At 40.9% G+C, this 91,775-nt stretch carries 91 protein-coding genes, 2 pseudogenes and 1 other annotated feature; of the genes and pseudogenes, 59 read left to right on the top strand and 34 right to left on the bottom strand.

From position 1 onward, the window contains the following. Positions 1–538: 538 nt before the first annotated feature. From croR to serS, 3 genes are all read left to right on the top strand, one after another. Positions 539–1,228 carry a response regulator transcription factor CroR gene (gene croR / locus FFM67_RS03465; protein ID WP_016179267.1) on the top strand — a complete coding sequence of 230 codons (690 nt, stop codon included), beginning with the start codon at positions 539–541 and terminating at the stop codon, positions 1,226–1,228. Then, positions 1,218–2,399 (top strand): sensor histidine kinase, encoded by a 1,182-nt coding sequence (locus tag FFM67_RS03460; protein ID WP_137613233.1) that lies wholly within the window; start codon positions 1,218–1,220, stop codon positions 2,397–2,399. The genes croR and FFM67_RS03460 overlap by 11 nt, the downstream gene beginning before the upstream one ends. Before the next feature lie 30 nt (positions 2,400–2,429). Further along, positions 2,430–2,639 (top strand) — a binding site (T-box leader). Between the two features lie 44 nt (positions 2,640–2,683). Beyond that, positions 2,684–3,964, top strand: coding sequence for a serine--tRNA ligase (serS, locus tag FFM67_RS03455; RefSeq protein ID WP_137613232.1), 1,281 nt, complete (start codon positions 2,684–2,686; stop codon positions 3,962–3,964). 45 nt (positions 3,965–4,009) lie between these two features. On the opposite strand, the gene guaB is transcribed toward serS, so the two are convergent. Together guaB and FFM67_RS03445 are read right to left on the bottom strand one after the other, a co-directional pair. Continuing rightward, complete coding sequence (gene guaB / locus FFM67_RS03450; protein WP_137613231.1) at positions 4,010–5,494, bottom strand: IMP dehydrogenase; 1,485 nt, start codon at positions 5,492–5,494, stop codon at positions 4,010–4,012. A 95-nt stretch (positions 5,495–5,589) separates the two neighbouring features. Beyond that, a complete protein-coding gene (locus tag FFM67_RS03445; protein WP_137613230.1) occupies positions 5,590–6,069 on the bottom strand; it encodes a MerR family transcriptional regulator in 480 nt (159 codons plus the stop codon). A gap of 143 nt (positions 6,070–6,212) precedes the next feature. On the opposite strand from FFM67_RS03445, the gene FFM67_RS03440 reads away from it, so the two are divergent. Then, positions 6,213–7,679, top strand: coding sequence for an MDR family MFS transporter (locus tag FFM67_RS03440; RefSeq protein WP_137613229.1), 1,467 nt, complete (start codon positions 6,213–6,215; stop codon positions 7,677–7,679). After that, positions 7,676–8,383 (top strand): DUF4811 domain-containing protein, encoded by a 708-nt coding sequence (locus tag FFM67_RS03435; protein ID WP_137613228.1) that lies wholly within the window; start codon positions 7,676–7,678, stop codon positions 8,381–8,383. The genes FFM67_RS03440 and FFM67_RS03435 overlap by 4 nt, the downstream gene beginning before the upstream one ends. Before the next feature lie 48 nt (positions 8,384–8,431). On the opposite strand, the gene FFM67_RS03430 is transcribed toward FFM67_RS03435, so the two are convergent. The 7 genes from FFM67_RS03430 to FFM67_RS03400 all read right to left on the bottom strand — a co-directional run bounded on the left by FFM67_RS03430 (position 8,432) and on the right by FFM67_RS03400 (position 13,907). Further along, positions 8,432–9,142 (bottom strand): DUF1129 domain-containing protein, encoded by a 711-nt coding sequence (locus FFM67_RS03430; protein ID WP_137613227.1) that lies wholly within the window; start codon positions 9,140–9,142, stop codon positions 8,432–8,434. A gap of 12 nt (positions 9,143–9,154) precedes the next feature. Then, positions 9,155–10,255 (bottom strand): redox-regulated ATPase YchF, encoded by a 1,101-nt coding sequence (ychF, locus tag FFM67_RS03425; RefSeq protein ID WP_137613226.1) that lies wholly within the window; start codon positions 10,253–10,255, stop codon positions 9,155–9,157. A 34-nt stretch (positions 10,256–10,289) separates the two neighbouring features. Further along, the gene (locus FFM67_RS03420) at positions 10,290–10,487 is read right to left on the bottom strand and encodes a DUF951 domain-containing protein (RefSeq protein ID WP_071863093.1); all 198 of its coding nucleotides are present in this window, start codon (positions 10,485–10,487) and stop codon (positions 10,290–10,292) included. Between the two features lie 19 nt (positions 10,488–10,506). Further along, on the bottom strand, positions 10,507–11,394 hold the full coding sequence (locus tag FFM67_RS03415) for a ParB/RepB/Spo0J family partition protein (RefSeq protein ID WP_071863092.1): 888 nt from the start codon (positions 11,392–11,394) through the stop codon (positions 10,507–10,509). Further along, positions 11,381–12,148 carry a ParA family protein gene (locus tag FFM67_RS03410; protein ID WP_071863091.1) on the bottom strand — a complete coding sequence of 256 codons (768 nt, stop codon included), beginning with the start codon at positions 12,146–12,148 and terminating at the stop codon, positions 11,381–11,383. Before FFM67_RS03410 ends, FFM67_RS03415 begins: the two co-directional genes overlap by 14 nt. 33 nt (positions 12,149–12,181) lie before the next feature. After that, entirely contained in the window at positions 12,182–12,895 is a 714-nt protein-coding gene (gene rsmG / locus FFM67_RS03405) for a 16S rRNA (guanine(527)-N(7))-methyltransferase RsmG (protein ID WP_137613225.1), read from the bottom strand. 118 nt (positions 12,896–13,013) lie between these two features. Further along, the gene (locus FFM67_RS03400; RefSeq protein WP_137613224.1) at positions 13,014–13,907 is read right to left on the bottom strand and encodes a LysR family transcriptional regulator; all 894 of its coding nucleotides are present in this window, start codon (positions 13,905–13,907) and stop codon (positions 13,014–13,016) included. A gap of 133 nt (positions 13,908–14,040) precedes the next feature. On the opposite strand from FFM67_RS03400, the gene FFM67_RS03395 reads away from it, so the two are divergent. The 6 genes from FFM67_RS03395 (at position 14,041) to FFM67_RS03370 (ending at position 21,426) form a co-directional block, all read left to right on the top strand. Further along, positions 14,041–15,276, top strand: a complete 1,236-nt coding sequence (locus FFM67_RS03395; protein ID WP_137613223.1) for an MFS transporter — start codon at positions 14,041–14,043, stop codon at positions 15,274–15,276. A gap of 103 nt (positions 15,277–15,379) precedes the next feature. Then, positions 15,380–17,407 carry an oxidoreductase gene (locus FFM67_RS03390; RefSeq protein ID WP_137613222.1) on the top strand — a complete coding sequence of 676 codons (2,028 nt, stop codon included), beginning with the start codon at positions 15,380–15,382 and terminating at the stop codon, positions 17,405–17,407. 46 nt (positions 17,408–17,453) lie between these two features. Next, positions 17,454–18,332 carry a shikimate dehydrogenase gene (locus tag FFM67_RS03385; protein ID WP_137613221.1) on the top strand — a complete coding sequence of 293 codons (879 nt, stop codon included), beginning with the start codon at positions 17,454–17,456 and terminating at the stop codon, positions 18,330–18,332. A 12-nt stretch (positions 18,333–18,344) separates the two neighbouring features. Next, positions 18,345–19,583 carry an MFS transporter gene (locus tag FFM67_RS03380; RefSeq protein WP_137613220.1) on the top strand — a complete coding sequence of 413 codons (1,239 nt, stop codon included), beginning with the start codon at positions 18,345–18,347 and terminating at the stop codon, positions 19,581–19,583. Between the two features lie 35 nt (positions 19,584–19,618). Then, positions 19,619–20,371 (top strand): type I 3-dehydroquinate dehydratase, encoded by a 753-nt coding sequence (gene aroD, locus FFM67_RS03375; protein WP_137613219.1) that lies wholly within the window; start codon positions 19,619–19,621, stop codon positions 20,369–20,371. A 311-nt stretch (positions 20,372–20,682) separates the two neighbouring features. Then, positions 20,683–21,426, top strand: coding sequence for a Tim44 domain-containing protein (locus tag FFM67_RS03370; RefSeq protein WP_137613218.1), 744 nt, complete (start codon positions 20,683–20,685; stop codon positions 21,424–21,426). 106 nt (positions 21,427–21,532) lie between these two features. Here FFM67_RS03370 and mnmG read toward each other — a convergent pair whose 3' ends face one another. The 6 genes from mnmG to rpmH form a co-directional block, all read right to left on the bottom strand. After that, positions 21,533–23,428, bottom strand: coding sequence for a tRNA uridine-5-carboxymethylaminomethyl(34) synthesis enzyme MnmG (gene mnmG / locus FFM67_RS03365; protein WP_137613217.1), 1,896 nt, complete (start codon positions 23,426–23,428; stop codon positions 21,533–21,535). Between the two features lie 33 nt (positions 23,429–23,461). Beyond that, complete coding sequence (mnmE, locus tag FFM67_RS03360; protein WP_137613216.1) at positions 23,462–24,859, bottom strand: tRNA uridine-5-carboxymethylaminomethyl(34) synthesis GTPase MnmE; 1,398 nt, start codon at positions 24,857–24,859, stop codon at positions 23,462–23,464. 269 nt (positions 24,860–25,128) lie between these two features. Beyond that, positions 25,129–25,881 carry an RNA-binding cell elongation regulator Jag/EloR gene (jag, locus tag FFM67_RS03355; protein ID WP_137613215.1) on the bottom strand — a complete coding sequence of 251 codons (753 nt, stop codon included), beginning with the start codon at positions 25,879–25,881 and terminating at the stop codon, positions 25,129–25,131. A 13-nt stretch (positions 25,882–25,894) separates the two neighbouring features. Then, positions 25,895–26,716 (bottom strand): YidC/Oxa1 family membrane protein insertase, encoded by an 822-nt coding sequence (locus FFM67_RS03350; RefSeq protein ID WP_137613214.1) that lies wholly within the window; start codon positions 26,714–26,716, stop codon positions 25,895–25,897. Positions 26,717–26,733: 17 nt separating this feature from the next. Then, positions 26,734–27,069 carry a ribonuclease P protein component gene (gene rnpA / locus FFM67_RS03345; RefSeq protein WP_137613213.1) on the bottom strand — a complete coding sequence of 112 codons (336 nt, stop codon included), beginning with the start codon at positions 27,067–27,069 and terminating at the stop codon, positions 26,734–26,736. A 136-nt stretch (positions 27,070–27,205) separates the two neighbouring features. Further along, the gene (gene rpmH, locus FFM67_RS03340; protein WP_006703104.1) at positions 27,206–27,340 is read right to left on the bottom strand and encodes a 50S ribosomal protein L34; all 135 of its coding nucleotides are present in this window, start codon (positions 27,338–27,340) and stop codon (positions 27,206–27,208) included. Between the two features lie 506 nt (positions 27,341–27,846). On the opposite strand from rpmH, the gene dnaA reads away from it, so the two are divergent. The 14 genes from dnaA to FFM67_RS03270 all read left to right on the top strand — a co-directional run bounded on the left by dnaA (position 27,847) and on the right by FFM67_RS03270 (position 44,438). Continuing rightward, positions 27,847–29,172 carry a chromosomal replication initiator protein DnaA gene (dnaA, locus tag FFM67_RS03335; protein ID WP_137613212.1) on the top strand — a complete coding sequence of 442 codons (1,326 nt, stop codon included), beginning with the start codon at positions 27,847–27,849 and terminating at the stop codon, positions 29,170–29,172. 159 nt (positions 29,173–29,331) lie between these two features. Beyond that, positions 29,332–30,462, top strand: coding sequence for a DNA polymerase III subunit beta (gene dnaN / locus FFM67_RS03330; protein WP_137613211.1), 1,131 nt, complete (start codon positions 29,332–29,334; stop codon positions 30,460–30,462). 240 nt (positions 30,463–30,702) lie between these two features. Then, positions 30,703–30,945, top strand: coding sequence for a S4 domain-containing protein YaaA (yaaA, locus tag FFM67_RS03325; protein ID WP_010747417.1), 243 nt, complete (start codon positions 30,703–30,705; stop codon positions 30,943–30,945). Beyond that, on the top strand, positions 30,932–32,050 hold the full coding sequence (gene recF / locus FFM67_RS03320; protein ID WP_137613210.1) for a DNA replication/repair protein RecF: 1,119 nt from the start codon (positions 30,932–30,934) through the stop codon (positions 32,048–32,050). The genes yaaA and recF overlap by 14 nt, the downstream gene beginning before the upstream one ends. Continuing rightward, on the top strand, positions 32,051–34,000 hold the full coding sequence (gyrB, locus tag FFM67_RS03315; RefSeq protein WP_137613209.1) for a DNA topoisomerase (ATP-hydrolyzing) subunit B: 1,950 nt from the start codon (positions 32,051–32,053) through the stop codon (positions 33,998–34,000). It begins immediately after the preceding gene. 88 nt (positions 34,001–34,088) lie between these two features. Beyond that, positions 34,089–36,614 carry a DNA gyrase subunit A gene (gene gyrA, locus FFM67_RS03310; protein ID WP_137613208.1) on the top strand — a complete coding sequence of 842 codons (2,526 nt, stop codon included), beginning with the start codon at positions 34,089–34,091 and terminating at the stop codon, positions 36,612–36,614. 182 nt (positions 36,615–36,796) lie between these two features. Beyond that, complete coding sequence (gene rpsF / locus FFM67_RS03305; RefSeq protein ID WP_067626613.1) at positions 36,797–37,099, top strand: 30S ribosomal protein S6; 303 nt, start codon at positions 36,797–36,799, stop codon at positions 37,097–37,099. A 44-nt stretch (positions 37,100–37,143) separates the two neighbouring features. Then, complete coding sequence (gene ssb, locus FFM67_RS03300; RefSeq protein ID WP_137613207.1) at positions 37,144–37,650, top strand: single-stranded DNA-binding protein; 507 nt, start codon at positions 37,144–37,146, stop codon at positions 37,648–37,650. A gap of 23 nt (positions 37,651–37,673) precedes the next feature. Beyond that, entirely contained in the window at positions 37,674–37,910 is a 237-nt protein-coding gene (gene rpsR / locus FFM67_RS03295) for a 30S ribosomal protein S18 (RefSeq protein ID WP_071863071.1), read from the top strand. A gap of 119 nt (positions 37,911–38,029) precedes the next feature. Beyond that, positions 38,030–39,994: a DHH family phosphoesterase gene (locus tag FFM67_RS03290; RefSeq protein WP_137613206.1), complete on the top strand. Its 1,965-nt coding sequence runs from the start codon at positions 38,030–38,032 to the stop codon at positions 39,992–39,994. Further along, positions 39,991–40,443, top strand: a complete 453-nt coding sequence (rplI, locus tag FFM67_RS03285; RefSeq protein WP_137613205.1) for a 50S ribosomal protein L9 — start codon at positions 39,991–39,993, stop codon at positions 40,441–40,443. Before FFM67_RS03290 ends, rplI begins: the two co-directional genes overlap by 4 nt. 126 nt (positions 40,444–40,569) lie before the next feature. Further along, a complete protein-coding gene (gene dnaB, locus FFM67_RS03280) occupies positions 40,570–41,931 on the top strand; it encodes a replicative DNA helicase (RefSeq protein ID WP_137613204.1) in 1,362 nt (453 codons plus the stop codon). 270 nt (positions 41,932–42,201) lie between these two features. Beyond that, entirely contained in the window at positions 42,202–43,494 is a 1,293-nt protein-coding gene (locus tag FFM67_RS03275) for an adenylosuccinate synthase (RefSeq protein ID WP_137613203.1), read from the top strand. 77 nt (positions 43,495–43,571) lie between these two features. Further along, complete coding sequence (locus FFM67_RS03270; protein ID WP_137613202.1) at positions 43,572–44,438, top strand: DegV family protein; 867 nt, start codon at positions 43,572–43,574, stop codon at positions 44,436–44,438. Between the two features lie 26 nt (positions 44,439–44,464). Here FFM67_RS03270 and FFM67_RS03265 read toward each other — a convergent pair whose 3' ends face one another. Continuing rightward, positions 44,465–45,379 carry a LysR family transcriptional regulator gene (locus FFM67_RS03265; RefSeq protein WP_137613201.1) on the bottom strand — a complete coding sequence of 305 codons (915 nt, stop codon included), beginning with the start codon at positions 45,377–45,379 and terminating at the stop codon, positions 44,465–44,467. Positions 45,380–45,741: 362 nt separating this feature from the next. Further along, entirely contained in the window at positions 45,742–47,361 is a 1,620-nt protein-coding gene (locus tag FFM67_RS03260; protein WP_137613200.1) for an ABC-F family ATP-binding cassette domain-containing protein, read from the bottom strand. 140 nt (positions 47,362–47,501) lie between these two features. Here FFM67_RS03260 and FFM67_RS03255 point away from each other — a divergent pair, with 140 nt between their 5' ends. Then, complete coding sequence (locus FFM67_RS03255; protein WP_137613199.1) at positions 47,502–47,879, top strand: PTS sugar transporter subunit IIA; 378 nt, start codon at positions 47,502–47,504, stop codon at positions 47,877–47,879. A gap of 50 nt (positions 47,880–47,929) precedes the next feature. On the opposite strand, the gene spxB is transcribed toward FFM67_RS03255, so the two are convergent. After that, positions 47,930–49,651, bottom strand: a complete 1,722-nt coding sequence (spxB, locus tag FFM67_RS03250) for a pyruvate oxidase (protein ID WP_137613198.1) — start codon at positions 49,649–49,651, stop codon at positions 47,930–47,932. A gap of 223 nt (positions 49,652–49,874) precedes the next feature. On the opposite strand from spxB, the gene FFM67_RS03245 reads away from it, so the two are divergent. Next, the gene (locus FFM67_RS03245; protein WP_137613197.1) at positions 49,875–50,693 is read left to right on the top strand and encodes a ZIP family metal transporter; all 819 of its coding nucleotides are present in this window, start codon (positions 49,875–49,877) and stop codon (positions 50,691–50,693) included. 57 nt (positions 50,694–50,750) lie between these two features. Here FFM67_RS03245 and FFM67_RS03240 read toward each other — a convergent pair whose 3' ends face one another. Continuing rightward, entirely contained in the window at positions 50,751–50,948 is a 198-nt protein-coding gene (locus FFM67_RS03240) for a hypothetical protein (protein ID WP_137613196.1), read from the bottom strand. Between the two features lie 245 nt (positions 50,949–51,193). Here FFM67_RS03240 and FFM67_RS03235 point away from each other — a divergent pair, with 245 nt between their 5' ends. The 12 genes and pseudogenes from FFM67_RS03235 (at position 51,194) to FFM67_RS03180 (ending at position 60,535) form a co-directional block, all read left to right on the top strand. Further along, the gene (locus FFM67_RS03235) at positions 51,194–51,766 is read left to right on the top strand and encodes a TMEM175 family protein (protein ID WP_137613195.1); all 573 of its coding nucleotides are present in this window, start codon (positions 51,194–51,196) and stop codon (positions 51,764–51,766) included. Positions 51,767–52,046: 280 nt separating this feature from the next. Beyond that, positions 52,047–52,724, top strand: a complete 678-nt coding sequence (locus tag FFM67_RS03230; RefSeq protein ID WP_137613194.1) for an HAD family hydrolase — start codon at positions 52,047–52,049, stop codon at positions 52,722–52,724. Beyond that, complete coding sequence (locus FFM67_RS03225) at positions 52,717–53,124, top strand: DUF4809 family protein (RefSeq protein WP_137613193.1); 408 nt, start codon at positions 52,717–52,719, stop codon at positions 53,122–53,124. Before FFM67_RS03230 ends, FFM67_RS03225 begins: the two co-directional genes overlap by 8 nt. 92 nt (positions 53,125–53,216) lie before the next feature. Then, positions 53,217–53,738: a putative periplasmic lipoprotein gene (locus FFM67_RS03220; protein ID WP_137613192.1), complete on the top strand. Its 522-nt coding sequence runs from the start codon at positions 53,217–53,219 to the stop codon at positions 53,736–53,738. 97 nt (positions 53,739–53,835) lie between these two features. Continuing rightward, positions 53,836–53,934 (top strand): annotated as a pseudogene (locus FFM67_RS03215) (hypothetical protein); the annotation flags it as partial. A 37-nt stretch (positions 53,935–53,971) separates the two neighbouring features. Beyond that, positions 53,972–54,160, top strand: a complete 189-nt coding sequence (locus FFM67_RS03210) for an aldehyde dehydrogenase family protein (protein WP_246042900.1) — start codon at positions 53,972–53,974, stop codon at positions 54,158–54,160. A gap of 495 nt (positions 54,161–54,655) precedes the next feature. Further along, positions 54,656–56,731: a BglG family transcription antiterminator gene (locus FFM67_RS03205; RefSeq protein ID WP_137613191.1), complete on the top strand. Its 2,076-nt coding sequence runs from the start codon at positions 54,656–54,658 to the stop codon at positions 56,729–56,731. Beyond that, on the top strand, positions 56,731–57,204 hold the full coding sequence (locus tag FFM67_RS03200) for a PTS sugar transporter subunit IIA (protein ID WP_137613190.1): 474 nt from the start codon (positions 56,731–56,733) through the stop codon (positions 57,202–57,204). Before FFM67_RS03205 ends, FFM67_RS03200 begins: the two co-directional genes overlap by 1 nt. 60 nt (positions 57,205–57,264) lie before the next feature. Continuing rightward, positions 57,265–57,552, top strand: a complete 288-nt coding sequence (locus tag FFM67_RS03195) for a PTS sugar transporter subunit IIB (protein ID WP_137613189.1) — start codon at positions 57,265–57,267, stop codon at positions 57,550–57,552. A 91-nt stretch (positions 57,553–57,643) separates the two neighbouring features. Beyond that, on the top strand, positions 57,644–58,912 hold the full coding sequence (locus FFM67_RS03190; protein ID WP_137613188.1) for a PTS galactitol transporter subunit IIC: 1,269 nt from the start codon (positions 57,644–57,646) through the stop codon (positions 58,910–58,912). 13 nt (positions 58,913–58,925) lie between these two features. Continuing rightward, complete coding sequence (locus tag FFM67_RS03185; RefSeq protein ID WP_137613187.1) at positions 58,926–59,984, top strand: zinc-binding dehydrogenase; 1,059 nt, start codon at positions 58,926–58,928, stop codon at positions 59,982–59,984. Positions 59,985–60,151: 167 nt separating this feature from the next. Next, entirely contained in the window at positions 60,152–60,535 is a 384-nt protein-coding gene (locus FFM67_RS03180) for a hypothetical protein (protein ID WP_137613186.1), read from the top strand. Between the two features lie 175 nt (positions 60,536–60,710). On the opposite strand, the gene FFM67_RS03175 is transcribed toward FFM67_RS03180, so the two are convergent. After that, complete coding sequence (locus tag FFM67_RS03175; protein ID WP_137613185.1) at positions 60,711–61,637, bottom strand: alpha/beta hydrolase; 927 nt, start codon at positions 61,635–61,637, stop codon at positions 60,711–60,713. Between the two features lie 133 nt (positions 61,638–61,770). On the opposite strand from FFM67_RS03175, the gene rbsR reads away from it, so the two are divergent. The 4 genes from rbsR to rbsU all read left to right on the top strand — a co-directional run bounded on the left by rbsR (position 61,771) and on the right by rbsU (position 65,101). Continuing rightward, the gene (gene rbsR / locus FFM67_RS03170; protein WP_137613184.1) at positions 61,771–62,763 is read left to right on the top strand and encodes a ribose utilization transcriptional repressor RbsR; all 993 of its coding nucleotides are present in this window, start codon (positions 61,771–61,773) and stop codon (positions 62,761–62,763) included. Between the two features lie 108 nt (positions 62,764–62,871). Further along, positions 62,872–63,777: a ribokinase gene (gene rbsK, locus FFM67_RS03165; RefSeq protein WP_137613183.1), complete on the top strand. Its 906-nt coding sequence runs from the start codon at positions 62,872–62,874 to the stop codon at positions 63,775–63,777. Positions 63,778–63,793: 16 nt separating this feature from the next. Beyond that, positions 63,794–64,189: a D-ribose pyranase gene (rbsD, locus tag FFM67_RS03160; RefSeq protein ID WP_137613182.1), complete on the top strand. Its 396-nt coding sequence runs from the start codon at positions 63,794–63,796 to the stop codon at positions 64,187–64,189. Positions 64,190–64,213: 24 nt separating this feature from the next. Continuing rightward, a complete protein-coding gene (rbsU, locus tag FFM67_RS03155) occupies positions 64,214–65,101 on the top strand; it encodes a ribose/proton symporter RbsU (protein WP_137613181.1) in 888 nt (295 codons plus the stop codon). A 277-nt stretch (positions 65,102–65,378) separates the two neighbouring features. Here the strand turns inward: rbsU and FFM67_RS03150 are convergent, their stop codons facing one another. The 8 genes and pseudogenes from FFM67_RS03150 to FFM67_RS12370 form a co-directional block, all read right to left on the bottom strand. After that, complete coding sequence (locus FFM67_RS03150) at positions 65,379–67,472, bottom strand: BglG family transcription antiterminator (protein ID WP_137613180.1); 2,094 nt, start codon at positions 67,470–67,472, stop codon at positions 65,379–65,381. Between the two features lie 25 nt (positions 67,473–67,497). Then, positions 67,498–68,127 (bottom strand): bifunctional 2-keto-4-hydroxyglutarate aldolase/2-keto-3-deoxy-6-phosphogluconate aldolase, encoded by a 630-nt coding sequence (locus FFM67_RS03145; protein WP_137613179.1) that lies wholly within the window; start codon positions 68,125–68,127, stop codon positions 67,498–67,500. A gap of 1 nt (position 68,128) precedes the next feature. Beyond that, positions 68,129–69,034 (bottom strand): 4-hydroxy-tetrahydrodipicolinate synthase, encoded by a 906-nt coding sequence (dapA, locus tag FFM67_RS03140; protein WP_137613237.1) that lies wholly within the window; start codon positions 69,032–69,034, stop codon positions 68,129–68,131. After that, positions 69,034–69,645: an SIS domain-containing protein gene (locus FFM67_RS03135; protein ID WP_137613178.1), complete on the bottom strand. Its 612-nt coding sequence runs from the start codon at positions 69,643–69,645 to the stop codon at positions 69,034–69,036. The genes dapA and FFM67_RS03135 overlap by 1 nt, the downstream gene beginning before the upstream one ends. A gap of 134 nt (positions 69,646–69,779) precedes the next feature. Beyond that, the gene (gene ulaA / locus FFM67_RS03130) at positions 69,780–71,042 is read right to left on the bottom strand and encodes a PTS ascorbate transporter subunit IIC (protein ID WP_137613177.1); all 1,263 of its coding nucleotides are present in this window, start codon (positions 71,040–71,042) and stop codon (positions 69,780–69,782) included. 25 nt (positions 71,043–71,067) lie between these two features. Continuing rightward, entirely contained in the window at positions 71,068–71,364 is a 297-nt protein-coding gene (locus FFM67_RS03125) for a PTS sugar transporter subunit IIB (RefSeq protein WP_137613176.1), read from the bottom strand. Next, positions 71,351–71,821 (bottom strand): PTS sugar transporter subunit IIA, encoded by a 471-nt coding sequence (locus FFM67_RS03120; RefSeq protein WP_137613175.1) that lies wholly within the window; start codon positions 71,819–71,821, stop codon positions 71,351–71,353. The genes FFM67_RS03125 and FFM67_RS03120 overlap by 14 nt, the downstream gene beginning before the upstream one ends. Before the next feature lie 275 nt (positions 71,822–72,096). Beyond that, positions 72,097–72,475 (bottom strand): annotated as a pseudogene (locus FFM67_RS12370) (IS3 family transposase); the annotation flags it as partial. A gap of 70 nt (positions 72,476–72,545) precedes the next feature. On the opposite strand from FFM67_RS12370, the gene FFM67_RS03110 reads away from it, so the two are divergent. Then, positions 72,546–72,947: a hypothetical protein gene (locus FFM67_RS03110; protein WP_137613173.1), complete on the top strand. Its 402-nt coding sequence runs from the start codon at positions 72,546–72,548 to the stop codon at positions 72,945–72,947. A gap of 59 nt (positions 72,948–73,006) precedes the next feature. Beyond that, positions 73,007–73,309 (top strand): DUF5960 family protein, encoded by a 303-nt coding sequence (locus tag FFM67_RS03105; RefSeq protein ID WP_137613172.1) that lies wholly within the window; start codon positions 73,007–73,009, stop codon positions 73,307–73,309. A 67-nt stretch (positions 73,310–73,376) separates the two neighbouring features. Here the strand turns inward: FFM67_RS03105 and FFM67_RS03100 are convergent, their stop codons facing one another. Then, positions 73,377–74,552, bottom strand: a complete 1,176-nt coding sequence (locus tag FFM67_RS03100) for a NupC/NupG family nucleoside CNT transporter (protein ID WP_137613171.1) — start codon at positions 74,550–74,552, stop codon at positions 73,377–73,379. A 379-nt stretch (positions 74,553–74,931) separates the two neighbouring features. Between FFM67_RS03100 and FFM67_RS03095 the strand changes: the two genes are divergently transcribed. The 4 genes from FFM67_RS03095 to FFM67_RS03080 all read left to right on the top strand — a co-directional run bounded on the left by FFM67_RS03095 (position 74,932) and on the right by FFM67_RS03080 (position 80,315). Continuing rightward, positions 74,932–75,570, top strand: coding sequence for a GntR family transcriptional regulator (locus FFM67_RS03095; RefSeq protein WP_137613170.1), 639 nt, complete (start codon positions 74,932–74,934; stop codon positions 75,568–75,570). A gap of 272 nt (positions 75,571–75,842) precedes the next feature. Continuing rightward, a complete protein-coding gene (locus FFM67_RS03090; protein WP_137613169.1) occupies positions 75,843–77,186 on the top strand; it encodes an FAD-binding oxidoreductase in 1,344 nt (447 codons plus the stop codon). A gap of 215 nt (positions 77,187–77,401) precedes the next feature. Further along, on the top strand, positions 77,402–78,598 hold the full coding sequence (locus tag FFM67_RS03085) for a quaternary amine ABC transporter ATP-binding protein (RefSeq protein ID WP_137613168.1): 1,197 nt from the start codon (positions 77,402–77,404) through the stop codon (positions 78,596–78,598). Further along, the gene (locus FFM67_RS03080) at positions 78,591–80,315 is read left to right on the top strand and encodes an ABC transporter permease/substrate binding protein (RefSeq protein WP_137613167.1); all 1,725 of its coding nucleotides are present in this window, start codon (positions 78,591–78,593) and stop codon (positions 80,313–80,315) included. Before FFM67_RS03085 ends, FFM67_RS03080 begins: the two co-directional genes overlap by 8 nt. A gap of 53 nt (positions 80,316–80,368) precedes the next feature. On the opposite strand, the gene proC is transcribed toward FFM67_RS03080, so the two are convergent. Next, on the bottom strand, positions 80,369–81,181 hold the full coding sequence (gene proC / locus FFM67_RS03075) for a pyrroline-5-carboxylate reductase (RefSeq protein ID WP_137613166.1): 813 nt from the start codon (positions 81,179–81,181) through the stop codon (positions 80,369–80,371). A gap of 144 nt (positions 81,182–81,325) precedes the next feature. On the opposite strand from proC, the gene FFM67_RS03070 reads away from it, so the two are divergent. The 4 genes from FFM67_RS03070 (at position 81,326) to FFM67_RS03055 (ending at position 84,080) form a co-directional block, all read left to right on the top strand. Further along, complete coding sequence (locus tag FFM67_RS03070; RefSeq protein ID WP_137613165.1) at positions 81,326–82,285, top strand: helix-turn-helix domain-containing protein; 960 nt, start codon at positions 81,326–81,328, stop codon at positions 82,283–82,285. Further along, positions 82,278–82,589, top strand: coding sequence for a hypothetical protein (locus tag FFM67_RS03065; protein WP_137613164.1), 312 nt, complete (start codon positions 82,278–82,280; stop codon positions 82,587–82,589). Before FFM67_RS03070 ends, FFM67_RS03065 begins: the two co-directional genes overlap by 8 nt. 59 nt (positions 82,590–82,648) lie before the next feature. Then, positions 82,649–82,996, top strand: a complete 348-nt coding sequence (locus FFM67_RS03060) for an iron chaperone (protein WP_137613163.1) — start codon at positions 82,649–82,651, stop codon at positions 82,994–82,996. A gap of 193 nt (positions 82,997–83,189) precedes the next feature. Next, positions 83,190–84,080 carry a sulfite exporter TauE/SafE family protein gene (locus FFM67_RS03055; RefSeq protein WP_137613162.1) on the top strand — a complete coding sequence of 297 codons (891 nt, stop codon included), beginning with the start codon at positions 83,190–83,192 and terminating at the stop codon, positions 84,078–84,080. A gap of 53 nt (positions 84,081–84,133) precedes the next feature. On the opposite strand, the gene FFM67_RS12365 is transcribed toward FFM67_RS03055, so the two are convergent. Next, positions 84,134–84,766: a hypothetical protein gene (locus FFM67_RS12365; protein ID WP_246042898.1), complete on the bottom strand. Its 633-nt coding sequence runs from the start codon at positions 84,764–84,766 to the stop codon at positions 84,134–84,136. 322 nt (positions 84,767–85,088) lie between these two features. On the opposite strand from FFM67_RS12365, the gene FFM67_RS03045 reads away from it, so the two are divergent. Further along, the gene (locus FFM67_RS03045) at positions 85,089–85,508 is read left to right on the top strand and encodes a MarR family winged helix-turn-helix transcriptional regulator (RefSeq protein WP_137613161.1); all 420 of its coding nucleotides are present in this window, start codon (positions 85,089–85,091) and stop codon (positions 85,506–85,508) included. Between the two features lie 79 nt (positions 85,509–85,587). Then, a complete protein-coding gene (locus FFM67_RS03040) occupies positions 85,588–86,961 on the top strand; it encodes an MATE family efflux transporter (RefSeq protein ID WP_137613160.1) in 1,374 nt (457 codons plus the stop codon). Positions 86,962–87,033: 72 nt separating this feature from the next. Here the strand turns inward: FFM67_RS03040 and FFM67_RS03035 are convergent, their stop codons facing one another. Beyond that, a complete protein-coding gene (locus tag FFM67_RS03035; RefSeq protein ID WP_137613159.1) occupies positions 87,034–87,321 on the bottom strand; it encodes a hypothetical protein in 288 nt (95 codons plus the stop codon). 214 nt (positions 87,322–87,535) lie between these two features. On the opposite strand from FFM67_RS03035, the gene FFM67_RS03030 reads away from it, so the two are divergent. Next, positions 87,536–88,375 carry an aldo/keto reductase gene (locus FFM67_RS03030; protein WP_137613158.1) on the top strand — a complete coding sequence of 280 codons (840 nt, stop codon included), beginning with the start codon at positions 87,536–87,538 and terminating at the stop codon, positions 88,373–88,375. 217 nt (positions 88,376–88,592) lie between these two features. Continuing rightward, a complete protein-coding gene (locus tag FFM67_RS03025; RefSeq protein ID WP_246042896.1) occupies positions 88,593–88,829 on the top strand; it encodes a hypothetical protein in 237 nt (78 codons plus the stop codon). A gap of 52 nt (positions 88,830–88,881) precedes the next feature. Here FFM67_RS03025 and FFM67_RS03020 read toward each other — a convergent pair whose 3' ends face one another. Next, positions 88,882–89,097, bottom strand: a complete 216-nt coding sequence (locus FFM67_RS03020; protein WP_137613156.1) for a zinc ribbon domain-containing protein — start codon at positions 89,095–89,097, stop codon at positions 88,882–88,884. A gap of 203 nt (positions 89,098–89,300) precedes the next feature. Here FFM67_RS03020 and FFM67_RS03015 point away from each other — a divergent pair, with 203 nt between their 5' ends. Together FFM67_RS03015 and FFM67_RS03010 are read left to right on the top strand one after the other, a co-directional pair. Beyond that, positions 89,301–90,596, top strand: a complete 1,296-nt coding sequence (locus tag FFM67_RS03015) for a putative DNA modification/repair radical SAM protein (RefSeq protein ID WP_137613155.1) — start codon at positions 89,301–89,303, stop codon at positions 90,594–90,596. Between the two features lie 5 nt (positions 90,597–90,601). After that, positions 90,602–91,348, top strand: a complete 747-nt coding sequence (locus tag FFM67_RS03010) for a TIGR03915 family putative DNA repair protein (protein ID WP_137613154.1) — start codon at positions 90,602–90,604, stop codon at positions 91,346–91,348. Here the strand turns inward: FFM67_RS03010 and FFM67_RS03005 are convergent. After that, positions 91,345–91,713, bottom strand: coding sequence for a TIGR02328 family protein (locus tag FFM67_RS03005; RefSeq protein WP_137613153.1), 369 nt, complete (start codon positions 91,711–91,713; stop codon positions 91,345–91,347). The genes FFM67_RS03010 and FFM67_RS03005 overlap by 4 nt on opposite strands. Between the last annotated feature and the right edge of the window lie 62 nt (positions 91,714–91,775).

Here is a 91,775-nt window from a genome sequence, read left to right as displayed (position 1 = left end):
GCTATGTTGTTTGCTTCTATAAAAGAAGCGCCCTACACATTTGGTTTGTTTTATTCGTTCAGTTTTCAAAGGTCTACATTGTTTGTCGCTTTGTTTCAGCAACTTTTATATCATAACAGGTTACTGAGTGAATGTCAACAACTTTTTTCAATTAATTTTTGAAGAAGTTGTCGTCATCGCTTTATGCGACTTTGTTAGAATAACTGATAGACAGCTATCTGTCAACAATTATTTTAGGTGTTCCAAAATGTTTTTCGCTGTTTCAGAACATAAAATAATATAGCAGTTTTAATGGATTTGGTCAACAAAAAAAAGAGAATTTTATCCACTTTTTTTAAACACGATGAATAAATATAGATAACTTATTTTCGTTCGTTTTTTCAGATTTTGTAACCGAATAAGCAGCCGAATTTCAATTTAACTTTCGCTATTTTATTTTTCATTTTTTCTTAACTCCCGGGTCTGCCTTTCGCCTTCCTATCATTTCTTTGGTAAAATGGAGAGGCAAGGATATACAAATGGACGGAGGAATCATTTAATGAAAGTACTAGTTGCTGATGATGATAAAGAAATTGTAGAATTACTAAGCATTTATTTGCATAACGAAGGATATGAAGTCGTTAAAGCTTATGATGGGAAGGAAGCGTTAAGCAAGCTACGGACAACGAACGATATTGATTTACTTCTATTAGATATCATGATGCCAGTCATGGATGGTATGCAGGTGGTCAAAGAGTTACGTAAGGAATCTCAAATCCCCATCATCATGTTAACGGCTAAAACAACCGATATGGATAAAATCAAAGGTTTAGTTGCCGGAGCAGATGACTACGTGACAAAACCCTTTAATCCCTTGGAAGTCATGGCACGGGTAAAATCTTTATTGCGCCGAACACAGATGCATGTCGCCGAAGATCAACCAGACATTTTAGAAATCCAGTCGTTGATCATTAACAAAGACTCTCACGAAGTAAAAACCGTGGACGGAAAAGAAATTCAATTGACTGCGTTAGAATTCGGAATTCTGTATTTACTGGCAAGTCATCCAAATCGTGTTTTTTCAGCGGACGAGATCTTCGAACGCGTGTGGAAACAAGAAAGTATCGTCTCAGCGAAAACGGTCATGGTTCATGTCAGTCACCTACGTGATAAGATCGAGGAAGCGACTGATGGCGAAAAAGTGATCCAAACCGTTTGGGGTGTGGGTTATAAGATTGATGCAAAATAATGTAGAAAAGAAAAAAAGGATCACCCTTACATCGAAGGAAGTCAGCGAATTAATTGCTGAGGGAATCGTCACCGTTATTCTATTGCTTCTATTAAATGTGGCAATAATGGTTCTATTCACTCAGATGTTAAACAACTCACCTGATTTGTCCGATGCAATCTATCGCTCCAAAAATATTTTTGCTAATAGTTTAGACAGTGATATTTTTTGGAGCGGACGAAACTTTGTCATTCCTTTTTTCGGGATCATTGATATTTTGATTGTTTTTTGGCGTTTGATTCGTCGTTATCGGCAAATGCAGCTGCGTCATATTATTAATGAGCTGCATTACATCGCTAATGGGAATTATGATTATCGCATCCCTTTCGAACTACGGGGGGACCTCAGCAAAGTCGTTGACAGTATCAATGGATTAGTTGACAGCACGGTAGCGGCCATTGAGGATGAACGGGCGATTGAAAAATCTAAAGACGAGTTGATTACAAATGTCAGTCATGATATTCGCACCCCTTTGACTTCTATCATTGGTTACTTGGGCTTAATCGAAGATCGGCAATACCAGAATACGGATGAAATCCTTAAATACACTAGCATCGCCTACAAAAAAGCCAAACAAATGAAGTCCTTAGTCGAAGATTTGTTTGAGTATTCCAAAGTACGCCAGCCCTCTGTACCGGTTAATAATGTCTCCTTCGATATGGTCCAGCTATTAGAACAATTGGCAGCTGATTTCGAACTCGAAGCTAAGAAAAAAGAGATTCAAATTCTAGTGGATACAACAGAAAGTCAGTTAGTCATGGATGGCGATACCGAAAAACTTGTCCGGGTTTTTAATAACTTAATCACCAATGGTTTAAAATACGGAACCCATGCAGACAAAATCATCATTAAGATTGAAAAGGCCAAAAACGAAGCCGTCATTACGGTTCAAAACAATGGCCAACCAATTCCTAGAGAGGCCTTGGATCAATTATTTGACCGCTTTTATCGCGTGGATGAATCCCGCTCGCAAGAAATCAGCGGAACTGGCCTAGGCTTAGCCATTACCCAAAATATCGTAAATCTACACGGTGGCTATATTTATGCTCAATCAAATGACGATTGGACTTCTTTTATCATTCATTTACCGTTGCACAAAAATCAAGTGAAGGTCCTTTCAGATAATCATTGACTTTAATTTTTCGATTGCTTATACTGGTCTCAATAAGAGATGCAGGAAACCAAGTACTTGAGTTTGTTTTTTTAGAGAGTTGATGGCTGGTGAAAATCAACAGAACGACTTAGGGAAATCCAGTTTCACGATCTGCGTTTTTCGAAAGAGAAACCGGGTGACGCCGATACTCGTCGTTCAAGTGCAGCATTTGCTGAATTTGGGTGGTACCGCGAAATTATACACCGTTTCGTCCCTGTCAATGGGATGAGACGGTGTTTTTTTATTTTAAAGGAGGAAAAACAATGCTAGACGTAAAAATGATTCGTAACAATTTTGCCGAAGTAAGCGAAAAATTAGCCACTCGTGGTGTGAAAGAAGAAGTCTTAAAACGTTTCTTAGACCTAGACGAACAACGCCGCCAATTATTGGTTAAAACAGAGGAGCTAAAAAAATACCGGAATGATGTCTCTGGTGAAATCGCCAAACTAAAACGCGAAAAAAACGATGCTACTGACAAAATCGCTGAAATGAAGGAAGTCGGCGTAAAAATCAAAGACTTCGATACACAAGTCGCTGAGATCGATGCCCAATTAACTGAAATCACGACGACCTTACCAAATCTTCCTCATGATTCTGTACCAATCGGTGAAGATGAAGACGACAATGTTGAAATGCGTCGTTGGAGCACGCCTCGCCAATTCGCGTTTGAACCAAAACCTCACTGGGAAGTTGCTGAAAATCTGGATATCTTAGATTTTGAACGTGGAGCAAAAGTTTCTGGTAGCCGCTTTGTTTACTACAAGGGCTTAGGTGCACGTTTGGAGCGGGCTGTTTACAACTTTATGTTGGATGAGCATGTTTACGAACAAGGCTATACGGAAATGATTACCCCTTACTTGGTAAACAGCAAATCAATGTTTGGGACTGGACAATTTCCAAAATTCAAAGAAGACGTCTTCCAAGTTGAAGATCGTGATTTGACGTTGATCCCAACTGCAGAAGTTCCTTTGACTAACTATTATGCCGATGAAATCTTAGATGGCAAAGACTTGCCGATTTATTTCACTGCGTTATCTCCTTCTTTCCGTTCTGAAGCAGGCAGTGCGGGGCGTGATACTCGCGGTTTGATTCGTTTACATCAGTTCCATAAAGTGGAAATGGTAAAATTCAGCGATAAAGAATCTTCTTACGATGAATTAGAAAAAATGACGCAAAATGCAGAAGTGCTTTTACAAAAGCTTAACTTACCTTATCGCGTAATTACCTTGAGTACCGGTGATATGGGCTTCTCAGCAGCGAAAACCTATGATTTAGAAGTTTGGGTCCCTGCACAAGATACGTACCGTGAGATCAGCTCTTGTTCAAACTGTGAAGACTTCCAAGCTCGTCGTGCCATGATTCGCTACCGTGATGAAGAAGGCAAAATTCAATATGCTCATACGCTGAATGGCTCTGGTTTAGCCGTTGGCCGAACAGTTACCGCTATTTTAGAAAACTATCAAAACGAAGACGGATCTGTTACCATTCCAGAAGTATTAGTACCTTATATGGGGAATGTAAAAGTTATCAAAAAAGAAAAATAGTTCCACTCAAAAAAAGACCTCGGAAAATTTCCGAGGTCGCTTTTTTTATTGTTCTACTGAATAGTTTGGTGCTTCTTTCGTAATTTGGACATCATGAGGATGCGATTCTTTTAAGCCATTGCCACTCATTTGAACAAATTGTGCGTTTTCCCGTAGACTTTGCAAGTCGCCGGCACCGACATACCCCATACCAGCTTTCAATCCGCCCATCATTTGGAAAATGATGTCTGCGGCAGATCCTTTATAAGCTACTCGGCCTTCAATCCCTTCTGGGACTAATTTATTGGCTTCATTAACGCCACTTTGGAAATAACGATCACTTGAACCTTTTTCCATTGCGCCTAATGACCCCATACCACGATACGTTTTGAACCGGCGACCTTGATAAATTTCAAATTCACCTGGCGATTCGTCCGTTCCAGCTAACATTGAACCAAGCATTACGGCAAAACCACCTGCTGCCAAAGCCTTCACGATATCACCGGAATATTTGATTCCGCCATCGGCAATGATTGCTTTGCCATATTGACGCGCAACTGAAGCCGCATCATAGATAGCCGTCAATTGTGGGACACCCACACCCGCAACTACCCGTGTTGTACAGATTGATCCGGGACCAATTCCCACCTTCACAACATCAACACCTGAATCATACAAGGCTTTTGTGCCTTCTGCCGTTGCAATGTTCCCTGCAATCAACGTCGCTTCTGGGAAGGTTTCACGAATCTCGCGAATTTTGCGTAACACCCCTGCACTATGGCCATGGGCCGTATCAATCACGATCGCATCTGCTCCCGCTTTTAACAATGCCTCTGCACGTTCAAACGTATCACTCGTTACACCAACTGCCGCAGCAACCAGCAAACGACCATGCTCATCTTTCGCAGCATTCGGAAATTCGATTACTTTTTCAATATCTTTGATGGTAATCAAGCCGCTTAAACGACCTTCAGCATCAACGATCGGTAATTTTTCAATTTTATGTTTTTGTAACGTTTTTTCGGCATCTTGCAATTTCGTTCCAACTGGCGCTGTTACAAGGCCTTCTTTTGTCATAACTTCGTGGATTGGAATCTCATAATCGGTGACAAAACGCATGTCACGATTCGTAATAATACCGACTAATTTCCGATTTTCCATTGTTTCTACAATTGGAACACCACTGATCCGATAACGGCTCATCAAATCTTCGGCATCTTGAACCTTATGTTCTGGTGTTAAGAAAAACGGATCGATAATCACGCCGCTTTCTGAACGTTTTACTTTACGAACCTCGTCTGCTTGGGCAGCAACACTCATATTTTTATGGATGACTCCAAGACCACCTTGACGGGCCATCGCGATTGCCATTTTACTGTCAGTCACCGTATCCATACTGGCACTTATTAACGGAATGTTCAATTTGATATTTTTCGCTAATTGCACGCTCATATCCACATCATTTGGCAATACATGGCTCTCCGCCGGAATCAACAAAACATCATCAAATGTCAGACCTTTTTTCGCAAATTTCGTTTCCCAATTAGACATTGTTCGTTACCACTCCCCAGAATTATTTTTAATAATGAAACTAACAGAATGATAGAGCCAAGTCAATATCTTAACTTGAAATACTCATCTAACCTTTATTTTTCTTTCGACTCAAACCATTTTTCAAGTAAATCCTCGGTAATTTCTGCTTCTTCAATCATCTGATAAGTCGATTGATTGGTTTGATTGTCACGGATTAAATAAAAACCTGCTTGATTCACAAAATCATCTAATTGTATTACGGTGTAACGATTGCCAATATTTTGAATCCCTTTGAAGGTATCCCGCAGTAACAACTTCGCATGATGAACATTTTCTTGTCGTTCCTTTGCCTTTTCAACTGCTACAGTTAACGTATACCCTTCATCTAAAAAGTGTTTAATTATTTCCACCTTGATAACCATCGGTAATTTAAACTGACGATTGCCACTTTTTTCCCCGGCCGAATGAATGTAGCCTTTTTGTTCCCAATAACGAATTTGCCTTGGTGAAACGCCCGTTACTTTACTTAATTCACTGATTCCTACTAATAAGTCGTCACTTTCTAGGAGCTGCTTGACCGTATTATTCTTCACAACGCATCCCTCTCTTCACCTTATGATTATACTTTCATTGACAATTGTGTCAAGTAAGTTGACAAAAAAATAAAACAGCAGTACAGTAACAATCGAACATTCATTATTTCTGAAAATTTCCAAAAGAGAGAAGGCGTTAGATCGTGAGTAATAATCAAACGGTCGATATTTATGGGAAACCCTACAATCGTTCTTTACTAGTCGTTGTACTATTAATTGGAACATTCTGTACGGTGTTAAATCAAACATTATTAACAACAGCTTTTCCAGCACTGATGAAAGCTTTTGACATATCAGCTTCCAGTGTTCAGTGGCTAACAACTGGCTTTCTGCTAGTAAATGGGATTATGATCCCAATCAGCGCATGGCTAATCAACAAATTTAGCTCAAAAAGATTATACTTAACAGCTATGACTATCTTTTTGATTGGTACGATTACTTGTTTTGTCGCACCAAACTTTTCTACCTTATTAATCGGACGTTTAGTCCAAGCAGCCGGTGTCGGTATTTCTATGCCATTACTGCAAAACATTATGCTATCCATCTTCCCGCCAGAAAAACGTGGCTCAGCCATGGGAATGGCCGGAATTGTTATTGGACTTGCACCAGCATTAGGCCCTACCCTTTCTGGCTGGATCATTGATCATTACACGTGGCGTGATCTTTTCGGTATGGTCATTCCAATTGTTGTTTTAGTTTTAGTTTTAGCCATCTTTTTAATGAAGAGCGTTATCCAATTATCCAATCCCAGCATTGATGTATTCTCAGCATTGCTGTCAACAGTTGGCTTCGGTAGCTTATTATACGGATTCTCTTCTGTCGGCAACGACGGTTGGGGCAGCTTGAAAGTGATTAGCTTCTTAGTTGTCGGTGTTATCGTCATCGGACTTTTCGTATGGCGCCAATTACATTTAGAACATCCTTTCCTAGAACTGCGCGTCTTCAAATCACCAATTTTTACCATTGCCGCAATCCTAAGCGGAGTTGTCAATATGGCGATGGTCGGTGCTGAAATGGTTCTTCCATTATATATCCAAAATATTCGTGGAGAATCGGCCTTTCATTCTGGTTTGATGCTTTTGCCAGGGGCTGTCATTATGGGGGCGATGATGCCGATTACTGGAGCAATTTTTGATAAACACGGTGCGAAACGATTGGCTATCAGTGGGATGTTGATTCTAACAGCGGCAACTTTACCATTTGCTTTTCTAACAAAAGAAACACCGATTGCTATGATCGTCATTTTATATGCAATGCGGATGTTTGGTATCTCAATGGTTATGATGCCCGTCACAACTTCAGGTATGAACGCCTTACCAATGAATCTAATCAGTCACGGTACCGCCGTAAACAATACTTTCCGCCAAGTTGCTAGTTCAATCGGAACAGCTATTTTAATCAGTGTACTAACGAATGTAACCAAAGATAATTTACCTAAAGCGGACTTACTGAAAACATTGCCTTTGACTTATAAGAACCAAGCAATCAACGCAACCTTATCTGGTTATCACGCTGCTTTCTTTGTAGCAGTGATCTTTGGGGTTGTCGGTTTCGCCATCACCTTCTTCCTAAAAGCGAATAAAAAAGTTGAAGGAGGCGTTGCAAAATGATTTTTGCTATAACAATTATCAGCGTCTTGGCTTTTGCCTTAACTAATATTTTTGCTAAAAAAGCGTGGCAGACTATTTTATCTGTGATCTTTGCTGCAATCTTCCTAGTCAGCCTAGGATTCGTTACCGCCAACGACCATTATCACTATGGAATGAAGAAAGTCACTGAAACAACAACTCAAACCTTAACGTCTAGTGTGAATAACAAAAATATGAATCTGTTGCTTTATCAACCACTTGGTAACGGAACTGAAAAAGTTTATCTATATAAAACCAATGAGTCTCAGAAAAAGCCAAAACCAACGGGAACGGATCATGTTACGAATGTAGTGAAAAAAAATCAAGCCAACGCACAACTACAAACAGCCAAAACCTATTGGGTTTATAAAAATGACACCGCTAAGTTGTGGTTCGGCCTTTCTAGTAAAAATCATCAATTAATCAAAGAAAAAAATACCTTTAATGTCAAAGAGGACTGGTTAGTTTTAAGTACGGATCAGGCCAAAAAATTAGCAAAACTAGTTCAAGAAAACAAAGATTCTATGCAAACGGCTGGTAAAGCTTTCGTTCAAGAGAAAGTGAAAGCCGCCATGATGAAAAATCCAACAATGGACCAAGCCGCTCGCCAAAAAATAATCCAACAGGCCACCGCAGAATATCAACAACAAGCGATGGCAAAGATTATTGCAGAAGTAACTAAATAAAAAAAAATAAGGACTTTGCTTCTAAAAAGAAGCAAAGTCCTTATTTTTTTAACGTCGTGGCGCTGAAGCCAAACTGCTGATAATGCCAAAACGTTTTTTCAAATAGAAACGTAGTGCTAAACCGATCGCCGCTAATGCGATCAAGACCACGGGATCTAAAATCGGATTTAAGGACGCTGGCAATAGCGCTGCGCCATTAAAGACTAAGAACCACACGAGTGTTACAGATCCTAACATTAAAATCGTCTTCCAAGTCTTTGGTTTTTTCGATTTATCTGCTCCTGGTTGCTCATACTGATAAATAAACAGATACATCATATAAAAGATCAAGCCGCCGACTGCCGAAGCAACGACTAATGCGGTCAATCCATAACTCGTGGATTGGGCTTGTGTTCCACGTGGAACAAACAATCCCATGATACCGGACAAAATCCCTAACAAACCAAATAATAATAAGAAATTGTCTAGCCACATCAACGAAGCAACGGTCGATTTTTTTTGTTCAACAGGCTTATTGACGATGGCTTCCAAACGTTCTGAGACGGTTCCGAATAATTGACGGGCGGTTTTCCCAGTTTTTTGTTCTTCAACTAGTGTCGGCAACATCTCATTTAGCGCGATGATCGTTTGTTCATCGGTTAAATTCGCCGCTTTCAAAGCCTTCTTTAAGTCAAAAATATACTGTTCGTTCCGCTTAGTCAACTTCGTCTCAAGTTCACTGTTTTCTGCATTCAAAGTTCGCAACTCTTCTAACTCCATTGTTCTTTCCTCCTAGACGTTAAAACGGAACAACATTACATCGCCGTCTTGCACAACATAATCTTTTCCTTCCAGTCTGACACGTCCAGCTTCTTTAGCCGCGTGCATACTGCCATATTGATCTAAATCTTCAAAAGATACCGTTTCAGCTCGAATGAAGCCTCGCTCGAAGTCGGTATGAATAATGCCGGCTGCTTGAGGAGCCTTCATGCCTTTACGGAAGGTCCATGCACGAACTTCTTGTTCACCTGCAGTAAAATAAGTCGCTAAGCCTAACAAGTCATAGGCTGTCCGGATTAATTGATCCAAACCAGATTCTTCAATTCCCATCGCTTCTAAGAATTCTGCTTTGTCTTCATCTTCCAATTCCGCGATTTCTTCTTCCGCTTCCGCACAAACCACAATCACTTCTGAGTGCTCACTAGCCGCAAAATTACGGACAGTTTGCACATAGGCGTTGTCGTCTGGATCAGCAACGGTATCTTCATCAACGTTGGCGACATAAAGTACGGGCTTACTCGTCAACAAGAACAAGCCTTTAACGATTTTTTGTTCCTCTTCAGTAAATTCAATCGTACGAGCCGATTGTCCTTCTTCTAAGACTGGAACCAGTTTGTCTAAGACGGCCAATTCTGCTACTGCATTTTTTTCTTTCGTTTTAGCTACTTTTGCAACCCGCGGGTAGCGTTTATTAACAGAATCCAAATCAGCTAAAACCAACTCTAGATTGATTGTTTCGATATCTTCTAACGGATCCACGCGGCCTTCCACATGAGTAATATTTTCATTATCAAAACAACGAACGACATGACAAATCGCATCTACTTGGCGAATGTGGCTTAAAAATTGGTTTCCTAAGCCTTCTCCTTTACTAGCACCTTTGACGATTCCGGCAATATCGGTAAATTCAAAGGTCGTTGGAACAGTTTTCTTCGGATGAACCAATTCCGTTAGGCGTTCTAAACGCCAATCAGGCACTTCCACCATTCCGACGTTTGGGTCGATCGTCGCGAAAGGATAGTTGGCAGCTTCTGCCCCGGCTTTTGTGATTGCATTAAATAAGGTAGATTTACCAACGTTTGGCAAACCTACGATTCCGGCTGTTAAGGCCATAATTTACTTCACTCTTTCTCTACTAAGGATGGGATTAAGCTTGAGTCGAATCAGCTTTCTTCTCAAGGATTTTTTTCATTTTCTTTTCAAAATCACGGCGTGTCATCATTACAATGTGACCGCAATTCACACATTTAATTTTGATATCGGCACCCATTCGAATGATCTCCCAGCGATTTGTCTGGCAGGCATGGGGCTTTTTCATCTCAACGATATCACCTAAATCATACATCTGGCAAACCTCCTATTGGTTACTCATCAAAATGAATATTTAAGATGTCTAGGATTCGGGTCAGATCTGATGGCGATAAATATTCAATCGCGATCTTGCCTTTCCCGTCTTTTTCGACGATTTCGACGCCTGTTCCGAATTTATCCATTAAACGATCTTCACTTTCACGCAGATAATATGGCTTTTCTTTCGTTAAGCGTGGACCTTTTTTCTTGTCTTTGGCTTTACCTTCATTGTATTCATTAACGATCTGCTCTAATTGCCGGACCGTCAAATTTTCTTTAACTGCACGATTAGCTAATTTCAAAATTTGATCTTTTTTCTTTAAGCCTAGCAACGTGCGAGCTTGTCCCATGGATAAGCGTTCATCTTGGACCATTTCCTTAACTAATTTAGGCAAGGTTAACAATCGTAGATAATTAGCAATATAAGGACGACTTTTTCCTAAACGAGCGGCAACATCTGCTTGTGTCAATTTCAAATTTTTCATCAGCATTTCGTAGGCTTCCGCCTCTTCCAACGGATTCAAATCTTCCCGCTGCAAGTTTTCTAAAACAGCAATCTGCATCATCGCTTCTTCATCAAACTCACGAATGATTGCTGGTATCGTTTCTTTTCCGGCTAATTTTGACGCCCGAAAACGACGTTCACCAGCGATTAGCTCATAGCCTTTAACGGCGGATTTTCGAACGATGATCGGTTGGAATACACCGGATTGCTCAATCGAATTGGCTAATTCTTGCAAGGTCGTCTCATCAAAAGACTTTCGTGGTTGATAGGGGTTTGGGCGTAGGTCACTTAATGGCAGTTCCACCACTTGATCGTTTTTTATATCGACTTCTTCGATTTCAGACAAATCTTGAAATAACGCGTCGATTCCACGACCTAATCCTTTACTTTTGCTCACGAACTAACACTTCCTTTGCTAGAGCTTGATACACTTCCGCACCTTTTGAACGGGGATCATAATCAATGATCGGCTTGCCGTGACTCGGTGCTTCAGATAAGCGGACATTTCGTGGAATGATTGTATCATAAACTTTTTCTTGGAAGTAACGGCGTACTTCTTCCACTACTTCGGCCCCTAGATTGGTGCGGGCATCATACATCGTAAGTAAGACCCCTTCGATTTCCAAGCCTGGATTGAAGTGCTTTTGAACAAGCCGTACCGTGTTTAACAATTGACTCAAGCCTTCTAGTGCATAATATTCACATTGAACCGGGATCAAGATCGCATCACTGGCAGTGAAGGCATTGATTGTCAAATGACCTAATGATGGTGGGCAATCCACCAAAATAAAATCATAGTCATCACTGACCTCTGCTAACGCACTTTTCAACCGTGATTCTCGGGCCATCATGGAAGTCAATTCAATTTCGGCTCCAGCCAATTGCAACGTCGCAGGAACGATGGAAAGATTCTCCCGTGATGTTTCGATGATCGTCTCTTTGATTGGGACCTCGTTGACTAAAACGTCATAAATATCTTGTTTGACATCCGGCTTACGCACACCTAGACCGCTAGTAGCATTTCCTTGCGCGTCGCTGTCGATTAACAGGACTTTTTTACCAACAAAGGCTAAACAGGCACCCAAATTGACCGTTGTTGTCGTTTTACCGACGCCGCCCTTTTGGTTTGCAACAGATATGATCCGTGCCATCTAATTTCCTCCTAAAACAAAATTTCATTTAACTTACTTTAACGGCTGCTTATTCGGCAACCCGGGTTTACGTGGATACTTTTTCGGCGTTTCCTTTTTCTTTTGCACCGTGATGATATGACGAGTATTGCCATTTGGCAATGAAACATCCTCCGCTTGAATCAGCTTCCCACCTAATAAAGCGATCGCTGGTTTGGCTTCTACTAATTCTTCTTCACTTTTTGCTGCTTTTAAGGCAAAGAAGTAGCCGTTCTTTTTGACTAAGGGCAAGCAAAGCTCTGTCAACACATTCAAACGGGCAACTGCACGGGCAGTGACGAAATCAAAGGTCTCACGAAATTCTTTTTTCTGACCAAATGTCTCCGCTCGATCATGATAAAGAGACACATTATCCAACTCTAACGCCTCAACTAAGGTGCTTAAAAAGGTAATTCGTTTGTTCAACGAATCAACAATCGTAATCTCTAATTCGGGGAAAACGATTTTTAATGGCAAGCTAGGAAACCCCGCGCCAGAACCGACATCGCATAATTTCCCTTTAGGCTCAAAAGTATCCGAAAAAGCCAGTGTAATCGAATCATAAAAATGTTTCAAATACACCTCTTGATGGTCCGTGATCGCAGTGAGATTCATCTTTTGATTCCACTCAACCAACAAATCAAAGTAGGTCGCAAATTGATTCAGCTGTTTAGCTGAAAGTTCGATCCCTTGCGCGGCTAATTCCGCTTGAAATTCTTCTGGTGTCATAAGAAATCCTTTCATTTCGTGAAACAGCAAAATGTTTCACAGACTATCCTCTACTTTAACGCATTATCACTTTACATGCAATGGTTTACGTATGTTTCACAAGCAGATTAAGAAAGCTTTAACGCCCTCCTAGATGGACCGTTTCCAAACAAAAATCATAGAATTTTTTTAAGACGGGAATTTCTAAATTATTTTTTTTCGCCGCTAAATAAATATTCCGATCTTCTAATGGATCCTCAATTTTTATTTTTTTGACGGGATAGGAATTGATCGAAGGGATATTAGGCATCAAAGCAATCCCATATTTTTCTCCAACAAAGCCTAAGACACTGTGATCCTCTTCTAATTCGCATTGGACAGACAATTCAATCCCTAACTGTTTAAGCTGACGATCCAGATACGGCCGCAAACCACTTTGTTTTCCATAATAGACGTAGGGATAAGACAATGTCTCTTGCAATTTGACACTTTCACGCGTGGCTAATGGATGGGATTCTGGCACGACTAATACTAGCTCTTCTTGCGCTAGCAATTGAAATACTAAACTTGGGTCCTCGCTTATAATGGAACAAATGCCAATATCGATCGTGTCATTTAGCAGCATCCGAATAATTTGGTTTGAATTTCCTTGATGAAAAACAAAATGAATCTCACTGTTTTCATCTTCCTGCTGAAAGGCTTGGACTAGCTGCGGCGCTAACGTCGAACCCATTGTATAAATGAAACCAAATTCGATCTCCCCTGAGTTTGGATTAATCATTTCTTGCAGTCTGTGCTGTCCTTTTTCGAGTTCCTGCAATGCTGGCTGAACATATTCGTAAAAGACCCGACCATGGCGCGTCAAAAATATATTTCGTCCTTTTTTTTCAAACAAAGCGACTCCGAGCTCTTGCTCCAAAACCGTCATCGCATGGCTCACATTAGGCTGTGACGTATTCGCCAGCTCAGCCGCCTTCGTCATATGCTCACTTTGAGCCAACAAAACGAAATACTCCAATTGTCGTAAGTTCATCTATCTCACCTCGTTTAATAAATCAATTTTATCAATCTTATCAAAATAAAGCATTAGTTTTAATAAAACAAATACATTAGGATTAAGGTATAATCAAGTGAATAATGTCACATGATAGGAAAAGGATTGAATTATGAAAACAACAAAGTACCGGCTACTGATCAGCAGTCTATATTTCAACTACATCTTTCAAGGGATGGCAGCGATTATCCTGTCACAAAATATGGATAAATTAAAAACCCAATGGCAAGTCTCAACGTCACAAGTGACTTTAGTCATGAGTGCGATCGGTTTGGGCCGAATTATCAGCTTGTATTTCTCTGGCTATTTTTCAGATACCTTTGGTCGCAGGAAAACAGTGATTGTTGCGATTCTTTCGTATGCCCTCTTCTTTTTCGGTGTACTTTTTAGTCCAAATTATCAATTCGCCTTTTTCTTCGCTTTATTTGGCGGCGTCAGTAATGCTTTTTTAGATACCAGCACCTACCCAACCTTAGTAGAAGCCTACCCTGATGAAAAAACCAATAGCTCCTTAAGTGTTTTAAATAAAGCCTTCATCTCATTAGGTCAATTTATTCTACCTTTTATCACTCGCTATCTTTTGCAAAAAGAGCTTTTCTTCGGCTGGCCTTTCATTCTTTGTGCCGTTTGTCTATTAGCTAATTTAGGCTATCTGCTTTTTACCAAATTCCCGCCTTTAAGCTCTTTGCCTAATAAAACACAAATTAACGAAAATAATTGTGAAGAAAATAATAATATTGGCGAGTTCAAAATCGATGGTGCTTCTTTACTCGTCTTTTCCTTTGTCTCTGTCTCGATCTTTAATATTTTTATTCTTTGGATTCCACAATATGCTGAATCCATGCGGGTCGTTTCTCACGAAAATAGTTTGATCTTCGTTAGTCTGTATAGCGTAGGCTCCTTTGTCTCCGTTTTCTTTACCTCTGGAATTGTCAAAAAAGGCATAAACATACCTAAACTGATCAGCTTCTGTGTGGGGATTTCTGGTTTTACCTTGCTTTGGATGCTGCTTTCACCCAGCTTTGTATCGACGATCGTCGCTTCTTTAGCTATCGGTATTTTTGCCGCCGGAGGGATTTGGCAGCTGGGATTAGCGTTAATGTTGGAATTATTTCCCAGTAGAAAAGGTAAATATACTAGCTACTACTCCTTAGCAACCTCCACTTCAGTTATGATCACACCCTACATTACAGGTATTCTTAGTGAACATGGAATGGAATATGTCTTTTGGTTTGATGTGTTTTTGGTTTTATTAGGCTTTATCGCTTCGCTTGTGATTCAGCAGCGGTACAAAAAGTTTTTTCCTGCTGAAATAACTGAACCCTATAACAATAAAAAATATTTATGATTTCAATCAATATAAAGCATTAGATTTTATAGATTTCCTTCCGTACAATGAAGACAAATGATAATTGTGAATATATTCATTTGTCTACGAAAGGATGAATCCTATGGAAAAGTACCAAACCCTTTTTAAACCTCTCACAATCAAACGACTAACATTAAAAAATCGCGTGATCATGCCGCCTATGGGAACAAATTTTGCCAACCAAGATGGAACCTTCAATGAGCAGCACTATTCCTATTACGAGCAACGAGCAAAAGGCGGGACTGGGCTGATCACATTGGAAAACGTTTGTATCGATTATCCTCTAGGAACCAACGGAACCACTCAGTTAAGAATGGAAAACGATCAATTTATCCCTGGCTTGTGGCAATTCAACGAGCGAATGCATGCCTATGGCGCAGCAACCTCCATCCAAATTAATCATGCTGGAGCTTCTGCTTATCCTTTACGCCTTCAAGGAAAGCAGGTCGTCTCTGCTTCTGATGTTCCTAGTAAAACTGGCGGTTTAAAACCACGCCCGCTTGAAAAAACAGAAATCGAAGCAATCATTCAAAAATATGGGGAAGGCGCGGCACGAGCACAGCAAGCAGGCTTTGATTGTGTGGAGATCCACGCGGGTCATTCCTATCTGATCAGCCAATTCTTATCGCCCGTCTACAACAAGCGCACCGATGAATTTGGTGGATCGCCTGAAAATCGCGCTCGCTTTGCACGAATGGCTATTCAGGCCGTACGAAAAGCAGTCGGTCCTTTTTTCCCCATTTCTTTACGTATCAGCGCTGATGAACTTTTACCTGAAGGTAATACCTTAGACGATACACTGAATTTACTTACTTACATCGCAGAGGATGTTGATATTCTCAATGTTTCGGCTGCGCTGAATGATAATCTACAATATCAAATTGATAAAATGAACTTAAAAGATGGCTGGCGGAGTTATATGGCTAAAGCAGTCAAAACTCATTTCCCAGAAAAGGTCATCGTGACTTCAGGAAATATCCGCAGCCCACAACGTGCCGAAGAAATCCTACAAAACGGCGATGCTGATCTAATTGCTATGGGACGCGGTTTGATCGCGGAACCGAATTGGGTCAATAAAGTCGCACAGGGGCAAGAAGCGTTGCTTCGTAAATGTATCTCTTGTAACATCGGCTGCGCAGATCATCGAATCGCTAAATCACGGCCGATCCGCTGTACCGTAAATCCTGATATTTATTATGAAGATGCCCATAAAAAAGAGCCGATCACTACCCCACTAAATATGGTGGTGATCGGTGGTGGGACCGCTGGTCTCGAAGCCGCAGCAAGTGCTGCTGAGATGGGCGTTGACGTCACTCTTTATGAAGAAAAAGGCTATTTAGGCGGTTTGGCTCACGAGATCGCTCGTTTTCCAGACAAACGCCGGATCGACGATTTCGTTACTTATCTAACCAATCGGGCCGCACAGTTGCCTAATTTGACGATTCATTTGAATCATCGCTTTGTTCCAACTGATTTGAAACAACGGCCTGACTTGATCGTTAATACGACCGGTGCAACACCGCTTTTGCCGCCAATCAAAGGCTTGCATGAGGAACTAGCACGGACCGATCGCCATGTCTTTTCGATTTTCGATCTTTTAGGAAATATGGAAAACTTCCAAGACTTCTCCAATAAAAAAGTAGTGGTTATCGGTGGTGGTGCTGTCGGCTTGGATGTTGTTGAATACTACGCCGAAAATGGTGCTGAAAAAGTCGATATCGTCGAGATGGTGGATCAATTAGGCAAAGATTTGGATACCATCACAAAACTAGGCATGATGGAGATCGTTACTGATTATCAGGTAGGTGTTCACACCTCAACAAAATTGATGGAAGTCCAAAAAGATCGTTTTATCGTGGAAGATTCTACTGGAAAAATTGAAGAGTTGCCATTTGATCTAGGCTTTATCTGCTTAGGGATGAGAGCTAACGCACCATTGATACCTGAACTTGCAACCTATGCCCAACAAAGAGATGTTACATTACTTAACATTGGCGATAGTAAAGTCGCTCGCCGTATCATGGAAGGAACGAGAGAGGCTCGTGATATTGTCAAAGTCATTAAAAATTTAGAGGCTCAACGCGTTTCATCTTTTGCCGCTTCCTATTGATCTGTACTTCACAAAATAAAACATAAAGTAAGCGAGGAATTGAACAATGACAGAAAGATTGACTGGACACACCTTATTAATCAGCTTGATTGCAAAACCGATTCGCCACAGTATGTCCCCAACCATGCATAACGAGGCCTTTGCTAAACTAGGGTTGGATTATGCTTACTTAGCCTTCGAGGTGGATAACTCGACCTTGAAAGAAGCGGTAGACGGCATCCGCGCGTTAGGTATTCGTGGTTCTAATGTTTCTATGCCAAATAAGCAAGCAATCATCCCTTACCTAGATGAGATCTCCCCTGAGGCAGAATTGATTGGTGCCGTGAATACCGTAACCAATAAAGACGGCAAAGGCCATCTAGTCGGTTACAATACCGATGGGATCGGAGCAATGGCTGCTTTAACCGATGAAGGCGTGTCCGTAAAAGATCAAATCATCACCATGACCGGAGCAGGCGGCGCAGGTACGGCCATTGCAATCCAAGCAGCCTTTGATGGTGCAAAGGAAGTACGTATCTTCAATGTGAATGATGACGTTTTTGAAAATGCCGCAGAAACTGTCAAAAAAATCAATAGCCATACGGATTGTACCGCAACTTTAACCGATCTAGCCGATCAAACGGCCTTTAAAACCTCTATTAAAGAAAGCAGTATCTACATCGACGCAACCGGTGTTGGAATGAAACCGTTAGAAGATGTCAGCTTGATCAATGATCCAGAGATGATTCGTTCAGATTTAGTCGTTTTTGATGTTGTTTATGCTCCTAGGGAAACGAAACTGTTGCGCTTTGCGAAAGAACACGGTGCGAAAAAAGCAATTAACGGCTTAGGCATGATGCTTTATCAGGGAGCCGCAGCTTTCAAATTCTTTACAGATGAAGAAATGCCGGTCACTTATATCAAAGACTTGCTATTTGACGAATAGGCGGAGGATAAAATGAAAAATAAATATTTGCCGACAGCAATCGGGCTCTATATCAACTATATTATTCACGGGATGGGTGTTATCATCATCTCACAAAATCAAAAAGCCTTAATGGGTCAATGGAATACCGATTTGATGGGGGTTGCGAAAGTAATCTCGATGTTAGGGATTGGGCGTTTGATCGCGATCATGATCTCTGGCCGTTTATCTGATAAATTTGGCCGAAAGCCCTTTATCTATTTAGGTATCATTACGTATTCCTTGTACTTCTTCGGGATCTTATATAGTCAAAGTGTCAATATGGCCATGGTTTTCGCGGTGATTGCTGGAATCTCTAATTCATTTTTAGATTCGGGAACTTACCCTGCATTGATGGAATCCTTTCCTAAGAAGGCCGGTACCGCAAATGTCTTGATTAAAGCCTTTGTCCAAATCGGCCAGTTTGCATTACCGATTATGTTAAAAGTTATCAATACGAGCAATATGTGGTTCGGTTGGTCTTTTGTTATTCCGGTAATCGTCTTTATTTTAAACGGTCTCTTCTTATTGAGACGCCCCTTTCCAGACCAAGATGCCAAAGAAAACCACCAGCCTGAGATCCAAGCGGTCAAGTTCAAGCGTCAACCAAAAATCGCCATTGAAGGGGTTTGCTTCATCATCTACGGATTTATTTCGCAAGCAACGTTCTATTTGATCTCTCAATTTATCGGGGTCTATGGTGAGCAAGTTGCCAATATGTCCGCCGACAACGCCAATTTATTGATCTCCTACTACTCCACCGGTTCTTTGATTTGTGTCGCTGTAACGGCTGCGTTAGCGACGAGAGTTCGCCCAATTTACTTGGTCACACTTTATACCTTCGTTTCATTTGTAACGATCACGATTATGTGGCTGTTCCCATCACCGACAGTTATGATGATCGGTGCAGGACTAGTCGGGTTCTTCGCAGCCGGCGGAGTGATGCAGCTCGGTTTGACCGTTATGGGAGAAATGTTCCCTGCTGGTAAAGGAACGATCACAGGTATTTTCTATACCTTTGGCAGTATCGCCTCTTTCTTGATCCCAATCGCTGCGGCTGCAATTGCCAAGACGAATGTTCGTGGTATCATGTTCTTTGATACGATTATCGCTGGAATCGGTTTTGTCTTGGCGGTGATTATCTTTATTCGCTATCGCAGCACGGTCGATTTATCAGCGGATAAAGAAGAAAAAAGTTCTTTACAGTTAACAGAAACGCAAGCAAAAAGCTAAATAGAATTTATTTGTGTGAAGCAGGAGGAAAGAACATGAAAAAAGTAACAATCGATCAGCTTGTGATTGGTGAAGGAGAGCCGAAGATCATCGTGCCCATGGTTGATCGGACAGAAAAAGCGTTACTGGCATCAGCCGCTCAAATCAGCCAATTGGATTGTGACATCGTGGAATGGCGAATTGATTTCTTTGAAGCGGTAGAAAAGCCTGAAATCGTTGCTGAACTATCCCATAAACTGAAAACGGCGTTGAATAAACCCTTACTTATCACCTTTCGAACATACCAAGAAGGCGGCGTATTGCCGTTAAGCGATGAAAAGTATTTCGAGCTTTATCAGACGGTAATTGCAGAAGGAAAGGCCGATTTGCTTGATTTAGAATTGTTTATGCCGGAAGCACCGGTCACTCAAACAATGAAGGCGGCCCAACAAAAAGGCATCAAAGTCGTTATGTGCAACCATGATTTTGACAAGACGCCGGCGAAAGAAGAAATCATTACGCGCCTCCGCGCGATGCAGGAAAAAGGCGCGGATATTTGTAAAATCGCCGTGATGCCTCAATCCTCCGCAGATGTTCTAACGTTACTGGATGCGACCCGCGAGATGTATGAAACTTATGCCGATCGGCCACTAATTACCATGTCGATGGGGGCACTGGGGATGGTCAGTCGCGTCTCTGGTCAAGTCTTTGGTTCTGCCGCAACCTTTGGCTCTGCCGGAACCGCTTCGGCGCCAGGTCAGGTCCCTGTTAATGAACTAAGAAAAATTCTGAAGACGTTGGCGGTCTGATCAATTAAAGCTATTTTTTCTAAAAGCAAGTGCTTGCTAAGCGCTTGCTTTTTCGTTATCTAAAATTATGTAATTTAGTTATTTAAACTCATTCAAAAAGCTTCTATAGATTCGCTTTAAGTACACAAAATCCTGACCTCAATAAATTGTTTCACATGAAACAAGGATTTTCTCTACTTTCAAATGAACAAACTGTTTTAAATTAAAAATACTCTTTTATCTACTAAAAAAACTATCATTTTCAACAGTAAACATCGCTTCTACTAAATTTTATCGTTATAATCAAACAAACTTCAATTTAGGAGCAATTTATGAAAAGAATAGTTATTTTTATTTTAGCTTTTTTCTTATTTTTAACTGTTTATCCAAGCGTTTCCCAAGCTACCGCCGGCGGTCATTCTGGCGGCCGGTCTGCACACTCAAGTAGTCGCAGCAGTGGCGGCTTGCATAGTTATTCTGGAAGCCGTGGTAGAACATTGAGGACTTATACCCCTCATTACTATGGAGGAACACGTTCACCTCTTGGCTCTTTCCTTTCTGGTTTATTTTTTGTTGGTGTCGCCGGGTTTTCAATCTTACGAAAAAAAATTCGTGTCCATCAATCGAATGTAGCCACCCGTCAAGATTTTTTAGCTGCCATTCCCGGTAACAACCAAAAGAAACAGCATTTGCTACAAGAAGTCGAAACGGCCTTTTTAACGATCCAAAACGCTTGGAATCGGTCGTCTTTAGAGGCTGCGAAAAAATTTTATACTGAAAAGCTCTACCAAACGCATTTGGTAATTTTAAATGAACAACGGGAAAAGGGCTTTGCTAACCGAACTGAAAAAACACAGCTTCAAGAGCTTTCAAACTATCGCTGGATCAATCCAAATAGTTTTTCAGTCCAGATTTACTTTACTTGCTTAGATTACGAAGAAGAATTAGCTACCGGTAGAATCCTTACTGGCAGTACTAGTCAGAAACAAGCTTTTTTACAAACGTGGTATTTTGATTATGATGATTCAGATCAGCGCTGGAAAGCTGATTATATCCAACCTATTTCTTTAAGCTAAAACGCACAAAGAACCTGTGACAAAAAGCTTGTCACAGGTTCCTCCTATAAATAAACGGCGTTCTTGAAGCTGAACACTGCTGTCACAACCTCTTGATAGTATTATTTTATTCTGCTGCTACCTTAGCGATCTTCCCTTGTTCCACGTAAACCATCAAGATACTGATGTCTGCGGGATTCACACCGCTGATTCGGCTCGCTTGGGCGATCGTTTCGGGTTGGATTTTTTGTAATTTTTGCTTAGCTTCAGTGGCTAGTCCATTGATCGCCTCGTAATTGATCCGTTCTGGAATACGTTTCGCTTCCATCCGTTTCAATTTTTCGACTTTTTCCATCGCTTTTTTAATATAGCCTTCATACTTGATTTGGATCTCTACTTGCTCGATTTCTTTTTCCGTTAATTCATCATTGGCCGGAATGAATTGCAATAATTCTTGGTACGAAATTTCTGGACGCTTCAAGAAATCATTGGCTAAAACACCGTCTTTCAATTCTGCGCTGTTTTTAGCCCGTAGGAAGCTTTGAACGTCTTCATGGGGTTTGATCCGAATCGATTGCAAACGAGCCATCTCCGCCTCAATATGGGCCTTTTTAACTAAGTACGATTGGTAGTTTTCCTCTGCGACTAAACCAATCGCATGTCCAATCTCTGTTAAGCGTAGATCAGCATTATCGTGACGTAAAATCAACCGGTATTCTGCTCGTGAAGTCAATAAACGATACGGCTCGTTCGTTCCTTTCGTTACTAAGTCATCGATCATAACACCAATATAGCCATCGCTGCGCTTCATGATAAAAGGGTCTTTTCCTTGGATTTTTAAGGCAGCATTGATCCCTGCCATCAATCCTTGTCCAGCTGCTTCTTCGTAGCCACTTGTTCCGTTGGTTTGTCCAGCGGTATAAAGATTTTCAATCACCTTTGTTTCCAGTGTTGGGCGTAATTGATGAGGGGCAACCATATCATATTCGATCGCATAGCCAGTCCGCATCATTTCAGCGTTTTCTAACCCTTCAATAGAATGTAAAATCTCATTTTGAACATCTTCTGGTAATGAAGTCGATAAGCCTTGGACATAGACTTCTTCTGTGTGACGGCCTTCTGGTTCTAAGAATAATTGATGACGTTCTTTATCTGCAAAACGAACGATTTTATCTTCAATCGATGGGCAATAACGAGCCCCTACCCCATCAACGATCCCAGTAAACATCGGCGCACGATGCAAATTGTTCTGAATAATTTGATGACTGTTCAAGTTTGTATACGTTAACCAGCAAGGGATTTGCTCTTTCAAATAGCTGCTGTCAGGCGTTTGATAGCTAAAATGGTTCGGCTTTTCATCGCCAGGCTGGATTTCCGTCTTGCTGTAATCAATCGAGCCTGATTTTACTCGCGGCGGTGTTCCAGTTTTAAAGCGATGGATCTCTAGGCCCAACTCTCGCAAATGATCCGCCAGCTTAATGGATGGCTGCGAGTTATTAGGACCTGAGGAATATTTTAATTCACCAATGATAATTTCCCCACGCAAAGCCGTTCCGGCGGTAATAATCACCGCTTGGGCTGAATAAACCGCACCGGTTGACGTAACAACTCCTTTACAGATACCTTCTTCAACAATTAAACGATCCACGACCCCTTGTTTCAAGGTTAGATGTTCTTCTTTTTCAATCGTGTGCTTCATTTCTTCCGCATAGGCGTGTTTATCGGCTTGGGCCCGTAATGCTCGAACCGCGGGACCTTTACCGGTATTCAGCATCCGCATTTGGATATAGGTCTTATCAATATTGCGACCCATCTCGCCACCCAGTGCATCGATTTCGCGAACGACTACCCCTTTGGCGGGACCTCCGATTGAGGGGTTACATGGCATGAATGCCACCATATCTAAATTGATCGTGATCAATAGGGTCTTCTGTCCCATTCGTGCAGCGGCTAAAGCGGCTTCTGAACCAGCATGGCCAGCGCCGACGACGATCACATCATAATTTCCTGCTTGATATTCCATGGAGTTGCTCCTTCATTTATTAATAGTCTGTCCTTATTTTCCTAAACAAAACTGACTGAACAATTGTGTGATCAGCTCATCTTGCACACTGTCGCCGACGATTTCGCCTAAATAATCCCAACAGCGATTCATATCGATCTGAACCAAATCAACCGGCATGCCAGCCATGATCCCATTGCGAACCTCACCTAAGGATTGACCTGCTTTTTCCAACAAGGCAATATGTCGCGTGTTAGACACGTAGGTCGCGTCTTTTTCACCGGTTTGACCACCGAAAAATAGGGTCGCGATTGCTTCTTCTAATTGATCTAAGCCATTTTTTTCTAAAACAGAAATCGAAAAGACCGTTTCATTTTCCATATACTCGCCTAATTCGGCTAAAGATAATTGCTGCGGAAGATCCGTCTTATTTAACAGAATGATCCGCTTCAATCCTTTCGTTGCTTCTAACAACTCTTTATCTTCGGGGGTCAGCGCTTCACTTTGATTCAATACTAACAAGATCAAATCTGCTTCGCTCAAAGCTTTGCGGCTGCGTTCCACCCCGATCCGTTCAACAACATCGTCTGTTTCACGGATACCTGCCGTATCGATTAATTTCAACGGTACGCCTCGAACATTCACATATTCTTCAATCACATCACGAGTCGTTCCCGCAATCTCTGTGACGATCGCTTTTTCTTCATGTAGCAAATAATTCAACAAGCTGGACTTACCTACGTTTGGACGACCAATAATCGCCGTGCTCAGGCCTTCTCGTAAAATTTTTCCTTGCTTGGCATTCAGTAATAGCGCATCGATTTGTTGACCGACCTGCTGTGCTTTTTCTAACAATAATTGCGTCGTCAGTTCTTCTACATCATCGTATTCTGGATAGTCGATATTGACTTCCACTTGGGCCAATGTTTCTAAAATTTCTTGCCGTAATTGACGGATCAAGTGAGATAGATTCCCGTCTAATTGGTTAATTGCAACATTCATCGCCCGGTCTGTTTTTGCGCGGATCAAGTCCATCACTGCTTCCGCTTGGGACAAATCTACCCGACCGTTTAAAAAGGCCCGTTTGGTAAATTCCCCAGGTTCAGCCAGACGTGCACCCGAACGTAAAATTAATTGCAGTAGTTGATTGACGACGACGATGCCGCCATGACAATTGATTTCAACAATATCTTCCCGCGTAAAGGTTTTGGGCGCCCACATCACACTGACCATCACTTCATCAACGACCTGCTGATCAGCAGGATCGACGATGTGACCGTAATGGATTGTATGAGAAGGTACATCTAGTAAACATTTCTTTCCGCTGCGATAGACGCTGTCTGCGATGGCCACCGCTTGATCGCCGCTTAAACGGACAATGCTGATCGCTCCCTCACCAGGTGGTGTGGAAATCGCTGCGATCGTATCAAATTCTAAGGTGATCTCTGCCACTTTGTTTCCTCCTAATTTAGAACATAAAAAAAGTGCCTACTCCACCCCTTAGTAAAAGGAGTAGATGAGCACTTTGACTGCTTTTCTACAAAATTCTGTCGCTAGATTAGCATATTTTTCGGGACAATTCAAGTTTTCATGCTGAAATTGTCTCCTTTATCAAGTTTTGGTAAAGAACAAAGGAGGTGTGACTGCGTGCAGTCACACCTCCTTTTCACGAATAAACGATATTCTACAAGCCGCTTCTGTCACGGCTTTTCGTCTTCATTTTAGAAATATTTTTTAGCCGGTTCAACGACTAAATAGCGATATGGATCTTCTCCTTCAGAATGCGTTTTGATGTAATCATCTTTACTCAATGCTGAATGGATCATTTTTCGTTCAAAGGCAGGCATTGGTTCTAAGAAAACCGGGCGACCAGTTTCTTTCACTTTTTCAGCCGTCCGCTGAGCTAGACGAACCAAAACTTCTTCACGTTTTTGACGATAGTTACCAACATTTACAACGACGGATAATTTTTCCTTCGCCACACGATGAAGAAAAACTTGCGCCAAATATTGCAACGCGTTTAAAATCTTGCCGTGTTTGCCGATCAGCATTCCTTGCTTGCTGGTTTCTAAGTTCATCACGATCAAGCCGTTCGCTTCATGTTGAATCTTCACTAAGGCCGGTACACCCATCTCATTCGTGATATTTGTTAGATAGAGTGCCAATTCCTTAACTGCTTCGCCTTCCTCTAGTTCAACTAGCTGACTCGCAGCTTCGGCTGGTTCACTAATCGGTTCCGGTGCTACTTCAATCGATTCTTCTACTAGCACATCGACTGTGTCTACTACCGCTTCGGTGATTTCTTCAGCGACAGTCGGTTCAATTGAAACGCGAGCAGCTTTTTTTCCCATGCCAAGAAACCCTTTTTTGGCATCGGTCAGGATCTCGATCTCAACCTTTTCCTTTTTTAATCCCAAGGCTTGCAAGCCTTGTGCGATCGCTTCGTCAATCGTTGGACCTTCATAAACAGGCATTTTTTTAACCTCCTTATTTTTTACGTTTTTTCTTCGAACTTTTCGCTTTTTCAAGTGCTCGTTCACGGTCTCGAATCTGTCGTGCAGCCTCTTCTCGTTCACGGCGAATCTTGAAAGGATTATTGATTAACAATGTTTGAACGACTTGGAAAGCATTTGAGACTACCCAGTATAAAGATAATCCACTAGCCAGATTCAAGGCCATGACGAAAATCATCACAGGCATCGCAAAATTCATAATCTTCATTGAAGCGTTCGATTCTAATTGACTCATACTTGATAAATACGTACTTGCGAAAGTAAAGAACGCCGCTAAGATCGGTAAAATAAAGTAAGGATCTGATTGACTCAAGTTCAACCACATAAAATGACCTTGGCGTAATTCCGGAATCCGCAAGATTGCTTGGTACAAGGCCATCATGACTGGCATTTGAACCAATAGTGGCAGACAGCCAGCGTAAGGGTTCACATTATTGGCGGCATACAATTTTTTCGTTTCTGCTTGCAGCTTTTGTTGCGTTTCTTGGTCACGAGTTGCGTATTTTTGTTGCAACGCTTTTATTTGCGGCTGCAACTCTTGCGTCTTCCGCATACTTTTTGTTTGGAAGTGCATCAACGGCATTAAAATGACTCGAATAATAATGGTAAATAAGATGATCCCGATTCCGACATTTCCAAAGGATAACCCTTTAATCGCTTCACCAAAGTAAAAAACAATGTAGCGATCCCAAAAACCTGTACTATGAGCATCAATTTGACCTGTTCCACAAGCCGACAACAAGAAGACCAGACTTAGTAGTCCTGTCATCAATACTATTTTTTTATATTTCTTCACTTACATCTGTTTCCTTCCTAACTTATTATTTTTGCTAACCTTAGAACGTGTATAAGATTCGAACGCATTTCAGCATGAGGTAAAGCTTTCGTAGTAGGCCGTGCGATCACGATAAAATCGATGGGTGGCAACTCCGTTTTTAATTCTTGCAAAACCGCACGAATGTGACGTTTTACTTGATTTCGCTCAACGGCATTTCCGACTTTTTTTCCAACCGATATGCCTACTCGAAAATGTTTTTGACCAGAAGGCTCTAGACGATAGACTACGAATTTTCGATTCGCAAAAGAAGCACCTTCTTGGAACACTTTTTGAAATTCTCGTTCTTTTTTGACCCGATATTTTTTCTGCATCTAGCTTCCTTCGTTTCTTTTAAATCTATACTTGACAATAATACCATATTTCAAATTAAGGAATCATCCTTATTAGAAGAAAAATTCCTACATTGGCTATTTTCGGACACAAAAAAAACCACTGACCGGCAGTGGCTTAAGCAGCAAGTACTTTTCTTCCTTTACGACGACGGCTTGCTAATACGCGACGGCCGTTTTTAGTGCTCATGCGTTTACGGAATCCATGAACTTTTTGACGTTTCCGTTTATTTGGTTGATAAGTTCTTTTCATTTAAATACACCTCCATTACTTACATTACATAGACATACCCGAATATTATAACGAGTACACCCCTAGTTTGTCAATCATGAAATGAAAAAAAGAAAAAAGCTTATCCACAATTTTTGGGGATAAACTTCTTCAAGATGTGCATAACCTTTTTCCTGCAAAAAACTTATTCATTCTCTTATCTGGCATTTTTCCCCAAAAATAGTTCTTTTGGAAAAGTTTTCCACATGGTGGATAAGTTATGTGGACAAAGTGCTTGCTCCTTACGCCTCTCTGCCTTCATTTTTTACGGTACTTGTTCATTTCGACGTGGAAAAACCAAAAATTCCACAATAACCTACCTCGTTGTGTATAATTTTTTTCCTGTTAGTGGAGAACCTTTTTGTATTTTTATACATCTTGTGGAAAACGATAAAATTTTTCTTATTTGATTCCCGGCTGTGGAAAACTCTCGAAAAAAATGATAAAGTAAGTCTATCTGAATTTTATTAATATAGGAGGCGAATTATTTGACCTCATTGGACACTTTCTGGCAGGAATTGAAGGACAGCTACAAGCATGACCTCAATCCTGCCAGTTATGATGCTTGGGTAGGCAGTGCTAAACCCTTAACATTGACAAATAATCAACTAACCATCGAAGTTACCAGTGATTTGCATAAAGACTACTGGGAAAAACATCTAGCTGCCAAAATCGTCGAGATCGGCTTCAAATTAACCGGTGACGAAATCATGCCGCTCTTCGTTACACCTGATGAGGCACCACCAGTTAGTATTGTGGAAAAAGACGAACCACCCAAAATAGAATTAACCAAGCGGGCCTTACTGAATCCAAAATATACGTTTGATACCTTCGTTATTGGGAAAGGAAACCAGATGGCTCATGCTGCCGCGCTAGTTGTTGCGGAAGAACCAGGTTCTATTTACAATCCGCTCTTCTTTTATGGAGGCGTTGGTTTAGGGAAAACCCATTTGATGCACGCAATCGGCCATCAAATGTTAGCCATCAATCCACAAGCAAAAGTTAAATACGTTTCTAGCGAGACCTTTGCAAATGATTTTATTAATTCCATTAAAAATAAAACCTCGGAAGAATTTCGCCAAGAATACCGCAAAGTTGATCTGCTATTAGTCGATGATATTCAATTTTTTGCTGATAAAGAGGCGACTCAGGAAGAATTTTTCCATACTTTTGAAAATTTATATAATGAAAATAAACAAATTGTCTTAACTAGTGACCGTCTGCCAAACGAAATTCCTAAACTGCAAGAACGGTTGGTTTCCCGCTTTGCCTGGGGCCTATCGGTCGATATTACACCGCCCGATCTTGAGACTAGAACAGCGATTTTACGGAAAAAAGCGCAGGCTGAAAAGCTGGAGATTCCAGACGACACCTTAAGTTATATTGCTGGCCAGATTGATTCAAATATCCGCGAATTAGAAGGTGCGCTGGTCAGAGTACAAGCTTTTGCTACTATGAATAACGCCGATATTACAACAAGTATCGCAGCAGATGCCTTAAAAAGTCTAAAAGGCACTAGCAACACGCAATTATCCATCAGTAAGATCCAAGATGAAGTCGCTAAGTTTTATCACATTCAAGTCAAGGATCTAAAAGGGAAGAAACGAGTCAAAGCAATTGTTGTCCCACGACAAATCGCCATGTATTTAGCTCGAGAAATGACCGAAAGTTCTCTACCTAAAATTGGTGCTGAATTTGGTGGTAAAGACCATACCACCGTCATCCACGCACACGAAAAAATCAGGCAATTAATGAAAACTGATAGTAGCACGCAACAAGAAATTGCCGAAATCAAAAATCTACTGTTAGGTTAGCCTGTGGAAATCCCAAGCTAAAAGCTTCGTTTTATCCACACCTTATCCACAAGTGGAAAACCTTTTGCAGCAAGCTTTTATTCTTTTTTTCCACATGATCAACAGGCCCTACTACTTTTATTACTTATATAACTTAAATAAATAAAAAGGAGTTTCATTATGAAATTTACGATTAATCGTTCCCGCTTTATTCAAGAATTACAAACTGTTCAGCGAGCTATCTCAACAAAAACGACAATCCCGATCTTAACTGGGGTAAAAATCGAATTAACTCAAGAAGGATTAAATTTAACTGGTAGTAATGCGGATATCTCAATTGAAACTTTTTTAGCTGTAGATGATGAAAAAGCAGAGTTACAAATCAGTCAAACAGGAACGATTGTTTTACAAGCACGTTTCTTTAGTGAAATCATTCGCCGTTTACCAGAAAATACCTTTACGCTAGAAGTTCAAGAAAATCATCAGGTTTTGATTACTTCAGGGGCTGCTCACTTTACAGTGAATGGATTAGACGCCGATAATTATCCACATCTACCGGTTGTTGAAGAACAAAACCAATTAAAATTACCTGTCCACATGTTGACAAAGTTAATTGGGGAAACGGTCTTTTCTGTTTCTCAACATGAAAGTCGTCCCATTTTGACCGGTGTTCATTTTACGATGTCTAACGGAAAGCTATTAGCAGTCGCGACCGACTCTCATCGTCTGAGCCAACGCGTTGTTCCGATTGAAAATGCGAATAATGATTTTGATATTGTGATTCCAGGTAAAAGCTTAGTAGAATTGTCGCGTTCGTTATCAGACGAAGAAGCAGAAGTCGAAATCAGCATCATGGAAAACCAAGTATTGTTTAAAACACCAACGATGTATTTCTATTCTCGTTTACTAGAAGGCAACTATCCGGATACCAATCGTTTGATTCCGTCAAGCTTCAATACAGAACTAACTTTTTCTGTACCAACCTTTTTAGCTGCGATTGAACGGGCTTCTTTGCTTTCTCATGAAGGAAGAAACAATATCGTTCGACTAGCAATTGCGGATAACTCTGTCATTCTTTACGGCAACTCGCCTGAAATCGGGAAAGTAGAAGAAGAATTGGTTTACGAACAAGTTAGCGGAGACCCCTTAGAGATTTCCTTTAATCCTGATTACATGAAAGACGCTTTACGGGCTTTTGGAGATATGAGTATCAAGATTCAATTTATTTCAGCGATCCGTCCATTTACATTGGAGCCTAGCGAAGGGGACGTATCCTTTATTCAATTAATCACTCCAGTTCGAACGAACTAACTAAGTGTTTTTTCAAGCGTTTCACAGAATTTTCGAAAAATATGAAACAAGGATGTAAACAAACAGAATTCAAGTAAAAGGTCTTAAAATCGATTTTAAGACCTTTTACTTTTTTTTGAGTAAATTAATTAAAATGCCTCAGAACTTCTTAAATCGAAAAATACAACGAGTTCATTTGTTTTCTTCCTTTAAAAAGGGTATAATGGAGAGGAGTTTCTGAAATGAAAATGAGGGATGAATGTGAAACAAAAAATTTTTTTGGAAACAGAGTTTATGACGCTAGGCCAGTTATTAAAAGAGATCAATTTGATCTCTAGCGGAGGACAGGCCAAATGGTTCTTAGCGGAGGAAACTGTATTTGTAGATGGCGAGCTGGAAAATCGCCGCGGCCGAAAGCTCTATCCAGGAATGATGATTGAGATTCCTGAGGTAGGAACTTTTTTTATGGTCAAAAATAAGGAAGAACAAGATGCGGCTGAATAAGCTTGAGTTGAGAAATTATCGCAACTACTCCGAGCTTTCATTAGCTTTTCCCAATCGATTGAATATTTTTTTAGGGGAGAATGCACAAGGCAAGACCAATCTCTTAGAAAGCATCTATGTTTTGGCTTTGACTCGCAGTCATCGAACCAGCAGTGAACAAGAATTGATCGGCTGGCACGAAGATTTTGCTCAGATCAAAGGGCGGATCGAACGAGGAACCAGCGAATTGGAGTTGGAGCTGCTGTTGACTAAAAAAGGTCGAAAATCAAAAGTCAACCACATCGAACAAAAGAAGTTAAGTAGTTATATTGGCCAGCTGAATGTCATTTTATTTGCGCCAGAAGATCTTTCCTTAGTCAAGGGCAGCCCACAAATGCGCCGCCGCTTTATTGATATGGAGTTAGGTCAGATCAATCCCGTTTATCTTTATGATTTGGCACAATATCAGCAGACCTTGAAGCAGCGTAACCTTTATTTGAAGCAGCTTTCTGAAAAGAAACAAACCGATGAAATTTATCTGGATATTTTGACAGAACAGCTAGTAGATTTTGGCAGCAAAGTGCTGGCTAATCGGTTGCAGTTCATTAAAAAACTGGAATATTGGTCGAACGATCTTCATAGTAAGATTACGAATCAAAAAGAGACGCTGGCGATTCAATATGATGCCAGCATCCCTATAGAGAGTGAAGCGGTTGAAGCGATTCGGACCGTATTTATGAATGAATTAGTAAAAAATCGTAAACGAGAAATCTTCAAGGGCAATACTTTTTTAGGGCCTCATCGAGATGACCTGATCTTTATGGTCAATCAACAGAATGTTCAGACCTATGGGTCGCAAGGCCAGCAACGAACGACTGCTTTAAGTGTCAAATTAGCAGAGATTGATTTAATGAAAGAAGAAACAGGAGAATATCCGATCTTACTTTTAGATGATGTCATGAGCGAATTAGATGATAGTCGTCAGATCCATTTATTAGAGACGATTGAAAATAAAGTGCAGACTTTTTTAACTACGACCACTTTAAATCACGTCAAAGGCAAAATGACGGTCCATCCGGATATTTTTTACGTCCAGCAAGGACAGATAGAAAGGAAAGAGACATAGATGACAGAAGAGGAAAAGAATTTACTAGAACGGGCTCAAGAGTACGATGCTAGTCAGATTCAGGTACTAGAAGGGCTAGAAGCCGTTCGGAAACGTCCTGGGATGTATATCGGCTCCACCAGTACAGAAGGATTACACCACTTAGTATGGGAGATCGTGGATAATTCGATCGATGAAGCCTTAGCAGGATTCGCGAAGCATATTCATGTCGTGATCGAAGAGGATAACAGCATCACAGTCAGCGATGACGGTCGTGGAATTCCTGTCGATATCCAAGCAAAAACAGGTCGTCCAGCGTTGGAAACCGTTTATACGATTCTACATGCGGGAGGAAAATTTGGCGGCGGAGGCTATAAGGTATCTGGCGGACTTCACGGTGTAGGGGCTTCCGTAGTAAATGCGTTGTCACTAAGCTTAGATGTTCGGGTCTTTAAAAATGGTAAAGTCTATTTCCAAGAATATCGTCGCGGCGCGGTTGTCGATGATCTGAAAGTGATCGGCGAGACTGAGCAACATGGGACGACTGTTCATTTTATTCCAGACCCTGAGATTTTCACCGAATCAACGGTGTTTAACTTTGATAAATTGGCGACTCGCGTCCGGGAATTAGCCTTCTTAAATCGTGGCTTAAAAATTTCGATTGAAGACAAACGTGAGGAAAAAACGGTTCTGCGTGAGTATCACTATGAAGGCGGGATTAAAAGTTATGTTGAACATTTGAACCACAATAAAGCGGTCATTTTTGATGATCCCGTTTATGTGGAGGGTGAACAGCAAGACATTACCGTAGAAGTAGCGATGCAATATACTGACGGGTATCACACCAATATCTTGAGTTTTGCCAATAATATCCATACATATGAAGGCGGAACCCATGAATTTGGATTTAAAACAGCGCTAACTCGGGTAATCAATGACTATGCCCGTAAGCAAAAAATCATGAAAGACAACGATGAAAATCTTTCAGGTGAAGATGTTCGTGAAGGTCTAACAGCCGTTATCTCCATTAAGCATCCAGAACCGCAATTTGAGGGACAAACAAAAACAAAATTAGGAAATTCCGAGGTTCGTACCGTTACTGACCGTCTATTCTCAGAAAATTTCAACAAATTTTTGATGGAAAATCCTTCTGTTGGACGCCGAATTGTTGAAAAAGGGATGTTAGCAGCGAAAGCTCGTTTAGCTGCTAAACGGGCTCGTGAAGTGACTCGTCGTAAAGGCGCGCTAGAAATCAGTAATTTACCTGGTAAATTAGCCGATTGTTCAAGCAACGATCCTGAACGATGTGAATTGTTTATCGTCGAAGGAGATTCTGCCGGCGGTTCTGCTAAACAAGGACGCAACCGGGAATTCCAAGCGATTTTACCGATACGTGGGAAAATTTTGAATGTGGAAAAAGCTTCAATGGATAAAATCTTAGCCAATGAAGAAATTCGTTCATTGTTTACTGCGATGGGGACTGGTTTTGGGGCTGATTTTGATGTCTCAAAAGCACGCTACCACAAATTAGTTATTATGACCGATGCCGATGTCGATGGCGCTCATATCCGGACTTTATTATTAACATTGTTCTATCGTTATATGCGTCCAATTGTGGAAGCTGGCTATGTCTATATCGCACAACCACCATTGTATGGGATCAAACAAGGGAAAAATATTACTTACATTCAACCTGGGAAAAAGGCGGAAGAAGAACTCGCTCAAAAAATGTCCGAACTTCCAGCGTCACCAAAACCCAATGTTCAACGTTACAAAGGGCTAGGAGAAATGGATGATCATCAACTGTGGGAAACGACGATGGATCCAGAAAACCGCTTGATGCTACGCGTTAGTGTGGAAGATGCGATTGAAGCCGATCAAGTATTTGAAATGTTGATGGGGGATCGTGTAGAACCACGCCGAGCATTTATCGAAGAAAATGCCCATTACGTCAAAAACTTAGATATTTAGTGAGGCTATCGGTTTTTCCTACACGTTTACGTGTTTAGAGAAACGAGATAAGTGATGAGAACAAGATTCATTTTTCGTTTTAAGAAAAATGAATACCTTAATACGAGCTAGGAGGATCAATTTGGAAGATCGAAGAGAGAATATACATGACGTCAATCTAACTAGTGAGATGCGTGAATCCTTCATTGATTATGCAATGAGCGTTATCGTAGCACGGGCGCTTCCCGATGTCCGGGACGGACTGAAACCTGTTCACCGTCGGATATTGTATGGGATGAATGAATTAGGCGTAACACCAGATAAAGCACATAAGAAATCAGCACGGATCGTCGGGGATGTTATGGGTAAATACCACCCCCACGGTGACAGTGCAATTTATGAATCAATGGTTCGGATGGCCCAAAGCTTCAGCTATCGAAATATGTTAGTGGATGGACACGGAAACTTTGGTTCTGTCGATGGTGACGGAGCAGCAGCGATGCGTTATACCGAAGCACGTCTAAGTAAGATCGCTATGGAAATGCTGCGAGATATCAATAAAGATACCGTTGATTTTCAAGGAAACTATGATGATAGCGAGCAAGAACCGGAAGTTTTACCAGCACGTTTTCCTAACTTATTAGTGAACGGGGCAACGGGGATCGCAGTCGGAATGGCAACTAATATTCCACCTCATAACTTGCGGGAAGTGTCAGCCGGAATCGAATTGTTGATGGAAAATCCTGACGCAACAACACAGGAGTTGATGGACGTCATTCCTGGACCAGATTTTCCAACAGGCGGCTTAGTGATGGGGAAATCTGGTATTCGTCGGGCTTATGAAACAGGGAAAGGCTCGATCACTGTACGGGCAAAAGTTGAGATTGAGGAACAAAAAAATGGCAAGGAACGGATCCTCGTTTCGGAATTGCCATATATGGTCAATAAAGCGAAACTGATCGAACGTATTTCTGAATTGCATCGAGACAAACGGATTGAAGGAATCACAGATTTACGGGATGAAACGTCACGTGAAGGCATGCGGATTGTGATCGAAGTTCGTCGGGATATGAGTGCATCTGTCATCTTGAACAATTTATATAAGCTGACTTCACTTCAAACATCCTTTAGTTTCAACATGCTAGCGATTGAAAAAGGTATTCCACGAATTTTAAATTTAAAACAAATCTTGGAAAACTACATCGAGCATCAAAAAATTGTCATTACTCGTCGGACTATCTTTGATAAGAAAAAAGCGGAAGCACGGGCACATATTCTAGAAGGCTTACGAATTGCGCTAGACCACATTGATGAAATTATTGCGACGATTCGCAGTTCAGCTTCGGACGATATCGCTAAGGCTACTTTGATTGAACGGTTTGAATTATCGGATCGACAAGCACAAGCAATCCTAGATATGCGTTTACGCCGTTTAACAGGCTTAGAACGCGAGAAAATCGAAAACGAATACCAAGAGCTATTAAAGACGATTAACGACTTAGACGACATTCTAGCGCGTCCTGAGCGTGTGGTGGAAATCATCCGCACAGAATTAGCGGAAGTGGCTACTAAGTTTGGCGACAATCGCCGCACAGAACTACTCGTCGGCGAAGTCTTGAGCTTGGAGGACGAAGACTTGATCGAAGAGGAAGACGTTGTTATTACATTGACTAACAATGGCTATATCAAACGTCTTGCTTCAAGCGAGTTCCGCGCACAACGTCGTGGTGGGCGTGGTGTTCAAGGGATGGGCATTCACGATGATGATTTTGTGAAAACACTGATTTCTTGCTCTACGCATGACACGCTACTGTTCTTTACTAACAGTGGTCGGGTATATCGGGCGAAGGGCTATGAAGTTCCTGAATATGGACGGACAGCTAAGGGGATTCCAATCATTAACTTGCTAGGAATTGATTCTAATGAAACTATTCAAGCTGTGATCTCAGTCAACGGGCAAGCCGAAGACGGCCATTTCTTATTCTTTGTTACGAAAAATGGAACGGTAAAACGAACGACTGTTACGGCCTTTTCAAACATTCGGGCCAATGGTTTGATCGCTATCGGTTTACGTGAAGGCGATGAATTAGTCAACGTTATGTCGACAGAAGGCGATGAAACGATCATTATCGGTACGCACGATGGTTATTCTGCAACATTTAAAGAACAAGCGGTTCGTGATATGGGCCGTACGGCCAGCGGTGTACGGGGGATTCGTCTACGGGATGAAGACTATGTCATTGGTTCAGCCGTTCTGAAAGAAAACCAAGAAGTCTTAGTAATTACCGAAAAAGGCTACGGAAAACGGACAAAAGCTGCTGAATATCCAATTAAAGGCCGTGGCGGTAAGGGAATCAAGACGGCGAACGTGAAAGAAAAGAATGGTCCGTTAGCTGGTTTAACAACAGTTAATGGCGATGAAGATATTCTTTTAGTGACCAATCGTGGTGTCATTATTCGTTTCAACGTAGCTAGTGTTTCGCAAACCGGTCGTGCAACATTAGGTGTTCGTCTGATGAAGATGGAAGAAAATACGAAAGTTGCGACGATGGCAATTGTTGAAAAAGAAGAGGAAGTCGAAGCTCTTGAGAGCCAAGAAGTACTTGAAGAAACACCGAATGAGACGGAAGAATAAGAATATTTGAAAGGCTGGGAGAAATCCCAGCCTTTTTTCGTAACTTATAGAAAAGAAACATTTGATTTTTGTAAGACGATTATGTATAATGAATATTTGTGAGTAGTCTATATATTTTTAGATCGCTCTCCTTGCTCTTAAAAAATTTAAGAGCCTTATAGTCCATAGGGAGGTGAAAATCAATGAGTCAAAACACGAAGTATGAAATCACATACATCATTCGTCCGAACATTGATGAAGAAGCAAAAACTGCTTTAGTAGAACGTTTCGATACAATCTTGAAAGATAATGGCGCTGAAATTATCGATTCAAAAGATTGGGAAAAACGCCGTTTCGCGTACGAAATGAACGGATTCCGTGAAGGTATCTACCATATCGTCAATGCAACTGCACCAACAACAGCTGCTGCAGTTAACGAATTCGATCGTCTTGCAAAAATCAATGACGATATTATTCGTCACATGATCGTTAAGATTGAAGAATAATTGTTTCACGTGAAACAATTGACGAGAAGGGAGCTGGCTTTACTTTGATTAATAATGTTGTACTAGTTGGTCGTTTAACAAAGGATCCTGATTTACGTTATACTGCAAATGGGACAGGTGTTGCAACGTTTACTTTGGCTGTGAATCGTAATTTTACGAATCAAAGCGGAAATCGCGAAGCAGACTTTATCAATTGTGTGATTTGGCGGAAATCTGCTGAAACTTTAGCTAATTATGCGCGCAAAGGAACTCTTTTAGGTGTGACTGGCCGTATCCAAACCAGAAATTATGAAAATCAGCAAGGACAACGTGTCTATGTGACCGAAGTTGTTGCTGAGAACTTCCAATTATTGGAATCTCGTTCTGCTAATGAACAACGTCAACAGAACCCAAATTCTAATGATAGCTTCCAAGGTGGAGGAAATAATTTTAACAACAATAGTAATCAATCCTCTCAGTCAGCTAAGAACACTATGCCTGACTTCGATCGAGATTCAGATCCATTTAGTGGATCCTCAATCGACATTTCAGATGATGATTTACCATTCTAACAATTGAATAGGAGGGAAACGGAATGGCACAACAAAGAAGAGGTCGCAAACGTCGTAAAGTAGACTATATTGCTGCTAATCATATCGAATACATCGATTACAAAAACATCGAATTATTAAAACGTTTCATTAGCGAACGTGGTAAAATTTTACCTCGTCGTGTAACTGGAACAAGTGCTAAAAACCAACGTAAATTAACGATTGCTATTAAACGCGCTCGTATCATGGGGTTATTAGCCTTCGTATCAGAAGAAGCATAATCAAATTATCACAAGAGACTTCAAATTTTTGAGGTCTCTTTTTTGTTTCACGTGAAACATTCAATAAAGTCGCCTGATAAAAGAGTTTGTGATAAAATTACACTGTTAGGAGGCCGACGATGAAAAAGAATCCTCGTTTAAAGTGGTCCTTTTTATTATTCTGTTTACTGTTAATTCAATTAACGGCCGTTTTTTTGCTACCCTTCACTGTGTGGACAGCGGCAATTGTTATAATAATCGATCTTTTACTATGGGTTTATACCATTGCTTTACGTAATCGGATCGAGTTAACTAATCAACAAAAGATCCAGTACGCTTCAAGCAAAGCACAAGAAGCAATGGACTATGTGTCTGTTGATATGCCCGTAGGAATTATTGCTTGGGATGAGTCGCAAAACTTTACTTGGATGAATCCTGCGATCACTGAAAAAGTGCAGCATTTGTCACAAGCAGATCAGCAAGATATGGTAAATGAATTATTGCAACGAGCGGAAAAAGGCAAAAGTATTTATAAAATAAATGATATTCTCTATCATTTTGAATTAGATAAAGAAAAACGAGTCGTTTATTTAATTGATATTACGAAGGAATATGTACTAGAAAACAAAGAGAAACAGCAACAAGCGGTTGTTGGAATCTTGTCGGTTGACAATTATGATGATGTGATTGATCGTAGAGATGATAAAGAAGTTTCAAATCTGAATTCATTTATTACAACGATTATTTCTGATTGGATGGATTCCTATCGGATTTTCTACAAACGTGTAAATGCCGAGCGTTTTTTCATTTTTGCACGGTATGATGATTTAGAAAAAATGATCGAAAATAATTTTGATTTATTGGAACATATTCGAGTGTCTGCTGAGAAACAAGACATGTTGATTACTGTCAGTATGGGAATTAGTTATGGAGCAGAGTCATTGGAAGTAATCGGTGATGAGGCTCAGAGTAATTTGGATATCGCTTTGGTTCGTGGGGGCGATCAAGTGGTGGTGAAAAATGCTGCGGAAGACCAAAAGCCGGTCTTCTATGGCGGAAACTCAGCCAGTGCCGCAAAACGGACACGGGTACGCTCAAGGGCGATGTCAACGGCTTTAAAAAATGTATTTAACCAAACGGGTAATGTTTTTGTGATGGGACACCGTTTTCCTGATATGGATGCGATTGGTTCGGCATTTGGCGTGGCTTGTCTCGCGCGTTACCATGATAAAAAAGTACGTATCGTGATTAACGAAGAAGAAACCATCCCGGATGTGGAACGTTGCTTAGAAGAGATTCATGGAAATGGTGAGTTGGAAGAACTGTTGATCTCTCCTGATGCTGCTAAAAAATCGCGAAAACCAGGTGATTTGTTAGTAATGGTGGACTATCATCGACCGTCTTTATCAATTGACCAAGAGTTGTATGAACAGTTTGAGAATATTGTCATTATTGATCATCATCGTAGAGGAGAGGAGTTTCCTGAGAATTCTTTACTGACCTATATTGAATCATCGGCCTCTTCAGCATCTGAACTAGTGACGGAACTGATTCAGTTTGAAAGCAATGAAGGACAGCGGATGAGTAAGATGGAAGCTACTTTGCTACTTGCTGGGATTACTGTCGATACGAAAAATTTTGCCGTCCGAACGACTGCTCGAACATTTGATGTCGCTAGTTATTTAAAGACTTGTGGAGCGGATGCTTCTTTAGTACAATATTTATTGAGTACCGATATTCAATCCTATTTAGAGATTAGTAAGCTAGTGGGTGAAAGTGAATATATTAGAGATGATATCGTTGTCGCTACAGGTACAGATAATCAAGAATTTGATAGTGTCACTGCAGCAAAAACGGCGGATACACTTTTGTCGATGGCGGATATCAACGCGGCATTCGTTATCATTAAGCGGACGGATGGCGTCATAGCTATCAGCGCACGTAGTTCTGGGACGATTAATGTCCAAGTGGTAATGGAAATGTTAGGCGGCGGTGGTCATTTTACCAATGCAGCGACACAGTTATCTGACAGTACGATCGCTCAAGCAAAAGAACAACTGCTAGAAGCTATTAATAAGCAATTAACGGAGGGGACAGAAGAATGAAAGTAATTTTTTTGCAAGACGTTAAAGGTAAAGGGAAAAAGGGCGATATTAAAGAAGTCCCAACAGGTTATGCACAAAATTATTTGTTGAAAAATAACTTAGCGAAGGAAGCAAATAAAAGCAGTATTTCTGAGTTAAGTGGACAGAAAAAAGCGCAAGATAAAAAAGCGGCTGAAGTGTTAACCGAAGCCAATGAGTTGGCTGACTTTTTAGCAAAAGAAACAACCGTCGTTGAAATTAAAGCTAAAGGTGGCGAGGATGGCCGATTATTCGGTTCGATCCCGTCAAAACAAATTGCTGAAGGCTTGAAGAAGCAATTTGATTTGAAGCTAGATAAACGCAAAATCGAATTGGAAAATCCTATCCGCACGTTAGGTTATACGAAAGTCCCCGTTAAACTTCATCCAGAAGTTGAAGGGATTATTAAGGTTCACGTGGTGGAAGAATAATTCATTAATCGAGTAAATACCAAAGAGTATGAGTATTCCTGAATTTCAGAGAATCCCTCATACTCTTTGTTGTATTTAGGCGTTAGATTCTGTAAAATAGATGGACGTAGAGGAGCGTAAACAAACATGAGCGAAATGTTACAAGATCGTGTGCCACCCCAAAGCATTGAAGCCGAACAAGCGACTTTAGGCTCTATTTTTTTGGAGACTGATGCTTTGATTACGGCCATGGAGTACATAGTTCCAGAAGATTTTTACCGTCGGGGCCATCAGCTGATTTTTCGTGGGATGATTCAGTTAAATGACCGCAATGAAGCCATTGATGTGATCACGGTCAAAGAATTATTGGAACAACAGAATCAATTAGAAGATGCCGGCGGATTAAGTTATCTATCCGAATTGGCTTTAAGTGTTCCTACCGCGGCTAATATCGGTTATTACGCGAAGATCGTGGAAGAGAAGTCACTGTTACGAAATCTGATTCAAACAGCTACGAACATCGTAACAGAAGGTTTCGAGCAAGGAGACGACGTTCAGACGATTTTAGATACTGCCGAGCGTAATATTATGGAAGTCTCCGAAAGACGCAATAAGAGCGGTTTTTTGACCATCAGTGAGGTCTTGAATACTGCGATTGAAAATATCGATCAATTAGCCCGCAACGATGAGGAAATCACTGGGTTGCCGACCGGTTATGCGGCACTTGATAAAATGACCGCAGGGCTGCAATCGGAAGAATTGATCATCCTAGCAGCTCGTCCAGCCGTAGGTAAGACGGCGTTTGCGTTAAATATTGCGCAAAATGTGGGGACTAAAACAGATAAATCTGTGGCAATCTTCAGTTTGGAAATGGGGGCGGAATCCCTTGTTAACCGGATGCTTTGTGCGGAAGGATCGATCGAGGCGAGTCATTTGCGAACCGGCCAACTTTCAGAAGAAGAATGGCAAAACTTGATCGTTGCGATGGGCAGCTTGTCACGAGCTAATATTTTTATTGATGACACACCGGGGATCAAGATTTCTGAGATTCGGGCAAAATGTCATAAATTAGCGAAAGAGAAGGGCAATTTAGGATTGATCCTGATCGATTATCTACAACTAATTGAAGGAACTGGTCGCGAGAATCGACAACAAGAGGTCTCGGAGATTTCACGTCAGTTGAAGAAATTAGCAAAAGAACTAAAAGTACCGATCATTGCGTTGTCACAGCTTTCTCGTGGTGTAGAGCAACGTCAGGACAAACGTCCGGTCCTAAGTGACATCCGGGAATCAGGGTCCATTGAGCAAGATGCTGACATCGTAGCCTTTTTGTATCGTGAGGATTATTACGAGCGTGAAGGTGAAGAAGAGGAAGATTCAGTTGCTAATCGAAATGTCATCGAAGTGATCATTGAGAAAAACCGGAGCGGTGCACGAGGAACGGTAGAATTACTCTTTATTAAGGAATACAATAAATTCTCGTCACTGTCACCAAGAGCAGAATTTTAAATGAAAATCTCCGCCAGTAAAAACTGGCGGAGATTTTTTTATCTTTACAGGAGTATAAAAGGGTCATTTTAGTGCTCAAAAGCTGAGAAAGCTCGCGCAGTCTCTCTTATATATTGAGTTCACCAGAGTTTTTCTAGGTTTTAAAAATAATGTTCGTGATTTACTCATTTTTTAGAATCATTCAATTCTAATATTCGAATTTTCATTGAAAGATTGCGGTATTCTTGTTACAATGGTTCAGGATTAAATAAAATAAAATGAGGTGTTCAGATGTCATCTGTAGTAGTTGTAGGGACGCAGTGGGGCGATGAAGGAAAAGGAAAGATCACAGACTTTTTAAGTGAGAATGCGGAAGTCATTGCTCGTTACCAAGGTGGAGACAATGCAGGTCATACAATCAAATTTGACAATGAAACATATAAATTACACTTGATTCCGTCTGGGATTTTCTATGCGGATAAAACCAGTGTCATTGGAAACGGTGTAGTCGTCAATCCGAAATCATTAGTGACAGAATTAGCTTATTTACATGAACGCGGGATCAAAACAGATAATTTACGTATTTCTGACCGTGCCCATGTTATTTTGCCATATCATATTAAATTGGATCAATTACAAGAAGATGCCAAAGGTGAAAATAAGATCGGTACAACGATCAAAGGGATCGGACCAGCTTATATGGATAAAGCAGCGCGTGTGGGCATTCGCATCGCGGACTTGCTAGATAAAGAAATTTTTGAAGAGCGGTTGAAGATTAACTTAGAAGAAAAAAATCGTCAATTCGTCAAGATGTTTGATGATGAAGCGATGAACTTCGACGATATTTTTGAAGAATATTATGAATACGGTCAACAGATCAAGCAATATGTGACGGATACTTCTGTCATTTTGAATGATGCACTGGACCAAGGTAAACGTGTCTTATTTGAAGGAGCACAAGGGGTTATGCTGGATATCGATCAGGGAACGTATCCTTTCGTGACCTCATCTAACCCAGTAGCCGGTGGTGTAACGATTGGTAGTGGGGTTGGACCAGCGAAGATTGATAAAGTGGTAGGCGTATGTAAAGCTTATACCTCGCGGGTCGGTGATGGACCGTTCCCAACAGAATTAAACGATGAAGTTGGAAATCAAATTCGTGAAGTTGGTCGTGAATATGGCACAACGACTGGACGTCCACGTCGGGTTGGTTGGTTTGATTCTGTAGTTATGCGTCATTCTAAACGCGTTTCAGGGATTACGAATCTATCGTTGAATTCGATTGATGTTTTAAGTGGACTGGAAACCGTTAAAATCTGTACTGCTTATGAATTAGACGGTGAATTGATTTATCATTACCCAGCAAGCTTGAAGGAATTGAATCGCTGCAAACCGGTTTATGAAGAATTGCCTGGCTGGAGTGAAGATATTACCGGTTGTCGTACGTTAGCGGACTTGCCGGAAAATGCTCGGAACTATGTGCGTCGGGTTTCTGAACTGGTTGGTGTTCGTATCTCAACTTTCTCAGTTGGGCCAGATCGGACACAAACGAATATTCTTGAGAGTGTCTGGGCACAAATCTAACATATTGTGAGACAAGCAACCGAATATCTAGTAAAATAGAATTACTATTATAAGCGGGTATTTGGAGGACTTTAAAAATGTATCAGATTCTAACGGATTCATGTTGTGACCTGCCATATACATTATTAGATGAAATCAAGGTTGATTTTATTTCGATGTATGTGGAAGTTAATGGGACAGAGATGGCCGATGATTTAGGTCGTAATTTTAAGATTGACGAGTTCTATCAAAAGATCAAAGATGGTGCGATGCCAACGACGTCACAAGTCAACGTAGGGCGTTATGTTGAATTTTTCCGCAGCTATGCAGAGAAAAAGATTCCTGTTTTATACATTTGTTTTTCCTCTGGGTTAAGTGGCTCTTACCACAGTGCGATGCAGGCAGTCGAAATATTGAAAGAGGATTTACCTGAGGCGGAAGTCTTGGTAGTGGATTCTTTGGCAGCCAGCGGCGGCGAAGGACTCATGGTCTATGAAGCGGCTCAAAAACAACAAGCAGGCATGTCGCTGCAAGAGTTGTATGAATGGCTGGAAGAGAATAAATTGACGTATCATCATTGGGTGACTGTGGATGATTTGCATCATTTACAACGAGGCGGCCGTATTTCTAAAACCAGCGCTGCGATTGGTGGCTTAATGAATATTAAGCCGATCATCACCGTTGATGTAGCGGGCAAGCTGCAAAATGTCGAAAAAATCAGAGGCCGCAAAAAGGCGTTGCAATTAGTTGCTGATAAAATCAGCGAGGCAACGACGGATCCAGCGAACCAAACGATTTTTATTACGACTAGCGCCGATCAAGTAGGGGCAGAAGAGGTTAAGCGTCACTTAGAAGAGAATATCCAACCAAAAGAGGTTCGGATCTTTCCGTTGGGGACAACGATTTCTAGTCACACCGGACTTGGCTGTATCGCAGTCTTTACTCGTGGTGAAAAACGCAACTAATAATAAAAAAAACGAAGAAATCCTAGTTAATGGATTTCTTCGTTTTTTTTATTGATGTCGTTTGTACTGAATTCACGGATCAATTCAATTAATTGTGCGCGAATAGTGGAATCTAATATTTGCTCTCGTTGAACCAATGAGATCATAAAGGTAGGCTGTGGGCTATCGGTGATAGGGATTGTCACTAGCTTATCTTCAGGCGAGACTGCCAGCTCTGCTAAAAAGCCAATTCCAATCTGTTCTCTGATCATGCCTTTTAAAATATTCAAATTGCTATTTTGATAAATAATTTGCGGTTCAAAATGTGCCTGCTGGGCCATTTTTTTGAAGGCGGTGGGATGGACGTAATGCTCATTCAGTAAAACAAAGGGCTCATCTTTGAGTTCAGCAAAAGAGATTTCTTTGCGGGTTGCCAATGGGTGCTGCGGGCTAACTACGATCATAAATTTTTTTTCGACGAGTAGTTCACTGGTTAATTCACCGTCACGAATTGGTTGAGTAGTGCCTAAAAGGGCCAAATCAATCTTACCGCGGCGTAAAAGATCGTAGAGGTCTCGTGAACCGCCATCGACTAAATGGATGTGGCTCATCAAATTATTTTTAAAAAGGTAGGAGGATAACTTTGGAAAATAGAAATTACCTATGATCGGTGGCAGACCAAAATCCAAGGTTTCTTCCTTCAAGCGATCGATTTCAGTAACAGCGATGGTTAATTCTTTCAAGATATTCGAAATATGGCGAGAAAGGACCAAACCAGATTGAGTAATCATCAATTGTTTATGAGATTGGTCACGGTAAACGAGTTCAGTTCCCAGCTCGTCTTCTAGCCGTTTTACGGCGTAGGTAATCGTTGGCTGACTGACTTGAAAGGCTTTCGCAACTTTCGTAAAATTTTTCTCGCGAACTAAGCGTTGGAAGTATTCTAAGTCTTTAAAGTTCATAATAATCTCCTTTTGTGAAATTAGATTATCATATAAATAAAATTTATGACAACTCTTTGTTTTGGCAATAGTCGCCTATGTTGGTCGTATTGGTACGCCGCCATCGTAGCGTGACATGGGCTCGTCTTACATGATGCCAGGAGGAAGAGCGCTCGTTTTGACTGAGATACGGTCATTGCTTTATTAGGTTGATTCGTCTGAATGGATGGCCTTGATCACGATTGGCAGCTTGTAGTGTACGTAATAGCTTCTCAACTCTTTAGTGAGTGATAACAGGTAAAAAGCCCAGGCGAAAATTTTCGCCTGGGCTTTTTACGAATAAGGCGTTCCAGTAGTAGCTTCTGTCAGGGCCTCTTTGTGTTTTAAACTAATTGTTTCAGTTGCTTTTGAACTTCTGGATTCTCCAAAAATTCATCATAAGTGGTTTCTGCACGATCCACCACGCCATGTTCTGAAACGGCGATGATGCGGTTGGCGATAGTTTGAATGAACTGATGGTCATGTGAGGCGAATAAAAGCGAACCTTTATAAGCGATCAAGCCATCGTTTAATGCTGAAATCGATTCTAGGTCTAAGTGATTGGTTGGATCATCTAGCACTAAGACGTTTGATTTAGACAGCATTAATTTCGATAGCATACAACGAACTTTTTCGCCACCGGATAAGACATTGACGGGCTTCATCACTTCATCACCTGAGAATAGCATCCGTCCTAAGAAGCTACGTAAGAAGGTGTTGTCATCTTCTTCCTTGCTAGCATATTGGCGTAGCCAATCAAGGATCGGCATAGAGCTGTCAAATTCTTTCGTCGTGTCTTTTGGCAAGTAAGCTTGAGTGGTGGTGACGCCCCAACGAATACTACCGCTGTCAGGCTGTAAATCGCCCATAATCACTTTGAACAAGGTCGTCGTAATCAAGTCATTTTCAGCAACGAAAGCGACTTTATCGTCACGGTTCAAGGTGAAGGAGATATTGTCTAAGATTTTTTTACCATCGATTGTTACGCTGACATTATCCACTTGTAGTAAATCATTGCCGATTTCTCGTTCTGGTTTAAATTGAACGAAAGGATAACGGCGAGAAGAAGGCTGGATGTCATCAAGTGTGATCTTGTCCAACATTTTCTTTCTTGAAGTTGCTTGTTTTGATTTAGACGCGTTGGCACTGAAACGTGCGATAAAGTCTTGCAGTTCTTTGATCTGTTCTTCTTTTTTCGCGTTTTGTTGTGACTGCAATTTGGTTGCTAACTGGCTTGATTCTAACCAAAAGTCATAGTTACCAACGTACAATTTGATTTTACCGAAGTCTAAATCCGCCATGTGGGTACACACTTTGTTTAAGAAGTGGCGGTCATGGGAGACAACGATAACGGTATTGTCAAAATTGATTAAGAATTCTTCTAACCAGTTGATAGATTGGATATCTAATCCATTGGTTGGTTCGTCTAGTAATAGGACATCGGGTTTGCCGAAAAGTGATTGCGCTAAAAGCACTTTGATTTTTTGTCCTGCCGTCAATTCACTCATTTTTTGCTGATGTAGATCTTCAGGGATGTTTAATCCTTGCAGTAAAACGGCGGCTTCCGGTTCCGCTTCCCAGCCATCTAGTTCGGCAAATTCGCCTTCTAATTCGGCTGCGCGAATCCCGTCTTCATCAGAAAAATCTTCCTTCATATAGACAGCGTCTTTTTCCTGCATCACTTGGTACAAGCGCTCGTGTCCCATAATAACCGTTTCAAGTACGGTGTATTCTTCAAAGTCAAAATGATTTTGTTTTAAAACAGCCATCCGTTCATTAGGTCCTAAGGTAATGGAACCGGTAGAAGGTTGGATATCACCTGCTAAAATTTTAAGGAAGGTCGATTTACCGGCGCCGTTAGCACCGATCAACCCGTAACAATTGCCGGGAGTGAATTTAATATTTACGTCATCAAATAATTTACGATCAGGGAATTGTAAACTAACGTCACTTACTGTAATCAATGAATTTCCTCGCTTTATCAGTATTGGCCCAAGGCCTCTTTGCATTATATCGGGGAACATCTGAAGTTTCAAGTCAACGGTTAAGAATTTACTTGCGATTTAAAATACGCTAAACTTAAGTCTCGAAGGGATGTGTCAGTATGATCGGGCTCATTATCGCGACTCACGACCATTTAGCGGATAGTCTGTTAAAGACGGCGGAAGCCATTTTGGGTGAGCAAAGCTGTGTCGAAACAATAAATATCGAGCCGGGAGCTACCGGACTTCAAGAAAAAATAACGGATTTAGCCAATGAAGTATTAACGAAGACGGACGAACTTGTTTGGCTCGTGGACATTTTTGGTGGGACACCTTTTCGCTATGCCAGTTATTGTGTCATGAATGATGCTCGGCAAGCGTTAGTCACAGGAGTGAATTTGCCAATGGTGCTGCAAGCATTGGTAAATCGTGAGTTAGCAGCTGACGAGCTGACAGAACAATTGGAAAAAGAAACCAAATTGACCATCAGAAGAATGTAAAAAAAAGTTGTGCCACTGGCACAACTTTTTTTATTTGATGAAGCTCGTAATTATTTTAATAGTTCACGCAAGGTTGGCATGTCATGGACTTTATATTTTTCTTTGAAGGCCTGGATTTGTTCAGCTGAGAATTTTTCAGGTTCCAATTCTAGCGCTTCGACTGGTAAAGGACGTTCGTCTTTGATCTTAATATCGATTACGACCGGACGTTTGCTTTCTTTTGCCGCAGTAAATGCAGGTTCAAGCTGACTGTATTCAGTGATGGTAAACCCATCAGCGCCCAAAGCTTCACCAACTTTACCAAAGTCCGCGCCTTCTAGGAAAACACCGAATTTTTGTTGTTCGGTATCTTCTTGTTCCGCTTCGATGAAACCAAAAGCGTTGTTAGAAAAGACTACGTTGATGATTGGTAAATTGTATTTTACTTGGGTGATGATATCTTGCATTTGCATAGCAAAGCCACCGTCACCACTGAAGGTAAAGACTTGTTTGTCTGGATAAGTCAATTGTGCAGCGATTCCGCCTGGTACACCATTCCCCATTGTTGCAAACCAACCTGAAGTGGTAAATTGTTGTTCGCCGTTCATTTCTAAATGACGGATCGAATTCACTGTTACATTACCGACATCACTAACATAGACAGCATCTTTTTCAGCGATGCGATTGATTTCTTTAAAGATCGGTTCCGCTCTTAATGGCGTAGAGTCATCGTTATAGAAGCTCTTACGCCAAGCGTGCCAGTTGCGGATATTTTCTTGGTTGGCTTTCAACCACGCATCTGCTGGACGTGCTTCACCAAGTTCTACCCACCGACGTAATGCAGTCGCTCCGTCACCTAAAACGGATTGGTCAACATTGTGGCGACGACCAAATTTTGTCGCATCGATATCAACTTGAATGAATTTTGCTTCCGGATTAAAGAAGTAACGACCAAATGGGAAGTCACTACCGACAAAGACAATCAAGTCTGCGTCAGCTAACGCTTCATTGGCTGGTTTGGTTGCGACACGGGCAGCAAAACCTAAGAAATTTTCATAGAGATCAGGAATGATCCCTTTGGCAAGTACGGCTGCTGCAACAGGCATTGAGAAATGCTCTGCGAAAGCTTTCACCGCATCAAAACCGCCACGGACACCTTGACCAACGTAAAGAACGGGTTTTTTTGCTGCTGCAATTAAAGGAAGTGCGGCTTTAAGATCTTCTTCGTCAGGTAGGATGACGCCGGTTTTATGATTTTTCGCGGTTGCGATTTCCACTTCTTCGATCTCTTCAAAACCAAGGTCAACGGGAATCGTTACGACTGCGACACCCTTTTGTTGATAAGCCGCTTTGATGGCTTCATCAATGACGTGAGGCAGACTTTCGGGAGTCATAACGGTCCGATTGTAGACACTGACATCTGCAAACATCGGATTTTCGTTTAATTCTTGGAAAGAGTTGTAGTTCATAGCAGTTGTAGCAACTTGACCTAATAACGCCAAAACAGGAACATTGTCCATTTGTGCGTCATAAAGACCATTGATTAAGTGGCTGGCACCAGGACCAGCAGAACCGAAGACGGCACCGACTTTACCAGTTAGTTTTGCATCTGCTGCTGCAGCTAAAGCGCCGGCTTCTTCGTGGCGTACTTGAATATATTTTACAGATTCGCGTTCATGATATAGCGCATCCATTGTTGAATTGAATGAGCCACCGGGAATTCCATAGATATGATCGATTCCCCAAGCTTCAAAAACATTGACCATTGCAACGCCTGCATTAATTTTTGACATCTTCTTCACTCACTTTCTTTTTGTAAGCTTCTTACCCTGAAAGTATACCGCGTCTAAAAAAAACCGGCAAAGAAAGTGTCTTTTGAAAGTATACGGGCATGCCTAAGACATGATATTATTATGACAAACATTAAAAATTAGCGATAACTACTGAGACAATTCTTTGGCTAGACGTTACTTTTACGAAGTCTGTTACATAAATAAAAATTTATCGGAGGTTTCTATGACGGATTGGCTAATAAGCCTCGCTGCCTGGCAGCAAGCTTTAGTTGGAACACTATTTACTTGGGGGATGACCGCCTTAGGTGCGGCAATGGTTTTCTTCTTCAAAAATATCAACCGCAATGTATTGAATCTCATGCTGGGCTTCGCTTCGGGGGTTATGATCGCTGCAAGCTTTTGGTCCTTATTAGATCCAGCGATCGTTGCGGCGGAGGAAAATGGTTCGATTCCGTGGTTAGTGGTTAGTATCGGTTTTGGTTCAGGTGGTTTGTTTCTGTATATCGCCGACAAGCTGATTCCCCACATGCACTTTGGCCCAAATAAGGAACGGGAAGGCTTGCCTAGCCATTTAAAACGGACAATTTTGTTAGTCTTTTCCATCACCTTGCATAATATACCGGAAGGGTTAGCGGTAGGGGTAGCCTTCGGTGCCGCTAGTGAAGCCGCCAATCCTGCTGTTGCGGTATTAGCGGCAATCTCGGTCTCTCTGGGAATCGGTATCCAAAATTTTCCGGAAGGTGCGGCCGTTTCGATCCCCTTAAGACAAGAAGGATTGAGTCGGACAAAATCGTTTGTGTATGGTCAAGCATCGGGAATCGTTGAGCCTATTGCGGCCGTTATTGGGGCCTTGTTAGTTACTAGTGTTCAGCCGATCTTGCCTTACGCACTGTCATTTGCTGCAGGAGCGATGATCTATGTCGTTGTCGAAGAATTAATTCCAGAGGCTCAGGCGACAACAGACAGCAAGCATCATTTTGGCGTTTTTGGCGCGATGTTGGGTTTTATTATTATGATGATTTTAGACGTTGCCCTAGGGTAGCAAAAAAAGAGGCCCTTTCGTTGCTAGAAAGGACCTCCTTTTTGTATCAACTTTTAATTAGTAGGTTCTGCGATCCCGACGTTTGGTCAACCAGTTGACTAGAACATATGCGATCGCCAATGGAATCGCGATTTTAAAGAATAAACCGATCAAGCTGGAAATAACTGGAACAACAATACTCAAAATCAAACTAGCAACTAGGAAAAAGCCGATAACAGCTAAAATACGCACAACCATAGGATATTCTTTCATCATTTTTAATTCCTTCTTTCTACTGTTTTATCATAAACTTAGTGTAGCAAAAAAAAATTTGACTTTCGTCCAACTTAAGACGTATTTGTGGCTAAACTTTTACTTGGTTTATTTTAGGATTAATGAGAGCTAACTGAATATGGTGGCGTTATTCTTGATATTTTGGTCTTTTTTTTGTTTAATAGAAAAGATAACGGAAAACTTATTTTTTATTAGTAATAAATGCAGCGAGTTAGGGGTCAGAAAAAATGCCAAAGTCACGAATTGAAGCTTTTACCGATGCAGTCATTGCAATTATTATGACACTGCTAGTGTTAGAATTACATGAACCGAATTCACCTAATTGGTCTGCTTTCTTGGATATGCACCATAAATTTATCGTCTATTTGATTAGTTTTGTTAGTCTAGCGATTTACTGGAACAATCATCACCATCTTTTTCAGTTGGTACGAAAGGTTGATGGTTGGGTGCTGTGGTCGAATAACCTTTTGATTTTAATGATGACGATGTTTCCTTTTGTGACCGCTTGGGTCGGGGATTATCCATTCGAGTGGGCGCCTCAAGCGTTGTATGGAATAGTCACCTTGGGAACGGATGTCGCCTATTATTTATTAGTGCGGGCGCTGGTACGAGCGAATGGTGAAGATTCAAAGATCGGCCAGTTGTTCAAACATTATCCCAAATCGTATTTATCAATTGGATTAGCGCTCTTAGCGTTACTTTTAGGAAAATTGATCGCACCGATCATGGTCTTGGTTGTGAATGTACTGATCCTATTAATGTGGTTCATCCCAGAAAAAGCTATCGAAAAAAGCCTTTAGTCTGCACACGTTGCAGACTTTTTTTTCAGTTCTGCTTTAGGAGATTAGTAGAATGGGAGGCGTACGAGATACTTTTGAATTTTTACGTTAGAAAAATCGTATGCGAAATGAGAATAGAATCATTTTATTGTTTTGAAAAAATTGACTCCTTGAATTGAATCAGTCTCCTTTACATTTTTCAGTGGAAAGGAGTTTTCTTTTAGGCCGACCACTAAAAAAGGCTACATTGGCGTTTAATTGTGTGATAGAGTTTAAGCAAAGGTTTTGATGGAGGGTATTTATGTTAGAAGCAATTATTTTTGATATGGATGGCGTGTTAGTTGATTCAGAATACACCTATTTTCAAAGTAAATCAGCGATTTTAGCGGAAGCGGGGCATCCAGTTGAGGAGAGCTACCATTTTCAATTTATGGGTACCACGAGTGACTATATGTGGGCACAAATGAAGCAGGACTTCGATTTGCCGTTATCGGTACCAGAATATGTGGCTGAAATGACCGCTCGGCGTAGGGCAATGATTGAGCGTGATGGAGTCAGGGTGATTCCTCATGTTCAAAGTTTTGTCAAAAGACTGCATGCGTCTGGCTTAAAGCTAGCAGTAGCTTCTTCGTCTTCATTAGCGGAGATTAAAGAAAATTTGCGAGAAATTGGTTTAGCGGATTATTTTTCAGAAGTGGTCAGTACCGAGGAGGTCAAACACTCAAAACCAGCTCCGGATGTTTATTTAGCAGCGGCAGAGCGAATTGGGGTTGATCCTAACAACTGTCTGGGGATCGAGGATACAAAAAACGGTACCGGCGCGGTACGCAATGCGGGGATGGTCTGTATGGGTTTCGCCAATCCAGCGTTTCCTAAACAAGACTTAGCTTTTGCGGATGTTGTTGTAACGTCATTTGTTGATTTGGATCAGCTAAAATTAAACGAGATTTATCAAAAGGTGCGTGAAATAGATGCTTAAAGCAGTGATTACGAGTAAAGCATTTTTAATTGAAGGTGGCTGTAATGCTTGTGGCTTGCAAAATATGGAGACTTTGACTATTCATTTCGAAGATCATCGGTCTGCGTTGTTAGATCATGTTGATGTTCCCTCGCTTGTTCAAGTATTGGCTCAGAAAAATGGTTGGCGAGAGACGGCAATTCCAGTTGGAATCGGGGAAGAAGAGCTTGTTTTGCAAAAGGGAACGGCTGTGGTTAAGCCGCACTATTTAGGTGATCAAATTATTTATCAAGCAGGGACTGAGCGAATTCAAACAAAGCAAAGATTTGAAGCTGACGAAGAATTGTTTGATCAAGTCAATCAGATTTTAGTTCAGCTTTTTAAAACAGAACCTTATGAAATAAAATTAGCGGCAGAGTAAATCCTAGAAAATTTAGGATTTTTTTATTTTATGTTCATTTTGAGGAGTCAATTCCTTGTTATGATGAAGGAATAAACGAATGAGGAGAAACAATGAAACGAAGACTATTGATCGGATTGGGAATGGTTTTTTTGACAGGCTGTTCCGCTGTAAAAGAGCCAGACGCAATCACCGTGACTTCCAATGATCCGGTGGAGGTTCGCAAAATCATTGCAGAGGATCAGACAGAATCAGCGAAAGATAACTACTCAAATCGGACCTATGCAGAAGAAAATCAAGTCAAGTTTGACCCTCAGCAGGATTTAACCACGTTATTGCTGAGTTATTCTTGGAATGATGATTCTTATATTTTTACCTTTAAACCAGGTTCAAAAATTAGAACCACTATGTTTCGTGGCTCAAAAGAGCAGCGCTGGGATACAGAAAACTTTGCGGACTATCAAGTCATTGATGACACGACAGTCAAATACCACATCAGTGGGAATTTTAGAGCAAATGTGGTTAATGATTATACACTCACAGTCAAACGATTGGCTGAGGGTCTTCAGCTAGAGGATGCAACGGTCAATCCGCCATATCGAATGGAGCTGCGGCCGGTTAAAAGATTGGATTAAAAAATAGCTTATCAGACTACCCTGAGGCATTCATTGCTTTGGGGTATTTTTTTTGAACTTGTAAATTAGTGTATTTTTTTTACGGAGGTAAAAAAAAGAGGTTGGCGTTCCGTCTGTCTTGTATTCACGGTTCTTAAATGGTGTTCTCCGAGTGATTGTCGCGTGGCTAGCAAGTTTCAGAATACGGCTTATCTAGTACATTGTTCACGAAGGATTTGGACAAAGGAAGAACAGTGGCTAATCGGATCGAGGCGGGGATGTGTCATATCAACGGCTTGACCGTGGATGATCAACCCAACGCACCTTTTGGTGGAGAAAAAAATTCTGGGATCGGACGCTTCAATGGAAAGTGGGTCTTAGAAGAATTTACTCGAGTGCAATGGGTGACGACGAAATCAGGAAAAGGCCAGTATCCATTTTAAAGAGTGTAAAAACGAAGGGGACGAAAGAACGAGCTATGTGTTCTTTCGTGCTTTTTTTTACCTTGAAAGAAAGTATAAAATTTTCACATGAATAAATTGCTTTACAGCAGGCATATCCATGTCGACTTCACGAACTAGCGTGGTTCTATTGCTCAAAAGTTGAGCGAGTTCGCGAAAGACTTTCTTATGTAATAGCCACGATTGCTAAAAAACGGGTAAAGTCTTGCTTACATAAAGAACAGACAAATAATGAGACTCTTGTTAAAAAGGATAGAAAATTAAAGTCCCAAGTTGCATAATAAGTAGTGAAAAATCAGAACATAAAGTCGGTTTGTGGTTGATATATAGTTGATTTATGATTCTTTTTATTATTTTTTACTAAAAAGAGTATTTGTAAGTCCCAAGTTGCATAAAAAACACTGAATTATTTGGGAACAAAGAGACTATCAATGTAAGCGTTTTTCATTTAAATTAAGGATGTAAAGAGGGATGACAATGAATTTAGAAGAACGAACCAATCAAATTTTTGTTGAGCTAATCAACAACCCCCAGATTACTAGTAAGCTGTTATGTAAGAAATTTGATTTAACACGAGGCCAATTAAATTACGCCTTGAAGAAAATCAATGATTCATTGTTGGATGAGAAGCTGAGTGAGATTAAACGAACGAAAAATGGTCATTTTGTCATTACGAGTGACATTCTTTCGATTTATAAGGGTGGTGATGAAGCGCTAGGAGAGACGACCGAGGATTATGTCTTTTCAAGTAAAGAACGCGTGGCTTTGATTCAACTAATGTTACTGAGTAAAGAAGATTATCTATCGTTGAATCATTTTATTGATAAATTGAAAGTTAGTCGCAACACGGTCTTGCGAGATTTAAAAGAAGTAACGCAAACACTTCAATCCTATGAGCTGGATTTAAAGTACACCCGTCAGAAGGGGTATTTCATTCGTGGAGATGAGTGGAATAAACGCAATCTACTGTCGGATTTATTGAACAACTTAGCGACGACCTATAATGGAATTCAGATGATTATTCAGTTTGCCAACATAGACGTCCAGCAGATTCAGAGTTTTAACAAACGGGTAGAACTGGTTGAGGAAGAACTGGAGGTTCAGTTTACAGATGAACGCTTAAGGACACTGCCCTTGTTGATTATTCTAATGATTCGACGGGCACAGCGAGGAAAGTTGATTTCTTACAGCTTTAAGATCAATTATCGCGAACTAACCGACACGAAGGAATATTTGGCAGCGGATCGCGTGATTTGGGATGTCGATGGCTTAAGTGAAAATGAGCGAGTCTACTTAACAATGCTGTTGCTGACAACGAACTTGTCGCGAGGCGATATCCTTTCCGTTAAAGAAATCAATAAAATGAAGGAAGCACTGGAAGACGTCATTGCTAATTTTGAAAAAATCGCCGGTGTAAGTTTGGAAGACAAAGAAAAACTGTTAGATCGTCTGCTGGTTCATATGCGGCCGGCCTACTATCGGATCAAGTATCATTTGAATCTACAAACGAAGTTTTATCAGGAGAACAAAGATGCCAATCTTTTTTCACTCTTTTATCTAGTGAAAGAAGCTAGTGGTCCATTGGAACGATTTTTTGAGCAACCGATTCCGGATACCGAATTGTTTTTCATTTCTTTGTTTATTGGTAGTCATATCGTAGAAAGCAGTGAGATTATTCATCCGGAAAATCGTAAACGGGCAATTATCGTGTGTCCGAATGGTATCTCAATTGCGGTCTTGCTGGAGAATACGTTGAAAAATCTATTGCCGGAAATTGATTTTGTCGCAACCATGTCAGCGCGGGAATTTTATCGTACAGAGCATGAAACGGAATTTATTTTTTCGGCAGTACCACTAAAGACAGAGAAAAAAGTCTTTGTCGTTAATAACTTCTTATCTGAGCAAGAAAAGCGCCAATTAAGAGAGCGGGTCCTGCGTTCTACCGCAATTGTCCAATCCGAGATTGTGACGCCAGAAAAGATTTTAGCGGTGGTAAAGAAGCATGCTGAGATTATTGATGAAGCAAGTTTTTACGAAGAACTATTGAATTTATTCGCACCGAAAGAGTCGAAAATTTTAGAAAAGAAACGGCCGCATTTGATTGACCTGTTAAAAGGAGAAACAATTCAAATTTTTGAAGAGGCCATCAGCTGGAGCGACGTCTTAGATGCGTTGGCTAAACCATTGGAACGCCAGCAAATCATTACAGAGGATTATATCCAAGCACTGAAAAAAGAAATGCCGACATTGCCGCCATATACGGTTTTAAGAAATAAAATTGCCTTGCCTCATACGGTATCAGAAGCGGGAGCAATCGGTGTCGGAATCAGTTTAGGCATTGTAAAAAAAGGTATACCAACTGAAGATGGTGGAAAAATTCATACGGTCATCTTGCTAGGTTCGAATGATAAAGAGGAACATTTAGATTTGATTTTTGAAATGATGAGCCTGGCAGGGGAAGACCAGTTGGTAGCTATGGAAGAAGCAAAAACAAAAGAAGATATTCGTAAAGCGTTGGAAATATTCAACGATGACTATTGGAGGGCAAAATGATGGGAGAAGCGACACTAAGTTCGTATGTAAAGGCGCCGTTGGTTTTCACACAAGAAAATTTTTCTTCCCGAGACGAGCTATTTGAGCAGATTGCTGCCAAAGCTTCCGATCTTGGTTGGGTGAGGGAAGACTTTTTAGAACGAATTAAAAAACGAGAAGAGACTTTTCCAACCGGAATTCAATTAGTAAATTTTGGGGCGGCGATTCCCCATACAGATGCTGAGTGCATCTTAGAAGAATTCGTAGCAGTGATTACCTTGCAAGATCCAGTGAGTTTTTACAGCATGGAAGATAATAATCAACAAGTCAAAGCACAGATTGTCTTTGTCTTAGGACTAAACCAACCCCATGCGCAACTGGAGATGCTGCAATCTTTGATGGGACTCTTACAAAATGAAGCCGTTTTATCAGAGCTTTTATTAGCAACAACGGAAAATGAATTAATCACGATCATCGAAAAAAATCAGTTATAGAAATCAGCTTTTTAGCTGGAAGAAAATAAATATATTAAAAAGAAAAAGGGGATAGTTATCATGAAAAAAATTCGCGTATTAGTAGCTTGTGGAGCAGGAATCGCAACATCAACAGTCGTAATGAAAAAAGTCGAGGATTTATTTGCTAGAAATCAAATGCCAGTAGAAATTACGCAAATTAAAATTTCTGAAGCGGCTTCGAAACAAGATGACGCGGATATGTTGATTTCAACAACAATGCTACCAACGGAATACAAGATTCCAGCGATTAAAGCAATGGCATTTTTAACTGGAATCGGAGCGGATAAAGTGGAAGCACAAATTATTGAAGCCGCAAAAGCTATTTAATAAATGAGCAGTTTCCCACGTCTAACGTGGGAAATTGCACCGTTAAAACAGGGGTTTAAAAAATTAATTTATAGCATAGGAGGAAATATGTATGGATGGTTTAATGGATGTGGTACAGAGTATTTTAGGTGCCGGACCCAGTGTTATGTTGCCGATCATTATCTTTATCGTTGGTCTTATTTTTAGAGTGCCAATTAAAAAAGCAATTATTTCAGGGATAACAGTAGGTATCGGGATGATCGGGATTAACCTGGTCATTACGGTCTTGACTACAAACGTTGGTCCTGCAGCGCAAGCGATGGTTGAACGATTCGGATTGAATCTAACGATCATTGATGCTGGCTGGCCAGCAGTCTCAGCCGGGACTTGGGCGCAACCAATCGCGGCTGTGATGATTCCAGTGATTTTAATCGTGAATTTAATTATGTTGGCGCTAAACCGGACCAAAACATTAAATATCGATATCTGGAACTACTGGCATGTTAGTTCTGTAGCAGCAACTGGTTATATTGTAACAAAAAGTTTTTTCTTTGGCATCTTGTGTGGGATTTTGTTTACGATTATTATCCAAATTATCGCTGACAAAACCGCTCCAAAAGTTCAAGAATATTATGGCTTAGAAGGAATTAGTATCACAACCGGATCGGCGCAAGGATACGCTGTTCTAGCGTTACCAGTAGGTTGGTTGGTAGATAAAATTCCTGGAATTAATAAATTAGATGTAAAACCAGAAACGATTCAAAAACGTTTTGGTATTTTTGGCGAGCCAATGATCATGGGGATTATCATCGGGATGTTCTTAGGCTTGTTAGGTGGCTACGATTTGATTGGGATTTTACAAATCGGAATGAACATGGGTGGTGTGATGTTCTTGATGCCACGGATGGTTAAAATCTTGATGGAAGGCTTAATTCCAATTCAAGAGGGAGCACAAAAACTACTACAAAGCCGTTACGGCGATCGCGAAATCTATCTAGGAATGGATGCCGCGTTAGCAACAGGGTCTCCTGCGGCGTTATCAACCGGTCTTTTGATGGTACCGATCACTTTATTCTTAGCGGTTATTTTACCAGGAAACCGTGTCTTGCCTTTTGGTGACTTAGCAACGATCCCATTCTTCGCAGCGTTGGTGGTACCAAGTCGTAAGGGAAATATTTTGCACTCAGTTATTTCATTGACTGTCGTTATGGCTGCGGCGTTATTGATGGCAACAAACTTTGCACCAGTTATTACGGAAATGGCTCAAGGAATCGTCAAATTCCCAGATGGTGCCGCTGAAATCACTAACTTAGATACCGGCGGAAACTTCTTAAAATGGATCTTCTTGAAATTCTCAGAATTAGTAGCACAAGTAATGTAGGGGGCTTATTGAAATGAGTAAAATGATGAAGGGCGTCTCGAAGCAAGCGCCCGGTTATGACCAAATGGCATTTATCGACTTACCAGTACCAGAGGCAGTAGACGACAAAGTATTAATCAAAGTAGCGTACACTGGGATCTGTGGATCAGACATCCATACGTTTAAAGGGGAATACAAAAATCCAACGACGCCGGTTGTACTAGGCCATGAATTTTCTGGTGAAGTCGTTGACGTTGGCGAAAAGGTCACAAAAGTCAAAGTAGGCGATCGGGTAACTAGCGAAACAACTTTTTATGTCTGTGGAAAATGTGATTACTGCAAAGAAAAACAATACAATTTATGTCCTTATCGTAAAGGAATCGGTACACAGCAAAATGGTAGTATGGCAAATTACGTCTTGGCTCGTGAAGAAAGTATTCATATTTTACCGGATCATCTAAGTTTTGAAGGGGCAGCGATGAGTGAACCGTTGGCTTGCTGTGTCCATGCAATGTATCAGAAGAGTCACTTGGAATTACGGGATACGATCATTATTATGGGACCTGGACCAATCGGCTTGTTCTTACTGCAAATCGCTAAGGAAATCGGCGCTTTCGTTATTATGACTGGGATCACAAAAGATGCCCATCGTTTGGAATTGGCGAAGAAACTCGGTGCGGATATTATTGTGGATACAATGAAAGAAGATTTAGCGGCGGTGGTCAACGAAGTAACCGATGGCTATGGCGTTGATAAAGTGTATGATGCCTCGGGTGCCGTGCCGGCAGTGAATGCCAGCTTGCCGTTGATTCGGAAGCAAGGGCAATTCGTACAAGTCGGACTTTTTGCTAACAAAATGGTGGATCTTGACACGGAATCGATCATTCAACGTGAGATTCAATACATTGGTAGCCGCTCACAAAATCCGTACGATTGGCCGATTGCGATTCATTTACTGGCTAAAGGTGCGATTAATATCGATGAGATGATTACCAAAAAATATCCGTTGGAAGAATGGCGGACAGCATTTGATAAAGTGATGGAAGGCAACGAGATCAAAGTCATGATTGAGTCGAATCCAGGAGAATTTTAAAAAAATAAGAGAAGCAGATCAACTTAAACAGTGATCTGCTTTTTTTGTTGCACGTATCGACCAATAAATAAAAAATCTATTTAAACGATTAAAAAAATAAAAAAAGGTACGCATTTGTCCAGAAACTTTCGTTAATAGTAGTGAAGAGAAAAAAGGGGGTGACGAATATGCAAGAACAGCCCTTTACAGCGAAGCAGCTATTTAGTTTAAAGCCCCAAACGTTGGAAAAAAGAATTACGTTGTATTACCAAGTCAGCAAAAATAAAAACTGCGTGATCAAGCTGGTTCGTGTATTGCAGATTCGTGATCAATTAGGAACAGAAGCGCTTGAGACCCCGTGTCGCGAATTGATTCGCACACTTTATATAGATGCACCCACAAGCAGTATGAGACGCTATTTTTACTATTTTCGGGCGTATTTTTCCGTGGCAGAATGGGCGTTGTTACTGCTGCAGATGTTTAGTCAACATCCCGTGTTTCGTCATTGGAAACAGGTGGTAAGGATTCAAAAAATATATCGAGAAAGACGGTATTATGGAACTGTTCCGTAAGTGAAAAAAGTGAGAAGTGGGCGGATCACTTTCTCCTCTAGCTAAAAGAGGTTGCCGAGTGAAACAAAATTGCTGGTGTAGGATTCACTGTGACAAGAAACGAAACCCGGTGAAACGAAAACTGTAAGAAATAGACGTAAAAAAAAAACGCAACGAGGAGAATCCTCGTTACGCTTTATTTCACATACGTCTCCAAAAATCCAGTGACTTTTTCCTGATACATAGCCGGATCAGTACTCAAGGCTTCGGCATGTTTCGCACCGTGAACGACATATTTTTCTTTGGGTCCTTTAGTAGCTCCGTAGACTTTATCTAGCATTGAAAATGGGACAAAATCATCCTTGTCTCCATGAATAAAGAGCATCGGTTTCGTATTATTGTGGAGCTGCTTAACTGCATTGGCTTCGCCAAAGAAGTAGCCTGCACGGATTTTTGTAATTAGACTGGTTACAGGAATCAACGGAAAGGCTGGTAGGTTGAACATATCCTTTAACTGATAGCTTAACTCATCTTTCGCAGAGCTATAACCGCAATCCTCGATGAAGGCTTTGACATTTTCGGGCAACTTTTCGCCGCTAGTCATCATAACTGTCGCTGCTCCCATGCTGACACCGTGAAGAACGATTTCTGACTGGCTGTCATCCTTAACGATGCGGTCGATCCATTGGAGATAGTCTTTTCTTTCGGGCCAGCCAAAGCCGATATAATCACCTTTGCTCTTACCATGACCACGAGCATCCGGCATTAAGACATTGTAGCCGAGATCGTGATAAATTTTAGCGTATTGCGGCATATCGCTGGCTTGCCCCATATAGCCGTGAGCGATGATGACGGTTTTGTGTTGATCTTTTTGTGCAGGTAAATAATAAGCGGATAATTTCAGTCCATCTTTTGACTGCAGCTGCCATTCGCTACGGTTATTTTTATTATTGAACCAGTTTTCGGCTGCGATCAATTCAGCCGATTTTTTCTCTGAGCTTTCAGACATAAAATCTTTTTCCGTTGGAACAACGGCGTAAGAGTAAAAATAGTTTCCTGCTGCGATAAGTGCGATAATTAATAGTCCGACGATTCCTAAAATGATTTTTGTTTTTTTATCCATTCCTTCACTCCTATAAACGTGTCATAAGCAGTATAGAAAAATAATCTCGGATTGGCAAGTTTTCGATGAGTGTATTTACAGGAAAACTCTTTCGTGAGAAAATGTAGCAGAGTGTAAAGCAGGAGAGAATTAAATGACAAATAAAAAAATTACGATCAAAGATGTTGCGAAACAATCGGGTGTCTCAATCGCAACGGTTTCCCAGATTTTAAACGGAAATGACGGTAAATTCAGTCCTAAAACAGTAGAGAAGGTTTTAGCCGCGAAACAGGCATTGAATTATGAGCCGGATTATTTTGCTCGCCGTATGATCATGAAAAAAAGTAAGACCATTGGTGTGCTAGTCCCAGATATTACGAACCCTTTTTTTAGTCAATTGATTCGTGGAATTGAAGGTGTATTGTATCGGGAAAATTTCGTGACCTTGTTATGTAATGCCGATCTGGATACAAAAAAAGAGATAGATTATTTAGAAGAGTTGAGTCGTCGGGGCGTAGATGGTTATATTATTGCGAGTTCGGCAATCTCAAATCAAGCCATTAATGAAACGTTACGAACAAAAAATTTACCGTTTATCGTGTTGGATCAAAAGAAAGCAGAAGGCTTCAGCGATGCGGTCTTGACAGATGATTATACTGGCGGGAGACTCGCAGGTGAGCACTTGCAAGAGCTAGGACATCAAAAGGTTGCGGTGGTCTTACCGAAAGATGCGCCGGAAAATATCGCAACACGTTTGCTTGGTTTTCGGGAGATTTTTCCTGAAGCCACACTGATCCATAGTGAGCTATCAAAGCAAGGCGGACGACAAGCAGCTAAAAAAATTCATGACACAGATATCACAGGGATTTTTGCCATTAATGATGAGCTGGCATTTGGACTTTATTTAGGGTTAGCAGAAGCGGGCAAGAAAATTCCGCAAGATTATAGCGTGATTGGCTACGACAATATTGACATGTGTGAGTACGTCACACCGCAGCTGACGACGATTGCTCAGCCTATCTATGAGTTAGGTCAGACCACCGCAGAATTATTGCTAAAAAGAATCCAAGAACCTGAAAAGGATTGGGAAGAATTAATGCTCGCAGTTCAACTAATAAAACGTTTTTCAACAGCACGCTTGAAATAGCTTTCAAGCTGTGCTATATTTTTGGTGTCGAATTAAAACGTTTTAATAAAACGTTTTAATCAATTGCAAATGGACTCAACTTAACGACTACGAAACGGAGTGAACAAAATGAATACGATTACAGTAATTGGCAGCATCAACCTTGATCGGACGATCCGAGTGAAACAAATGCCCAAACCTGGAGAAACAATGCATACAAAAGAAATTTTTTCAGCAGGTGGCGGAAAAGGTGCCAATCAAGCCGTAGCAGCGAAACGGGCGGAAGCGAACACGAATTTCATCGGCGCAGTGGGCAACGATGAAGCAGGTGAAATGATGCTAGCGCTTTTGAAAGAAGAAGGCATCGTAGTAACTGGTGTAGAAACGTTGGAAAAGCAAGCGACCGGCCAAGCCTATATCATTGTTGATGATCAAGGGGAAAACAGCATTATGATTCATTCAGGTGCGAACAACGCCTTTACCCCTAAGCAGGTAGAAGAATATAAAGAGCTGATCAAAGCCAGCGATTTTGTGATCGCGCAATTTGAAAGCACCTTAGAAAGTACGATCGAAGCCTTCAAAATTGCTCGTGAAGCCGGGGTAAAGACGATTTTAAACCCGGCTCCAGCGTTAGAAAAAGTACCGACGGAGTTATTGGAAGTGACCGATATGATCATTCCCAATGAAACAGAAACTGAAATTTTAACGGGAATCAAAGTGACCGATGAAGCTAGTTTGAAAGCGGCAGCGGATCAACTGCATCAATTAGGTATTGAAGCGGTCATCATCACGATTGGTAGTAAAGGAGCCTTTTATGATGTGGCAGGACATAGTGGAATCATCCCAGCCTTTAAGGTTCAAGCAGTGGATACAACCGCAGCCGGAGATACCTTTATTGGTGCAATGAGTAGTGTATTAAAAAAAGATTTCAGCAATTTAGCTGAGGCCATTACATTTGGTAATCAAGCATCTTCCTTAACTGTTCAACGCTTTGGTGCCCAACCATCGATCCCTTATAAAAACGAATTAGTGTAGAGAAAGGACGTTTACTATGAAAAAAACAAAAGTCATCAACTCAGATATCTCACGGGTGATTGCCCAAATGGGTCATTTTGATCTATTAAGTATTGGCGATGCGGGGATGCCCGTCCCTCAGACAACGGAAAAAATCGATCTTGCCGTCGATAATGGGATTCCAAGTTTTATGGATGTACTAAATAATGTGTTGGAAGAACTAGAAGTTCAACGAATTTATTTAGCGGAAGAAATCAAAACAGAGAATCCGGCTATGCTGAAAAAAATCCAAGACCGTTTGCCAGAAACACCAGTGACGTTTATTCCTCATAGCGAAATGAAGGCGAATCTAAAAGATAGCCATGCCTTTATTCGAACGGGAGAAATGACGCCTTACGCAAATATTCTATTAGAAAGCGGCGTTGTTTTTTAAACAGCCTAAAAAGGAGGAAGCAACATGAATGCAACAGCAATTTTGATCGGTCTAGGACCGTTACTTGGTTGGGGACTCTATCCGACCATTGCATCAAAAATCGGTGGGCGACCAGTCAATCAAATTCTAGGATCTACTATCGGTACGTTGATCTTCGCATTAATTTTTGCCCTGATCAATGGTATGAGTCTGCCAGGTGGTATGGATCTAGTCTTCTCCATTCTCTCTGGGGTTGGTTGGGCGACGGCGCAGATCATTACGTTCCAATCTTTTACCTTGGTTGGCTCGTCACGGGCCATGCCGATCACTACCGCGTTCCAACTATTAGGCGCGTCGCTGTGGGGCGTGTTCGCGCTAGGAAATTGGCCAGGAATGAGTGCCAAATTATTAGGCGGATTCGCATTGATCTTAATCATTTTAGGTGCGTGGATGACGGTCTGGACAGAGGAGAAGACGCAAGAAAAAGCGAGTATTTTGAAAAAAGCTATCCTCTTATTAGCTGTCGGTGAAATTGGTTACTGGGCGTATTCAGCTGCTCCCCAAGCAACTTCTATCAATGGGATGCAGGCTTTCTTACCCCAAGCGATAGGTATGCTTTTAGTCGCTGTCGCTTACTCGGTATTTTTAGGCTTCAAAGATAAAGAAAAATCGGCCTTTACTGAAGTGGTGTCATATAAACATATATTTTCTGGCTTTTTCTTCGCCTTTGCGGCGTTGACCTATTTGATCTCTGCTCAACCAGATATGAATGGTTTGGCAACCGGCTTTATTTTGTCGCAAACCTCGGTGGTACTAGCGACCTTGACGGGGATCTGGTTCTTAGGACAAAAGAAAACCAAAAAAGAAATGACCATTACGATTATCGGCTTAGTACTGATTTTAGCTGCTGCGGCGATTACTGTGACGATTTAAAAATGAAAAAAGGCTTGGGAAAATCGATTTTTGTAGTGATCCCAAAAGTTAGACTTTTAAGGAGTGGAGAAATCCACTCCTTTTTTCATGCATTAAGATAAGCATTACGCAGCTGTTTGATATGCTGTTCCAAATTGAACGGCATAATGTTGATTTACTTGCTTCAGAAAATGTGCTTCCCATATTTTTTCATCTGATCTCAAATAAAAAAACTTTCCCTCATTGTAACTAAACAAATAAGGAAAAGTTTTTTATAAATAGTAGTAACTTTTTACGTTCAATCGGATTCAATATGTTGTTCAACCCAGGCATAGACTTCTTGAGGATCTTCTGCTTGATCCAACAACGTGAAAAATTCGGGTCTATCCAGAAAAGAAACTAATTCTGCTATGGCAGACAAATGTTTTTTATTATCCACAGCTGATAAGGTAAAGATATATTTGACCGGTGTCTTGCCTAAAATTACAACTTCGTCTTTTAAAGCTGTAATGCCTAATCCAACTTTTAGCGTACCGTCTTCAGGACGGGCGTGGGGTAAGGCTACTTTTTCGGTAATCACCATATAAGGACCTTCATTACGAGTTGTTTGAATGATTTTTTCAATATAATGTCTAGTAATAACTCCGGCATCCACTAAAGGGGCGGCCGCTACATACAAGGCTTCTTCCCAACTGCGAGAAGAAATTTGCAATTGAATAAACTCCGGTTTCAAAATATCTAATAAATTAAATTCAGCTTGTTTATTTCTATTAACGACTTTAGAAGCATGCTTATGCGACTTATTATTGCGACCTTGTAAATAATCGTTCAATTCTTTTTTTAAAGCTGACACTTCCGTTATCGTCCCATGTTTTTTGATAATGGCGAGTAAATCTTCTACACGATAATCTTCATACTGAGGATTGCCCTCGTTTTGAACAGCTTGAACCAGTCGATATTTTTCATCAATGGACATAATTGGATTGACGACAAAAACAGGCTTTTTCAAAGCATATAAACGAATATTGGGAACGGTGGTAAAAACCATATCATAGCTTTGACTAATTGTTTCCAGCGCATTGGTTTCCATGGGACCAATTAAAATCATCTCAGGAAAAACACTTTTCAACTCGTTATAAACAATTGCTGAACTACCAATACCGTTGGGGCAAACAATAACCCCAATTTTTTGCTGAACTTGATATTCGTCATATTCATCAATCAAAGAGGCAAAATGTAAGGTTAAAAATGAAACTTCTTCATTAGGAATTTCGGTGCCAAATAGAACTTCAATAGGCTTCATCGTCTCTTGGACAATTTGATACATATCAGGAAATTCTTGCACAATTTTTTTGTGTAAAACATTAACAATCGGCAAATGGAAAAATAAACGATAATAAACCGGCCGAAAATGGCTGTATAGTTGTTGTTTTGCAGCACGTTCATCTTTAAAACGAATACCTGACAATAATTCAAACCGCTCAAAAATTCGGTCAACTAGCTCATCAATAATCGAATAATCTGGGGAGTTTTGTTTTGCATCCCCCATGGCCATACCCAACATCCAACCACAAACATAAAGCTTAGCATATTTATTTTCAATCTGAAATTGGGCTAATAAAGAGGTTGAAAATTGATATTCTTTGGTTTCGAAAAAAGTTTGAAAACTGTAATTTTGATAAAATTCAGCCCAGGTTTTATTCAAACGGGGTAGTAAAAAAACTAGCATATAACAAAATTCATTCATGCGATTTTCGACTATATTAATGTGATAATGATTTAATTCGCTTTCAACAACTGCAAAAATCCTTTTTTTATCCACGGTACTTTCCCGATATAAAAAGTAATCATATAAAAAATGCGCGTTGTTTTTACTGAAATCTTCGAAAATAATTCGCATTAAATAGTAACGAATTTCGGCCTCGTCTCCTTGTAAGCGATAGCCTTCTTTTCGGGAATAAGAGATCTCAATATGCAATCGTTGCAGTTCTTCTTCTAGTTTTTTCATATCGCTGATTAAAGTTGTTTTCCCAACTTGCAAAGCATCGAGAAAATGATTAATCGATAAATATTCTTCATGATAATAAAGGGTCATCAAAAAAATATATTTTTTGCGTTCTTCTCCGCTTAATTCATAGACGGAAAAAACATCTTCTTTAGACAAAAAATCTAAGAAATAGTTACGACTTGACTCGGCTAAAATAAAATTATTTAAGCCGATTTCGATGGGAGTTTTTCCAGCTTCTTGTAACAAAACGTTAGCTTTAGATACAGCGTATTCCACTTGGGACTTGGACAAAGAAAGTTGTTTCATCAAATGTTGAGCCGTATTAAAGGGTCGTTCAATCATTTTTTCAATTAATTGGAATGTTCGTTGATCAATTGAAGCCATTGGTTGTTTTCCTCCCATCTCGAATTTAATTCATAAAAGCATCCACTTGTTTACGCAAAGTTTGAGCATGCTCAGCTATTTCGGCTTGACTGCCCTTTGAAAGTAGCGTACCAACACCCATACAATCCACTCCAGCTTGTAACCAGTTAGTAACATTGTCTAAAGTAACCCCACCAGAGGATAAAACTGGTACGTGAGGCATCGGCGTTTTAATAGTTGAAATAATCTTTGGTCCTACAATAGAAGAGGTTGGAAAAGCTTTAATCATATCTGAACCAGCTTCCAAAGCGGTAATGATTTCTGTCATACTTGTACACCCAGGCATATAAGGAACTTGGTAACGATGACAAACTTTAGCCACGCTCAATTGAAAATTAGGCGCGATAATAAACTCTGCCCCATTTAAAATAGCCAGTCTTGCTGTTTCGCTATCTAAAACTGTTCCAGCGCCAATTAAAATTTGATCTGCATAAATCGTTTTTAATTGTTCGATTATTTCTCCGGCATTGTCGTTCGTATAACTAATTTCCAAACAAGAAATCTTTCCGGCTAAACAACTATCAACAATTTCTTTGGCACGATCAATTGTTTCAACTCGAATAATAGCCATTAATTTTTCTTTTTCAATGCGCGATAAAACTCTTAATTTTTTCATTTTATTGTACCTCAAATCCTTCGATGGTCCCATAAGTTGTTAGGACTTCTTTAATTTCGGCCACATATTTTTCTTTTACCGGTAATACTGGTAATTTAGTTTTTCCCACAGGATACCCAATTAAACCACAGGAATATTTTAAAACAGCGGGAACAGTGGCAAATTTTAACACCCGACGAAATTCATCAATACTTGTTTGTAAAACTTGAGCTCCAGCTAAATCTCCAGACTGATATAAATCATAAATTGCAACATCTGTTTTAGTTAAAACATTAGACGTGGCTGCAACTGCCCCATCAGCGCCTAAGTTTAAAGCAGTTAATATTTTAGAATCTGAACCAACTAGCACCGAAAAATCTGCTCGCTGTCGACTATTTTCGATATACATCTTAATATTTTCGACATCCCCACTACTGTCTTTAATCCCAATAATTTTTGGATTTTTCACTAATTCTTTAAAGGCCGCCTCACTAATATTGATGCCTGTATTGCTTGGAATATTATATAAAATAATTGGTAATTGGGTTTTTTCAGAAATTTCTTGATAATGATTGATTAATTCTCGATCGCTAATTTTGATTAGAAAAGGCGTAATGATTGAGACGGCATCTACACCGACTTTGGCAAATTCATTAGCTAAATCACTGACGGCTTGGGTTGATATACCACCGGCTCCTGCAAAAACTGGCACGCGACCAGCTGCTTGTTCAACGACAGTTTTGGCTAAGGCTATTTTTTCTTCTGTTGATAAAGCATAAAATTCACCGTTTGTCCCTAAAACAAACAAGCCCGCCACACCATTTGTAATTAAATGTTCGACTAACTGACGAGTTTTTTGTTCATCAATGCCACAGTTGTCTGCTTGTAAAGGTGTTACCATAGCCGTTACAATTCCTTTAATTTTCATCATGCTTCCTCCTTCAAATCGCGAATGGATTGACCTAAAGCACCACCTGGATGCCATAAGAAATATTCATCTAATCCTAATTGCTGTTCTTCTTGAAGCAAGACTGATAAACATTGTAAAATAATTGTTTCAGCTAAGATAGAATTTCGCGGTGGTTTGTTTAAATCGTCTCCTTCTGCTTTGACGCCTGCAAATAAAAAGGCATCCACATGTTCATGTAGCCAAGAATCATTGCCCCCACTGACCCCAATTAATTTTACACCGATTTTTTGCAAGGCTAGAACCGTTCGTTTTAATTCTTCGGTTTGACCTGAATTTGAGATGGCGATCACGACATCTTCTGGTTGCACTTGTCCTGCTGATCCATGAACGGCTTCCGTTGTATCTAAAAAATAAGTTGGGGTACCGATAGAAGAGTTTAATGCGGCAATATATTCGGCTACGTGACTTGGTTTGCCTACACCGGTAATATGCACCCGGCCATGATTTTTTTTACTTGTTTGAATAATTTTATTTGCCTTTTGCAAGGCATCCTTATCAATGCACTTTGTAAAGGACAAGATTTCTCGTTCTACAGTTGCAATATAATGATCTAATTTTTCTGTACTCAAAATAGTTCCTTCTTTCTAAAAACTTCGGCTTTTATTTTTATAAGCATAAAAAGCTGAGCTACCACAAAAATTTTTCAGTCAATTTTTGGATTTCCCAGCTTAAGCGTTTCTCAGTTAATGGATAGTGGTGACTATTACATCCCAAAGAGATTAAGGATTTTGTTTAATAGAATACCCATTACATTGTAATCAATATTCGGGAAGGTTGAGCCTTCAATACCTAGTGTGCCGTATAATGGATAAAGAACCATCGGTAAGAAAGCTAATAGTAAGCCAGCTACAAAGGAACCAACCACTGCACCACGCCAACCACCAGTTGAATTACCAAAGACCCCTGCGGTACCACCTGAGAAGAAACAAATATGGGCTGCCGGAATGATGACAACTGGCGCATGCAAGGCAACCATAATAACAACACCTAATAGACCAGCTGCGTAAGAAGAAATAAAACCGACGATAACGGCTGTTGGAGCAAAAGGGAAGACCGTTGGAACATCTAAAGCGGGACGAGAATTTGGAATGAATTTTTCTGAAATTGAAACAAAGGCTGCTGTAATTTCAGCTAAGAACATTCGAACACCAGTCATTAAGATTGAAATACCAGCTGTAAAAGTAAAGGCTTGAACAAATGGGAAAACTAACCAGTGAACGCTACCAGCTAATTTTTGCGTTGCTACTGGACCAGCTTTTAATGCGGAAACGTAGAACAAAAATAGCATAACAACGGCTACACCCATTAAGAAATCACGAAAGAATGATAACCATTTGGGAAAATTAATATCTTCAGTTGTCCGGTCTTTATATTTACCAAATAATTTTCCGATATAACCTGATAAAGCATAACCAACCATATTAAAGTGACCAATGGCTGTGGAATCACTACCTGTGATTTGACGCATAAATGGCTGACAAAGTTGTGGTAAAGCGGCTGAGAAGAAACCTAGCAAAACACCACCGATAATAATTGCGGGAACATTTGCAAAATGATGTGCTTTCAAAATTAGTGACAATACACAAGCAAAGAATAAACTATGCCCGGTAGTGAAGAAAATGTTTTTGAAAGGTGTTACGCGAGCAATAACTAAGTTCATGATAAAACCTAAAATCAACGTACAACTTGTTACAAAAGCAAATTTAGTTTGAGCTAAGGCTGTTGCAGCTTCGGGTGAAGCGACAACTCCAACGATATGAAACCCTGTTTGGAATAATGAGTTGAAATTTTGTAGTGCACCGGTCATGATCGTGCCACCTGCACTAAAGATCAAGAAACCGATAACTGTTTTAAATGTTCCAGTCATTACCTCGGTACTGCTTTTCTTTTGAGCGAGTAGCCCGATCATGGCTACTGCACCCAAAAGAACCGCAGGTGTACTCAAAAAACTAATAATAAAATCCATTTTTTGTTTTCCCCCTTAATACTGGCTATTCACCTTCAAGTTCGGCAAAAGCTTCTTCTAATTTTTCTTTGATCTCCTTTTTATCGACAACGTTGCGAACGGCTACCACCTTATAAGGAACTTTTTTCTCAATTAATTCTTCGGCTACATCTGGTAAAGTGATCAACATATCGCCAGTAAATCCTGGGACACCATCTAAAGAAGAATGTTCAACTTCTAAAGGATAATTATTTTCTTTTACGACTTCGTTAACCTTGATTTTTAACATTAAACTTGATCCGACTCCGGCACGACATGCGACTAATGCTTTATGATTTTTCATTTTTTTGAGCTCCTTCATATTTTTTTAAATAATTAATAAATTCTTCTTTTGATGAAACATTTTCTAAAAATTCGATAAAGACGGGATCGCCTAGCAAATCCGCCAATTCCGATAGTAATTCAATATGGGACTGACTATCTTTAGCACTTAATGGAAATAAATATTTTACTGGGTCGTTACATTCATGACCTGAAACAATGGCGTTTTTCAACCGGGTAAAACCAATCGCCACTTTTTTCGCTCCTTCTGATACGGGAGCGTGGGGTAAGGCCACATTTTTAGTAATCACAATGTATGGTCCAGTTTCTTGATAGATTTTTATAACCGCATCTACATATTCTTGCGTAGCGGCATCATCTTCGACAAGTGGTTCTAACGCTTGACTAATAGCATCAGGAAAATCATTTGCTTCTACATCTAATTGAATATAATCTTCCTTAATTACTTTACTTAACATTTAAGATCACCTCATTTCATCTAGTACTTGTGCACATTTATAATATAGCTATCACCGTTTACATAGGCAATCACATCTAGGTTCACATTTTTTCATGGCTAAAATAAAAACTGAACTTATCTCACCCTTTTTAACTATTTTTCGCAAAATAATTTGGAAAACGGCTCAATTTTAGCGCTAAGGTGGTCCTTAAGTTCGATTTTTATAAAGGCGCTTACAAAAAAGCGAACTAAAAAGTCTAACCCCAATGTATTAATCCCAAAAAAGTTAGACATTTAAAGGGAAGAAATCCACTCTTTTTTTTTATATATTAAAATAAGTATTAAGCCGCTGTTTGATAGGCCGTTCCCAATTGAACGCCAGTTCAGTTTCTTTTTCATCCGTTATTGTAATAGTAGATATACTGATTAATTGCCATCTTAAGTTCATTAAAGCTATGATAAATTTCTTGTTTTAGAAGGCTAAAAAAGTTTTCCATAGGCGAATTATCTAAATCATTTCCTTTTTGAGACAGCTTTGAAAAATTTTATGTTGCTTCAACACTTGACCATATACTTTTATTTGATAAGCCAAACCTTGATCCGAATGAAAAGTTCGCCGATAAGGGCAATCACTCGCGAGCCGGAGGGGATCTTTCGAGTTTTCAATTACAGCTTTTTGAGCTTAAATTACCTAAGAAATACCCTAGTGAATGCTATAATAATTCTAGAAAAGAGGAGATGTTATGAAGCTGACGATTTCAATGGATCTTTTGGAAGAGGCGTTTTATTATGTTTCTCCCGTGAAGCCTGTGTCTACGGTTCCTTTGATCTATGCGACCTTTTTGGCAGGCAAGGATCAAATCGCTTATACGACGGAGAATGAAGCGAAGTTTGCGCGAAAAATTGAGCGCGTGTTCAAGGCTGCATTTCACGAGGTGATTGAAGAAAACCGATCCTATGGTGACATGCTTGATCAAGATACGCTGTTATCACCACAGGAACATGTCAATCAGCAAGGAAAATTGATCAACTCGATCATAGTCGCGCTTCAGCGCTATCCTGAGTTAAAGTTGATTCGCTTAGAATTGGCGGGAAGTTGGCCGCTGTTTCAAACCGAAGCGGGTCAGTTAGATTTAACAGAGTAAACCGATTTATTTAGTAAAGGAATGTCAGAGGATTCCGATCATTGGAAAGGGTGAAGAAAATGGAAATAACGTATTTTGAAGGACAGGCCGCTTTTTTTAAGGATTATCAAAAGGTTGCAAAAGCAGAAAAAATAGATCAGCAACAGGTGATAGATGCGGTCATGAGTGACTTGAACAAGCCGACACCAGACGACAACTTATCCTATATTTTACCGGGATCTGAAACACAAACAGGTCACTCGGTGCGTTTTCCTTTCCGCAAAGAATTAATCGCAATGGACAATGAAGCAACTGTCTCCACCCAATTTTTCTACGAAGGTTCGCCTTATGAGTATGAAGTATTGGAAGATGAACAATTATAAGCGCGGTCGCGCCGGATAATCAAAAGAGGGATCAGAGCTGCAAATCAGCTCTGATCCCTCTTTTCTTTTAAAAAATCAACCCTGTGATAATCGCGCTTAAAAAGCTGACGAGACTGGCACTTAATAGAATTTTCAAGCCGTGCTTGGCCACCAGATTGCCTTTTTCTTCATTCAAACCCTTCATCGCACCAGAAATGATGCCGATCGAAGAGAAGTTTGCAAAGGAGACTAAGAAAACGGAGACGATGGCAGTCGTCCGTGGGGTGAAATGCCAATTACCTTTGGCTAATTCGGTCATGGCAACGAACTCGTTGGTGACTAATTTAGTCGCCATCAAGCTGCCGGCATGAACGGCTTCTTTCCAAGGAATCCCAGTAATGAAGGCCAATGGCGCAAAGACATAACCAAGAATTTCTTGGAAAGTCAGTCCTGTGATCTTAGCGAAAAGGAAGTTGATCATCGCGATCAAGGCGACAAACCCAATCAGCATGGCCGCAACGGTAACTGCTACATGGAAGCCATCTAAAATATATTCCCCGAGCATTTGGAAGAAGGTTTGTTCTTTGTCCTCTTCAATCACTAATTCATCGCTCTCCAGTTGATAAGGATTAACGATGGAGGCGATGATGAAGCCACCGAATAAGTTCAAGACTAAAGCCGTAATGACATAGCGTGGTTGAATCAGAGCCATGTAAGAACCAACGATTGACATGGAGACCGTTGACATCGCTGAGATACTCATCGTCGTTAGGCGTTGTTCTGACAAGGTAGGTAATTCCTTTTTGATGGAGATAAAGACTTCCGACTGCCCTAAAATTGCAGAAGCGATTCCGTTATAGGATTCTAGCTTGCCCATACCGTTGATTTTACTTAATGCCAGACCGACACCTTTCATAAATAACGGCAGAACCTTAATGTAACGCAAGATTCCGATGATCGCAGAAATAAAGACGATCGGCATCAGAACATTTAAGAAAAAGGGAAAGCTGCCTTTGTTGGCAATTCCGCCAAAGACAAAGTTCACCCCTGAACCGGCAAAGCTTAGTAAAGCATCAAAAACGCCAGCTAAACTACCAACAATCTTTGTTCCCACTGAGGTACGCAGTAAAATAAAACCGAATAAAAATTGCAAAATCAGCATGACCAAAAGCGGTGTAAAACGAATCTTTTTCCGATCATTACTAATTAGAAAACTTAACGCCAAGACTAAGACCAACCCAATAATACCCATTAACAAATGCAAACAATCACTCCTGTTTCTTTTTCTTTTTTTAAGCACCGAATAGATCCGTACAAAAAATAATCTGAATTAGTCTAGCTTTTTTTTAACAAAAAGGCGAAGGATAGCAGCGAAAAAAGTGCTTCTATGAAAAAAAACTAAAAAAAAAAACACTAACATCTTCATTTAAGTGCTCATAGAATGGGTACAGCTTTTCTAAAAAAAATATGCTATGCTTGAAAAGAATTCTGCAAAAAAATGTCCGTTCCATTTTTCAGAGTGTGCCGTTTTATAGGAGCGTGTCTGACGGCGTTAGCCGCTTTACCAGAAGGATCGATCCGGTAAGACTCAGACTCATTTTTTGAAAAATAGAGGACAGTTAGATGAACTTAGGAGGGGTCGAATGGAAGGGGAAAACAAGAAGCGGGTCTTACTGCCTCGGTACCAGCAAGTAGCGGTGGAGATTGCCGAGCGGATCGCGGACAATCGCTATCAAGTAGGCGAAAAAATTCGCGCGCGTTCTACGCTGGCTAGTAATTTCAATGTTTCACCGGAGACAGCTAGAAAAGCCATCAATGTCTTAGTTGACCTTGGAATCATGGAAGTTCGTCATGGCAGCGGTGCGTATGTCCTTTCGCGAGAAAAAGCAAAAGTCTATTTCGAAAAATATCAAGACGTCCAATCCGCCCAAGAGATCAAAAAGGATATCCAAACTAGTATTGAAAAACAAAAACAAGAATTAACCACTATGACACAATTATTGGACCAGTTATTTGCGCAAACCAAGCGTGTTCACAATGTCGCCCCCTTTGTTCCGTACGAGTTGACTTTGACGGAAGCAGCGGAACATTTAGAGCAGACTGTTAATGAACTAAATATTTGGCATGAGACGGGTGCAACCATTATTGCGATTCAGCAAAAAGATGAGCTGCTGTTATCACCAGGTCCTTACGCCAAAATTTGTGCAGGCGACACCTTATTCTTTGTCGGTAATGAGTTGGTGCTGCAACGTATGCAGCATTTATTTTATCCAGATAAATAAAGCAAATAGAACCTGTGACAACAGTGTTGTCGCAGGTTCTATTTCCGAATCACCGGTGTGACCAAAGCCGCTTCTTCGGCATACGCCAAAAGTTCTTGAAGCTCCCCGCCTTTGCTTCAGCTTCGGGGAGCTTTTTTTGCTTTAAAGACAAAAGATTAAGAAATGATAACGCTTTCTTTATTACGAAAGTTATTTTTTTACTATTGGCTCTCTCCATGAGACACTTTAATAACCCCTAAGAACTTTTTGAATTTACGAACGGAGGATTTACTATGGAGAAAAAGTTGCCAGAATTACCGCAGTCACTGAAGGATGTTGCCGTTTTCCCAGAAGACTCGCGCTATGATGAGGTTCGTTCAAATGATTATAAAGTAGGTCAGCCAAAAATTGTCATTTTAGCAGAGACCGAAGAACAAGTCCGGGACGCAATCAGCTATGCAACTCGGATCAAGCAAGAGGCAGACTTTCCCTTTTCTGTCCGTTGCGGAGGGCATGGATTGTCTGCGACTTCCGTAAACGATCAAGGAATGATCCTAGATTTATCCCACATGAATCAGATTCAGGTGATCGATAAAGAAAAAGGCATTGTTAAAATCCAAGCCGGCGCGCTCTGGTCAGACGTAGCGACAAAATTGCTAGCGGATCAATTAGTGATTTCAAGCGGTGACCATGGTGATACGGGTGTTGGTGGCTTGGGGGTATCCGGTGGAATGGGTATTATTCTACGTTCCTTTGGCTTGACGATTGATCGGGTTATTGGTGCGACACTAATCTCAGCGGACGGTGAACGACATGAGCTTGATGACCTGAATGAACCGGAACTTTTTTGGGGCATTCGCGGAGGCGGGGGACAATTTGGTGTAGTAACGGAATTTCTGTTTCAAGCGGACAAAGTGACTACGACAGATTCGGAACTTTCGATCCCTATGATCGTCCAAACCATCAACTATACAATTACAGATCTCTATGGCTTTACGCAAGCTTGGCATACATGGTTCAAACATTCCTCAAATAAATTGACGAGTATCCTATTGCTAAACAAAGCTGCCGATCAAACGATCACGGTACAGACGAGAAACTTTTGGTACGGCGAAGAGACTCCTGAAGCAAGAGCGGTGCTGGATGAGGCCCTTCATTTAGGCAATGTTTCCGCTAAAACCGAAGTAACGATGAACTACGCCGATTTCTTTCCCGATGAACACGCCCGCATCGATGGAAAAAATACGTCTTTTGGAAAAAATACGTTGGTAACAGATATTCCGCAAGCGATAGCGGCCGAAATGGAAAAACTGCTGGAGCCGCCTTTTGTCTATGGTGTGGAATTACGGGCGCTCGGTGGAGCAATGAATGATAAAGCCGCTGATTTCAACGCATGGTCTTTTAGGGAAGCAGAGATTATGATTGCCTATTGGGTCAATCAAGCGCATGCGGATGAAGCGCTGCGGCTTTTCCAACCAATCCAAGAATTTGGTCAAGGAATATACGGTGCCTATTCAAGCGATACGAGTACGGCAGAAAATCTTCGCGTTTGGTCCAACCAAACCGCGGCCAGATTAAAAAAATTGAAACAAGTCTACGATCCAATGCATTTCTTTACTCAAAATCGAGAGGTCTAGCGGATCTAGGTGACAAAAAATTCTAAGCAGAAATGCTTAGTTTTTTTTGCGTTAAATTTGTTTTCCTGAAAACTTTCTGCATCATTTTTGACAAAAGTGACCACACCATGTTAGTGTTGTATGGTCACTTTTTTTCAGTGAAAGCATTGTTTAATGCAGAGGATAGTTGGTTTCGCGAACGAGGTTCGTAAAACTTTTAATAAGGAGGATACATTTTGAGTAAAGTTAAGGTTGAACATTTGACGAAAATCTTTGGTAAGAAGCAACAACAAGCCCTTTCGATGATTCAAGAAAATCGTAGTAAGAACGAGATTGTCGAGCAAACGGGTGCGACAGTTGGTGTGTATGACGCCAGTTTTGAAGTCAACGAAGGAGAAATATTTGTTATTATGGGTCTTTCCGGTAGTGGAAAATCCACGATGATTCGATTGTTAAATCGGTTGATCGATCCAACTTCTGGTGAGATTTATATTGATGGTGAGAATATTGCCCAAATGGATAAAGAAGCACTGCGGGAAGTGCGCCGCCATAAAATTAATATGGTCTTTCAAAACTTTGGGCTGTTCCCACATCGAACGATTTTAGAAAATACGGAATACGGACTTGAAGTCCGGGGTGTACCGAAAGCGGAACGCCAAGCCAAGGCGGAGCAAGCTTTAGATAACTCCGGGTTGCTGACCTTTAAGGATCAATACCCTGATCAATTATCCGGTGGGATGCAGCAGCGAGTCGGTTTAGCGCGGGCATTAGCCAATGATCCAGAAATCTTATTGATGGATGAAGCTTTCTCAGCATTGGACCCATTGATTCGTCGTGAGATGCAAGATGAGTTATTGGATTTGCAATCAAATGTACAAAAAACGATTATCTTCATTACCCATGACTTGAATGAAGCCTTGCGGATCGGTGATCGGATTGCCTTGATGAAAGACGGACAAATCATGCAGATCGGAACGGGGGAAGAAATTCTGACCCATCCAGCCAATCAGTATGTCCGCGACTTCGTGGAAGATGTGGATCGTTCAAAAGTCTTGACTGCGCAAAATATTATGGTACCGGCATTGACGACCAATATCGAAGTCGATGGTCCAAATGTGGCCTTGAACCGAATGCGGAAAGAAGAAGTCAGCATGCTGTTAGCGGTTGACCGCAAGCGTAAATTAAAAGGCAGCCTGACGGCGGATAAAGCCTTAGAAGCTCGGAAAAATAATCTAACCTTAAAAGAAGTCATTGATAAAAATGTTCGCCGCATTCCTAAAGACATGCTGGTGACCGATATTTTTAATCTGATTTTTGATTCGCCAGCTCCGTTAGCTGTTGTGGAAGGCGACCGCTTAGTCGGCGTCGTGATTCGCGGCAGTGTCTTAGAAGCGTTGGCAAATACAGAAGAAGAGGTGACGACGAATGTTTAGTTTTTTACAACAAGCTTTACCCGTTGCAGATTGGGTTGAAAATGTCACAGATTGGTTAACGAGTACTTTCGCAGGACTATTTTCAGCGCTGCAACAAGCCGGACAATTTTTGATGGATGGTATGACGGGAATCTTAACAATGATTCCGCCACTCTTATTTATTTTAGTTTTGACAGTTGCTGCATTTTTCATCTCCAATAAAAAATGGGGATTAACCAGCTTTACCTTGATCGGACTATTATTTATTTATAATCAAGGTTTATGGACGGATTTAATGAGTACCGTCACGCTCGTGCTTTTATCTAGTTTGCTTTCGATCATCATCGGGGTGCCGTTAGGAATCTTGATGGCGAAAAACGAGACGGCGAAAAAGATCATTACACCGATTTTGGATTTCATGCAGACGATGCCTGGCTTTGTTTATTTGATCCCAGCTGTTGCCTTCTTTGGAATCGGCATGGTGCCAGGGGTCTTTGCGTCAGTGATTTTTGCCTTGCCGCCAACGGTCCGCTTTACGAATTTAGGGATTCGTCAAATTCCAAAAGAGTTAGTCGAAGCTTCTGATTCATTCGGTGGAACTGCAAAACAAAAATTATTCAAATTAGAATTGCCGTTAGCGAAAAGCACTATTTTAGCCGGGATCAATCAAACAACGATGTTGGCTTTATCAATGGTCGTCATCGCCTCAATGATCGGTGCTCCCGGTCTCGGACGAGGGGTTCTATCAGCCTTACAACGAGCACAAGTCGGAAATGGGTTCGTCAATGGGTTAGCACTAGTTATTTTAGCGATTATCATTGACCGCTTTACCCAAAATATCAATAAACCCAAACAACAAGCCGCTGAAAAAATGCCGAAGAGCAAGAAGAAAAAGTGGGGCATCGCAGCCGGTGTGGTCGCAGCTGTTGTGTTATTGGCGTCATTTGGTTTTGGCGGAGCATCTGAGAAAACCAAAGGTACGATCAATCTTTCTTATGTAGAGTGGGATACCGAAGTCGCTTCAACCCACGTTGTAGGAGAAGTATTAAAAGAGATGGGGTATAAAGTCAATACCACCCCATTAGATAATGCGATTATGTGGGAATCTGTTGCCAAAGGTGAATCGGATGCAATGGTTGCGGCTTGGCTACCGAATACGCACAAATCACAATATGCCCAATATAAAGATCAAGTCGATGATTTAGGCGTCAACTTGAAAGGTGCCAAAGTTGGGATCGTCGTACCGGATTATATGGATGTGAATTCCATCGCAGATCTATCCGACCAAGCCGATAAAACCATCACCGGGATTGAACCTGGTGCGGGTGTCGTCAATGCGGCAGAAAATACATTGAAGGCTTATCCAAACTTAGCGGATTGGAAGGTTTCAACCTCTTCTTCTGGCGCAATGACCGTAGCTCTAGGCCAAGCCATTAAAAACAAAGAACCCATCGTGATCACTGGCTGGTCGCCCCACTGGATGTTTGCAAAATATGGGTTGAAATATTTGGAAGATCCTAAAAATGCGATGGGCTCAGCCGAGTCGATCCACACGATGGCTCGCCAAGGTCTAAAAAAAGACCAACCCGAAGCTTACAAAGTATTAGACAACTTCCACTGGACCCAAAAAGATATGGAAAGTGTCATGTTAGCAATCAACGAAGGCAAAGATCCCTCGCAAGCAGCGAAGGACTGGATCAAGGATCATCAAAAAGAAGTTGATGCGTGGAAAGAATAGTAGAATTGGAAAAATCGTTGGTCAATTAAGACCAACGATTTTTTTGTGACTAATTAGTTCTTCCCTAACTCCTCGTCTTTTCGAATCGTCGCATCGATTCCCTTAATAACGGTTGAGATAAAGGCATTGTCTTCCAATTCCACGATCCCCGCGACTGTCGTTCCGCCTGGTGAGCTGACCCGATCGATTAAAGTCCACGGATTTTCTTGACTAGCGGCTAAGGTTTGGGCACTGCCGAGAATGGCTTGGGTGGCCATTTCTAGAGCGAGATCCTTTGGCAAACCATTCTTCACAGCGGCCCGAGCGATTGAATCGATAAATAAGAAGGTATAGGCTGGCGAGCTGCCGGCGATCGCAGTAAAGATGGAAAAATATTTTTCTTCTAAAGGCCAAGCTTTCCCCACAGCATTGAAGAGATCAATGATTTGGTTAACATCTTCCTCAGTTGCAGCGCTGTTTCGGCAGATGGCGGCTGCTCCTTCACCAACCATTGCGTTCATATTCGGCATGACCCGGACAATTCGGATCGGCTGATCGGTTTCGAAAACCGTATATAATGCCTCCGTACTGGTTCCCGCTGCGATAGAGACGATCAGTGGATCATTGGCAATGATCGCTTCTTTGGCGTCTAGCAAGACCCCTTTAATGACATTCGGTTTGACTGCTAGGATCAAGGTGTCGACAGTTTGAATAACGGTTTGCGGGTCTTTCAGCGCATGAGCACCGATTTTTCCCGCAAAGGCTTGGACTTTCTCCGAATCGATATCATATAAATAAATGTCTTCTGGCTTACTGAAGCCTTTTTGTACGATTCCCTCCACGATTGCCGTGGCCATATTGCCGGCACCGATAAAACCAATTTTCATACTAAATCCTCCTTAGAAGTGTTTGAATCAAATGTAATGAAACGCTAAAAATGCTACAATCAATAAAGAAATTATATGCTGAGAAACAGTTGTTTAAAATAGTGTAGATAAAGAAAAAAGTGTTCGATTCTAAGGCGGTGGAAAATGAAGGTAACGGAGCAGCAATACGATCAGTTTTATCAGTTTTTGGAAACATTGGATTGCTATCTGGTTGATGATAAAGAGATGAAAGCGGAGGTTCAGCAATTTGTGGAAAATCCCAAGCGTGAGATTGCGGCTTTTGTAACGCGCAAGAGCGAACAGCAGATTGAAGTTTCTTCGGATTTTATTCGGGTGTTGTATGTGCTGGAAGGGGCAGTCGTGGTGGAACTCGATGCGTCTGCAAGACCGCTTGGTAGGGGTGGATTAATCCTAACGAATGGGGCTACGGGACTTTCTTTTCAAGGAGACCGGAATGCGGAAGTCATTACTTTTTATTTTAAGGCAAGCTACTTCACCGAGTCATTATTAGGTCAATTTTTTGAAGAACCGTTGTTGTATCGCTTTTTTATCGAAGCAATAAGTACAGAATTCCTAGGCGTTAGCCGTTATTTGGTGTATGATTTTGCGACATTAACGGATGTTCATTTTTATGCGTTGCTGTTGTTAAAACAAGTGGTCAAGATGGCGTATTTCAATAACAAGGTAACGAAGGCAGCGTTTGTATTGCTGATTGTGGAGATCAGTCAAGCCGAGATGGGACATCTTGTCGCCAGAGACAGCTTCGTGTCCAGTGGCCAATTAATGGAAGAAATTTTAGCCTATATCGATGCTCGCTTGGAGCAGGTGACACTAGAAGAGGTCGCTCAGAAATTTCATTTTCACCCGAATTATTTGTCGAGCTTGTTGAAGGAAAAAACTGGGCAGGCCTTCACGGAGATCGTGTTGCTGCGTCGCATCCAGCGCTGCAAGCGCTACTTAGAGCAAACGGATCTGACCGTTCAAACCATTGTCGAACGCTTAGGCTATAAAGATAAGGCCTTTTTCTATAAACGTTTCAAGCAAATCGAAGGGCTTACCCCACGCCAATATCGAAAAATTCAGGAGGAAAAAACCAATGTATGAAGATATTTTTGCCGACGTCCAACTAACCGTCGTAGAACAGCCAATCGAGTGGGTGGGCAATTTACCCCTTTATCGCGGCCATCTGAAAGAACTGCCGTTTATTACCGGCGAAGGCTCTTCAAAAAAAGCGATGTACCGTCAATTAGCAGAGCAATATCAAGAATATGTCGCGCTAAATCAAGTAGAGGAAGAAAAGGACGAAGAAATGACGTCTTCTTTATTAACAGCAGACCAATTATTGAAATATTATGATGGCGAGACCTTTGATGGCTTTTCTTTAGGAGAGAGCTTGAAAGAAGAATAGAGCAGTTTTGTATCCCTTTTCAGTCTTATCCGCTAGACTAAAAGAAAGGACGTGAAGCGATGACATCAATCGAAGAATATATCAATGAGGCTGAAAAAGATCAGCAGCCCAAGCTAAAAGAAATGTATCAAGTAATTAAAGAAACGGTTCCACCCGAGACGAAAGAGAAAATTTCGTACCAGATGCCAACCTTTTATTTAAAAGAAAACTTGGTTCATTTCGGGGCAATGAAAAAGCATATCGGTTTTTATCCGACGCCTAGCGCTATGAGAGCTTTTGAAAAACAATTAAAGGACTACAAAACCTCTAAGGGAGCCGTTCAGTTTCCTTATGACCAAGAGTTGCCAATTGATTTGATTAAAGCAATGGTACGTTTTCGCTTGCAAGAAGTGATGGAAGATCAATAAATGAAAAGCTGTAGAGTGACTCGCAAACCAGTGTGGGTCATTTTTTTGTGTGAAGCTTAGCACTTTTTGCAAAATTTATTTGATGAATATCATCAAATTGTTAGTTAATTTCAGTCAAAAAGTATGTGAATTGTTGTACCATCTTTACAGGTAAAAGAGCTTTCATTCAATTAATTATTCAAAGGAGAGAATTATGGTACAGATTTTATTGGGACTTTTAGCAGTCCTCTTGGTTTATTATCTTTTTTATTTTATTCGCGATTTGGTTGCGGAGCGAAAAAATTTAGGCGGCGGGAATTGGCTCGTTGCTGGGTTGATCGGCTTGGTGACGGATGCGATGGATACGCTGGGAATCGGGAGTTTTGCACCAACGACGATGCTGTTAGAAACGACGAAGCAATTAGACAACGATCGTCAGTTACCGGGGACATTGAATGTTTCCCACACGGTGCCGGTCATTATTGAAGCGTTTATTTTTATTACGGTGGTAAAAGTAGCACCGTTGACTCTATTTTCGTTAGTCATTTCCGCAATTGTTGGTTCTTACATTGGTTCGAAAACGGTCAGCAAGCTACCTGAGAAAAAAGTCCAATTTTACATGGGGATTGCGTTGATCGTCACCGCCGCATTAATGGCGCTAAAACAATTAGGATTATTGGATCTATTAGGAACAGGCAATCATTTAACCGGTTTGACGGGTTCAAAATTAATCATTGGGATTATCGGTAATTTTATTTTGGGGGCTCTGATGACGATTGGTGTAGGGCTTTACGCACCGTGTATGGCCTTGGTTTATATGCTTGGCTTAAGTCCGTTAGTGGCTTTTCCCATCATGATGGCTTCCTGTGCAGGCTTAATGCCAGTTGCCGGTACAAACTTTATTAAATCGGGAGATTATGCTCGTAAAGTTAGTTTGGGAATTACAATCGGTGGGGTTATCGGGGTAATCATTGCAACGCGCTTTGTCACTGGGTTGAACATGAACGTTTTGACATGGGTTGTTATCGTAGTCGTACTTTATTCCGGCTTTACTTATATTCGTAAAGGAATGCAGGCCTTTGCGGGCAATTTAAAGAAGAACTAAAACAATGAATAAAGCCACTGAAAAGTTTACTTTTCAGTGGCTTTATTTTTTAATTAAAAACACTTCGCACAGGCGGTTAATCCACGACCTTGAGCTTCTTCTAGTGTGGCGGGGCTGTAGGTGCCATTGCCGCATTGGTGAGTGTGATATTTGCTGTCTGTCGGTGTGACATAAACGGTCTGACCTTGAGCCGGTTGGGCGGCTTGCTGAACCTGAGCTTCTTGTTGGGCACGAGTTTCAGCTTCTGCCTGTGCTTGAGCAGCCGCTTCTTGTGCGACTCGTTGTTCTTCTGCCTTACGTGCCGCCTCCGCTTCTTCTGCAACACGTTTTTCCTCGGCCTGTTTGGCAGCCTCCGCTTTTTCAGCTGCTTGTTTCTCGGCGGCAGCTTGAGCTTCTTGTTCTTTTCGTTGCTGGTCTTCTTCGGCTTTTTTCGTGTTGGCCAAATCCCTTTGTTTTTGCTCTTGCTCGGCGTTCTGTGTCTTTTCCTCCGCAGCTTTTTCTTTTTCAAAAGAATTCACAGTCTTCTCTAAAGATGAGACGGTCGCCTTTAAGTCTTGATTGTTTTTTTCAAGTGAGCTGATTGTTTGCGATTGACTTGTAGTTGTTTCATTAGTGGCATTGTCACCACAACCGACAAAAATCAAGCCTAATGCAAGAACAAGTCCTAACTTAATAATTTTTTTCATAGCCATTCCTCCAATCCGATTTTTTGTAATAGTAAACAAAAATAACAATTAGACAACTTAAAAAGTTTTTTGTAATTAAATTATACTATAATTGAGTTTTTATCAAAAATAAAAAATATTTTTTAGAATAATAAAACATAATTAAATATATTTATTTCTAAAAATAAGCTTGTATTCTACTTGAAACCGGAAAAAATTAGAATGCGTAAATAAAGTTAGAAATCTAATTTTTAGAAAACGAATCTTTTCCATTGACTTTTGTTTTGCCAGCGTGTATATTATTTTCTAACAGTTAGGTGTCTAACAGTTAGGAGGGGTTCTTTTGGATAGAATGGTTGTTTCCAATCTACTGCGCTCGATCATGCATAAATCTCGTGAATCGATGAAAGATCGCACGGAATCGTTAGGTGTCAGTCCGCAACAAGCACGAATGATTGCGTATATCGCACAAAACGAAGACAAAGGCTTGATCCAAAAAGATTTGGCTGAAGTCTTTCAACGACGAGGCGCCAGTATCACTAGTATGTTGCAAGGGTTAGAAAAAAAAGGGTACATCGAACGCCGGATTCCAGCCGATAATGAGCGGCAAAAAAATATTTATGTTTTGCCTAAAGGAAAAGCGATCATTAATGAAACCAATGAGGCGTTTTATGCAGCTGAAAAAGAGCTGATCAAAGCATTAGACTCGGAAGAAGTGCAAGAGTTAACCGAGTTACTTAGAAAAATCGATCACAGTTTTTAATGAACAAGCAGTATAGAACTGCTTGTACCTAAATAGTTAGAATTCTAACTATTATAAATAAATAGAAGAAGGTAGTATCATGAAGGAATTTGAAGTCAATGCATCGAATAGTTATTATTTAAAAGAAAGTCCCATTCGCAAAGCCATCGCCCATTTATCGATCCCGATGATGGTAGGGATCTCAGCCACAACGATCTACAATTTAATCAACGCGTATTTTATTGGTCGGGTCCATGATACGAATATGATGTCGGCGATTACTTTAGCGATGCCGATTACGATCATTTTGATGGCCGTCGGCAATATGTTTGGTGTCGGCGGTGGCAGTTTTATTACGCGGCTATTAGGTAGCGGGGATACTCAGAAAGGGAAGAAAGTCGCCGGCTATTCTTTTTACACAAGCATTATTCTTGGGTTGATTATCGGAGCAGTCGCTATTTTATTTATGACGCCGTTTGTTCACTTACTTGGCGCGGACGGACAAACACTGCTCTACACAAAACAATATTCAACGATTTTATTTGCTGGCGGATTCGCCTTTATTTTGAACTTTGCCTTGGAGCAAATAGTTCGTTCAGAAGACGCATCGAAGGAATCGATGTACGGAATGTTTATTAGTGTGGCTGTTAGTATTGTGCTAGATGCACTATTGATCTTGGTTTTTAATCTGCATGTGATCGGTGCCGGGATCTCAACGGTTATTGCCAATCTAGCTTCCACCGCTTATTATGTTTGGTTTTTAGAAAATAGAAGTGAATTCTTGAAAGGCTTCTTGAGGCATTTTAAACTTTCTCTCAGTGACCAATTAGAAGTCTATAAAATCGGTGTTTCAGAGCTATTTAAATCAGCGTTTATGATTGTGACGACCTTGTTGTTGAACAATTTTTCAGTAGAATATGGCGAGAATGTGGTTGCTAGCTTTGGGATTGCTGTACGGATTGCACAATTACCCGAATTTTTAACGATGGGCTTATTTTTGGGTGCGATGCCTTTGTTTGCGTATAGTTTCTCTGCCCACAATACCAAGCGTCTAAAAGAAGCATTGAAGGAAGTTTCTTTATGGATCGGCGGTATTTCAATTATTTTTGCGCTCGTTGTTTATTTATTCCGAGTGCCCGTATTACGTTTATTCACTAGTGACCCTCGCGTGGTACAAGTCGGACTAACGATTTTAGCAGCACAATTAGTTTCTTCCGTCTTTAACGGATTCTCTGGTTTATTTACCGGAATCTTCCAATCCTCAGGTTTTGGCGCCCAAACGGGCATCATGTCTACGATCCAAGGAACCTTTTTCATTCCAGTCGTTCTTTTGTTGCACCATTTTTATGGTTTGACCGGCTTGATTTGGTCCATGACTATTACCGAAGGGATCGCCTTTGTCGCTGGTGTGATCATGATGATTCCTTATTTGAATAAATTAAATAAAAACGAATTACCGGCGATGCAAGCATAACTAACGGTTGAATAAAAAAGAACGCGCTAGTAAAGGAAAAAAATCCTTTAGTAGCGCGTTCGCTTAAACAAATTAGTCTGTCTCGTCTTTTTTCTCTGACCAATGCAAGGCGAGATAGTATCCAGTAATTCCCATACCTAGCAAAAAGCAGACTGCATCAAAGCTATTAACGACTGGCTTAAAGAGCGTAAATAAAATAATCGCTACTAACCAATTCGTGATCGCCCACAAAACATTCGTTGGAGCGGATGCGAATGTTTTCCAAGGAACAGGCCATTTTTCTGCGGTAATCCCTTTGACAAAATGGGGGATGCCGTTTGCGAAGATCATTCCTAGAACGATACCAATAATTGAATCCATCATCATCTTCTCCTCTCATTGCTATTCAATTGTAGTATACTTCTTTCTCGCTTTTTTTTCTGCCGATCTAAGAAAAAGTTGCTCACGCTGAGCAGAGAATTTAACAAGGCCAAGAATTTGGTGGTAAGGTGGAATGGTGATGAAAAGATACACGTAAACATGAGTGTTTTTTTAGCTTGTTAAAGGATAAATAAAAATTAGGAGGAATTTGCTGATGACTGCACCATTGATACCATTGAATGACGGACATTTTTTACCGGCTGTTGGACTGGGAACCTATCAGATCCGAGGAGGTCAAGGGGTGGATCAAGTGTTGACAGCGATCCAGGACGGCTATCGCTTGTTAGACACGTCCACGAATTATGACAGTGAAGGAATTGTGGGAGAAGCGATTCGCCGTTCAGGTCTTCCTCGTTCGGAATTTTTTGTAACGACGAAGCTGCCGGGAAAATACCACCATTATGAGGATGCCTTAATGATGATTCAAGAATCCTTGTTTCGGATGGGCTTAACGTATGTTGATCTGTACTTGATCCATTGGCCATTACCTAAGCGGGGGTTGTATACCGAAGCATGGCAGGCATTGGTTGATGCGCAAAAGTTAGGATTGATTCGCTCGATCGGTGTTTCCAATTTTGAGCCAGAGCATTTGGATACAATTATCGAAGCAACGGGTGTGACCCCAGCGGTCAATCAAATCGAGATCCATCCTTACTGGGTCCAAGAACGAATGGTTGCTGAAAATAAAAAACGCGGCATTCTAACAGAAGCTTGGAGTCCGTTAGGCCGCGGCAATGACGTGCTAACGAAATCGGTGATTCAAGAACTCGCAGAAAAATACCACAAGACACCAGCGCAAATCGTTTTACGCTGGCATCATCAACGTGGAATCGTGCCGATTCCAAAATCTCGTAACTTGCAGCACCAACGGGAGAATTTAACGATTTTTGATTTTGAATTGTCACAAACAGAGCTTGAAAGAATCAATTTATTAGAAAAAGCCGACGGTCGAATTGACGATCAAGACCCAAATGAATACGAAGAATTCGATTAAAAAATGTAGCTAAGAACCTTCATAGGTTTTTAGCTTTTTTTGATTCAGTCAAAGCCTATTTATCGCGAGAGACAGCCTTTTGTGTAAAAGCGTTCTCATTTATGGCATACTAAAAGCATGAAGAACTGGTAAGGGAGGACTAGATGAAAAACTAGCAGCGCTTGTTGGTGTGTTAGTAGCCGTTTTACTCTTTTTTTGGTTTGATCAGAAGGACCAAGTGGCGGTTGAACCGATGACGGAGTTTTCGCAAACTGAGCCAGAGGAGCGGAGGGAGGAGTTTTTCACGAATCGTGATCTCAATGAGTTGGAGGCCGTGGTTTATCCAGAATACAAAGCGTCGATGGAGGATTTAAGCGGCGAAGGTGATGTAGTTAGAAAATCAACCCAAAAAGCCTCCGTAGGAGCAAAGGCCAACGAAGAGGATCGCTCTTGGATGGGGTATTTTGAAAAGTAACATTTAATAAAAAAAGGGACAGACTTCGTTCAACGAGTTTGCCCCTTCTTTTTTAGCTTCCCCCCATTAGGAAGTCTAGAATATTCCAACCATCTGATGTTGCCCCGCGGTAGAGTTCAGTGTAGCCACATTGTTTACAGCTAATCGTCGTGAATTTTTTATTTTGTACATCGAAGATCTTTGCGAAATTTCCCCCTGTTGCTTGGAATTGGTCGGATGTATACTGCTGGCATCCACATTTATCACAAACATATTGTTTTCTTTCCATCTTTCATTCTCCTTATCTTGCTGTACAGCTAACTCTTTCCTGATTGAAAAAAAGGAATGAACAGCTGTTGTTATGACTAAAAGTATAGCAAATTCTCAAAAGACGTCATCCGTCTTTAGCAGTATCTCACAAGAAATTTTTTGACAAAGAGGACTTTCTTTGATTAAATAAGAACATACGTTCGATAAAAAGGAGGACTTTTGATGGAGCTGGAAAGAAAAATTGAAATTTTGGCTGAGTCAGCGAAATATGATGTTTCTTGTTCCAGCAGTGGTGTAGAAAATAATACGCGGCAGGGAACGGTAGGAAGCACGCAAGTCTCTGGAATTTGTCATTCCTTTACCCCCGATGGACGCTGCGTATCGTTATTAAAATTGTTATTCACTAATGCTTGCATCTTTGATTGTCATTATTGCATCAATCGAAAATCGAATGCGATTCCGCGAGCGACGTTCACGCCGCAAGAGGTGGCAGATTTAACGATGGATTTCTATCTGCGCAATTATATCGAAGGCTTGTTTTTGAGCTCTGCCATTATCAAGAACCCGGACTACACTTGTGAGCTCTTAATCAAAACGCTAAAAATTTTAAGGGAAGAAAAAGGCTTTCGTGGGTATATCCACGTTAAGGCGATTCCTGGCGCGGATGAAAAATTAATCGAAGAACTTGGTTTTCTGGCGGATCGAATGAGTGTCAATGTTGAACTCCCTTCCCGCGAAAGTCTAAAATTGCTGGCTCCAGATAAAGATCCCTTTGACGTATACAAGCCGATGAAGCAGATTACGACGGTAAAAAAAGAACAGGAATTCTTACCAATGGTGCGGAATGCACCAAGTTTTGTGCCAGCTGGTCAGTCAACTCAGATGATTATCGGAGCTAGCCCTGAGAGTGATCGTTCAATCGTGAAGATTTCGGAGAATTTGTATCAAAAGTATCAATTGAAGCGGGTCTATTATTCGGCCTATATTCCAGTCAATCAAGATAAGTTATTGCCGGCAGTGACGACAGATCCGCCGCTATTAAGAGAACATCGGTTGTATCAGGCGGATTGGTTGTTACGTTATTACAAATTTACCACGGACGAGATTTTATCTGAGGACAAACCAAACTTTAATTTATATCTCGATCCTAAAGCCAATTGGGCGGTACAAAATTACCAACGCTTCCCCGTTGACGTCCAGACGGCATCCTACGATCAGTTGTTGCGCGTTCCCGGGATCGGGCCGAAGAGCGCGCAAAACATCGTAAAGGCAAGAAAATATTATCGATTGCATCTCACCGATTTAAAAAAATTAGGCATCGTGATCAAGCGGGCGCAATATTTTATCGCCTGCAACCATGAAACGCCTGCCGGATTGATCAAAGATCCGGAATGGATCATCACCTCGCTGATTTCTTCAAAGCAATATGAGGTGTTAAAGAAGCACAACACACAATCCACTAGTGAACAGCTATCCTTATTTGATGTGGAACGTTTTGAGCACGCGAAAAGTAGGTGAGTTTCATGGAAGAATCCGCGGAGCATTGGGAGTATGATGGTAGCTTTTTAGGGTTTATGACTATCGTGGATCGTAGCTTTCGGGAGAAAAAATTTCCGACACTAATCTTATCACCGGAGACAGCGGTCGAAACTTTATTTTTGGCGGAGTGGATCGAAACGGATGTGCTACGAGGGGAAAAAATTTATCGCCGTCTGCGTCAACGATTGCGATCAGAAAACTTTCAATTTATTCAAAATGGTTTTTACGCTACGCTAGAAGGGAAAGAACGCTATTTATTAGAAGCAATCGAGATTGCGTTGCAGACAAAGGATTTATTAGAAAATCATTTAGGACATCCTGCGATCCTAGCGTTAGCCAAAAGTATTCGAGCCTTGCTTGGAGAAAGCCATGCATTGACGGGGTTTGTCCGGTTTGAATATGTTGGCGACGTGTTATTCATCAAAATCCATCCAAAGCACTATGTCATGCCTTATCTGTGTCCTCATTTCGCCGAGCGTTATCCCCAAGAAAAAATCATGATTTATGATGAGACCCATGAGCTTTTGGGGATCATTGATCAGGGGGACATCCATTTGATGGCAAATACTAGCTGTCCCGAATTTTCGGAAGCCAGTGAGGAACAGGACATTCGCCAGCAATGGCAGACTTTTTTACGAGCAGTGACGATTGATGAACGAGCCAATTATCGGGCTCAACGGAATCATCTGCCCTTGCGTTTTCGTGGGGATATGACCGAGTTTAAGGCTTAGTCAAAAGGATGGATGCCTTTTTGCGCCAGATTCAGCAGACATTCTGTTAGATAATCTTCATTATGCTCGGGATAGATCGGACGAGTGAGGGGGAATGGCTGAGTCGCTGCTAAAGGAGATAAGTTTTTCCCGCGGTACAGCGGATCGAACCATAAGGAATCAGGCTTGTAGCCACGATACTTCATTTCCTCCAGAACCAATAAATGAAATTGATACAATTTGTAATAAGGATGAGTGAAAACATAATCCACCGTGGCGTGCTTTTTGCCCCAGCCTTTGCCCCGCAACGCAGCAATTTCGCGATGCTGCCCTAATAATTGTTGTCGTGGAAGTACGGGTATCAGTGCTTCATGCCATAGACGCATAAAAATCCCTCCTAGCTTTCTTTTGATTTTTCCACAATTCAGCTCTAAAGACGAGGGATTTG

The sequence above is a fragment of the Enterococcus viikkiensis genome (genome assembly GCF_005405345.1).
GTDB classification, from domain to species: Bacteria; Bacillota; Bacilli; order Lactobacillales; family Enterococcaceae; genus Enterococcus_A; species Enterococcus_A viikkiensis.
This window is presented reverse-complemented; position numbering and strand designations above follow the sequence as displayed.

What these genes read in the sequence shown, in the direction of transcription:
- rbsR (WP_137613184.1), top strand. Translation starts at nt 61,771, where the DNA reads ATGACAAATAAAAAAATTACGATCAAAGATGTTGCGAAACAATCGGGT.
- FFM67_RS03245 (WP_137613197.1), top strand. Translation starts at nt 49,875, where the DNA reads ATGACGGATTGGCTAATAAGCCTCGCTGCCTGGCAGCAAGCTTTAGTT.
- spxB (WP_137613198.1), bottom strand. Translation starts at nt 49,651, where the DNA reads ATGTCAAAAATTAATGCAGGCGTTGCAATGGTCAATGTTTTTGAAGCT.
- FFM67_RS03410 (WP_071863091.1), bottom strand. Translation starts at nt 12,148, where the DNA reads ATGGCACGGATCATATCTGTTGCAAACCAAAAGGGCGGCGTCGGTAAA.
- FFM67_RS03010 (WP_137613154.1), top strand. Translation starts at nt 90,602, where the DNA reads ATGGAAGAATCCGCGGAGCATTGGGAGTATGATGGTAGCTTTTTAGGG.
- dnaB (WP_137613204.1), top strand. Translation starts at nt 40,570, where the DNA reads ATGAGCGAAATGTTACAAGATCGTGTGCCACCCCAAAGCATTGAAGCC.
- FFM67_RS03150 (WP_137613180.1), bottom strand. Translation starts at nt 67,472, where the DNA reads ATGGCTTCAATTGATCAACGAACATTCCAATTAATTGAAAAAATGATT.
- FFM67_RS03190 (WP_137613188.1), top strand. Translation starts at nt 57,644, where the DNA reads ATGGATGGTTTAATGGATGTGGTACAGAGTATTTTAGGTGCCGGACCC.
- dnaN (WP_137613211.1), top strand. Translation starts at nt 29,332, where the DNA reads ATGAAATTTACGATTAATCGTTCCCGCTTTATTCAAGAATTACAAACT.
- FFM67_RS03275 (WP_137613203.1), top strand. Translation starts at nt 42,202, where the DNA reads ATGTCATCTGTAGTAGTTGTAGGGACGCAGTGGGGCGATGAAGGAAAA.
- rbsU (WP_137613181.1), top strand. Translation starts at nt 64,214, where the DNA reads ATGAATGCAACAGCAATTTTGATCGGTCTAGGACCGTTACTTGGTTGG.
- FFM67_RS03095 (WP_137613170.1), top strand. Translation starts at nt 74,932, where the DNA reads ATGGAAGGGGAAAACAAGAAGCGGGTCTTACTGCCTCGGTACCAGCAA.
- FFM67_RS03370 (WP_137613218.1), top strand. Translation starts at nt 20,683, where the DNA reads ATGAAAAGAATAGTTATTTTTATTTTAGCTTTTTTCTTATTTTTAACT.
- FFM67_RS03125 (WP_137613176.1), bottom strand. Translation starts at nt 71,364, where the DNA reads ATGAAAAATCATAAAGCATTAGTCGCATGTCGTGCCGGAGTCGGATCA.
- ychF (WP_137613226.1), bottom strand. Translation starts at nt 10,255, where the DNA reads ATGGCCTTAACAGCCGGAATCGTAGGTTTGCCAAACGTTGGTAAATCT.
- FFM67_RS03235 (WP_137613195.1), top strand. Translation starts at nt 51,194, where the DNA reads ATGCCAAAGTCACGAATTGAAGCTTTTACCGATGCAGTCATTGCAATT.
- FFM67_RS03225 (WP_137613193.1), top strand. Translation starts at nt 52,717, where the DNA reads ATGCTTAAAGCAGTGATTACGAGTAAAGCATTTTTAATTGAAGGTGGC.
- FFM67_RS03105 (WP_137613172.1), top strand. Translation starts at nt 73,007, where the DNA reads ATGGAAATAACGTATTTTGAAGGACAGGCCGCTTTTTTTAAGGATTAT.
- rpsR (WP_071863071.1), top strand. Translation starts at nt 37,674, where the DNA reads ATGGCACAACAAAGAAGAGGTCGCAAACGTCGTAAAGTAGACTATATT.
- FFM67_RS03145 (WP_137613179.1), bottom strand. Translation starts at nt 68,127, where the DNA reads ATGAAAAAATTAAGAGTTTTATCGCGCATTGAAAAAGAAAAATTAATG.
- FFM67_RS03240 (WP_137613196.1), bottom strand. Translation starts at nt 50,948, where the DNA reads ATGATGAAAGAATATCCTATGGTTGTGCGTATTTTAGCTGTTATCGGC.
- FFM67_RS03015 (WP_137613155.1), top strand. Translation starts at nt 89,301, where the DNA reads ATGGAGCTGGAAAGAAAAATTGAAATTTTGGCTGAGTCAGCGAAATAT.
- FFM67_RS03065 (WP_137613164.1), top strand. Translation starts at nt 82,278, where the DNA reads ATGTATGAAGATATTTTTGCCGACGTCCAACTAACCGTCGTAGAACAG.
- FFM67_RS03380 (WP_137613220.1), top strand. Translation starts at nt 18,345, where the DNA reads ATGAAAAATAAATATTTGCCGACAGCAATCGGGCTCTATATCAACTAT.
- rbsK (WP_137613183.1), top strand. Translation starts at nt 62,872, where the DNA reads ATGAATACGATTACAGTAATTGGCAGCATCAACCTTGATCGGACGATC.
- FFM67_RS03420 (WP_071863093.1), bottom strand. Translation starts at nt 10,487, where the DNA reads ATGTATGATTTAGGTGATATCGTTGAGATGAAAAAGCCCCATGCCTGC.
- FFM67_RS03055 (WP_137613162.1), top strand. Translation starts at nt 83,190, where the DNA reads ATGGTACAGATTTTATTGGGACTTTTAGCAGTCCTCTTGGTTTATTAT.
- FFM67_RS03435 (WP_137613228.1), top strand. Translation starts at nt 7,676, where the DNA reads ATGATTTTTGCTATAACAATTATCAGCGTCTTGGCTTTTGCCTTAACT.
- FFM67_RS03080 (WP_137613167.1), top strand. Translation starts at nt 78,591, where the DNA reads ATGTTTAGTTTTTTACAACAAGCTTTACCCGTTGCAGATTGGGTTGAA.
- FFM67_RS03180 (WP_137613186.1), top strand. Translation starts at nt 60,152, where the DNA reads ATGCAAGAACAGCCCTTTACAGCGAAGCAGCTATTTAGTTTAAAGCCC.
- FFM67_RS12365 (WP_246042898.1), bottom strand. Translation starts at nt 84,766, where the DNA reads ATGAAAAAAATTATTAAGTTAGGACTTGTTCTTGCATTAGGCTTGATT.
- FFM67_RS03270 (WP_137613202.1), top strand. Translation starts at nt 43,572, where the DNA reads ATGTATCAGATTCTAACGGATTCATGTTGTGACCTGCCATATACATTA.
- FFM67_RS03460 (WP_137613233.1), top strand. Translation starts at nt 1,218, where the DNA reads ATGCAAAATAATGTAGAAAAGAAAAAAAGGATCACCCTTACATCGAAG.
- dapA (WP_137613237.1), bottom strand. Translation starts at nt 69,034, where the DNA reads ATGAAAATTAAAGGAATTGTAACGGCTATGGTAACACCTTTACAAGCA.
- FFM67_RS03205 (WP_137613191.1), top strand. Translation starts at nt 54,656, where the DNA reads ATGAATTTAGAAGAACGAACCAATCAAATTTTTGTTGAGCTAATCAAC.
- guaB (WP_137613231.1), bottom strand. Translation starts at nt 5,494, where the DNA reads ATGTCTAATTGGGAAACGAAATTTGCGAAAAAAGGTCTGACATTTGAT.
- gyrB (WP_137613209.1), top strand. Translation starts at nt 32,051, where the DNA reads ATGACAGAAGAGGAAAAGAATTTACTAGAACGGGCTCAAGAGTACGAT.
- FFM67_RS03060 (WP_137613163.1), top strand. Translation starts at nt 82,649, where the DNA reads ATGACATCAATCGAAGAATATATCAATGAGGCTGAAAAAGATCAGCAG.
- rbsD (WP_137613182.1), top strand. Translation starts at nt 63,794, where the DNA reads ATGAAAAAAACAAAAGTCATCAACTCAGATATCTCACGGGTGATTGCC.
- rpsF (WP_067626613.1), top strand. Translation starts at nt 36,797, where the DNA reads ATGAGTCAAAACACGAAGTATGAAATCACATACATCATTCGTCCGAAC.
- FFM67_RS03030 (WP_137613158.1), top strand. Translation starts at nt 87,536, where the DNA reads ATGACTGCACCATTGATACCATTGAATGACGGACATTTTTTACCGGCT.
- FFM67_RS03220 (WP_137613192.1), top strand. Translation starts at nt 53,217, where the DNA reads ATGAAACGAAGACTATTGATCGGATTGGGAATGGTTTTTTTGACAGGC.
- FFM67_RS03265 (WP_137613201.1), bottom strand. Translation starts at nt 45,379, where the DNA reads ATGAACTTTAAAGACTTAGAATACTTCCAACGCTTAGTTCGCGAGAAA.
- FFM67_RS03090 (WP_137613169.1), top strand. Translation starts at nt 75,843, where the DNA reads ATGGAGAAAAAGTTGCCAGAATTACCGCAGTCACTGAAGGATGTTGCC.
- FFM67_RS03390 (WP_137613222.1), top strand. Translation starts at nt 15,380, where the DNA reads ATGGAAAAGTACCAAACCCTTTTTAAACCTCTCACAATCAAACGACTA.
- FFM67_RS03020 (WP_137613156.1), bottom strand. Translation starts at nt 89,097, where the DNA reads ATGGAAAGAAAACAATATGTTTGTGATAAATGTGGATGCCAGCAGTAT.
- FFM67_RS03110 (WP_137613173.1), top strand. Translation starts at nt 72,546, where the DNA reads ATGAAGCTGACGATTTCAATGGATCTTTTGGAAGAGGCGTTTTATTAT.
- ulaA (WP_137613177.1), bottom strand. Translation starts at nt 71,042, where the DNA reads ATGGATTTTATTATTAGTTTTTTGAGTACACCTGCGGTTCTTTTGGGT.
- mnmG (WP_137613217.1), bottom strand. Translation starts at nt 23,428, where the DNA reads ATGGAATATCAAGCAGGAAATTATGATGTGATCGTCGTCGGCGCTGGC.
- FFM67_RS03175 (WP_137613185.1), bottom strand. Translation starts at nt 61,637, where the DNA reads ATGGATAAAAAAACAAAAATCATTTTAGGAATCGTCGGACTATTAATT.
- FFM67_RS03005 (WP_137613153.1), bottom strand. Translation starts at nt 91,713, where the DNA reads ATGCGTCTATGGCATGAAGCACTGATACCCGTACTTCCACGACAACAA.
- gyrA (WP_137613208.1), top strand. Translation starts at nt 34,089, where the DNA reads ATGAATACCTTAATACGAGCTAGGAGGATCAATTTGGAAGATCGAAGA.
- FFM67_RS03035 (WP_137613159.1), bottom strand. Translation starts at nt 87,321, where the DNA reads ATGGATTCAATTATTGGTATCGTTCTAGGAATGATCTTCGCAAACGGC.
- FFM67_RS03400 (WP_137613224.1), bottom strand. Translation starts at nt 13,907, where the DNA reads ATGAACTTACGACAATTGGAGTATTTCGTTTTGTTGGCTCAAAGTGAG.
- aroD (WP_137613219.1), top strand. Translation starts at nt 19,619, where the DNA reads ATGAAAAAAGTAACAATCGATCAGCTTGTGATTGGTGAAGGAGAGCCG.
- FFM67_RS03430 (WP_137613227.1), bottom strand. Translation starts at nt 9,142, where the DNA reads ATGGAGTTAGAAGAGTTGCGAACTTTGAATGCAGAAAACAGTGAACTT.
- FFM67_RS03040 (WP_137613160.1), top strand. Translation starts at nt 85,588, where the DNA reads ATGAAGGAATTTGAAGTCAATGCATCGAATAGTTATTATTTAAAAGAA.
- FFM67_RS03255 (WP_137613199.1), top strand. Translation starts at nt 47,502, where the DNA reads ATGATCGGGCTCATTATCGCGACTCACGACCATTTAGCGGATAGTCTG.
- croR (WP_016179267.1), top strand. Translation starts at nt 539, where the DNA reads ATGAAAGTACTAGTTGCTGATGATGATAAAGAAATTGTAGAATTACTA.
- recF (WP_137613210.1), top strand. Translation starts at nt 30,932, where the DNA reads ATGCGGCTGAATAAGCTTGAGTTGAGAAATTATCGCAACTACTCCGAG.
- FFM67_RS03395 (WP_137613223.1), top strand. Translation starts at nt 14,041, where the DNA reads ATGAAAACAACAAAGTACCGGCTACTGATCAGCAGTCTATATTTCAAC.
- FFM67_RS03200 (WP_137613190.1), top strand. Translation starts at nt 56,731, where the DNA reads ATGGGAGAAGCGACACTAAGTTCGTATGTAAAGGCGCCGTTGGTTTTC.
- serS (WP_137613232.1), top strand. Translation starts at nt 2,684, where the DNA reads ATGCTAGACGTAAAAATGATTCGTAACAATTTTGCCGAAGTAAGCGAA.
- rpmH (WP_006703104.1), bottom strand. Translation starts at nt 27,340, where the DNA reads ATGAAAAGAACTTATCAACCAAATAAACGGAAACGTCAAAAAGTTCAT.
- FFM67_RS03195 (WP_137613189.1), top strand. Translation starts at nt 57,265, where the DNA reads ATGAAAAAAATTCGCGTATTAGTAGCTTGTGGAGCAGGAATCGCAACA.
- rsmG (WP_137613225.1), bottom strand. Translation starts at nt 12,895, where the DNA reads ATGACACCAGAAGAATTTCAAGCGGAATTAGCCGCGCAAGGGATCGAA.
- jag (WP_137613215.1), bottom strand. Translation starts at nt 25,881, where the DNA reads ATGCCTGTTTATGAAGGTCCAACGATTGACGAAGCGATCGCACAAGGC.
- FFM67_RS03185 (WP_137613187.1), top strand. Translation starts at nt 58,926, where the DNA reads ATGAGTAAAATGATGAAGGGCGTCTCGAAGCAAGCGCCCGGTTATGAC.
- FFM67_RS03070 (WP_137613165.1), top strand. Translation starts at nt 81,326, where the DNA reads ATGAAGGTAACGGAGCAGCAATACGATCAGTTTTATCAGTTTTTGGAA.
- FFM67_RS03385 (WP_137613221.1), top strand. Translation starts at nt 17,454, where the DNA reads ATGACAGAAAGATTGACTGGACACACCTTATTAATCAGCTTGATTGCA.
- rplI (WP_137613205.1), top strand. Translation starts at nt 39,991, where the DNA reads ATGAAAGTAATTTTTTTGCAAGACGTTAAAGGTAAAGGGAAAAAGGGC.
- rnpA (WP_137613213.1), bottom strand. Translation starts at nt 27,069, where the DNA reads ATGCAGAAAAAATATCGGGTCAAAAAAGAACGAGAATTTCAAAAAGTG.
- FFM67_RS03290 (WP_137613206.1), top strand. Translation starts at nt 38,030, where the DNA reads ATGAAAAAGAATCCTCGTTTAAAGTGGTCCTTTTTATTATTCTGTTTA.
- FFM67_RS03230 (WP_137613194.1), top strand. Translation starts at nt 52,047, where the DNA reads ATGTTAGAAGCAATTATTTTTGATATGGATGGCGTGTTAGTTGATTCA.
- proC (WP_137613166.1), bottom strand. Translation starts at nt 81,181, where the DNA reads ATGAAAATTGGTTTTATCGGTGCCGGCAATATGGCCACGGCAATCGTG.
- FFM67_RS03120 (WP_137613175.1), bottom strand. Translation starts at nt 71,821, where the DNA reads ATGTTAAGTAAAGTAATTAAGGAAGATTATATTCAATTAGATGTAGAA.